Source organism: Pseudomonas fluorescens, from assembly GCF_000802965.1.
Classification (GTDB): Bacteria; Pseudomonadota; Gammaproteobacteria; order Pseudomonadales; family Pseudomonadaceae; genus Aquipseudomonas; species Aquipseudomonas fluorescens_A.
The window spans coordinates 1-115343 of record NZ_JSAK01000022.1 but is presented as its reverse complement, the minus strand read 5'-3'; the positions used below and the strand labels follow the sequence as shown (position 1 = coordinate 115343).

The 115343-nt window shown below is 59.9% G+C and carries 98 protein-coding genes (1 of these 98 running past the window's edge); 55 read left to right on the top strand and 43 right to left on the bottom strand.

The window, feature by feature from the left end; genetic code table 11:
• The 5 genes from NL64_RS19655 to NL64_RS19635 all read right to left on the bottom strand — a co-directional run.
• A protein-coding gene (locus NL64_RS19655) for a type VI secretion system Vgr family protein (protein ID WP_034149726.1) crosses the window boundary here: on the bottom strand, positions 1-709 show its 5' portion. It extends 623 nt beyond the left edge of the window; 709 of the gene's 1332 nt are visible here — the first part of the coding sequence; its start codon is at positions 707-709; the stop codon falls past the left edge of the window.
• Positions 710-941: 232 nt separating this feature from the next.
• Positions 942-2855, bottom strand: coding sequence for an arginine decarboxylase (gene speA / locus NL64_RS19650; protein WP_034149725.1), 1914 nt, complete (start codon positions 2853-2855; stop codon positions 942-944).
• Positions 2856-3073: 218 nt separating this feature from the next.
• Complete coding sequence (locus NL64_RS19645; RefSeq protein ID WP_034149724.1) at positions 3074-3445, bottom strand: translation initiation factor Sui1; 372 nt, start codon at positions 3443-3445, stop codon at positions 3074-3076.
• Between the two features lie 276 nt (positions 3446-3721).
• Positions 3722-4279 carry an NUDIX hydrolase gene (locus tag NL64_RS19640; protein ID WP_034149723.1) on the bottom strand — a complete coding sequence of 186 codons (558 nt, stop codon included), beginning with the start codon at positions 4277-4279 and terminating at the stop codon, positions 3722-3724.
• Between the two features lie 3 nt (positions 4280-4282).
• A complete protein-coding gene (locus NL64_RS19635) occupies positions 4283-5350 on the bottom strand; it encodes a DUF2333 family protein (RefSeq protein ID WP_034149722.1) in 1068 nt (355 codons plus the stop codon).
• Between the two features lie 520 nt (positions 5351-5870).
• Between NL64_RS19635 and NL64_RS19630 the strand changes: the two genes are divergently transcribed.
• From NL64_RS19630 to NL64_RS19565, 14 genes are all read left to right on the top strand, one after another.
• Positions 5871-7541, top strand: a complete 1671-nt coding sequence (locus NL64_RS19630; RefSeq protein ID WP_034149721.1) for a response regulator — start codon at positions 5871-5873, stop codon at positions 7539-7541.
• Between the two features lie 51 nt (positions 7542-7592).
• Positions 7593-9539, top strand: a complete 1947-nt coding sequence (locus tag NL64_RS19625) for a methyl-accepting chemotaxis protein (protein WP_034149720.1) — start codon at positions 7593-7595, stop codon at positions 9537-9539.
• Between the two features lie 154 nt (positions 9540-9693).
• Positions 9694-11436, top strand: a complete 1743-nt coding sequence (locus NL64_RS19620) for a protein-disulfide reductase DsbD (protein WP_034149719.1) — start codon at positions 9694-9696, stop codon at positions 11434-11436.
• A 132-nt stretch (positions 11437-11568) separates the two neighbouring features.
• Positions 11569-12024 carry a type II 3-dehydroquinate dehydratase gene (gene aroQ / locus NL64_RS19615; RefSeq protein WP_034149718.1) on the top strand — a complete coding sequence of 152 codons (456 nt, stop codon included), beginning with the start codon at positions 11569-11571 and terminating at the stop codon, positions 12022-12024.
• A 24-nt stretch (positions 12025-12048) separates the two neighbouring features.
• On the top strand, positions 12049-12513 hold the full coding sequence (gene accB / locus NL64_RS19610) for an acetyl-CoA carboxylase biotin carboxyl carrier protein (RefSeq protein ID WP_034149717.1): 465 nt from the start codon (positions 12049-12051) through the stop codon (positions 12511-12513).
• Between the two features lie 17 nt (positions 12514-12530).
• The gene (gene accC / locus NL64_RS19605) at positions 12531-13889 is read left to right on the top strand and encodes an acetyl-CoA carboxylase biotin carboxylase subunit (RefSeq protein ID WP_034149716.1); all 1359 of its coding nucleotides are present in this window, start codon (positions 12531-12533) and stop codon (positions 13887-13889) included.
• A 328-nt stretch (positions 13890-14217) separates the two neighbouring features.
• On the top strand, positions 14218-15096 hold the full coding sequence (prmA, locus tag NL64_RS19600) for a 50S ribosomal protein L11 methyltransferase (RefSeq protein WP_034149715.1): 879 nt from the start codon (positions 14218-14220) through the stop codon (positions 15094-15096).
• Between the two features lie 30 nt (positions 15097-15126).
• Positions 15127-16383, top strand: coding sequence for a DUF3426 domain-containing protein (locus NL64_RS19595; RefSeq protein WP_034149714.1), 1257 nt, complete (start codon positions 15127-15129; stop codon positions 16381-16383).
• A 185-nt stretch (positions 16384-16568) separates the two neighbouring features.
• Positions 16569-17579, top strand: coding sequence for a tRNA dihydrouridine synthase DusB (gene dusB, locus NL64_RS19590; RefSeq protein ID WP_034149713.1), 1011 nt, complete (start codon positions 16569-16571; stop codon positions 17577-17579).
• Positions 17576-17896 carry a DNA-binding transcriptional regulator Fis gene (fis, locus tag NL64_RS19585; RefSeq protein ID WP_015093301.1) on the top strand — a complete coding sequence of 107 codons (321 nt, stop codon included), beginning with the start codon at positions 17576-17578 and terminating at the stop codon, positions 17894-17896. The genes dusB and fis overlap by 4 nt, the downstream gene beginning before the upstream one ends.
• 81 nt (positions 17897-17977) lie before the next feature.
• Positions 17978-19585, top strand: a complete 1608-nt coding sequence (gene purH, locus NL64_RS19580; RefSeq protein ID WP_034149712.1) for a bifunctional phosphoribosylaminoimidazolecarboxamide formyltransferase/IMP cyclohydrolase — start codon at positions 17978-17980, stop codon at positions 19583-19585.
• 157 nt (positions 19586-19742) lie between these two features.
• Positions 19743-21038 carry a phosphoribosylamine--glycine ligase gene (gene purD / locus NL64_RS19575; RefSeq protein ID WP_034149711.1) on the top strand — a complete coding sequence of 432 codons (1296 nt, stop codon included), beginning with the start codon at positions 19743-19745 and terminating at the stop codon, positions 21036-21038.
• Positions 21039-21136: 98 nt separating this feature from the next.
• Positions 21137-23914, top strand: a complete 2778-nt coding sequence (locus NL64_RS19570) for a hybrid sensor histidine kinase/response regulator (RefSeq protein WP_034149710.1) — start codon at positions 21137-21139, stop codon at positions 23912-23914.
• Between the two features lie 64 nt (positions 23915-23978).
• Positions 23979-24575 carry a MarC family protein gene (locus NL64_RS19565; protein WP_034149709.1) on the top strand — a complete coding sequence of 199 codons (597 nt, stop codon included), beginning with the start codon at positions 23979-23981 and terminating at the stop codon, positions 24573-24575.
• Here the strand turns inward: NL64_RS19565 and NL64_RS19560 are convergent.
• The 7 genes from NL64_RS19560 to NL64_RS19530 all read right to left on the bottom strand — a co-directional run bounded on the left by NL64_RS19560 (position 24544) and on the right by NL64_RS19530 (position 31606).
• Positions 24544-25302 (bottom strand): hypothetical protein, encoded by a 759-nt coding sequence (locus NL64_RS19560; RefSeq protein ID WP_034149708.1) that lies wholly within the window; start codon positions 25300-25302, stop codon positions 24544-24546. The two genes, NL64_RS19565 and NL64_RS19560, sit on opposite strands and share 32 nt — an antisense overlap.
• Before the next feature lie 63 nt (positions 25303-25365).
• Entirely contained in the window at positions 25366-26136 is a 771-nt protein-coding gene (locus NL64_RS19555) for a hypothetical protein (protein WP_034149707.1), read from the bottom strand.
• Between the two features lie 196 nt (positions 26137-26332).
• Positions 26333-28030: a precorrin-3B C(17)-methyltransferase gene (gene cobJ, locus NL64_RS19550; protein WP_034149706.1), complete on the bottom strand. Its 1698-nt coding sequence runs from the start codon at positions 28028-28030 to the stop codon at positions 26333-26335.
• Positions 28030-28761 (bottom strand): precorrin-2 C(20)-methyltransferase, encoded by a 732-nt coding sequence (locus NL64_RS19545; RefSeq protein ID WP_034149779.1) that lies wholly within the window; start codon positions 28759-28761, stop codon positions 28030-28032. The genes cobJ and NL64_RS19545 overlap by 1 nt, the downstream gene beginning before the upstream one ends.
• Positions 28761-29387 carry a precorrin-8X methylmutase gene (locus NL64_RS19540; RefSeq protein WP_034149705.1) on the bottom strand — a complete coding sequence of 209 codons (627 nt, stop codon included), beginning with the start codon at positions 29385-29387 and terminating at the stop codon, positions 28761-28763. Before NL64_RS19540 ends, NL64_RS19545 begins: the two co-directional genes overlap by 1 nt.
• Positions 29380-30687, bottom strand: coding sequence for a precorrin-3B synthase (cobG, locus tag NL64_RS19535; RefSeq protein ID WP_034149778.1), 1308 nt, complete (start codon positions 30685-30687; stop codon positions 29380-29382). The genes NL64_RS19540 and cobG overlap by 8 nt, the downstream gene beginning before the upstream one ends.
• A 163-nt stretch (positions 30688-30850) precedes the next feature.
• Entirely contained in the window at positions 30851-31606 is a 756-nt protein-coding gene (locus NL64_RS19530) for a hypothetical protein (protein ID WP_034149704.1), read from the bottom strand.
• Between the two features lie 226 nt (positions 31607-31832).
• On the opposite strand from NL64_RS19530, the gene NL64_RS19525 reads away from it, so the two are divergent.
• From NL64_RS19525 to ureC, 24 genes are all read left to right on the top strand, one after another.
• Entirely contained in the window at positions 31833-33044 is a 1212-nt protein-coding gene (locus tag NL64_RS19525) for a bifunctional cobalt-precorrin-7 (C(5))-methyltransferase/cobalt-precorrin-6B (C(15))-methyltransferase (RefSeq protein ID WP_034149703.1), read from the top strand.
• Positions 33037-34134 carry a cobalt-precorrin-5B (C(1))-methyltransferase gene (locus tag NL64_RS19520; protein ID WP_034149702.1) on the top strand — a complete coding sequence of 366 codons (1098 nt, stop codon included), beginning with the start codon at positions 33037-33039 and terminating at the stop codon, positions 34132-34134. Before NL64_RS19525 ends, NL64_RS19520 begins: the two co-directional genes overlap by 8 nt.
• Entirely contained in the window at positions 34131-34859 is a 729-nt protein-coding gene (locus tag NL64_RS19515) for a cobalt-precorrin-6A reductase (protein ID WP_034149701.1), read from the top strand. Before NL64_RS19520 ends, NL64_RS19515 begins: the two co-directional genes overlap by 4 nt.
• A 193-nt stretch (positions 34860-35052) precedes the next feature.
• On the top strand, positions 35053-35355 hold the full coding sequence (locus NL64_RS19510) for a type II toxin-antitoxin system RelE/ParE family toxin (RefSeq protein WP_034149700.1): 303 nt from the start codon (positions 35053-35055) through the stop codon (positions 35353-35355).
• Between the two features lie 3 nt (positions 35356-35358).
• The gene (locus NL64_RS19505) at positions 35359-35649 is read left to right on the top strand and encodes an addiction module antidote protein (protein ID WP_034149699.1); all 291 of its coding nucleotides are present in this window, start codon (positions 35359-35361) and stop codon (positions 35647-35649) included.
• Between the two features lie 99 nt (positions 35650-35748).
• Positions 35749-36147: a DUF2946 domain-containing protein gene (locus NL64_RS19500; RefSeq protein ID WP_034149698.1), complete on the top strand. Its 399-nt coding sequence runs from the start codon at positions 35749-35751 to the stop codon at positions 36145-36147.
• A 48-nt stretch (positions 36148-36195) separates the two neighbouring features.
• Entirely contained in the window at positions 36196-36675 is a 480-nt protein-coding gene (locus tag NL64_RS19495) for a copper chaperone PCu(A)C (RefSeq protein ID WP_034149697.1), read from the top strand.
• A 21-nt stretch (positions 36676-36696) separates the two neighbouring features.
• Positions 36697-37143 (top strand): DUF2946 domain-containing protein, encoded by a 447-nt coding sequence (locus NL64_RS19490; RefSeq protein ID WP_034149696.1) that lies wholly within the window; start codon positions 36697-36699, stop codon positions 37141-37143.
• Between the two features lie 188 nt (positions 37144-37331).
• Positions 37332-39437 carry a TonB-dependent copper receptor gene (locus NL64_RS19485; RefSeq protein ID WP_034149695.1) on the top strand — a complete coding sequence of 702 codons (2106 nt, stop codon included), beginning with the start codon at positions 37332-37334 and terminating at the stop codon, positions 39435-39437.
• 109 nt (positions 39438-39546) lie between these two features.
• Positions 39547-40926, top strand: coding sequence for a PepSY-associated TM helix domain-containing protein (locus NL64_RS19480; RefSeq protein ID WP_034149694.1), 1380 nt, complete (start codon positions 39547-39549; stop codon positions 40924-40926).
• Positions 40927-41106: 180 nt separating this feature from the next.
• Positions 41107-41895, top strand: coding sequence for an ABC transporter ATP-binding protein (locus NL64_RS19475; protein WP_034149693.1), 789 nt, complete (start codon positions 41107-41109; stop codon positions 41893-41895).
• Positions 41892-42842 (top strand): ABC transporter substrate-binding protein, encoded by a 951-nt coding sequence (locus NL64_RS19470; protein WP_034149692.1) that lies wholly within the window; start codon positions 41892-41894, stop codon positions 42840-42842. The genes NL64_RS19475 and NL64_RS19470 overlap by 4 nt, the downstream gene beginning before the upstream one ends.
• A complete protein-coding gene (locus NL64_RS19465) occupies positions 42839-43849 on the top strand; it encodes a FecCD family ABC transporter permease (RefSeq protein ID WP_034149691.1) in 1011 nt (336 codons plus the stop codon). The genes NL64_RS19470 and NL64_RS19465 overlap by 4 nt, the downstream gene beginning before the upstream one ends.
• Before the next feature lie 314 nt (positions 43850-44163).
• Positions 44164-45429: an urea ABC transporter substrate-binding protein gene (gene urtA / locus NL64_RS19460; protein ID WP_034149690.1), complete on the top strand. Its 1266-nt coding sequence runs from the start codon at positions 44164-44166 to the stop codon at positions 45427-45429.
• Between the two features lie 208 nt (positions 45430-45637).
• On the top strand, positions 45638-47140 hold the full coding sequence (gene urtB / locus NL64_RS19455) for an urea ABC transporter permease subunit UrtB (protein WP_034149689.1): 1503 nt from the start codon (positions 45638-45640) through the stop codon (positions 47138-47140).
• Positions 47140-48219: an urea ABC transporter permease subunit UrtC gene (urtC, locus tag NL64_RS19450; protein ID WP_034149688.1), complete on the top strand. Its 1080-nt coding sequence runs from the start codon at positions 47140-47142 to the stop codon at positions 48217-48219. The genes urtB and urtC overlap by 1 nt, the downstream gene beginning before the upstream one ends.
• 10 nt (positions 48220-48229) lie before the next feature.
• On the top strand, positions 48230-49102 hold the full coding sequence (urtD, locus tag NL64_RS19445) for an urea ABC transporter ATP-binding protein UrtD (protein ID WP_034149687.1): 873 nt from the start codon (positions 48230-48232) through the stop codon (positions 49100-49102).
• A gap of 131 nt (positions 49103-49233) precedes the next feature.
• Positions 49234-49932, top strand: a complete 699-nt coding sequence (gene urtE / locus NL64_RS19440) for an urea ABC transporter ATP-binding subunit UrtE (RefSeq protein WP_034149777.1) — start codon at positions 49234-49236, stop codon at positions 49930-49932.
• Positions 49933-50092: 160 nt separating this feature from the next.
• Entirely contained in the window at positions 50093-50932 is an 840-nt protein-coding gene (locus NL64_RS19435) for an urease accessory protein UreD (RefSeq protein ID WP_034149686.1), read from the top strand.
• Positions 50933-51102: 170 nt separating this feature from the next.
• Positions 51103-51405 (top strand): urease subunit gamma, encoded by a 303-nt coding sequence (ureA, locus tag NL64_RS19430; protein ID WP_034149685.1) that lies wholly within the window; start codon positions 51103-51105, stop codon positions 51403-51405.
• A 9-nt stretch (positions 51406-51414) separates the two neighbouring features.
• On the top strand, positions 51415-51948 hold the full coding sequence (locus NL64_RS19425) for a GNAT family N-acetyltransferase (RefSeq protein ID WP_034149684.1): 534 nt from the start codon (positions 51415-51417) through the stop codon (positions 51946-51948).
• Positions 51949-51952: 4 nt separating this feature from the next.
• Positions 51953-52486: a GNAT family N-acetyltransferase gene (locus tag NL64_RS19420; protein ID WP_034149683.1), complete on the top strand. Its 534-nt coding sequence runs from the start codon at positions 51953-51955 to the stop codon at positions 52484-52486.
• The gene (locus NL64_RS19415; protein WP_034149682.1) at positions 52486-52794 is read left to right on the top strand and encodes an urease subunit beta; all 309 of its coding nucleotides are present in this window, start codon (positions 52486-52488) and stop codon (positions 52792-52794) included. Before NL64_RS19420 ends, NL64_RS19415 begins: the two co-directional genes overlap by 1 nt.
• Positions 52795-52953: 159 nt before the next feature.
• Positions 52954-54654, top strand: a complete 1701-nt coding sequence (gene ureC / locus NL64_RS19410) for an urease subunit alpha (protein WP_034149681.1) — start codon at positions 52954-52956, stop codon at positions 54652-54654.
• 205 nt (positions 54655-54859) lie between these two features.
• Here ureC and NL64_RS19405 read toward each other — a convergent pair whose 3' ends face one another.
• Positions 54860-55255, bottom strand: a complete 396-nt coding sequence (locus tag NL64_RS19405; protein WP_034149680.1) for a DUF6124 family protein — start codon at positions 55253-55255, stop codon at positions 54860-54862.
• Between the two features lie 497 nt (positions 55256-55752).
• On the opposite strand from NL64_RS19405, the gene NL64_RS19400 reads away from it, so the two are divergent.
• Entirely contained in the window at positions 55753-56127 is a 375-nt protein-coding gene (locus NL64_RS19400) for a DUF6124 family protein (RefSeq protein WP_034149679.1), read from the top strand.
• Positions 56128-56369: 242 nt separating this feature from the next.
• Here NL64_RS19400 and NL64_RS19395 read toward each other — a convergent pair whose 3' ends face one another.
• Positions 56370-61613, bottom strand: a complete 5244-nt coding sequence (locus NL64_RS19395) for a dermonecrotic toxin domain-containing protein (protein ID WP_034149678.1) — start codon at positions 61611-61613, stop codon at positions 56370-56372.
• Between the two features lie 249 nt (positions 61614-61862).
• On the opposite strand from NL64_RS19395, the gene NL64_RS19390 reads away from it, so the two are divergent.
• Positions 61863-62990 carry a sensor histidine kinase gene (locus tag NL64_RS19390; protein ID WP_034149677.1) on the top strand — a complete coding sequence of 376 codons (1128 nt, stop codon included), beginning with the start codon at positions 61863-61865 and terminating at the stop codon, positions 62988-62990.
• Between the two features lie 372 nt (positions 62991-63362).
• Here the strand turns inward: NL64_RS19390 and NL64_RS19385 are convergent, their stop codons facing one another.
• Both NL64_RS19385 and NL64_RS19380 read right to left on the bottom strand, forming a co-directional pair.
• Complete coding sequence (locus NL64_RS19385) at positions 63363-63668, bottom strand: chaperone modulator CbpM (protein WP_034149676.1); 306 nt, start codon at positions 63666-63668, stop codon at positions 63363-63365.
• Positions 63669-63691: 23 nt separating this feature from the next.
• Positions 63692-64636: a DnaJ C-terminal domain-containing protein gene (locus NL64_RS19380; RefSeq protein WP_034149675.1), complete on the bottom strand. Its 945-nt coding sequence runs from the start codon at positions 64634-64636 to the stop codon at positions 63692-63694.
• 297 nt (positions 64637-64933) lie between these two features.
• Between NL64_RS19380 and NL64_RS19375 the strand changes: the two genes are divergently transcribed.
• Complete coding sequence (locus NL64_RS19375) at positions 64934-66208, top strand: Hsp70 family protein (protein ID WP_034149674.1); 1275 nt, start codon at positions 64934-64936, stop codon at positions 66206-66208.
• A 120-nt stretch (positions 66209-66328) separates the two neighbouring features.
• On the opposite strand, the gene NL64_RS19370 is transcribed toward NL64_RS19375, so the two are convergent.
• The 4 genes from NL64_RS19370 to NL64_RS19355 all read right to left on the bottom strand — a co-directional run bounded on the left by NL64_RS19370 (position 66329) and on the right by NL64_RS19355 (position 73317).
• Positions 66329-67342, bottom strand: coding sequence for an AI-2E family transporter (locus NL64_RS19370; RefSeq protein WP_034149673.1), 1014 nt, complete (start codon positions 67340-67342; stop codon positions 66329-66331).
• A gap of 261 nt (positions 67343-67603) precedes the next feature.
• Entirely contained in the window at positions 67604-67912 is a 309-nt protein-coding gene (locus NL64_RS19365) for a PsiF family protein (RefSeq protein WP_034149672.1), read from the bottom strand.
• 117 nt (positions 67913-68029) lie between these two features.
• Entirely contained in the window at positions 68030-72424 is a 4395-nt protein-coding gene (locus NL64_RS19360) for a dermonecrotic toxin domain-containing protein (RefSeq protein WP_253277098.1), read from the bottom strand.
• A gap of 110 nt (positions 72425-72534) precedes the next feature.
• On the bottom strand, positions 72535-73317 hold the full coding sequence (locus tag NL64_RS19355; RefSeq protein WP_034149670.1) for an AraC family transcriptional regulator: 783 nt from the start codon (positions 73315-73317) through the stop codon (positions 72535-72537).
• A 98-nt stretch (positions 73318-73415) separates the two neighbouring features.
• Between NL64_RS19355 and NL64_RS19350 the strand changes: the two genes are divergently transcribed.
• Positions 73416-74291, top strand: coding sequence for a DMT family transporter (locus tag NL64_RS19350; RefSeq protein WP_034149669.1), 876 nt, complete (start codon positions 73416-73418; stop codon positions 74289-74291).
• Between the two features lie 103 nt (positions 74292-74394).
• Here the strand turns inward: NL64_RS19350 and NL64_RS19345 are convergent, their stop codons facing one another.
• The 3 genes from NL64_RS19345 to NL64_RS19335 form a co-directional block, all read right to left on the bottom strand.
• Positions 74395-75285, bottom strand: a complete 891-nt coding sequence (locus tag NL64_RS19345; RefSeq protein WP_034149668.1) for a lipase family alpha/beta hydrolase — start codon at positions 75283-75285, stop codon at positions 74395-74397.
• A 265-nt stretch (positions 75286-75550) separates the two neighbouring features.
• The gene (locus NL64_RS19340; protein ID WP_034149667.1) at positions 75551-75856 is read right to left on the bottom strand and encodes a DMT family transporter; all 306 of its coding nucleotides are present in this window, start codon (positions 75854-75856) and stop codon (positions 75551-75553) included.
• Complete coding sequence (locus NL64_RS19335) at positions 75857-76495, bottom strand: FMN-dependent NADH-azoreductase (RefSeq protein WP_034149666.1); 639 nt, start codon at positions 76493-76495, stop codon at positions 75857-75859.
• Positions 76496-76605: 110 nt separating this feature from the next.
• Between NL64_RS19335 and NL64_RS19330 the strand changes: the two genes are divergently transcribed.
• On the top strand, positions 76606-77520 hold the full coding sequence (locus tag NL64_RS19330; protein ID WP_172668692.1) for a LysR substrate-binding domain-containing protein: 915 nt from the start codon (positions 76606-76608) through the stop codon (positions 77518-77520).
• A 123-nt stretch (positions 77521-77643) separates the two neighbouring features.
• On the opposite strand, the gene NL64_RS19325 is transcribed toward NL64_RS19330, so the two are convergent.
• Entirely contained in the window at positions 77644-79719 is a 2076-nt protein-coding gene (locus NL64_RS19325) for an AsmA family protein (protein ID WP_034149664.1), read from the bottom strand.
• A 389-nt stretch (positions 79720-80108) separates the two neighbouring features.
• On the opposite strand from NL64_RS19325, the gene NL64_RS19320 reads away from it, so the two are divergent.
• The 7 genes from NL64_RS19320 to NL64_RS19290 all read left to right on the top strand — a co-directional run bounded on the left by NL64_RS19320 (position 80109) and on the right by NL64_RS19290 (position 85305).
• Positions 80109-80531, top strand: a complete 423-nt coding sequence (locus NL64_RS19320; protein ID WP_034149663.1) for a hypothetical protein — start codon at positions 80109-80111, stop codon at positions 80529-80531.
• A gap of 174 nt (positions 80532-80705) precedes the next feature.
• Entirely contained in the window at positions 80706-81338 is a 633-nt protein-coding gene (locus tag NL64_RS19315) for a TetR family transcriptional regulator (protein WP_034149662.1), read from the top strand.
• A 252-nt stretch (positions 81339-81590) separates the two neighbouring features.
• Positions 81591-82091, top strand: a complete 501-nt coding sequence (ureE, locus tag NL64_RS19310) for an urease accessory protein UreE (RefSeq protein WP_034149661.1) — start codon at positions 81591-81593, stop codon at positions 82089-82091.
• Entirely contained in the window at positions 82088-82762 is a 675-nt protein-coding gene (locus tag NL64_RS19305) for an urease accessory protein UreF (protein WP_034149660.1), read from the top strand. Before ureE ends, NL64_RS19305 begins: the two co-directional genes overlap by 4 nt.
• Before the next feature lie 25 nt (positions 82763-82787).
• Positions 82788-83402: an urease accessory protein UreG gene (gene ureG / locus NL64_RS19300; protein ID WP_034149659.1), complete on the top strand. Its 615-nt coding sequence runs from the start codon at positions 82788-82790 to the stop codon at positions 83400-83402.
• 29 nt (positions 83403-83431) lie between these two features.
• The gene (locus NL64_RS19295) at positions 83432-84004 is read left to right on the top strand and encodes a HupE/UreJ family protein (RefSeq protein WP_034149658.1); all 573 of its coding nucleotides are present in this window, start codon (positions 83432-83434) and stop codon (positions 84002-84004) included.
• A 167-nt stretch (positions 84005-84171) separates the two neighbouring features.
• Positions 84172-85305 (top strand): AGE family epimerase/isomerase, encoded by a 1134-nt coding sequence (locus NL64_RS19290; protein ID WP_034149657.1) that lies wholly within the window; start codon positions 84172-84174, stop codon positions 85303-85305.
• A 96-nt stretch (positions 85306-85401) separates the two neighbouring features.
• Here the strand turns inward: NL64_RS19290 and NL64_RS19285 are convergent, their stop codons facing one another.
• From NL64_RS19285 to amaB, 9 genes are all read right to left on the bottom strand, one after another.
• Positions 85402-86307, bottom strand: coding sequence for a cation diffusion facilitator family transporter (locus NL64_RS19285; RefSeq protein WP_034149656.1), 906 nt, complete (start codon positions 86305-86307; stop codon positions 85402-85404).
• A gap of 198 nt (positions 86308-86505) precedes the next feature.
• Positions 86506-87267 (bottom strand): SDR family oxidoreductase, encoded by a 762-nt coding sequence (locus tag NL64_RS19280; protein ID WP_034149655.1) that lies wholly within the window; start codon positions 87265-87267, stop codon positions 86506-86508.
• Positions 87268-88113: 846 nt separating this feature from the next.
• Positions 88114-88833, bottom strand: coding sequence for an ABC transporter ATP-binding protein (locus NL64_RS19275; RefSeq protein ID WP_034149654.1), 720 nt, complete (start codon positions 88831-88833; stop codon positions 88114-88116).
• Positions 88830-89702 carry an ABC transporter ATP-binding protein gene (locus tag NL64_RS19270; protein ID WP_034149653.1) on the bottom strand — a complete coding sequence of 291 codons (873 nt, stop codon included), beginning with the start codon at positions 89700-89702 and terminating at the stop codon, positions 88830-88832. The genes NL64_RS19275 and NL64_RS19270 overlap by 4 nt, the downstream gene beginning before the upstream one ends.
• Positions 89699-90982, bottom strand: coding sequence for a high-affinity branched-chain amino acid ABC transporter permease LivM (gene livM, locus NL64_RS19265; RefSeq protein ID WP_034149652.1), 1284 nt, complete (start codon positions 90980-90982; stop codon positions 89699-89701). The genes NL64_RS19270 and livM overlap by 4 nt, the downstream gene beginning before the upstream one ends.
• A 3-nt stretch (positions 90983-90985) precedes the next feature.
• The gene (locus NL64_RS19260) at positions 90986-91900 is read right to left on the bottom strand and encodes an ABC transporter permease subunit (RefSeq protein WP_034149651.1); all 915 of its coding nucleotides are present in this window, start codon (positions 91898-91900) and stop codon (positions 90986-90988) included.
• A gap of 241 nt (positions 91901-92141) precedes the next feature.
• Positions 92142-93275: an ABC transporter substrate-binding protein gene (locus tag NL64_RS19255; protein ID WP_034149650.1), complete on the bottom strand. Its 1134-nt coding sequence runs from the start codon at positions 93273-93275 to the stop codon at positions 92142-92144.
• A gap of 363 nt (positions 93276-93638) precedes the next feature.
• The gene (amaA, locus tag NL64_RS19250) at positions 93639-94922 is read right to left on the bottom strand and encodes an L-pipecolate oxidase (RefSeq protein ID WP_034149649.1); all 1284 of its coding nucleotides are present in this window, start codon (positions 94920-94922) and stop codon (positions 93639-93641) included.
• A gap of 134 nt (positions 94923-95056) precedes the next feature.
• Positions 95057-96547, bottom strand: coding sequence for an L-piperidine-6-carboxylate dehydrogenase (gene amaB / locus NL64_RS19245; protein ID WP_034149648.1), 1491 nt, complete (start codon positions 96545-96547; stop codon positions 95057-95059).
• A gap of 175 nt (positions 96548-96722) precedes the next feature.
• On the opposite strand from amaB, the gene NL64_RS19240 reads away from it, so the two are divergent.
• From NL64_RS19240 to nadE, 3 genes are all read left to right on the top strand, one after another.
• A complete protein-coding gene (locus NL64_RS19240) occupies positions 96723-97634 on the top strand; it encodes a LysR family transcriptional regulator (protein WP_034149647.1) in 912 nt (303 codons plus the stop codon).
• Between the two features lie 249 nt (positions 97635-97883).
• On the top strand, positions 97884-99119 hold the full coding sequence (gene pncB / locus NL64_RS19235) for a nicotinate phosphoribosyltransferase (protein WP_034149646.1): 1236 nt from the start codon (positions 97884-97886) through the stop codon (positions 99117-99119).
• Between the two features lie 4 nt (positions 99120-99123).
• Positions 99124-99951 (top strand): ammonia-dependent NAD(+) synthetase, encoded by an 828-nt coding sequence (gene nadE / locus NL64_RS19230; protein ID WP_034149645.1) that lies wholly within the window; start codon positions 99124-99126, stop codon positions 99949-99951.
• Between the two features lie 159 nt (positions 99952-100110).
• Here nadE and azu read toward each other — a convergent pair whose 3' ends face one another.
• Positions 100111-100557 carry an azurin gene (gene azu, locus NL64_RS19225; protein ID WP_034149644.1) on the bottom strand — a complete coding sequence of 149 codons (447 nt, stop codon included), beginning with the start codon at positions 100555-100557 and terminating at the stop codon, positions 100111-100113.
• Positions 100558-100900: 343 nt separating this feature from the next.
• Here azu and NL64_RS19220 point away from each other — a divergent pair, with 343 nt between their 5' ends.
• Together NL64_RS19220 and NL64_RS19215 are read left to right on the top strand one after the other, a co-directional pair.
• On the top strand, positions 100901-101488 hold the full coding sequence (locus NL64_RS19220; RefSeq protein ID WP_034149643.1) for a TIGR00730 family Rossman fold protein: 588 nt from the start codon (positions 100901-100903) through the stop codon (positions 101486-101488).
• Positions 101489-101556: 68 nt separating this feature from the next.
• Positions 101557-101736 (top strand): hypothetical protein, encoded by a 180-nt coding sequence (locus tag NL64_RS19215; protein ID WP_034149642.1) that lies wholly within the window; start codon positions 101557-101559, stop codon positions 101734-101736.
• Between the two features lie 218 nt (positions 101737-101954).
• Here the strand turns inward: NL64_RS19215 and NL64_RS19210 are convergent, their stop codons facing one another.
• The 9 genes from NL64_RS19210 to rpsF form a co-directional block, all read right to left on the bottom strand.
• Complete coding sequence (locus NL64_RS19210; protein WP_034149641.1) at positions 101955-102845, bottom strand: transglutaminase family protein; 891 nt, start codon at positions 102843-102845, stop codon at positions 101955-101957.
• Positions 102845-105331, bottom strand: coding sequence for a circularly permuted type 2 ATP-grasp protein (locus tag NL64_RS19205; RefSeq protein ID WP_034149640.1), 2487 nt, complete (start codon positions 105329-105331; stop codon positions 102845-102847). The genes NL64_RS19210 and NL64_RS19205 overlap by 1 nt, the downstream gene beginning before the upstream one ends.
• Before the next feature lie 88 nt (positions 105332-105419).
• Positions 105420-108695: a DUF2126 domain-containing protein gene (locus NL64_RS19200; protein ID WP_034149639.1), complete on the bottom strand. Its 3276-nt coding sequence runs from the start codon at positions 108693-108695 to the stop codon at positions 105420-105422.
• 304 nt (positions 108696-108999) lie between these two features.
• Entirely contained in the window at positions 109000-111303 is a 2304-nt protein-coding gene (locus tag NL64_RS19195) for a YgiQ family radical SAM protein (RefSeq protein WP_034149638.1), read from the bottom strand.
• A 215-nt stretch (positions 111304-111518) separates the two neighbouring features.
• Complete coding sequence (gene dnaB / locus NL64_RS19190) at positions 111519-112916, bottom strand: replicative DNA helicase (RefSeq protein WP_034149637.1); 1398 nt, start codon at positions 112914-112916, stop codon at positions 111519-111521.
• Positions 112917-113051: 135 nt separating this feature from the next.
• Positions 113052-113498 (bottom strand): 50S ribosomal protein L9, encoded by a 447-nt coding sequence (gene rplI, locus NL64_RS19185; RefSeq protein WP_034149636.1) that lies wholly within the window; start codon positions 113496-113498, stop codon positions 113052-113054.
• A gap of 19 nt (positions 113499-113517) precedes the next feature.
• Positions 113518-114411 carry a hypothetical protein gene (locus NL64_RS19180; protein ID WP_034149635.1) on the bottom strand — a complete coding sequence of 298 codons (894 nt, stop codon included), beginning with the start codon at positions 114409-114411 and terminating at the stop codon, positions 113518-113520.
• Between the two features lie 36 nt (positions 114412-114447).
• A complete protein-coding gene (rpsR, locus tag NL64_RS19175; RefSeq protein ID WP_002551829.1) occupies positions 114448-114678 on the bottom strand; it encodes a 30S ribosomal protein S18 in 231 nt (76 codons plus the stop codon).
• Between the two features lie 28 nt (positions 114679-114706).
• Positions 114707-115129: a 30S ribosomal protein S6 gene (rpsF, locus tag NL64_RS19170; protein ID WP_003217491.1), complete on the bottom strand. Its 423-nt coding sequence runs from the start codon at positions 115127-115129 to the stop codon at positions 114707-114709.
• Positions 115130-115343: the final 214 nt, after the last annotated feature.

Sequence of the window (115343 nt, the reverse complement as noted above, 5' to 3'; positions counted from 1 at the left end):
GCAATAGCTGACCACTGCGCAATGTGGCCAGGTCGGTGCGACTTTCAGCACTCTGCGTCGTTTTATCCACACATCGCTGAACCTCGAAACGACGCACTGCCGGTTGCTCACCCTCAGCCTGGAAAACCGCCGCTTCACCCATACGAAACGCTCCCTGACCATCACCAAACACTACGCAGTGCCCCTGCGCCCGGTGTTCGAAGTGGTAGTGCAGCCGTTCCTGGGCACACAGGCGTTGCACGAATTGCAGGTCCGATTCCCGATACTGCGTGCAGAAATCCCGGGGCGTGTAATCGTCATCCAGATCAAAGCGTCGATCCTGGCCGGTGATGCCATGCTCCTTGAGCACCTGATCAAGAATCTGTGGCACCGAGCGTGAACTGAAAATCCGCTGGCTGAAGCGCTGGGAAAGGCAAGACAGCCTCGGCCCGATACGAACCTTGCAGAGCCTGATTGGCGAGCCATGGTCACGCTGTACCAACTCATGCAACTGACCGTGGACGCTGTTTCCTGCCGGCCCGAAGTGCAAGGAAGCCGAACGGTACAACAGGCTGGCGAGATCGAGCATCGGGTCCTCGATCAGCAGATCCACGTCGAACACGAAAGGCTCGCTGATGGCTTCTCTACCGGTAAAGGCCAGGACCTCGAAGGCGTCGGACAGACCTGCTACGTCCAGACGAAATGAAGGTTCGTTGACTGGATCGAACATCGGCGATTCTCTACAGGAGGGGCGGCCGGGGATTCTCGCCGAGAGCCATGGCCGAGTAGAGAGGCGAAGTACAACTTAGGAAATGACCTACGCGAAAAGAAGACGAATTACCTTGGATAGCCGAGGACGTAGGTCGTTACGCTTGGAAAAAGAGAGTCGTCGCACCAGGTCATCTGAAATTTCTGCAACTTGCAGTACATTTTCAGACAACCTGGTGAGAGCGGGACTTACCTCAAGAGGAGAGGTAAGACGAACGGGTCAGGCCCAGACGTAGCGCGTCGAGAAACTGGGTGCGCTCGCTGGCACTGATGCGCGCGTTGGCGCATTTGTCGCGGTAGTGAGTCATCAGCTCTTCCGGCGACAGATGCACGTAACGCAGCATGTCTTCGATGGTGTCGTGGGTTTCGATACCGGCGTGGTACACACTGCCGTCGGCGTTCTGGTAGATGTTCACCGAATCGGTGTCACCGAACAGGTTGTGCATGTCACCGAGAATTTCCTGATAGGCGCCGACCAGGAACACGCCCAACAGGTAATCCTCGCCTTCGTTCAGTGCGTGCACCGGCAAACTGGTCTCGATGCTCTGCTCGTCGACGTACTGGTTGATCTTGCCGTCGGAGTCACAGGTCAGGTCTTGCAGGACCGCGCGACGCAGCGGCTCTTCGTCGAGGCGATGCAACGGGATGATCGGCAGGACCTGGTCGATGGCCCAGGTGTCCGGCAGGCTCTGGAATACCGAGAAGTTGCAGATGTACTTGTCGGCCAGCTTGTCATTGAGTTCGTCCAGCACCTGACGGTGGGAACGCTGACGAGCCTTCAACGAGTTGTGCAAACGACGGCACACCGCGAAGTAGCATTGCTCGGCCAAGGCTTTCTCGGCCAGGGTCAGCTTGCCGTCGGCGTACTGGGAGGCGACATCGCTCATGTAGTGCGTGGCGCGCCAGTAGGTTTCGGTGACCATCTCGATGTCGGTCGGACCCAGCAGGTCCACCAGCCACTGCACGGTTTCCGGCAGCGCTTCCTTGTTCTCGATCTGTGGCACGTCGTCGTTGTGTTTCTCGACGTCGGTCACCTGAATCACCAGCATCGCGTGGTGCGCGGTCAGGGAGCGTCCGCTTTCGGAGAAGATGTTCGGGTGCGGCAGGCTCTGCGCGTCGCAGAACTCCTTGAGCATCCCGACCACGACACCGGCGTAATCGTCCATGTCGTAGTTGATCGAACTGGCGTTACGCGAGTGCGTACCGTCGTAGTCCACGCCCAGGCCGCCACCGACGTCGATGTGATCCACTGGCAAGCCGAGGTTGCGCAGTTCGCCGTAGTAACGGATCGCTTCCTTGAAGCCGTGCTGGTAGTCAGCGAGGTTGGCGATCTGCGAGCCCATATGGAAGTGCAGCAGACGAATGCCTTGGTCGAGGCCGGCCGCGCGGAAACGCTCGACCACCGACAGCAACTGCGCCGCCGACAGACCGAACTTGGATTTCTCGCCACCGGTGTCCGCCCATTTGCTCGACGCCAGGGACGACAGACGCACGCGCAAGCCGACTTGTGGCTTGACCTTGAGCGAAGCGGCTTCCTCGATCACCAGGCCGACTTCGGATTCTTTCTCGATCACGATGAACACGTTGTGGCCGAGCTTCTGGCCCATCAACGCCAGGCGAATGAATTCGCGGTCCTTGTAGCCGTTGCAGACGATGGTGCCGCCCTTTGGCGCCAGTGCCAGCACGGCCAGCAGCTCAGGCTTGGAGCCGGCTTCCAGACCGATGGAGACGTTCTGGGTGGCGATGATGTTCTCGATCACCGCTTCTTGCTGGTTCACCTTGATCGGGTACAGCGCGGTGTACTTGCTCTGGTATTCCAGACGTTCGATGTTCGAATCGAACGCGCCGGTCAGTTGACGCACGCGGTCTTGCAGAATATCCGGGAAACGCACCAGCAACGGCAACGACAGGCCGCTCTTGCGCAGCTGGTCGACTTGCTCGAACAGATCGATAGGCGAGCTGCTCGGACCGTTCGGACGAACTTCGACGCGACCGGCGTCATTGATCGCGAAATATCCGGCCCCCCAATGGCGAATCCCGTAAACACTGCGGCTGTCCGCAACTGTCCATTGGCTGCCATCGTCTTTGCGTGTGCGTCGTACGGACATCGAAGTCCCCTATAAAGAAGTCATAGTGCGTCGCCTGGTAGCAGGCCGGCGCAGTCTAAAGAATGAAAATGACGGTTCGTCAACGAGGGGATAGACCTCGCCGACCGCAGTGAGTTTAGAAACCGGTCATGAACAGGCTCTGTGAAAACCATGGTGACGACGCCAGACCTGAAGGCAATCAGGCTGGATCATGCCGCGGGTGGTTTTCACAGAGGCTGCTAGCCGCCGGACTTCTTTGCTTTGAAACCATGCTTGATCAACTCGGCCAAGAGTAGCTCGACATGATCGCCCTGGATTTCAATGATCCCGTCTTTCAACGCTCCACCGGTGCCACAGCGTTTCTTCAACGTGGTCGCCAGCTCCTTGAGCGCGTCTTCGGCCAACGGCACGCCGGTGATGGTGGTCACCGTCTTGCCGCCACGGCCCTTGCTTTCGCGACGCACGCGAGCGATGCCGTCGCCTTCAGGGATTACGGTCTGTTTGCAGATGCAAGCGTCCACCGGTTTACTGCAATCCGGGCAATGACGACCTGCGTCGGTGGAAAATACCAGGCCACCAAGGGCGGCGAAGGATGCGGCTTTTTTGGCCACCGGCAATCCTCTTGGGAGGACAAAGACTGGTCGCAGCACTTGGGAAGGCTATCGACCGCGAAGCCCCACTCAGGCAGGGGCAGCGCTACTGAAACGGTACGGCTCTTTGTAGGAGCTGACGATTGCAACGAGGCTGCGATCTTTTGATCTTCAAAAACAACATCAAAAGATCGCAGCCTGCGGCAGCTCCTACAGGAAGCCATACCGGTCCAGCTTGAAAAGGTCGCGCAGTGTAACGGCAAAAACGCCGATTGCTAAGAGCCAATCGGCGCCAATTTATAGCGCTTTTGCGACGTCTTCGCCCCGAGTCCGAAGATAGCGCTTCAACGCTGCCAGAGAGTCCGGGCAGTAAGGCTTTTCCTCGATTTCCCGAAGCACTTCATCGATCGGTATAAAACGCGCTTCCAGCACCTCCTCCGGCTGCAGGATCAATGGACCGTCCCACACCGCCGAAAACGCCGAACACCAAAGCCGATTGCCCGTGTCCTCAAAGAAAAAGTGATCATGTACGGCCAACTCCACGCCGCTCACGCCCAGCTCCTCTTCCAGCTCCCGGGCCGCCGACTCGGCGTAGGTTTCGGTGGCGAGCACCATGCCGCCCGCCGCCACGTCCCAATACCCCGGATAAATAGCCTTGCTCAGGGTGCGCCGGTGCACGCACAGCTCACCAGCAGAGTTGAACAACATAATGTAGGTACCGCGCCCGATCAGCCCGCGCTCCCGCAGGTCGGAACGGACCAGGGCGCCGAGCAGGTTGTCCTGCTCGTCGACCCAGGCGATCTGTTCGGCATCCGAGGCCGCCCGGTGGGCAGCCTCTTTGGCGCTATCGACCATGACTCAGCCCTGATTCAGCAGTTGACGCAGGTCGATCACCGCGGCGTTGGCCCGGGAGATGTAGTTGGCCATGACCAGCGAGTGGTTGGCCAGCACGCCGAAACCGCTGCCATTGAGGATCATCGGGCTCCATACCGCTTCCTGCGACGCTTCCAGTTCACGAATGATCTGGCGCACGCTGACCGTAGCGTTCTTCTTGGCCAGCACATCGGCGAAGTCCACTTCGATGGCGCGCAGCAGGTGGGACAAGGCCCAGGCCTGGCCGCGCGCTTCGTAAAACACGTTGTCGATCTGCATCCATGGGGTTTCGACGATTTCTTCGTCAACCTGCGGCACCTGCCCCGGCGCCACGACTTCGGTTTTCAGTGCGGTGTTGAGCTTGACCCGGCCAACGCTGGCCGACAGTCGTTGCGACAGCGAACCGAGACGCGTCCCGACGTCACCCAGCCAGTTGTTCAGGTTGTCGGCGCGGGCATAGAACAGCGCGCTCTTCTGGTTCGGATCGGACAGACGGGTCTGATAGCGGGTCAGGGAGTTGATGCCTTCCTGGAATTCGGACTCGCTGGACGGCAGCACCCAGCTCTTGTTATCGAAGTTGAAGCGCGGTTCGGCCTTGGCCAGATCGGCGTCTTCGGTGGACTGGGATTGCGAGCGGGCGAAGTCTTTGCGCAGCGCACGGCTCAAATCGCGCACCTGCACCAGCACGCCATATTCCCAGCTCGGCATGTTGTCCATCCACAGACCTGGCGGCAAGCGGTCGTTGGAAATGTAGCCGCCCGGTTTGTTCAGCAGGGTACCGGCGACGGTCTTCAGGGTTTCCACCGTCGTGTAGCCGATCACCATTTGCTTGCCGTCCCGTTCGGCGGCCATTTGCGCATTCTGTTGCACCGGAAACAGCGACGGTTCGTCGCTCCAGTACCAACCCAGAGCAATCGTCACCAGCAGGTAGAAGCCAATCAGCGTGGCCAGCGCCCGGCTGAAAAACAGGCCGCCCAGATAACTGCGGGTAGCCGATTTCGGTTCAGCGGCACGTTCAGGCGCGCTACCGGCGCGGTTCTTCCAGTCCAGCATGGCGATATCCTTTCAATCACTTGAGTTCAACGGTTCGACCACAACCATACAACAACGTGCCTTTGCCCGGCACCCGCCGTTCCGTAGATACGGAAAATTACCACGCCAGCGGGCAAAAAAGGGGTTTCACGCATTAGGCGAGAACCATGGGATCTGTAGGAGCCGGCTCGCTGCGATGGTCGTAAACGATAGTGCAAATGGACGGGTTAAACGCAAAGCCCCCATCGCCAGCAAGCCGGCTCCTACAGATGTTGCGGTGCGGCATCAGGGAATCCCTTAGCCCTGAGCACCTGAAATTAACCTGCAACTGGCGAATCACCACACCGCTTTCGGCAAGCACCGTGAATGGGGATCTTCCCCCCCACACCCCGACTTTAAAGGCCAAACCAGACCAATCAGTCACAAACTGAATGCGCTCGCTTTGCAGATTATTGACGTACAGCTCTCATGTAACCGGAAAGAGGTGCTAGCATAGAGCCACCACTCGACCTCAGCGCGCCCCCTAACTAGTAGTCAGGATATGACCGAGCCAGAAGATCCCAGCCGCGAGCGCCTCAAGCACCACTTTGCCCAGCGGGTAATTCATCAGGCACGTCAGATACTTGAGATATGGCAGCGCCTGCAACGCAGTGAGTGGTCGACCACTGAGTTGGCGGAATTGAGCGAGGCCAACCTGCGCCTGCTGCGTTTCGCCGAACGATTCGAACAACCGGAACACGTGCAACTGGCCCACTACATCGGGCAGTCGCTGGAAGCTGTCGAGGCCAATCGTGGCCGCCTGAGCAGCGACCTGATCACTGACCTCAATCGCCTGATGCAGCGTCTGTCACGAACAGGCCTGAGGCATGGCGACCAGCTCGACCAGACCCTCCTTCCGCCCCTGCGCAAGCCGATCTACGTGATGCTGCAGGACCACGACCGTGGCGAGCGCCTGGCCAAACAACTGGAATTCTTCGGGCTCAGCGCCCAGTCTCTGGACAGCGTGGCCGCGTTTCGCTCCTCGATGATCGAACGCCTGCCCGCGGCCATCGTCATGGACGTCGACTTCAGCGGTCCCGGCGTCGGCCTGAAACTGGCCGCCGAAGCCCAGGAAGGCCTCGATCATCAATTGCCGCTGCTGTTTTTCAGCCTGCACGAAACCGACACCCCGACCCGACTCGCCGCCGTGCGCGCCGGCGGCCAGGAGTTCCTCACCGGAACCCTCGAAGCGTCGAGCCTGCTGGAGAAAATCGAAGTCCTGACCTGCGTCGCCCAGTACGAACCTTATAAAGTGCTGATCATCGACGACTCCCGCGCCCAGGCCTTGCACACTGAGCGCCTGCTTAATAGTGCGGGCATCGTCACGCGCACGTTGATCGAGCCGATCCAGGCCATGGCCGAGCTGGCGGATTTCCAGCCGGACCTGATCATCCTCGACATGTACATGCCAGCCTGCACCGGTACGGAACTGGCCAAGGTGATCCGGCACAACGACCGCTACGTCAGCGTGCCGATCATTTACCTGTCGGCCGAAGATGACCTGGACAAGCAGCTCGACGCCATGAGCGAGGGCGGCGACGACTTCCTGACCAAACCGATCAAGCCCCGGCACCTGATCACCACCGTGCGCAACCGCGCGGCGCGGGCGCGCAACCTGAAAGCGCGCATGGTCCGTGACAGCCTCACCGGCTTGTACAACCACACCCACATTCTGCAATTGCTCGAAGACTGCTCGTTCCGCGCCCGCCGCGAGAGCAAGCCACTGAGCTTTGCGATGCTCGACATCGACCACTTCAAACGGGTCAACGACAGCCACGGCCACCCCATGGGCGACCGGGTGATCAAGAGCCTGGCACTGTTTCTCAAGCAACGGTTACGCAAGACCGACTTCATTGGCCGATACGGCGGCGAAGAGTTCGCCATCGTCATGCCCGACACGGATCTCGAAGCGGCCTACGCCGTGCTGGATGAAATCCGTCAGCGTTTTGCCGAGATTCACTACCCTGCCCAGCCGCAGGATTTGTGGTGCACCTTCAGCGCCGGCGTGGTGGAAATGAGCGAAAACTCCGACAGCCTGTTAATGGCCAGTCAGGCAGACGAAGCGCTGTATCGGGCAAAAGATGCCGGGCGCAATCGGGTACAGGCCGAGCGAGCATCAAAGCAAAGTGCCACTTTTTCATCGCAAACGACCCATTCCGTCATAACGCTGTAATAGAAACGCAATAACTTCAGGCGCTTACCATTCTGCCGTTGGTAGACCGCAATGCGCCTTAAGCTGCTGACCAATCTCAACACCCTCCTTTTAGTCGCCGTGTGCGTGGCCCTTGGCGCGACACTTTGGTGGTCGCAAAAGGCCCTCGAACGCCCCTATTTATTAATGGAGCGTTACCTGGGCCTGTCCCAGCAGTTTCAAAATGAAGTGGCGCGCAACATCGGGGATTACCTCGCCAGCGGCGACGCCCTGCGCCTGAGCAGCGCCAGCCAAGGCATCGACAGCCTGCAAAAAGAACTCGGTGAACTGCCGCCGGCACTGGCCGAAACCTTGCGCCCGAGCCTGTCGAACCTCGACCAATTCAGTAAAACCGACCTGCTGGCTGCCGGCAAACTGGCAGGCGATCCGCAAGCCTTGTTGCTGCAAGCCGAACGGGAACTGGGCGCCAGTCTTGATCAACTCAGCCAATACGTCAGCGGCAACCCGGCGTACCTGACACCGTTGCTCGCCGCCGCCCAGCATCTGGGCAAACTGTCGCTGGCCCGGGACAAACTGGTCAGCAGCGGTCGCAGCGAACTGGCTGCCGATGTCGAGCGCGAAGTCGCTAACATCCGCACCCAAGCCGGACAGTTGGACGCCCTGCCGTTGCTCGGCGTGGTCGCCAGCAACGAATCGAACACCGATGACTTCGCCGCGATGATGGGCCTGGAGAACACCGAAAAGAACGTCGCCGAAGATGCCGGCGTCGGTCTCAAGCGAGAACTGAACAGCCTGCTCACCCGTTACCCGGCGGAACTGGCGCGCACTCGCGAGCAAATCCAGAAGCGTACCGATCTCAGCGCCGCGACTCACCTGAAAATCGCCGCTGTGCAGCAGGCTATCGCCGGCCTGGAACCGGTAGTGCGAGCCCAGCACGGCCAGATCCAGAGCGAAGTGCGGCTGATGCAGGGTGTGATGATCGGCCTGATTTTGCTGATCGCCTTGCTCATCGACACACTGCAACGTCGCCTGGCGCGGACGCTGACCAATCTGGCGCCGGCCCTCTCGACCTGGGCCGAAGGCGACTTCAGCCGGGACATTGAATTGGGCAAGACCAATCGTGAACTGCACGACATCCAGGCCTCGCTCAATCGCCTGCGGGCTTATCTGGTGGACTTGGTGGGGACCATTCGCCTCAATGCCGAACAGGTCGCCGGCAGCAGCCGAACCCTCGCTGATTTGAGCAACGACCTGCACAGCGGTGCCGAGCATCAGGCCGGCGACACCGCGCTGATCCGCGATTCCCTCGGTGAACTGGAAGCAACCATCCAGCAAGTCGCCGGCGACGCCAGCCAGGCCGCCGACGCCAGCCGCCATGCCGGGCTGGCAGTGGAGCATGGGCAAAAAGTCATCGGCCTGAGCCTCACCGGCCTGCATGCGCTGGTGGGGGAAGTCCAAGGCAATGCGCAGATGATCGAACACCTCGCCGAAGAGTCCGCCACCATCGGCGGCGTGTTGACCGTGATCCGTTCGATTGCCGATCAGACCAACTTGCTGGCCTTGAACGCCGCCATCGAAGCGGCCCGGGCCGGGGAAATGGGCCGTGGTTTTGCCGTGGTGGCCGAAGAAGTGCGCTCACTGGCGCAACGCACCGCCGGGGCCACCGCCGAGATCCAGACGTTGATCGCCGGCCTGCAAACCGCCGCACGGCAATCGGTCGAAGGCATGCGCGCGCAGGTCGAACATGCCGAAGCCACCGCCAATCAGGCGCAAGCGGCTGACGGTGCGCTGGATAAAATCGTCGGGGCGATCCAGACCATTTCCGACACGGCGGTGCGCATCGCCGATGTCACCGCCCAGCAGAGCGGTGCTGTCAGTGAGATCCGCGATCACAGTGAGCGGATTCACCAGCTGGGCGGGGATAACTTGCTGCGTATTGGTGAAGGGCGTGAGCAAGGGGAGAACCTTTTGGTCCTCGGCGGGCGCCTGCACACCGCCGTCCAGGCCTTCCGCGTCTAAACGCCGCCCCTGTAGGAGCTGCCGAAGGCTGCGATCTTTTGACTTTGATTTTAAAAGATCAAGATCAAAAGATCGCAGCCTTCGGCTGCTCCTGCAGGGGCGGCGTCAAGCACTGTCAGCTATCATGCCCGCATTATCGATACGCGAGATCGTCATGCGCCGTTTGCTTTGCCTGCTGCTTTTATTTCTCGCCCTGCCGGCCACCGCCGCCGGGTTGCTGGAGAGTCGCCCCAGTTCGACCCTGGGCTCGATCAACAACAGCGCCGACTTCCTGCCGGTGCGCGAAGCCTTTCAGTTGAGACTCGTAGAAAGCACGCCGCAATCGATCAAACTGCGCTTTGTCGCCACCGAAGGTTACTACCTCTACCGCCATCGCTTTCAGTTCCGCGCCGATCCAGCCGATGTCGCCCTCGGCACCGCGCAATTGCCTGACGGACAAAAAAAGCACGATGAATACTTCGGCGATGTCGAGGTCTATCACGGCATTCTCGACGTAGAACTGCCCCGCACCGATCAACGTCCGTTCACCCTGGCCGTGACCTATCAGGGCTGCGCCGACAAAGGCTTGTGCTATCCACCGGAAACCGAGCGCCTGAGCATCGATGGCGACGGCGCAACGACAAGCCATGATTGGGGCTGGCGTGAACTGGCGCTGTTTTTCCTCGCGGGCCTTGGCCTGACCTTTACCCCGTGCGTGCTGCCGATGTTGCCGATCCTTTCCGGTGTGGTGCTCCGCGGCCAGGTCGGTGGGTGGCGCGGATTCAATCTTTCTTTGGCCTATGTACTGCCGATGGCTATCTGCTTTGCATTGCTCGGCGCACTGATGGGGATGTTCGGCGCTCAGCTCAATCTGCAGGCGCGGCTGCAATCGGCCTGGGTGCTGGTGCCGTTCGCGATGTTTTTTGCGCTGTTTGCCTTGGCGATGTTCGGTGTTTTCGAACTCAAATTGCCGCAGGCGATCAGCAGTCGACTGGACCGCATTGCCGGGCGTACCGAAGGCGGTTCGCTGTGGGGCGCGGCGGTGCTGGGTGTGGTGTCGAGCCTGCTGGTTTCGCCTTGCGTCTCGGCACCGCTGGCCGGTGCGCTGCTGTATATCAGCGCCAGCGGCGATGCCTTGGGCGGCGGCTTGAAACTGTTCATGCTCGGCCTCGGCATGGGGGCGCCATTGTTGCTTGTCGCCACGGGCGGCGCTGCCTGGTTGCCGAAAAGCGGCCCGTGGCTGATCTACGTGAAAAACGCGATTGGCGTGTTGTTGCTGGGGCTGGCGATCGCGCTGCTCAGTCGAGTCATGCCAGGGCAGATCACTCTGTTGCTGATCGGCTTGCTGGCCGGCGGCGTCGGTTTGTTCCTCGGTGCGCTGGAATTCGTCTACAAACCGCCGAGAAAACGTCTCGGCCAGCTGCTCGGGATGTTCCTGCTGTTTTATGCGCTGGCCTGTTGGTACGGCGCATTCAGTGGCCAGACCGATCCGTTCAACCCGATCGGCCAGCCGCGCATCGTGGAAAGCAACGTACCAGCGCAAAACATCAGTGCCTGGCAAACCATCGACACCCCGGCAGACCTCGACCGCGTGCTCGCCGAAGCACGGGCGTCGGGCACCCCGCTGCTGCTCGACTGGTACGCCGACTGGTGCATCAGCTGCAAAGTCATCGAACGCGAAGTGCTCGACGATGCGATCGTCGTCGAACGCCTCAAGGGCTATCGGCTGGTCCGCTTCGACATCACCGCCAGCAACGCCGAACAACGCGCCCTGCTCGACCGCTACAAGCTGTTCGGTCCGCCAGCCTTGATGTTTTTTGGCAAGGACGGCGTCGAACGCGCTGATGTGCGGGTGATTGGCGAGATCAATGCCAAAGACTTCGCCGAACGTGTCGCCAAAGCGAATGACCGGATTTAATCAAGCGGTCACATATTTCGCGCAAACATCGGTAATCGTGCTGGCTATTGCAGAGAACTGGACAGTCACAAAGGCTTTGCGGCATAGTCGCCGGGTTCTGACAATTGCACACAGATAACAAAGGAACCGCCGATGGCGACGCTACTCGTTCTGCACGGACCCAACCTGAACCTGCTCGGCACCCGTGAACCGGGCACCTATGGCGCCACGACGCTGGCGCAGATCAACCAGGACCTGGAACGCCGCGCCCGCGAATCCGGCCACCATCTGCTGCACCTGCAAAGCAATGCCGAGTACGAACTGATCGACCGCATCCATGCCGCCCGTACCGAAGGCGTGGACTTCATTTTGATAAACCCGGCAGCTTTTACGCATACAAGTGTCGCATTACGTGACGCGCTGCTGGCGGTGAGCATCCCATTCATCGAAGTGCATTTGTCTAACGTGCACAAACGCGAACCTTTCCGCCATCACTCTTACTTCTCCGATGTAGCGGTGGGAGTGATCTGCGGCCTTGGCGCCAGCGGTTATCGACTGGCCCTGGAGGCCGCCCTGGAACAGCTTGAACAACAAGTTAACCGCCCCTGACCGACCCTTGGGAGTTGATGATTCATGGATATCCGTAAAGTTAAGAAACTGATCGAATTGCTGGAAGAGTCCGGCATCGACGAGCTCGAGATCAAGGAAGGCGAAGAGTCCGTACGCATCAGCCGCCATAGCAAGACCCCGGCTCAGCAGTACTACGCACCGGCTCCAATGCCTGCTCCGGCTGCCGCGCCTGTCGCTGCCGCCGCTCCGGCTGCCGCTGCCGCCCCTGCTGCTCCGGCCGCACCTGTGTTGAACGGCACCGTTGCCCGTTCGCCGATGGTCGGTACGTTCTATCGCAAATCTTCGCCAACCTCGCCGTCCTTCGTTGAAGTCGGCCAGACCGTGAAGAAAGGCGACACCCTGTGCATCGTTGAAGCCATGAAGATGATGAACCACATCGAAGCTGAAACCAGCGGTGTGATCGAATCCATCCTCGTCGAAGACGGCCAGCCGGTTGAGTACGACCAACCGCTGTTCACCATCGTTTGAACCGCGGAGAGCCTTTGATGACTGCGAAGTTGGAAAAAGTTCTGATCGCCAACCGCGGTGAGATCGCACTGCGGATTCTGCGCGCCTGCAAAGAGATGGGCATCAAGACCGTCGCCGTTTATTCCAAGGCTGACAAGGAACTGATGCACCTGGGCCTGGCAGACGAATCCGTCTGCATCGGTCCGGCATCGGCCGCCCACTCCTACCTGCACATCCCGGCCATCATCGCCGCGGCCGAAGTGACCGGCGCCACCGCCATTCACCCTGGCTACGGTTTCCTCGCGGAAAACGCCGACTTCGCCGAACAGGTCGAGAACTCCGGCTTCGCCTTCATCGGCCCGAAAGCTGAAACCATCCGCCTGATGGGCGACAAGGTTTCGGCCAAGCACGCCATGATCGCTGCCGGCGTACCGACCGTTCCGGGTTCCGACGGCCCGCTGCCGGAAGACGAAGAAACCGCTCTGCGCATTGGTCGCGAAGTCGGTTATCCGGTGATCATCAAAGCCGCTGGCGGCGGTGGTGGTCGCGGCATGCGCGTTGTGCATAAAGAAGAGGACCTGATTTCCTCGGCCAAACTGACCCGCTCCGAAGCAGGCGCGGCGTTCGGCAACCCGATGGTCTATCTGGAAAAATTCCTGACCAACCCGCGCCACGTGGAAGTTCAGGTTCTTTCCGACGGCCAGGGCCACGCCATCCATCTGGGCGACCGCGATTGCTCGCTGCAACGTCGTCACCAGAAAGTTCTCGAAGAGGCGCCGGCACCGGGCATCGACGAGAAGGCTCGCCAGGAAGTTTTCGCTCGCTGCGTCAAGGCGTGCATCGACATCGGTTACCGTGGCGCGGGCACTTTCGAGTTCCTGTACGAGAACGGTCGTTTCTACTTCATCGAGATGAACACTCGTGTCCAGGTAGAGCACCCGGTTTCGGAAATGGTCACCGGCATCGACATCGTCAAGGAGATGCTCAGCATCGCCGCCGGCAACAAGCTGTCGTTCACCCAGGATGACGTCGTTATCCGCGGTCACGCGCTGGAATGCCGGATCAACGCCGAAGACCCGAAAACCTTCATGCCGAGCCCGGGCACGGTCAAGCACTTCCACGCTCCAGGCGGCAACGGCGTTCGCGTCGACTCGCACCTGTACAGTGGTTATGCCGTTCCGCCGAACTACGATTCGTTGATCGGCAAGCTGATCACCTACGGCGCAACCCGTGACGAAGCCATGGCGCGCATGCGCAATGCGCTGGACGAGATCGTGGTCGACGGGATCAAGACCAACATCCCGCTGCACCGCGACCTGACCCGCGATGAAGGCTTCTGCAAAGGGGGCGTGAACATTCACTACCTCGAGCACAAGCTGGCTGGCGAGAAGCACTAAGCTTCGAACCTGCACCTGACAAAGCCGCCTTCGGGCGGCTTTGTTGTTTCTGGAAGCGGCTCAATGCAAAACCCTGTGGCGAGGGAGCTTGCTCCCGCTCGGTTGCGCAGCAACCGCCAGATTATCCCACCGTGCCGAATCAGACAGATCCAGCTCTGCCATTTTGGGACCGCTTCGCGCTCCAGCGGTAGCAAGCTCCCTCGCCACAGGTTATGCATTCGCTCCCGTGCATTGCCAACCCGGTCGTCATCTGCCGCTCTCTCGCGTAAACTTGCGCGCTTCTCGCAGCCCGCTAGGCTGCAATCAATATTTTTCAAAGGTGCCCGCCATGCCTTGGCTGCAAGTCCGTCTCGCCATCAGCCCAGAACAAGCCGAAACCTACGAAGACGCTTTCCTTGAAGTGGGCGCCGTGTCGGTGACCTTCATGGACGCCGAAGATCAGCCGATCTTCGAACCGGAACTCAACACCACGCCACTGTGGTCGCACACGCACCTGCTGGCCCTGTTCGAAGGTGGCACCGAACCCGGCCCGGTACTGGCGCACCTTGAGCTGTTGACCGGAAACCCGTTGCCCGAACACCACAGTGAAGTGATCGAAGACCAGGACTGGGAACGCAGCTGGATGGACGGCTTCCAGCCGATGCGTTTCGGCCAGCGCCTGTGGATCGTGCCGAGCTGGCACGCCGCGCCCGAGCCCGACGCCGTCAACCTGCTGTTGGACCCGGGATTGGCGTTCGGTACCGGCACCCACCCGACCACCGCACTGTGCCTGGAATGGCTCGACGGTCAGGACCTGAAAGACTGCAATGTGCTGGACTTCGGCTGCGGCTCGGGGATTCTGGCAATTGCCGCCCTGCTGCTGGGCGCCAAGGAAGCTGTCGGCACCGACATCGACGTGCAGGCGCTGGAAGCCTCCCGCGACAACGCCGGGCGCAATAATATCGCCGACGAGTCGTTCCCACTGTATCTGCCGGAAGATTTGCCGCAGGTTCAGGCCGATGTGCTGGTGGCCAATATCCTCGCTGGCCCGCTGGTGTCCCTGGCGCCGCAGTTGTCCGGCCTGGTCAAGTCCGGCGGGCGCCTGGCGCTGTCGGGCATCCTTGCCGAGCAAGGTGACGAAGTCGCCGCAGCCTACGCCAAGGACTTCGATCTGGATCCGATCGCCAATCGCGATGGCTGGGTGCGCATCACAGGCCGTCGGCGCTAGAATGGGCGCCTGCATAAACCGGATCGCCGCATGACCGACAGCTTCGTCACCCAGTGCCCGCATTGCCAAACCAGCTTCCGCGTCAGCCATGCTCAGTTGAGCGTGGCACGCGGGGTCGTTCGCTGTGGCTCATGCCTTCAGGTGTTCAATGCCGCCAAGCAGTTGCTTGAGCAGGCCGGCAAGGAGCCGGTCGCGCCAGCCCCTGCGGCCATCGTTGAAGTGCCGGAACCGGTAGAACCAAAGGCCATCAGTCAAAAACAATGGTCCGCCGCTGAACTGGACCTGGACACCCTGGACCTCGACGAAGAACTCGCCCGCCTTGAACAGCGGGAAATCCAGCCAACCACAGAGTTTGGCCGGCACCGCGAGGACACGCTCAGTGCCCGTCGCGACAGCGTCGAAACCGACGAAGAACCGTGGTCCGACAGCCTGTTCAGCGAATCGGCTGCCGATCGCGCGCAAACGGCCGAGGACCTCGACGCCCTCGATGCGCTCGACGACCCGCAACCGATTCCAGAGCCGAGCAAAAACTCCCGCACCGAACCGTCTCTGTCGTTGTCGCTGGAACCGATAGAACTGGACGACGAAGCACAGCCGCCACAATTGCGCCTGCACGACCCGCTCGATACCCCGCTTCCTAAAGAACGCCTGTCGGCAACAACCACCGATGAAATCGAAGAAGACCTGCCTTCGGTCGAGCCCTTGCGCAAACGCCGCGAACGCAGCGAACCCGGCGTTCGCGCCGACGTACTGCAAGACCTGACCGACGATCCGCTGCAGCTCGACTGGCAAAGACGCCGCTCGCCATGGGCGCGCCGGCTTTTCTGGCTGCTGCTGGTCCTGCTCGGTGCCGGCGCTCTGGCAGGTCAATACGTTGCCTACCACTTCGACGAACTGGCGCGGCAGGACCAATACCGCCCGTGGTTCCAACAGTTTTGCCCGCAAATCGGCTGCACCGTGCCCTCCAAGGTCGACATCGCAAAAATCAAAAGCAGCAACCTGGTGGTCCGCAGCCATCCAGAATTCAGCGGCGCGCTGGTGGTCGACGCGATCATCTACAACCGCGCGCCATTTTCCCAGCCGTTCCCGCTACTGGAACTGCGCTTTGCCGACCTCAATGGCCATCTGATTGCCAGCCGACGCTTCAAACCCGGCGAATACCTCAATGGCGACCTTGAAGGCATGGTGGAAATGCCGCCGCAGACGCCGATCCACATTGCCCTGGACATTCTCGACCCAGGCGCCAAAGCGGTGAACTACAGCCTGAGCTTCCACTCCCCCGAGTAAAACGGTTCTCTGATCCTCAGTTGACGACGGCTTTCTGACTTTGCCCCTTCAGACCAAACCGCTGGCGATAACAGAATAACTGTTCAGATTTTGTTCAATTCAGCCTTTATCCAGTCATCGAGAGCGGGTATCATGCCAACCCTTTTTCGAACTCTCATGATCCGGCCCCACAACAGGGAAGTCCTATGTCGGCGGTACGCATCGGTCCATACACATTACATAACGGCTTGATTCTCGCCCCAATGGCGGGTGTCACCGATCAACCCTTTCGTCAGCTGTGCAAGCGATTGGGCGCGGGACTAGTAGTCTCGGAAATGGTCACCAGTGACATGAGTTTGTGGAACACCCGCAAGTCGCGCATGCGCATGATCCACGAAGGTGATCCCGAGCCCCGCTCGGTACAGATCGCCGGTGGCGACGCGCAGATGCTGGCGGATGCAGCCCGGGCAAACGTTGAGTTGGGCGCGCAGATTATTGATATCAACATGGGCTGTCCGGCGAAGAAGGTCTGCAACAAGGCTGCCGGTTCCGCACTGTTAAAAGATGAAGCACTGGTCACCGAAATCCTGCAAGCCGTCGTGGCTGCGGTTGATGTGCCGGTGACCCTGAAGATCCGTACCGGCTGGGACCGGGACAACAAGAATGGCTTGACGGTGGCGAAGATCGCCGAGCAGGCAGGCATTACGGCGTTGGCGGTCCATGGCCGCACCCGTGCCGATCTGTACACCGGTGAAGCCGAGTACGACACCATCGCCGCGATCAAGCAGGCGGTGTCGATGCCGGTCTTCGCCAATGGCGACATCGATTCGCCAGAAAAGGCCCGATACGTGCTCGACGCGACCGGTGCCGACGGCCTGCTGGTTGGCCGGGCTGCCCAGGGGCGGCCATGGATTTTTCGCGAGATCGACCATTTCCTGCGTACCGGCGAGAAACTCCCGGCGCTGGACCTGATCGAGGTGGAACGCATCCTGCTAGAGCATCTGGCTGCGCTGCACGCCTTCTATGGAGACGTGATGGGCGTACGCATTGCTCGAAAGCATGTGGGCTGGTATCTCGCAACCTTGCCGGGCGCCAGGGAGTTTCGCGCCCACTTCAATCGTTTGGAAGATACGGAAGCACAATGCGCCAACGTTCGGGGCTTCTTTGCCGGGCGTTACAAGAGCCTGACAGGGGACGGAGAGTGGGTGGCCGCATGACGATGATGACCGAGACTTTAGTGAGTGGAACAACACCCGTGAGCGACAACGTAAATTTGAAACAGCACCTCAATACCCCGAGCGAAGAAGGTCAGACCCTTCGCGGGAGTGTCGAGAAAGCGCTGCACAATTATTTCGCCCACCTTGAGGGCGCGGCCGTCACGGATGTGTACAACCTGGTGCTCTCCGAAGTCGAGGCTCCCCTGCTCGAATGCGTGATGAACTACGTCAAGGGCAACCAGACCAAGGCCAGCGAGATGCTCGGACTGAACCGGGGCACGCTGCGCAAGAAACTCAAGCAGTACGATTTGCTGTAAGCATTCAATCAAACCAGAAAGGCGCCCGCGTAAAACCGGTCGCCTTTTTTGCTGACTCCTTTGCTTTTGATGGAAATTGAAATGACCGACCAGACTACCCGCCTGCCGATCCGCCGCGCCTTGATCAGCGTTTCCGACAAGACCGGGATCCTTGAATTCGCCAAAGAACTTGAAGCCCTGGGCGTCGAGATCCTCTCTACCGGCGGAACGTTCAAGCTGCTGCAGGACAACGGCGTTGCCGCAGTGGAAGTCGCGGATTACACCGGTTTTGCCGAAATGATGGACGGTCGGGTGAAAACCCTGCACCCGAAAATCCACGGCGGGATCCTCGGTCGTCGCGGTATCGACGACGCCATCATGAACGAGCACGGCATCAAGCCGATCGACCTGGTAGCGGTCAACCTGTACCCGTTCGAAGCCACCATCAACAAGCCAGGCTGCGACCTGCCGACCGCGATTGAAAACATCGACATCGGTGGCCCGACCATGGTTCGTTCGGCAGCCAAGAACCATAAAGATGTGGCCATCGTGGTCAACGCCAGCGATTACGCCAGCGTCCTCGAAAACCTGAAAGCCGGCGGCCTGACCTACGCTCAGCGATTCGACCTGATGCTCAAGGCCTTCGAACACACCGCTGCCTACGACGGCATGATCGCCAACTACATGGGCACCGTGAACCAGGCTGCCGACACACTGAGCACCGAAGGTCGCAGCGAATTCCCGCGCACTTTCAACAGCCAGTTCATCAAGGCCCAGGAAATGCGCTACGGCGAGAACCCGCACCAGAGCGCGGCGTTCTACGTGGAAGCCAAGCCTGCCGAAGTCGGCATCGCCACCGCGACCCAGCTGCAAGGCAAAGAGCTGTCCTACAACAACGTGGCTGACACCGACGCCGCGCTGGAATGCGTGAAGAGCTTCGTCAAACCGGCTTGCGTGATCGTCAAGCACGCCAACCCTTGCGGCGTGGCCGTCAGCCCGGACGCCGAAGGCGGTATCCGCAAGGCCTACGACCTGGCCTACGCCACCGACACCGAATCCGCGTTCGGAGGCATCATTGCCTTCAACCGCGAACTGGATGCTGAAACCGCAAAAGCCATCGTCGAGCGTCAGTTCGTCGAAGTGATCATCGCGCCGAGCGTCAGCGAAGAAGCCCGCGCCATCGTGGCCGCCAAAGCCAACGTACGCCTGCTGGCCTGCGGCGAGTGGTCGGCTGATCGCGCCGCTGCCTGGGACTACAAACGCGTCAACGGTGGCCTGCTGGTACAGAGCCGCGACATCGGCATGATCGGCGCCGATGACCTGAAAGTCGTGACCAAACGCGCTCCGACCGAACAGGAAATCAACGACCTGATCTTCGCCTGGAAAGTGGCCAAGTACGTCAAGTCCAACGCCATCGTCTACGCCAAAAACCGCCAGACCATCGGTGTCGGCGCCGGCCAGATGAGCCGCGTGAACTCGGCTCGTATCGCTGCGATCAAGGCTGAACATGCCGGCCTGCAGGTAGCCGGTTCGGTAATGGCCTCCGACGCGTTCTTCCCGTTCCGCGATGGCCTGGACAACGCGGCCAAGGTCGGCATCACTGCAGTGATCCAGCCAGGCGGTTCGATGCGTGATGCTGAAGTGATTGCTGCTGCCGACGAAGCCGGCATCGCCATGGTCTTCACCGGCATGCGCCACTTCCGTCACTGATTCAACTCGATCCAAATGTGGGAGCTGGCTTGCCAGCGATAGCATCCCCTCGGTCTAACTGATGAACCGAGTCGCCTGCATCGCTGGCAAGCCAGCTCCCACAGAAAAGCAGCTCCAACGCTGCCCACAGAATTTAGCGTCATCCGAGGTTTTTTAAATGAATGTTTTGATCATTGGCAGCGGTGGCCGTGAACACGCCCTGGCCTGGAAAGTGGCTCAGGATCCGCGCGTACAGAAAGTTTTCGTGGCTCCGGGCAATGCCGGCACTGCCATTGAAGCCAAGTGCGAGAACGTCGCCATCGACGTGCTGGCCCTTGAGCAGCTAGCAGACTTTGCCGAGAAAAACGTTTCCCTGACCATCGTCGGCCCGGAAGTGCCACTGGTCGCTGGCGTCGTTGACCTGTTCCGCTCCCGTGGCCTGGACTGCTTCGGTCCTACCGCTGGTGCTGCTCAGCTGGAAGGTTCGAAAGCCTTCACCAAGGATTTCCTGGCGCGCCACAAGATCCCGACCGCCGACTACCAGAACTTCACGGAGATCGAGCCAGCCCTGGCTTATCTGCGTGAAAAGGGTGCACCGATCGTGATCAAGGCCGATGGCCTGGCCGCCGGTAAAGGCGTGATCGTTGCCATGACCCTGGCCGAAGCCGAAGACGCCGTGCGTGACATGCTGGCAGGCAACGCTTTCGGCGACGCCGGTTCGCGCGTGGTCATCGAAGAGTTCCTGGACGGCGAAGAAGCCAGCTTCATCGTCATGGTCGACGGCAAGAACGTCTTGCCGATGGCCACCAGCCAGGACCACAAACGCGTCGGCGACGGCGACACCGGTCCGAACACGGGCGGCATGGGTGCCTACTCCCCGGCTCCGGTGGTCACCAGCGAAGTCCACCAGCGCGTGATGGATCTGGTGATCTGGCCGACCGTGCGCGGCATGGCCGAGGAAGGCAACGTTTACACGGGTTTCCTGTACGCCGGCCTGATGATCGACAAGGCTGGTAACCCAAAAGTTATCGAATTCAACTGCCGTTTCGGCGACCCTGAGACCCAACCAGTCATGCTGCGCTTGCAGTCGAGCCTGGTGCTGCTGGTCGAAGCGGCCCTGGCGCAGGCGCTGGACAAGGTCGAAGCGCAATGGGATCCCCGTCCGAGCGTCGGTATCGTGCTGGCGGCGGGCGGCTATCCTGGTGACTACGCCAAAGGCGCGGCCATCAATGGTCTGGATGCAGCCGCAGCACTGGAAGGCAAAGTCTTCCACGCTGGCACTGCGCTCCAGGACGGTCAAGTCGTGACGGCCGGTGGTCGGGTGCTGTGCGCCACTGCCATGGGCGCCAGCGTCGATGCGGCCCAACAGCAGGCTTACAAACTGGCGGCAAAGATTGATTGGGAAGGCTGTTTCTATCGCAAGGACATTGGCTACCGCGCCATTGCCCGCGAGCGTGGCGAAAATCAGGAATAAGTTTCCATTCGGCCGGGCAAGGGCTTCGGGCCCTTGCCTGACTATTCCGGCGCCGCGCATAGTTGTAATCTGGCATTAACCTACGAAGGGATTTCGCCGTGCGCTGGCTCAGGATTGCCATAGGTTTCACCGTCACTCTGCTGACCCTGCTCTGCATGCTCCCGGCCCAGGCCGCGCAAGGCAGTGGTTGGGCGGTATTGCTCGACGAACAGGGCGACCTGCAACTGAGCGACATCCGCTCTGCTCGCTACACCAATCAATTCAGCCCCATCGAACTCGACAGCCTCACCGCCGCCGAGCCCGACGGAGCGCTCTGGCTACGTTTCCGCCTCGCACCCGGCAAGCATGAACAATTGCTGCGCGTGTTTGCGCCGGACCTGTTGCATTTCAATATGTATGTGCTGGACGGCGACAAGCTGATCGAGCAATCCAACACCGGCAATCGACAGCCTCTGGTTGACCGGCCCCTGCCCAGCAGCGACTTCATGGTGCCGTTGCCGCAGAGTGACAAAACCCTCGATGTTTATTTGCGACTGGTTTCCGAGCACCAGTTACGGCCTTACATCACCCTGCAATCGGCCGTCATGACCGCCGCCAATCAACATCAAACGCTGATCTACGGCCTGTTGCTGGGCTGCATCGGCATGCTGATCCTGCACAATCTCGTCCGTTACGCCTACTCGCGCTCGCGCAGCAGCCTCTGGCTGGCGGCGGCCGAAGGCTGTCTGATGCTCAGCCTGATTCTGTTGCTGAACCTGGCAGGCCCCTGGCTGCCCGACTGGCAAGCCGTACAAACGCCGGGCGCTTATCTCGCCTTATTGCTGACGGCGCCCTGCGGCCTGATGTTCGCCCTGCGCTTCTTCGCGCCTCTGGGCCCGCACCCGCTGAACAGACTGATTCAAGTCGACATCCTGTTGATCATGATTTGCAGTCTGTTGCTGCTGTTCGTCAACACGCTGCCGCTGAACATCATTATTTATGGACTGGTCGCCCTTGCGGGCCTGACCATGTTGTTCGTCAGCGCCTATCACTGGCAAAAAGGCTATCGCCCGGCACGACTGTTCGTGGCAGCGATGGTGGTGTTCAACCTCGGTACGCTGATCATCCTCCCGGCCCTGCTGGGGCTGACCCTGATTGAACCGCACGACCTGATCACCACGCTGCTGGCGTTCATCTGCATCAGCGGCCTGCTGATGGGCATTGCCCTGAGCGAGCGCCAACGCAGCATCACCGAAGACCGTTTCAGCATCAGTCGCGACCTGGCGGCCAGCAATGCCGAGATCAACGCCAAGGCCGAATTCCTGGCGAAGATCAGCCATGAAATCCGCACCCCGATGAACGGCGTACTGGGCATGACCGAGTTGCTGCTGGGCACGCCTCTGTCGGTCAAGCAGCGCGACTATGTGCAAACCATCCATAGCGCTGGCAACGAACTGCTGACGCTGATCAACGAAATCCTCGACATCTCCAAGCTCGAATCAGGACAGATCGAGCTGGACGATGTGCAGTTCGATCTCAATGCGTTGATCGAAGACTGCCTGAGCATCTTCCGCGCCAAGGCCGAGCAGCAGAACGTTGAGCTGATCAGTTTCATTCAGCCGCAAGTGCCGCGGGTCATCAGCGGTGACCCGACACGCCTGCGTCAAACGTTGTTGAGCCTGCTGGAAAACGCCCTGAAGAAAACCGATGAAGGCGAAATCCTCATCGTCGTCGCGCTCGATGAGCGCACCGCCAAACCACGCCTGCGCATCGCCGTTCAGGACAGCGGCGAACCCATGGACGCCGAAGAGCGCGACGCGCTGATGCACGCGGAACTGCACAGCAAGCACTTCCTCTCGGCCAACCGCCTGGGTGGCAATCTGGGCCTGGTGATCGCCCGTCAACTGATCCGCTTGATGCAAGGCGAATTCGGCATCAAGAGCGGCAGCACCCAGGGCAGCACCTTGTGGCTGACCTTGCCGCTCGATCCTGATCGCCTCGAACACCCGACCTCCGACCTCGACGGTCCGTTGCAGGGCGCACGGGTGTTGGTGGTGGACGACAACGACACCTGTCGCAAGGTGCTGGTGCAGCAGTGCAGCGCCTGGGGCTTGAACGTCAGCGCCGTGCCGTCTGGCAAGGAAGCCCTGGCACTGCTGCGCACCAAGGCGCACCTGCGCGACTACTTCGACGTGGTCCTGCTGGACCAGAACATGCCCGGCATGACCGGCATGCAACTGGCCGCCAAGATCAAGGAAGACCCGAGCCTGAACCACGACATCCTGCTGATCATGCTCACCGGCATCAGCAATGCGCCAAGCAAGATCATCGCGCGCAATTCGGGGATCAAGCGCATCCTCGCCAAACCGGTCGCCGGCTACACCCTCAAGACCACCCTCGCCGACGAACTGACCCAGCGCAACAAGGGGCTGGCCGTCATGCCGCATCTGCCATCAGGTACAAGCCTGCCGGTCAAGGTACCCAGCGATTTCCGCATTCTTGTGGCCGAAGACAACAGCATCTCGACCAAGGTGATCCGCGGCATGCTGGGCAAGCTCAACCTGCAACCCGACACTGCCAGCAACGGTGAAGAAGCCTTGCAGGCCATGAAGGCGCAACGTTACGACCTGGTGTTGATGGACTGCGAAATGCCGATCCTCGACGGTTTCTCGGCCACCCAGCAATTGCGTGCGTGGGAAGTCGGCAACCAGCGAATTCGTACCCCGGTGGTGGCATTGACCGCACACATCCTGGCCGAGCATAAAGAACGCGCGCGCCAGGCGGGTATGGACGGGCACATGGCCAAACCGGTCGAGTTGTCCCAGTTGCGTGAACTGATCGAACACTGGGTGGCCCAGCGCGATCAGCAGAACCGCACCGCGACACCCACGTCCTGAGCCGACAGACTCCGTAGCGCCTGATAGACTCCCCCTCGACTTCCCTCGCCAGTGAGCCTGCACCATGCTCCACGTGTTGTTCAGCGTTTACCTGAAGATGCTGGTGCTCTACAGCCCCTTCTTCGTGTTGTCCTGCTTCATCAGTCTGACTCGCGGTTATTCGCGCAAGGAACAGCGCCGGCTAGCCTGGAAAGTGGCAATCGCCACACTGGTGTCCAGTGTCTTGCTGTACTTGTTCGGTCGAGTAATTTTCAGCGTCTTCGGCATCACCGTGGACGCCTTCCGCATCGGTGCGGGCAGCGTGTTGTTCATCTCGGCGCTGGGCATGGCCCAGGGCAAGTCAGCCGTGCAGACCGACAACGTGCAGCAGGACGTGACCATCGTCCCCCTGACCATCCCGCTGACCGTCGGCCCCGGCACCATCGGCGCCTTGCTGGTGATGGGCATCGGTCAGCCGCACTGGGACGACAAGCTCACCGCGATCCTCAGTATTGCCCTGGCCAGTTTCACGGTGGGCGTGGTGTTGTATCTGTCCAATCACATCGAACGTATTCTCGGCGACCAGGGTTTGCAGATCGTCAGCCGATTGATGGGGTTGTTCGTGTGTGCATTGGCGGCGCAGATTATTTTCACCGGTGTGAAGGGTTATCTGGTGCCATGACGGCGTCACAGGTCGAGGTCACCGGCATCAACCCGATACCAGGCGTGATCGGCATCAGCTGATGTCCCTGCACAAAAGCGACGATTTGCGCCCTGCTTCTGGCGAATGCCCTCGCTGCCATCTCGAACGCGTGATGCTTCACGGCTACCGGTGACGTGAAGCTGGACGGCACAAAGGCCTGCTGCAGAAATTGCTCATCCACGCATTGGGTCGTTTCAAACTCAAGGTAGAACAGGTCGATGCAGGCTTTGCGTGCACTTACCGCCAGCATCCAATGCACCGTGAAGCGCTGCTCTTCCTTTCCCCCTTCCACCTCCACCCTGCGCTGACTGAACGACCGCTCGCGAAAGCGCACCGCCGGTGGCGCATCCGTCGACAGCTGCGCGAAAGCATCCAATGCTTCGAGCGCAAGCTCACACGGTTCTTGCAACGCCTCGCCGGCCATCGCATGCGCAAACACATTTTGCAGCGTCACCGTGGATGGCTGATTAAACACGGGTTTCAGGTCTTGCTCACGCCTGAGCGTCCACCCGCATCGCTCGAGGGCCTCAGCAAATCTGCTGTGCCATTGCGGGAAGTCACCGACGTCGGGAAAACTGTTTGAAGCCATCACCCGAGCAGCCAGCAAAGAATACAAAGTGTCGCATTTCATCTGCTGATCCAATGAAAGCGACAAGACACCGAGAAGCCCGGAGTCGACAAATGATTCCTGACGAAAACTTTCCATGTTTCACCTTGCAACTCGAATACAAAAAAAGAGAACTTCCAGCACGGAAGCTCTCAAGAATGTTTACAGCGGTGTTTTAAAGTAATCGAGTCGGGCTTTATCGACTGCCGCCTGAACAACATCCTTAACGACATTGTAAGCACGTCGATTCAATACACGCCGAGTAGCAGCATTGTAGATCCTGACTTCCTCACCTCGATACTTGAAGAATAAAATTTTTGTAATGAGCTCCTTTGTTTCCATTTGTATAGCACACGCAATCATAGTTGCCCGCCCACCCAACAACAGACATGGAGTGGCCTGAAAGTTGCCGGACTTATTTTGTTTACTTTTCAGCTCTATCAATTTTAGAGCGCCGTCGTTCTTTTCCAGCGAATTGAAGGCTGCGGAGATCAGCGGCAAAACCTTCAGTTTGTCGGCACCGGCGGCCAGGGCGATGATCTGCAATGCAGCCTCATCCATAGTGAAGTTTAGCTCCCGGCTGACGTACTCCTTGTAAGGGTCGCTCATGGTCGGCCAGCCACACATGGTCAGTGCCTTGCTGTATTCGCCATACCATTCGCGGCGCTGGGTTTCGCGATGGAAGAGTTTGTCCGCACGTATTTCCGCATAAAGAAACGTGTCGTCGAAGGCTTCGCGATCCTCATATGACAGCTCCTCATCATAGGCAGCGACAGTTGTCCCCAGCACCGCAGCCGAATCGCTACCCTGTTGTTCCGAGGCCAGACTCATTCGCGACATACGCGCCATCGGCTGAACCATCTCAGCCGACTTGAAATATTCCCGCTGAGCGGCATAGTCGAATGCATCACCCATAACTTCATTCAAAATCATATTATTAACTTCCATGTTATTTAATTAGGCCTGCCTCTTGCAGACAAATAAAACTTAGCAACCAGACAAGAACCGGTCAAACAAGAAAGAACCACAAGATATTGTCACGCAAAAACGACGATTGAAAAATCGGCACTTGAATTAAAAACAACCAACTAAACAATAAGGCCGGCATTGCGCCGGCCCGTTATCCAACTTACGGTTTATTGCCATACCAGCGAGGCGTGTAAACCCAAGTTCCGCCATCTGCTCGAGCAAACACACAAGTCGTCGAGGAGCCAACAAGCACCATGGTCCGCATATCAACCTGATCAGGAGTGAGTTGCCCGAGCGTCGTCACCCGAAGCGTCTGACCCGGACGACCGATATCGCGTCCCAGTACCACGGGTGTTTCAGGCACGCGGTGCCGAGCGACGATTTCCAGGGCTTGCCCCAGTTGCCACGGACGTGAGCGGGAGATCGGGTTGTAGAACGCCAGGGCCAGATCTGCCTGGGCCGCGAGGTCCAGTCGTTTCTCGATGATCGACCATGGCTTGAGGTTGTCCGAAAGCGATAGTACGCAAAAATCATGACCCAACGGTGCCCCGGCCTGGGCCGCTGTTGCCAGCGAGGCGGATACGCCCGGCAAGATCTCGAGTTCGACGTTATGCCAATGCGCATCGGTCGACTCATGAAGCGCTTCGAGCACCGCGGCAGCCATGGCGAAAACACCCGGATCACCGGAGGACACCACCACCACCGATCGCCCTTGGGCGGCGAGTTCGAAAGCGTGACGCGCACGTTGCATCTCTTCGCGGTTATCCGTGCAGTGCAGCTTCTGGTCGGCGCGGAATGGCCCGGCCATGCGTACATACGTTTCGTAACCCAACACATCGTTGGCTCGAGCGAGCTCAGCCTTCACCGCCGGCACCATTAATTCGGTAGCGCCCGGCCCCAGACCAATCACCGCCAAGCGCCCACGCGCACGGCCGATCTGCATCGGGTCCAATGGCTGCGCGGCCAGTGCAACCGCAACAGCGTCATCACCGACAATGGAAACGACCGGTTCGATAGCCTGACGCGCCATCTCGATTGCCCCACCCATGGCACGGGCAAAACGCAACGGCACACCAAGCTCCAGTGCAGCCTCACGCAACGCCAGGCTGGCCATTTCGGTATCCGGCGCCAATAGACAGGCCAGCGACTGCACGGCTACGCAAGATTGATGCAACGCTTCGCGTACCACGTTCGGCACATCTGCAGCGCCAGCACTGACCGCGACCAACACACTCCGTGGATAGATCAACAATTCGTTGGCCGCCGGACTGCGTTCGGCATGGCTGACATGCACCGTCAGCCGCGCCTGTGCATCTTCAGGCAGTTGCGCTTGCGCCAGCCAAGGCGCCGAACCTTCGATGCGCACTGACTCGCCGCCGAGCAAATCAGAAACGAACCGCTTGCCCAGTTCCAGATCGCCCAGGGTATAACCGCCAGGGGGATTGAGCAGGCAGGTGCCGAAACGCAGTTCGCCGCTGGTAGTTATCGCCGGCGCGACGTCGAGATGTGCGGCAATCTCCCGCGCCATCACATTTACGCCGCCCAAGCCGCCGAGCAACGGCACCACCGCGCTACCATCTTCGGCCACGACCAGCACCGGCGGCTCAGCACCCTTTTCAAGCAGCAACGGCGCCAAGGTACGAATCACGATCCCGGCGGCGCACAACGCAATGATCGGCGCGTCCTGCTGATACAGCTCTCGCAGGGTCGCACCGAACTCGTGATAGACACGGTCCGCGCCATCAACCCGTTCGGCCAACCCATGGATCAGGGCGTCGGGGTAAATCTGTTGAAGCATGCGCGCAGTGGCGAGGCTGCCATTGCCAAGAATGACAATCGCCGGAGCTGGACGGGTCATCAGCCTTGCCACCTTTCGCCAGGAACGATGATCAGCGAGAAGTACGGCGAAGACATCGGCTCGACTTCATCCAGCGCAACGATTTTCTGATTGGCCATGGTTGCGCGTTCGACGTACAGCGCGCGCTCGGCCAGACCGAGTTCTTCCAGCACCTGGCGAACCTTGGGGAAGTTGCGCCCCAGCTTCATGATCACCGCCGCGTCAGCATCCGCCAGACGACGCTTGAGCTCGTCGTGTGGCAATACGCCGGACAACACCGACAGGCTCTGATTGCGATACACCAGCGGCGCGCCGAGTACCGAAGCACCGCCGAGCATCGAGCACACGCCCGGCACGACTTCGGCATCGTAACGTTCGGCCAGACGATCATGCAGGTACATGTACGAGCCGTAGAAGAACGGGTCGCCTTCGCAAATCACTGCCACATCGCGACCGGCATCCAGATGCGCGGCCAGGTGCTCACCAGCGGTATCGTAGAAATCGCTGATCACTTGCTCGTAGGACAGCGGCGCCGGCAGTACCTCGGTGGTCACCGGATAAACCAGCGGCAGCAGGGTTTGTGCGTCCTGCAAATGGGCTTCGATGATGCCGAAGGCGTTGCCCTTTTTACCCTTGGCAACGAAGTACGCCACCACCGGTGATTCGCGCAGCAGGCGCAGGGCTTTGACGGTGATCAGTTCCGGATCACCCGGACCGACGCCAAGGCCGATCAAACGTCCAGGTTGTTGCATCATTCGATCTCCGTGGCGAGGGCATTGACGGCGGCGGCGGCCATGGCGCTTCCGCCCAGCCGGCCTTGCATGATGACAAAGGGCACGCCGCGACTGTCGGCCGCAAGCGCTGCCTTGGATTCGGCGGCGCCGACGAAACCCACCGGGAAACCGAGGATCAGCGCCGGTTTGGGTGCGCCGGCGTCGAGCATTTCCAGCAGGTAGAACAGCGCGGTCGGCGCGTTGCCGATCACCACAACACTGCCTTCCAGGTGCGGGCGCCACAGTTCCAGCGCGGCGGCCGAGCGGGTATTGCCCAACTCACGGGCCAATTCGGGAACGCTTTCATCGCGCAAGGTGCAGATCACCGGGTTGTTTGCCGGCAACCGCGCACGGGTCACGCCTTCGGAGACCATCCGCGCATCACAGAGGATCGGCGCACCGGCGGCCAGTGCATCGCGCCCCGCCTTGCCCGCGCCTTCGGAAAACTGCAAACCGTCGATGGCATCGACCATGCCGCAGGCGTGAATTACCCGCACCGCGAGTTTTTCCAGATCGGCCGGGATTCGCGTGAGGTTGGCCTCGGCACGAATGATCGCGAAGGAGTTGCGATAGATCTCCTGACCGTCGCGGATGTAATCAAGCATCAAGGGGGCTCCGTAAGCGGGCGTCGAGCAACGCGCCGACCGCTTCAATAGTAAGGTTGCGTGCGTGCAGCGCGCCGAAACCGGGCTGCGCTGCATCGCGAAAATAGAGGTCGTAATGACCGGGTGAAACGGCGAGCAAGGTGACCGGGGCGGTGTGCGCGGCCGCACAGGAACGCGAGCAACCGCTCAGGTGCATATTCAGAACCTGACCGTAACGCTGGAGCAGTGAGGCCAGTTGCAAGGCGTCGTCCTTGGTGTCAGCCAGGCCTTTGCCGCAACCGTTTGAGCCGGTACAGGCGATCAACCGGGACAACGGCTGACCGGCTTCGCACAACAGGCCCAGTTGCTCCAGCGCGCCAATAACTTCAGAAACGTGCTCATGGCGAACATTGGGCAACAGCAGGCTTTGCCAAGGGGTAAAACGCAAACTCCCGTCGCCGAACGTTTCCGAAAGTTTGGAAACGCCTCGAAGCATCGCGGGGTTTAGCCGTCCCAGAGGAGGCACGGCCCCCACGTAGAACCGGCCACTTTGAGCCTGGGGATGAGCGCCAATATGTAAGGTTCTTGAACTCGAAACGCGCTGCCAACCCGAAATGGCATGAAGGTCTACACGCTCCGCCAAGCGGCTTAGAAAGTCTTCGCGCGCGATCTCAGCCAGCAGATGACGCATTCGCGTTTGCTCGGGGCGCGCCAGCTCTAGAAACAATTCAAGCACCGCGATCACCAGGTTGTAACCATCGACCAGAGCGATAGAGCCTGCCGGCTCGTCCGTGGGGCATCCCGCCAGACCGAACGCCAGCCATCGCTCACCGTCTCGCTCAAAAACCGAAAGCCACAGGTCGTGTGGGTGTTCAAGCATGGCCAAGGCCTCGCCGCCATCGAGCTGCACGGCGAACTTGGCGCTGAGGTCGTGAAAACGTTCGTGGAGCTGCACCGTGGTCAGAATCTGCTCCGCCAGCGGCATTGTGTCGAACAGCATCTGCCGATCGATCCCGGCACTTGGACTGAGCATCAGGTTGCGCACGTCATCGCCCGCCGCATTTTGCGGCCCAAGACCCGCGGCTAGCAGGCTATCGATCAATGCTGCTTGCTCGTGGCCAATCCCTCGAATCTGCAGATTGGCACGATTGGTTGCCTCGATAGCGCCCCCGGCGAAGCGCTCGGCCGCATCCGCCACCGCCTTGGCCTGAGCGCTACTGATCGAACCACCGCTGAGTTTGATCCGACAGATCCCGCCATCCAGTGCCGGGACAATACGCAGCAATCCCGGACAGGCCGAGGGGCGTAAGGCGGTGGACAGTGGGCGTTCGTTCAAGGGGATGACCCGTTCAGGTGGCGAGGCACTTCGCGGGCGAAGCGGGCGGTATTATGCCTGCTTTGCAACGGGGGATGAAAAGCTTGTCGGACGACGGGAAGGTTAACGTCTCCCAAGGCCCGACCCGTTCGAACGAATGCGCCACGCCTCACATCCGCAACAGGTACTCACGGCTGCGCTGGGTGATTTTGTCGCGCATGGCAGCCGCCAACGGGTCAAAACGTTTCCTGTCCAGCGTGAACGTCCCGTAATGCTGAATCAACGTGACATCGTGTTCCAGCCACTTCAGGAACAGAAACTGCGCCGGGTTAACGGCAGCGACATACCATGAGTGAATCAACATGAGAGTCAGGCGTCCGTCGGCATCGTAGGCACAGGGCATCGTTTGAAATTGTCGTCCACGCTCCCTTCCGCTTTTTTGCGCCAGCAGCATGGATGCCTGAAGATTGTCTTTCAACGCATCGAAAGCGTACATCGCGGCGCTGTACATGCTCCCGCTGACATTGGGTTTGAGTGTCTCGAGAATCGAACTGGAGATGGGTTCATGCAGCTCGATATGGCGACTGTCGAGCATGACCGGACGCTGATGAATCCAGCCAAAATGCCAGAGCCCCAACGTAAAATGTTGCAACCACTCGTACCACTGGGTTTCCCGGTCATAGCGTGTGTCTGTGTATTGTTCCAGATAGAGCGCGCAGTCGAGCGTATCTTGCTCATCTTCTGCGGACACTCCCTCGGCCATAGAGACGATGGTGCTCCCCGCAATAGCTGCCCGGACCGGGGTGGGGTTACTGCGCGCCAGAGCGACCGCCTGTGAACGTGCGGTGGCCGGCACGGCATCGCTCAATCCAAGAAAAGCCAGACGCTGTTCCAGTGCTGGAAACTCGATAGTTGTGTCGAACATAAAATTCCTTTTTGTATGTTTTGAGAGGTTGATCCAACGTCAACCAACAACGACAACTAACCAGATACCGGGCCTGTCAACAATCTACGGACTAACACAGGATGTTTGGCCGTCACGGTTTGGGTGGCACGCAATGCGTAAAAGCCACAACGCCGCGGTATCATTGCGCCCAGTCCCGAACCCGGTTGCAACCCATGCTACGGGGCATTTTTTTCAAGGAGCAGGCATGACGCCCTGGCTGACGGTAGTAGGCATCGGTGAAGACGGCTTCAAAGGTCTGGGCAAAAATGCCCGGCACGCGTTATTGCGTGCCTCACGGATCTTCGGCGGCCAGCGGCACCTGGATCTGTTACCTGCATGCATTCGTGGTGAGCGCCAACGCTGGCCGAGCCCGTTTTCCGTTGAGCCGGTGCTGGCACTGCGTGGAGAGCCGGTCTGCGTACTGGCCAGTGGCGACCCCATGTTCTTTGGGGTGGGCGCAAGCCTTGTGCGGCATCTATCCAACGATGAAATGCTAACGCTGCCGGCCCCGTCTTCATGCTCGCTGGCCGCCGCCAGGATGGGCTGGGCGTTGCAGGACGTCGTCACCTTATCGGTGGTGGCCCGCCCCGTTGCAGCGCTCAACGCACAGTTGTTCAGCGGCATGCGTTTACTGGTATTGAGCAACGACGGACAAAGTCCCGCCGCCATCGCCGAACTGCTGCGCGAGCGCGGGTTCGGGCCGAGTCGCATGAGTGTGCTGGAGCATTTGGGCGGTGAAACCGAGCGACGCAGCGACGGCGTCGCCAACGACTGGAACGACCAGGCAATCGCCGACCTCAACCTGATCGCCATCGAGTGCATCGCCGAGCCGAACACACAACGCCTGTCTCGCCTCGCCGGTTTGCCAGACTCAGCGTTCAAACACGACGGCCAACTGACCAAACGCGATGTGCGTGCAATCACGCTTGCACGCCTGGCGCCGGTGCCCGGCGAACTCTTGTGGGACGTCGGCGCTGGCAGCGGTTCGATCGGCATCGAATGGATGCGCGCCCATCCGAGTTGTCGGGCGTTGGCCATCGAGGCCGATGAAGGACGCCAGCAATTGATCGAACACAACCGCGACGCCCTCGGCGTCCCCGGCCTGCAACTGATTCGCGGCAGTGCGCCGCAGGCACTGGCCGGGCTCGAACGGCCGGATGCGATTTTCATCGGCGGCGGCGTCACCCGCGAGGGCGTGCTCGATACCTGCTGGGCCGCACTCAAACCCGGCGGCCGGCTGATCGCCAACGCTGTCACGCTGCAAAGTGAAATGACCTTGATGGCCTGGCGCGAACAGCACGGTGGCGACTTGACGCGCATCCATATCGCCCAGGCCCAACCGCTGGGCGACTTCGATACCTGGCGTCAGGCCCTGCCGATCACCTTGCTGGATGTGACGAAGCCTTTTGATGCGTGACGAAACCGCCGAACAACCCGCGCCGCTGCGCAGCGGCCTGACCACCGGCAGTTGCGCCACGGCCACCAGCCTGGCGGCCGCTCGCCTGCTGCTCGCAGGGATCGCGGCGGATGCCGTGGAAATCGTCCTGCCCAAAGGCAAGCGAGTGCAGATGCGCCTGGAGTTCTGCCACCTGATAGAGGGCGGCGCCGAGGCGGGAACGATCAAGGATGCCGGCGACGATCCCGACGTGACCCACGGTGCGCTGCTCTATTCCCAAGTGCGCCTGCGCAGCGAACCCGGCGTTGGGTTCAATGCCGGCCACGGTGTCGGCACGGTCACCCGACCTGGGCTGGTGCTGGCTGTGGGCGAACCGGCGATCAACCCCGTACCGCGCAAAATGATCACCGATCACCTGACCCTGCTCGCCAGCGAATTTGGCTACAGCGGCGGTTTCGAGGTCACGGTGAACGTCGAGGGCGGCGAGGCGCTGGCACTGAAAACCATGAACCCGCGCCTGGGGATTCTCGGGGGACTGTCGATCCTCGGCACCAGCGGCATCGTCCGGCCGTTTTCTTGCGCGGCCTACATCGCCTCAATCCACCAGGGTATCGATGTCGCTAAAACCAACGGCTATCTGCACATCGCCGCGTGCACCGGCAACGCCAGCGAAGACACCATGCGCCGGGTCTACAACTTTCCGGAAATCGCCCTGATCGAAATGGGCGATTTCGTCGGCGCGGTGCTCAAACACCTGCGCAAAGTGCCGGTGGAAAAACTCAGCATCTGCGGCGGCTTCGGCAAGATCAGCAAACTGGCGGCCGGGCACATGGACTTGCACAGTCGGCATTCCAGTATTGATCTGCCACAACTGGCCGAATGGGCGGCGGCGGCAGGCGCCGATGCCGTATTGCAGCAAGCCATCCGTGACGCCAACACCAGTCAACAGGCGTTAGCCATGGCCAGCGCCGCCGGCATCGCCCTCGGCGATGCGGTGTGCCAGCACGCTTTAGATTTTGCCCGCAGCGTGGTCCCGGCGCAGGTTCAGGTCGAAGTCTTCGCCATAGACCGCCAGGGCGGAATCGTCGGCCATGCGGGAGTTTTTCAATGAAACGCATTCTGTTGCTGGGTGGCGTGACCGAGGCGTTGGCGATCGCCCGTACCCTCGGGCCACAACACATCTATAGCCTGGCCGGTGTCGGTCGGGTGCCGACGGATCTGACTTGCCAGGTTCGCGTGGGCGGCTATGGTGGCGCCGAAGGCCTGGCGCAGTTCATCCGCGGTGAAGGGATTGAACTGCTGCTCGATGCCACCCATCCCTACGCCGCCCGGATCAGTCAAAACGCTGCAACCGCAGCGCGTTTGAGCGGCATTGCCTGCTGGGCGCTGCGCCGTCCGGCGTGGCAGCCACAAGCCGGCGACGACTGGCGTGAAGTCAGCGATTGGGCCGAGCTGATCGAAGCGCTGAAACCGTTCCGGCGCCCGCTGTTTACCCTTGGACGCGAGCCCTTGCAGCACCTGGGCGAAATTCCTCCTGAACAATTCTGGACGTTGCGTGCACTGGACGTTTATCCCGGCAACGAACGCTGCGAAGTAATCGGTGCACGCGGGCCGTACCTGATCGACGATGAGCGCGAGCTGTTCGAACGGCGGCAGATCGATGTGTTGATTAGCAAGAACAGCGGCAGCACCGCCACCGAGCCGAAGCTGGAAGTGGCGCGGGAGCGAGGGGTACCGGTGTTGGTGTTGAAGCGGCCGGTGTTGCCGGGGGTTGAGCGGGAGTTTGAGTCGGTTGGGCAATTACTCAAAGCCCTACCCGTGTCAGACCATTCCTGACATCCGCAGAAACTTGCGAATTTGCTGGCAACCTTCCAGGAAGGAGCTGACTGTTCTACTTAGTAGCTTCCCTCCTATATTCGAATTCCTCTAAATCGATCGAGTCCACAAAGCCGCCTTTTAAAGGATCTCCAGCCTCATCCTCAGAAAGCGTCGCTTGCCAGCTTGTATCCCAAGGAATACGATTCACGACATGATCGACTTCAAACGATCCCGTGTGTTTGCCGATTGGCTCGACTCACTGAAAGACACCATCGGCAAGGCTCGAATCATCGCCAGGCTCCGGGCGGCCGAGCATGGAAACTTTGGTGATTGCACGCCGATAGCGGCGGCAGTTTATGAAATGCGAGTCCACCATGGTCCCGGCTACAGGATGTATTTCACTCGCAGAGGAGAAGTCGTCTACCTGCTACTCATAGGCGGTGACAAGTCGACTCAAAAACGAGATATCAAACGTGCCATTCAAATGGCGCAACACATCGGTAATGAGGAGTAAGTCATGACCGAACAATTCGTCCGTTTCGATGCTGCAGAGTTTCTCAAATCTCCAGAGGAAATGGCCGCATATCTGGATGCCTGCTTTGAAGAAGATGCAGGCGACGGCGTTTTGATACGCGCTGCACTCAACGACATCGCCCGCGCGCAAGGCATGACACAAGTTGCCCGTGACGCCGGTTTAGGTCGTGAGAGTCTGTACAAAGCGCTGAGCAGCACTGGCAATCCAGAATTCGCGACTATCATGAAAGTTATGAAAGCTTTGGGCATGCGTTTGCATGCCGTTGTTGTCTGATCGCGCTGCGACACCAAACCGCACGCCGCTTTTTTACTTATCGGCCCTGATCAGGCTAAATAGCCCGCGCCTGATCGCCCACCCAAACGGATTTTTCCCATGTCCCGACAACGGCTCGCAATTGCCTGGATAGCCTGCTTCGCAGTGCTGTTCAACATGCTCGCCATGCCGATGTCCGGAGCGATGGCGCAAACGGCGAAGTCGCCTGCCGAACAGTTGTTGTGGGGCAGTTTCTGTTCGTCCAGCGGCACCAAAATGGTCGCGATTTCGTTGGGCGACATCGAGCAAAAAGCCCCGCAAAGCGACGATCATTCCAACATGCAGCATTGCTGGTGCTGCTCAGGCTCCGCACCAATGGTGGCGTTGCCAGGCCATGAGCCTCAGCTGTATTTCGCGAGCTACGAAGCCAATAGAGCCTTGCCCCCCGCGTCTCTCAACACCCCCACACCGCGCCAGCAATGGCCGAGTCTCAACCCCCGCGCGTCCCCTCTGGTGTGATTCCTTCTCGCAATTGATCTGCGTTTTGAATCGCTCTGGAGAACTGCCATGTTGAACAAACTCATCGTTCTGGCCGCGTTGCTGCTGCCTGCCTGCTTTGCCAATGCCCACGAATACAAGGCTGGCGAACTGGAAATCACTCACCCCTGGTCCCAGGAATTGCCGCCCAACGCGCCGAACGTCGCAGCGTATTTCGTTATTCACAACTCAGGCAAAACCGCCGACCGCCTGCTCAGCGTTGACTCGCCCATTGCCGGCGAAGCGCAATTGCATGAGCACGTGATGCAAGGCGACGTGATGAAAATGCAGCACGTTCCTAACGTGCAAATCCCCGCTGGCGGCGAAGTCACCTTCGCGCCAATGGCTTACCACGTGATGCTGCTGAACCTGAAGGATCGCAGCCTGCTGAGCGATGGCAAACGCTTCCCGCTGACGATGCATTTCGAGAAGGCCGGTGACGTGCAGGTCGAAGTGGCGGTGGAAAAACAGGCGCCGCAAGACATGCAAAAGCACGCGCACGTCCAGTAATCGACCGAGCTGAATACGCCCATGCGCCCGCTTAGCGCCAGGTCATCCGCACCACGCCGTCAGCCATTGAGCTTGACGCGCGGTAGCTGGATCAGCCTGTTCGCCATGCTGATGATCTTCATCGGCCCGCTGATTTCTCAGTCGATGCCGATGGATTCGCGCACCCCGATGTCCATGAGCATGTCGATGGACATGAGCATGGATATGTCGGCGATGGATCACGCCGCCCACGGCGCGCAACCCGACGCCGAGCACTGTCCGCCACAAACCGGTCATCACGCTCTCTGGGAAAGGTGCGGCTATTGCAGCCTGCTGTTCAATTGCCCGGCGCTTACCGGTGGTGCTTCATTCGCAGCATTCGACACACCGCCCGACAACACTTTCACCACACCCTCCCCTCGCCTGGGCCATGCCCGGCAAACCTTCTTCCCCGGCGCCCGCACCCGCGCGCCACCCGTCGTCGCGTAAACCCACCCCTGATTTCACACGGTTCGCAGACAAGCAAAGCTACCTATGGGAGCGAGCCGGCTCGCGAAAAGGGAGTGTCAGTCAACATTCATGTCGCCTGATACACCGCTATCGCGAGCAAGCTCACTCCCACTGGAATTGCGCAGGCTGTCTGCCGTGTCGTTTACGACTGTTCGATGGAAATTGTCATGTCCAGGTTTTCTGCTGACTCACGCTTGAGCCCTGCCCAAGCCTCTTTGACCCTGAATGAATCCGCGATTCGATTCAGGCACGCCACCGCCATTCTGTGCGGTGCTTTACTTACGCCCTCAGTGCTGGCCGATGAACACGCCGGCCACAGTGAAGAACTGAGCCCGACGGTGATCACCGCCATTGCCCCGAGCTCTCCGCTGACCATCGTCACCAATCCCAAGGACCCGCGCCAACCGGTGCCGGCCAGCGACGGTTCCGATTATCTGAAAACCATTCCGGGTTTCGCTCAGGTGCGCAACGGCGGCACCAATGGCGACCCGGTGTTGCGCGGCATGTTCGGTTCGCGGCTGAACATCCTCACCAACGGCGGCATGATGCTCGGCGCCTGCCCCGGCCGGATGGACGCGCCAACCTCGTATATCTCGCCAGAAACCTACGACAAACTGACCGTGATCAAAGGCCCGCAAACCGTGCTTTGGGGACCGGGCGCCTCGGCCGGCACGATCCTCTTCGACCGTGAGCCGGAAAGCTTCGGCGAACTCGGCACCCGCGTGAACGCCAGCGTGCTGGCCGGTTCCAACGGCCGTTTCGACAAACTGGTGGACGCCGCTGCCGGCGGTCCGTTGGGCTACGTGCGAGTCATCGGCAACACTGCCCACGCCGACGATTACAAGGACGGCAACAACGACATCGTGGCCTCGCGCTACGACAAATGGAACGGCGACGTCGCGCTCGGCTGGACCCCGGACGCCGACACTTTGCTGGAGCTGACCGCCGGCAAAGGCGATGGTGAGGCGCGTTACGCCGGACGCGGCATGGACGGCTCGCAGTTCAAACGCGAAAGCCTTGGCCTGCGCTTCGAAAAGTCCAACCTCAGTGACGTGTTTGAAAAGCTCGAAGCGCAGGTCTACTACAACTACGCCGACCACGTGATGGACAACTACACCCTGCGCACGCCGTCCGGCACCGGAATGATGGCCGGGCCCATGGCGTCCAACGTCGACCGCCGCACCCTCGGTGCACGAATCAAAGGCACCTGGCGCTGGGCCGATGTGCAGTTGATCAGCGGCATCGACGCGCAGACCAACGAACATCGCCAACGCAGCGGCATGGGCATCGACACCTATAACGACGGCCCCTATAAAAAGGATGCCGACTTCCACAACTACGGGGTATTCAGCGAACTGACCTGGTACGCCGCCGACCGTGACCGACTGATCAGCGGCGCACGCCTGGACCGCGCTTCGGCCAAGGATTTCCGCCAGACCCTCGGCTCGGGAATGATGACCCGGCCCAATCCGACCGCCGATCACACCCGCGCCGACACCTTGCCCAGCGGCTTCACTCGCTACGAGCACGACCTGGCCGACAGCCCGACCACGCTGTACGCAGGCCTCGGGCACACCCAGCGTTTTCCGGATTACTGGGAGCTGTTTTCGCCCAACTCCGGACCCACCGGATCGCTGAATGCCTTCGATTCGATCAAACCGGAAAAAACCACCCAGCTCGACTTCGGCCTGCAATACAAGACCGAAGACCTCGAAGCCTGGGCCTCGGCTTACGTCGGCCAAGTGCGCGACTACATATTGTTCAACTACACGACCACAACCTCCCAGGCCGAGAACATCGACGCACGAATCATGGGCGGCGAACTGGGCGCAGCTTACAACCTGACCAACCACTGGAAAGCCGACGCAACCCTGGCGTACGCCTGGGGCAAGAACAGCAGCGATGGCAATGCGTTGCCGCAAATGCCGCCGCTGGACGCACGTTTCGGCCTGACTTACAGCGAAGAAAACTGGAGCGCCGGCGCACTGTGGAGAGTGGTCGCCGGGCAAAACCGCATCGACCAGAACAAAGGCAACGTCGTCGGCAAGGACTTCGACAAGACCCCGGGCTTCGCCGTGTTCTCGCTCAACGGCGCCTACCGGATCAACGACAACTGGAAGGTCAGCACCGGCGTCGACAACCTGTTCGGCAAAGCCTACGCCGAACACTTGAACCTGGCGGGCAACGCCGGTTTCGGCTACCCGGCGAATGACCCGCAAGCCATCAAGGAACCGGGGCGCACGCTCTGGACCAAGGTGGACATGAGCTTTTAAGAGCATCGCGGGCAAGCCCGCTCCCCTGTAGGAGCGAGCCTGCTCGCGATCGGTTGCGCAGCAACCGCAAACCAACAACTAAAAGATCCAGCCAAGCGGAGCACACGTGATGAAACAGCCCAAAGTGAATTTCTACAACCTGGCCTGGCGCTGGCATTTCTATGCCGGATTGTTCGTTGCGCCCTTCATGGTGATGCTGGCCCTGACCGGCACCATTTACCTGTTCAAACCGCAACTCGATTCGCTGATGTACAGCAGCCTGCTCAACGTCCCGGCCGGTCACCACACGGTTCCCGCCGACGACCTGCTCAAGCGGGTAAAAGACGCCTATCCACAAGGCACGATCAAACAGTACCTGCCACCGGTCAACGCCGAACGCAGCGCCCAGTTCGTCGTGCTCAATGGCGACAACGAGCTGAACGTGTTTGTCGACCCGTACCACGGTGACATCCTCGGCGAGCAAGACGCCAAGAAAAACCTGCAAGCCATCGCCCGGGCAATTCACGGCGAACTGATGATCGGCACCGTCGGTGACCGCCTCATCGAGATGGCCGCCGGTTGGGGCGTGGTGTTGGTGGTTTCCGGGGTGTTCCTGTGGTGGCCGCGCGGTCAGGCCGCCGGCATTTTGTGGCCACGCCTGAGCAGCCGCGGGCGAGTGCTTTGGCGTGACTTGCACGCCGTCACCGGGTTCTGGGGCGCCTCCCTGTTGTTGGTGATGTTGCTCAGCGGCATGACCTGGACCGGGTTCTGGGGCCAGCAATACGCGGCCGTGTGGAACGTCTTTCCGGCGGCGATATGGGACAACGTGCCGAAGTCCGACGTCGAGGCCCGCAGCCTCAACAGCGCCACTCGCCAGACCGTGCCGTGGGCGATGGAAAATACCCCGATGCCGATGTCCGGCGACCACGCCGAACACATGGCCCACGGCGATGCGCAAGCCGGCCCCGCCGCGCCGACCATCAGCCTGCAAGACGTGCAAAACATCGCCGTACAACGCAAGGTCGAGCCGGGTTACAGCATCACCTTCCCGACCACGGCCACCGGCGTGTTCACCATCGCCGTGTTCGCCGACGACCCGCGCAACGACGCCACATTGCATGTCGATCAGTACAGCGGCGACGTCCTCGCCGACGTGCGCTTCGAGCACTACGGCACCGTCGCCCGCGCCACGGAAATCGGCGTGATGCTGCACGAAGGCAAGATGTTCGGCACGCTCAACCAGATCATCGTGTTGCTGATCTGCCTGATGATCCTGCTCAGCGCCGTCAGTGGCGTGGTGATCTGGTGGAAGCGTCGCCCGCAAGGCAAGTTCGGTGTGCCGCCGCTGCGCCACGACCTGCCGAAATGGAAAACTGCGATGGTCATCATGTTCGCCCTGGCCGTGGCGTTCCCGTTGGTGGGTGCTTCGCTGGTGGTGGTCTGGGTGTTGGATCGTGTGCTGCTGTCGCGTTTCAACCGGCAAACTGAGTCGGCCTCATCTTCATCTTGAAACAGGCGAGATGCGCGGGACTGTCAGCCATGTAGACTTCCCCCGCGTATCACTCGGGCAACTCCGGGTTTCCTTTCGGGCCTCATCGCGGGCAAGCCCGCTCCCACAGGGTTTGCGCGAACCCTGTGGGAGCGGGCTTGCCCGCGATGGGGCCATCAGCTTCACCTCAAGAGCCACGGCATGACCTCGCTTCACCTCAAAAACATCACCTGGACACCCCTGGGCCACGGCCACTGTCATCATCAGTTCCAACTGCACGATGCCTCGCTGCACGTCGCTGCCGGGGAGTTCGTCGGTTTGATCGGCCCAAACGGCAGCGGCAAGACCAGCCTGTTGCGTTGCGCCTGGCGCTTCAGCAAACCGGAGAGTGGCGAAGTCCGGCTCGATCATCACAACGTCTGGAAACAATCCTCTCGCTGGTGCGCGCAACGCATCGCCGTGGTGTTGCAGGAATTCCCCGACGCCTTCGGCCTGACCGTCGAAGAAGTGGTCGCCATGGGTCGCACACCGCACAAAGGCCTGTTCGATGGCGACACGATCGAGGATCGAAACCTCGTGATCCACGCGCTGGAATCAGTCGGCCTCCGAGGCTTTGAGGACCACGCCTTCTCCACCCTTTCCGGCGGTGAAAAACAGCGGGTAATCCTTGCCCGCGCGCTGGCCCAGCAGCCGCAATTGCTGATCCTCGACGAGCCGACCAACCACCTCGACCCGCGCTATCAGCTTGAACTGTTGAGGCTGGTCAAGCGCCTGAAAATCGGCACCCTGGCGAGCATCCATGACCTCAATCTGGCGGCTGCGTTTTGTGATCGGCTCTACGTGATCAACCACGGGCGCATCGTCGCCAGCGGCCCGCCGCAAGACGTTCTGACTACTGAGTTGCTACGCAATGTGTTCGACGTCGAAGCGCTGATCGATGAACACCCCTTGCACGGCTACCCACGAATTACCTGGATTACCCAACCATGAATCTGCTGCGCTCCTGTCTTCCCTTCGCCCTGTTGCTGGGCACTGCCCAGGCGTTTGCCGAGGCCACGCGTTACCCGTTGACCATTCAGAGCTGCAACCGCGAAGTGACCTTCACCGAAGCGCCGAAACACGCGCTCAGCCACGACATCAACATGACCCAGATGATGCTCGCCCTCGGCCTCAAATCGAAAATGGCCGGCTACAGCGGCGTGTCCGGATGGAAAGCGGTAACGCCCGACATGCAGAGCATCCTCGACGGTTTGCCAGAGCTGGCGGCCAAGTACCCGTCGGTGGAGACCCTGCTCAACGCCAACGTCGATTTCTTCTTTGCCGGCTGGGATTACGGCATGCGCGTAGGCGGCGACCTCACGCCGCAAACCCTGCAACCGCTGGGCATCAATGTCTATGAGTTGACCGAGTCCTGCGCCTTCGTGATGAAACGTCCACCGGCCACGCTGGAAGACACCTACAACGACCTGCGCAACCTCGGCAAAATCTTCGACGTGCAGGATCGTGCCAGCGCGGTGATTGCCGGTATGCAGGCGAAAATTGCCGACATTCAGAAAAATCCGCCGGCCGACAAACCCCGCGTGTTTCTCTACGACAGTGGTGAAGACCGGGCGATGACTTCGGGCCGCCTCGGCATGCCACAAGCGCTGATCGACGCGGCGGGTGGGCGCAATGTTCTTGATGATGTCGACGCGAGTTGGACCCGGGTCAACTGGGAAAACGTGGTCGAGCGCAATCCGCAAGTCATCGTGATCGTCGACTACGGCGAAGTCACTGCCGAACAGAAGATTCTATTTCTGCGCAACAACAAGGCCCTGCAATCAGTGGATGCGATCAAGCGTCAACGCTTCGTGGTCATTCCTTACGTGCAGGCCACGCCGGGAATCGATAACGTGCTGGCGGTCGAAACCTTGGCCAAGGGCTTCCACGGCGCATGATCAATCGTCGTTATGCCTTGTTGCTTATTGCTCTTGGCGTGCTGTTGCTGGTGTCGTGCGTGGTGTCGCTGGGTTTCGGCCCGGCGCGGGTGCCGGTGGATGTGGTGTGGCGGATTTTGCTGCACAAACTGCTCGGTCTCGGCGAGACGGATTGGACTGCCGGGCAGGAGCATATCGTCTGGCTGATTCGTGTGCCGCGTATGGTGCTCGGTGCCCTGGTGGGCGCCGGACTGGCGCTGATCGGCGCGGTGCTGCAAGCCGTAACGCGCAACCCGTTGGCTGATCCGCACCTGCTCGGGGTCACGTCCGGTGCAACCCTGGGCGCAGTGATCGTGGTGTTGCATGTGGGTGAAATCGTTGGCCTGCTGACCTTGCCCATCGCAGCGTTTATCGGCGCGTTGTTGAGCATGCTGGTGGTGCTGATGATCGCCAACCGCAGCGGTCGGCTGGACAGTGATCGCTTGCTGCTGTGCGGCGTGGCGGTGTCGTTCGTGATGATGGCGATCGCCAACCTGTTGCTGTTTCTCGGCGACCACCGTGCCAGTTCGGCGGTGATGTTCTGGATGCTCGGCGGCCTCGGACTGGCACGCTGGGAGCTGCTCGCGGTGCCGGGCGCCAGTGTGTTGTTGGGGTTGGTTTTGCTGCTCGGTATGGCTCGACCGCTTAACGCATTGATGGCGGGTGAACAGACTGCCGTGACGTTGGGATTGAATGCGCGCGCGGTGCGCTTGCGGGTGTTTGTGATCGCGTCGCTAATGACCGGTGTATTGGTTTCCATCAGCGGCTCGATCGGTTTTGTCGGGCTTATGGTGCCGCACATTGCGCGGCGATTGGTTGGGGCGGAGCACCGCAGATTGCTGCCGGTGTGCGTGTTGCTTGGCAGTGTGTTTCTGGTGTGGGTCGATGTCGCCGCCCGGACGATGATCGCCCCAGAAGACCTGCCCATCGGCGTCGCCACCGCTGCCATCGGCGGCCTGTTCTTCATCGGCCTGATGCGCCGTCGCTGACTCACCTCAATCAAAACTGTGGGAGTGAGCCTGCTCGCGATGGCGATCTTTCAGTCAACGCCGATGTTGTCTGATCTACCGCTATCGCGAGCAGGCTCACTCCTACAGGTGATCGGCGCCGCTCGCCCCAATCTGGCGCAGCACAACGCACCAACGCGCCAGACGCGATCGTTGATGGTGCACCTCTCAATCGCCCGACCGCTCTAAACCGACATTTCCCTACCTTTTCCCGACCGGGCACAGCCCTTGCTAAAGACCCTTCAGTAGTCCGCATCTGCCACCAAGAAAATTCATAAGTTCATGGAGATCGCACAATGAAGCGTCGCAGTTTGATCAAGGCTTTCACACTCTCGGCATCGATTGCCGCGATGGGCATGACCTGGACTGTCCAGGCCGCCGAGACCATCAAGGTCGGTATTCTGCATTCGTTGTCCGGGACCATGGCGATCTCCGAAACATCGCTCAAAGACATGGCGTTGATGACCATCGACGAGATCAACGCCAAGGGCGGCGTTAACGGCAAGATGCTGGAGCCGGTCGTTGTGGACCCGGCGTCCAACTGGCCGTTGTTCGCCGAAAAGGGCCGCCAGCTGCTGACCCAGGACAAGGTCGCCGTGGTGTTCGGTTGCTGGACGTCCGTGTCGCGTAAATCGGTGTTGCCGGTGTTCGAAGAACTCAACGGCCTGCTGTTCTACCCGGTGCAATACGAAGGCGAAGAGATGTCGCCAAACGTGTTCTACACCGGCGCCGCGCCGAACCAACAGGCGATCCCGGCCGTTGAATACTTGATGAGCGAAGAAGGCGGCAGCGCCAAGCGCTACTTCCTGCTCGGCACCGACTACGTCTACCCGCGCACCACCAACAAAATCCTGCGTTCGTTCCTGCACTCCAAAGGCGTGGCCGACAAAGACATCGAAGAGGTCTACACCCCGTTCGGTCACAGCGACTATCAAACCATCGTCGCCAACATCAAGAAATTCTCGGCCGGCGGCAAGACGGCGGTCATCTCCACCGTCAACGGCGACTCCAACGTGCCGTTCTATAAAGAACTGGCCAACCAGGGCCTGAAGGCCACCGACGTGCCGGTCGTGGCGTTCTCGGTGGGCGAAGAGGAGCTGCGCGGTATCGACACCAAACCGTTGGTGGGCAACCTGGCGGCGTGGAACTACTTCGAATCGGTTGAGAACCCGGCGAACAAGAAATTCGTCGCCGACTGGAAAGCCTACGCGAAGAAACACAACCTGCCGGGCGCGGACAAAGCCGTGACCAACGACCCGATGGAAGCCACTTATGTCGGCATCCACATGTGGGCGCAAGCGGCGGAAAAAGCCAAGTCCACTGACGTAGACAAAGTCCGCGAAGCCTTGGCCGGCCAGACCTTTGCCGCACCGTCGGGTTACACCCTGACCATGGACAAGACCAATCACCACTTGCACAAACCCGTGATGATCGGCGAGATCCAGGCGGACGGTCAGTTCAACGTGGTCTGGCAGACCGAAGGTCCGATTCGCGCCCAGCCGTGGAGCCCGTTCATCCCGGGTAACGACAAGAAACCTGACTACGCGATGAAGAGCAACTAAGCCCAGCGATGCCGGGCCTGAGCATGGAGCTCGGGCCTGACACAAATCCTGTGGTCGCAAGCTTTTGTGGCGAGGGAGCTTGCTCCCGCTGGGCTGCAAAGCGGCCCCTTATCCCGAAAAGAAGGGGACTGCTGCGCAGTCCAGCGGGAGCAAGCTCCCTCGCCACAAGAAATCTGCTGCCACATTTAGTCCGCGCAAGGCCATAAATATGCCCACTGCCCTTTACCGCTTTATCCTCGCCATCGCACTTTTGCTGCCGATGGCCACTCACGCTGGCGACGCCGAAGACTTCGTTGCCGCCAATCCCGTACAGCAAGCAAAACTTCTGGAAACCTGGGCCGCGCAGCCTGATCCGGCCCGCATCGAGTTGATCAACGCCCTGCAACAAGGCGAGTTGACCGTCGATGGACAGCCGAAAACCCTGCGCCTGAACAACCGCCTGCGGGGTCTGATCGACACCGCTTTGGCCAGCCACCAATTGCTCGCCGCCGACGCCAAAATCCGTCTGGCCGCTGCGCAGCAATTGCAGAAAAGCGCCAAACCCGCGCAGCTGAAATTCCTCGACCAGCAACTGGCTGGCGAACAAGACGAAACCGTCCACGCCGCCCTGAGCCTGGCCCTGGCCAACCTGCAACTGGTGGACACCGACCCCGCCGTGCGCCTTGCCGCTGTGCGTCTACTGGGCGAAACCGGCGACCCGCTGGCCCGCACGCGCCTCGAAAGTCTGCTGGAGCCTGGTGTTGAAGCCGATGCGACTGTTCGCACCGCCGCTGAAACCAGCCTCGCTCAGGTCAAACGCAAACTGCTGGTCGGCGAATTGCTCGGACAAGCCTTCAGCGGCATGTCCCTCGGTTCGATCCTGCTGCTCGCCGCACTGGGACTTGCGATCACTTTCGGCCTGCTTGGCGTGATCAACATGGCCCACGGCGAGATGCTGATGCTCGGCGCCTACTCGACCTATGTCGTGCAGCTGATGTTCCAGCGCTACGCGCCGCAGGCCATCGAGTTCTATCCATTGATTGCACTGCCGGTGGCGTTTTTCGTCACCGCCGCCATCGGTATGGCGCTGGAGCGCACGGTGATTCGCCACCTCTATGGCCGTCCACTGGAAACCCTGCTCGCCACCTGGGGCATCAGCCTGATGCTGATTCAACTCGTGCGACTGCTGTTCGGCGCACAGAACGTCGAAGTGGCGAACCCCGCGTGGCTGTCGGGCGGGATTCAAGTGCTGCCTAATCTCGTGCTGCCATACAACCGTATCGTCATCATCGCGTTTGCCTTGTTTGTGGTGGTGCTGACCTGGCTGCTGCTGAACAAGACTCGCCTGGGCCTCAATGTTCGCGCCGTCACCCAGAACCGCAACATGGCTGCCTGCTGCGGCGTGCCCACCGGGCGCGTGGACATGCTCGCCTTCGGCCTTGGCTCGGGCATCGCCGGTCTCGGCGGTGTGGCGTTGAGTCAGATCGGCAACGTCGGACCCGACCTCGGCCAGAGCTACATCATCGACTCGTTCCTGGTGGTGGTGCTCGGTGGTGTCGGGCAACTGGCCGGTAGCGTGTTGGCTGCGTTCGGACTTGGCATCGCCAACAAGATTCTCGAACCGCAAATCGGTGCCGTACTCGGCAAGATCCTCATCCTCGCGCTGATCATTCTGTTCATCCAGAAACGTCCGCAAGGTCTCTTCGCACTGAAAGGACGGGTGATCGACTGATGAACCAGCCTCTACTGATTACGGCCACGCAAAAGGCCGGCCCCAAAGTCACCCTCGCGGTTGGCGCGGTGATTCTTGTTCTGCTGCTGGCGTTGCCGCTGCTGTCGCTGTTATCGCCCGTCAGTGTGTTTCACGTCTCGGCCTACACCCTGACACTAGTGGGCAAGATTCTTTGCTACGCCATCGTCGCTCTGGCGCTGGATCTGGTCTGGGGTTACGCCGGGTTGCTGTCCCTCGGCCACGGTTTGTTCTTCGCCCTCGGCGGCTACGCGATGGGCATGTACCTGATGCGCCAGGCCTCGGGCGATGGTTTGCCGGCGTTCATGACGTTCCTGTCGTGGACCGAATTGCCGTGGTTCTGGACCGGCACCAGCAGCTTCCTCTGGACCCTGTGCCTGGTGGTACTGGCGCCGGGGTTGCTGGCGTTGGTGTTCGGCTTTTTCGCCTTCCGTTCGCGGATCAAGGGCGTGTATTTCTCGATCATGACCCAGGCCCTGACCTTCGCCGGCATGCTCCTGTTTTTCCGCAATGAAACCGGGTTTGGCGGCAACAACGGCTTCACTAACTTCCGCACGATTCTCGGCTTTGGCATTACCGAACCAGGCACTCGCGCCGTGCTGTTTTTCGCCACGGTGTTGTTGCTGGTGGCCAGCCTGTATATCGGCTGGCGCCTGGCGCAGAGCAAGTTCGGCCGGGTGTTGACCGCGTTGCGCGATGCGGAAAACCGCTTGATGTTCTGCGGCTACGATCCGCGTGGTTTCAAGCTGTTTGTGTGGGTGTTGAGCGCGGTGCTCTGTGGTCTCGCCGGTGCGTTGTATGTGCCGCAAGTCGGCATCATCAACCCGAGTGAAATGTCGCCGACCAACTCCATCGAAGCCGCTGTTTGGGTGGCCCTCGGCGGTCGCGGCACCCTGATCGGCCCCTTGCTCGGCGCTGGCGTGGTCAACGGCATGAAGAGCTGGTTCACCGTGGCTTTCCCGGAATACTGGCTGTTCTTCCTCGGCGCGCTGTTCATCGTCGTGACCCTGTACCTGCCCAAAGGCGTGATCGGCTTGCTGAAAAAGAACGGCGAACAATGAGGCTTTTAAAATGAGAACCACTGCGACCGCTGAATTCATGCTCGAACCGGCGTTCTTTCCGCCGCTGGAACCCAACCGCGACGCCGGCACCAGCCGCGATGCCCTCGGCCTCGGCCAGCGTGCCGGCAAGGGCCTGAACACGCGCCACGGTACGATCCTGACCCTGGAAGACATCAGCGTCAGCTTCGACGGTTTCAAGGCGCTGAACGATCTGAACCTGTACATCGGTGTCGGCGAACTGCGCTGCATCATCGGTCCCAACGGCGCGGGCAAGACCACGCTGATGGACGTGATCACCGGCAAAACCCGGCCCAGTCACGGCAAGGCCTGGTTCGGCGAAACCCTGGACCTGACGCAGATGAGCGAAGTGCAGATTGCCCAGGCCGGCATCGGTCGCAAGTTCCAGAAACCAACAGTGTTCGAAGCCTTGAGCGTGTTTGAAAACCTGGAGCTGGCGCAGAAAACCGACAAGTCGGTGTGGGCCAGTCTGCGGGCGCGGCTCAATGGTGAGCAGAAGGATCGCATCGCCGAAGTGCTCGACACCATTCGCCTGACCGCCTCGGTCAATCGCCCGGCAGGCTTGTTGTCCCACGGGCAAAAGCAGTTTCTGGAAATCGGCATGTTGCTGATGCAGGACCCGCAACTGCTGCTGCTCGACGAACCGGTGGCGGGCATGACCGACGCCGAAACCGAATTCACCGCCGAGCTGTTCAAGACCCTGGCGGGCAAGCATTCGCTGATGGTGGTGGAACACGACATGGGTTTCGTTGGCTCCATCGCCGACCACGTCACCGTGTTGCACCAGGGCAGCGTGTTGGCCGAAGGTTCATTGGAACAGGTGCAGGATAACGAGCGGGTGATCGAGGTTTATCTCGGTCGATAGCTCTGCAAATACAAAACCTGTGGGAGCTGGCTTGCCAGCGATCGCGGTGGGTCAGGCAATATTGATGTTGGCTGATGCGCCGCCATCGCCAGCAAGCCGGCTCCTACAAGGGATTTGAGGGGAATTCAAAGATGCTGCAAGTCGAAAAACTGCACCAATACTACGGCGGTAGCCACATCCTGCGCGGCCTGACGTTCGACGTGAAAGTCGGTGAAGTCACCTGCCTGCTGGGCCGCAACGGCGTCGGCAAGACCACGCTGCTTAAATGCCTGATGGGTTTGCTTGCGGCCAAAGAAGGCGCGGTGAATTGGGAAGGCAAGCCGATCACCACGTTCAAGCCGCACCAACGAGTGCATGCCGGGATCGCCTACGTGCCTCAGGGCCGGGAAATTTTCGGTCGCCTGACCGTGGAAGAAAACCTGCTGATGGGCCTGTCGCGCTTTCCCGGCTCGGAAGCCAAGGAAGTGCCGGCGTTCATCTACGAGTTGTTCCCGGTGTTGCTGCAAATGAAGCAACGCCGTGGCGGGGACTTGTCCGGTGGTCAGCAACAGCAACTGGCCATTGGTCGCGCATTGGCCAGCCGTCCTCGTTTGCTGATTCTCGACGAACCCACCGAAGGCATTCAGCCGTCGGTGATCAAAGAGATCGGCGCGGTAATCAAGAAGCTTGCCGCGCGCGGTGACATGGCGATTTTGCTGGTGGAGCAGTTCTACGATTTCGCCGCTGAACTGGCCGACCAATACCTGGTGATGTCCCGGGGCGAGATTGTGCAACAGGGTCGCGGCGAGAATATGGAAGCGGAAGGGGTGCGCGGGCTGGTCACGATCTGAGTCCTTGCCACGGCGGCTTCAAAGCACCAATTTGTCGCACCATCTTCCACGCCGCGCCCCCAAGTGGTGCGCGGCGGCGATTCATAGCCCCCTACACCCGGCAATACCCTGCGGCACAGCCTTTGCAACCCTCCTGAGGACCTCTCGATAAGCACTGACCATGACTCTTCCTGCATCCGGCGTTTTGTTTACCCCCAGTTGGCATGCCGAACTGGAACTGGGCTACGCCCGATTCGCCAACACCACTCGCCCGGTCCAGCGTCGACACAAAGGCCCGCTGCGGGTGCAAAAGCACCTGTATGCCGAAGGGCCTGAAGTCTGCCAGCACATCATCGTCCACCCGCCGGGCGGGATTGCCGGCGGTGATCGGCTGGACATTTCGGCCAGCGTCGGCACAGGTGCCTGGGCGCAGATCACCAGCCCCGGCGCCGCCAAGTGGTACCGCGCGGCCGGCCCCGCCTATCAGCGGCTGGACTTGCAAGTGGCCGCCGGTGCGACACTGGAATGGCTGCCCCAGGAGACGATCATTTTCAGTGCGGCGCAGGCTGAACTCAGCACCAGCATCGACCTTGAAGGCGATGCCCGATTGTTCTATTGGGACGTCGTGGCCCTGGGTCGCCCGGCCAGTGGCGAGCGTTTCGACCTCGGGCATTTTCAGGCACAACTGGATATCCGCCGCGACGGTCAGTTGCTCTGGCACGAACGCCAGCGCATTGTCGGGGGCGATGGCTTGCTCGATTCGCCGATTGGCCTGGACGGGCAACCGGTGTTTGCCACCCTGTTGGTGACGGGGGACATCGATAGCGATTTGCTGGAACGTTGCCGCTCGCTGCCCAACGATGTGCGTGGGGATCTCACTCAATTGCCAGGGCTGTTGGTGGCCCGCTGCCTGGCGAGCGAAGCGCTTCTGGCCCGTGGCTGGCTGATTGATTTATGGAGGTTGCTGCGCCCGACACTGCTTGGCCGCGAAGCCATGCCACCGCGAATCTGGAACACCTGAACACAATCCCCTGTAGGAGCTGCCGCAGGCTGCGATCTTTTGATCTTGATCTTCAATGGCATGGAAAAGATCAAGATCAAGATCAAAAGATCGCAGCCTCGTTGCACTCGTCAGCTCCTACAAGGTGCACGACTCAAGATTTGTTTAACTGCCGATAATGGATTCCAACAATGGACCTGACCCCACGCGAAAAAGACAAGCTGCTGATCTTCACCGCCGGCCTCGTGGCCGAGCGGCGCTTGGCCCGCGGCGTGAAACTCAATTACCCCGAAGCCATGGCCTACATTTCCGCGGCGCTACTCGAAGGTGCCCGTGACGGCCAGACCGTGGCCGAGCTGATGCACTTCGGCACCACCCTGCTCAGCCGCGAACAAGTGATGGACGGCATCCCGGAAATGATCCCGGAGATCCAGGTCGAAGCGACGTTCCCCGACGGCACCAAACTGGTCACCGTCCACCAACCGATCGCCTGAGGCCGTGCCATGATTTATCACATCCGCGATGCCGTACATGCCGACCTGCCGGCGATCCGCGACATCTACAACGACGCCGTGCTCAACACCACGGCGATCTGGAACGAACAGGCCGTAGACCTCGGCAATCGCCAGGCTTGGTTCAGCGCCCGCCAAGCCCAGAGTTATCCGATTCTGGTGATCGTCGACGGCGACAACTCGGTGCTGGGCTACGCTTCATTCGGCGACTGGCGGCCGTTCGACGGTTTCCGCCACACCGTCGAGCACTCGGTTTACGTGCGCAGCGACCAGCGCGGCAATGGTCTCGGTCCGCAATTGATGGATGCCCTGCTCGAACGCGCCAGAGGCTGCGGCAAGCACGTGATGGTCGCCGCCATCGAGAGCGGCAACGCCGCCTCGATCCGCCTGCACGAACGCATCGGCTTCGTGACCACCGGGCAGATGCCCCAGGTCGGCACCAAGTTCGGTCGCTGGCTGGACCTGACCTTTATGCAACTGACCCTCAATCCTGGCGCCGAACCTCCGACCGCCAACAAGGAGTGACCCCATGAACCCCGCCCAACTGCGACGCGTCAATATTGAAAGCTTTGCGCACTACCGTCAGGGTTTGATTGACCTGCTGCTCGATGCCGTCGGCTATGGCGCCAGTGTCGGTTTCATGGCCGACCTGGACGCAACTCAGGCCCGCGCTTACTTCGATGACGTTCAGGAAAACCTGAACAAGGGCAACGTGCTGCTGTGGGTGGTGGTCAAGGACGAACAAGTGCAGGCCAGTGTGCAACTGACCCTGTGCCAGAAAGCCAACGGCCTGAACCGCGCCGAAGTGCAGAAACTGCTGGTACGCGAGCACGCGCGTCGTCGCGGCTTGGGCCAACAGCTGATGAGCGCACTGGAGCAAGCGGCCCTGCAACACAAGCGCGGCATGCTCTACCTCGATACCGAAGCGGGTTCACCGGCTGAAGATTTCTACAAGGCCTTGGGTTACACCCGCGCCGGTGAAATCCCCGACTACGCCTGCGACCCGAGCGGCCTCTACAGGCCAACCGCCCTCTATTACAAAGTTCTCCAAGGAGCCCATTGATGATTCCCGGTGAATACCAGATCCAGCCCGGCGACATCGAACTCAACGTTGGCCGCCGCACCCTCAGCCTGAAGGTAGCCAACAGCGGTGACCGGCCGATCCAGGTCGGCTCGCATTACCACTTTTTCGAAACCAATGACGCCCTGACCTTCGACCGCGCCGCCAGCCGTGGCATGCGTTTGAACATTCCTGCGGGCACTGCGGTGCGTTTTGAGCCGGGGCAAAGCCGCGAGGTTGAGCTGGTGGATCTGGCCGGGCATCGCCGTGTATTCGGGTTTGCCGGGCGGATCATGGGCAATCTCGACTGAAATACTCCCCTGTGGCGAGGGAGCTTGCTCCCGCTCGAGTGCGAAGCGCTCGCACACCCGGGGAACGCGGTATGTCTGAAAGAAATCATTGGCAGGTTTTGCGCGCAGCCCAGCGGGAGCAAGCTCCCTCGCCACAATAAATTTGTGCAAGGAATTGAGATGAAAATTTCCCGTCAGGCCTACGCCGACATGTTCGGCCCCACCGTCGGTGACAAGGTCCGTCTGGCCGACACCGAGCTGTGGATCGAAGTGGAAAAAGACTTCACCACCTACGGCGAAGAAGTGAAGTTCGGCGGCGGCAAAGTCATCCGCGATGGCCAGGGCCAAAGCCAGTTGCTGGCCGCCGAAGTGGTCGACACGGTGATCACCAACGCATTGATCATCGATCACTGGGGCATCGTCAAAGCGGACGTCGGCCTCAAGGACGGACGCGTCGCCGGCATCGGCAAGGCGGGCAATCCGGACGTGCAACCGGGCGTTACCATCGCCATCGGCGCCAGTACAGAAGTCATCGCCGGCGAGGGCATGATCCTGACTGCCGGCGGCATCGACACCCACATCCACTTCATCTGCCCGCAGCAGATCGAAGAAGCGCTGATGAGCGGCGTCACCACCATGATCGGCGGCGGCACCGGGCCGGCCACCGGCACTAACGCAACGACGTGCACCTCCGGGCCTTGGCACCTGGCGCGCATGCTTCAAGCCGCGGACGCCTTCCCGATGAACATCGGTCTCACCGGCAAAGGCAACGCCAGCCTGCCGGAGCCGTTGATTGAGCAGGTCAAGGCCGGTGCCATCGGCCTCAAGCTGCACGAAGACTGGGGCACCACACCGGCGAGCATCGACAACTGCCTGAGCGTCGCCGATCAGTACGACGTGCAGGTGGCGATCCACACCGACACCCTTAACGAATCCGGTTTTGTCGAAACCACCCTCGCCGCGTTCAAGGGCCGCACCATCCACACCTACCACACCGAAGGTGCCGGTGGCGGCCATGCGCCGGACATCATCAAGGCCTGCGGTTTTGCCAACGTGCTGCCGAGCTCGACCAACCCGACCCGGCCGTTCACCCGCAACACCATCGACGAACACCTCGACATGCTGATGGTCTGCCACCACCTCGACCCGAGCATTGCCGAAGACGTGGCCTTCGCCGAGAGCCGTATCCGCCGCGAGACCATTGCCGCCGAAGACATCCTGCATGACCTCGGTGCGTTCTCGATGATCAGCTCCGATAGCCAGGCCATGGGCCGCGTCGGCGAAGTCATCACCCGCACCTGGCAGACCGCCGACAAGATGAAAAAACAACGCGGCCCGCTGCCGCTGGACGGCGACGGCAACGACAACTTCCGCGCCAAACGCTACATCGCCAAATACACCATCAACCCGGCGATCACCCATGGCATCAGCCATGAAGTGGGCTCGGTGGAAGTGGGTAAATGGGCCGACCTGGTGCTGTGGCGTCCGGCATTTTTCGGCGTCAAACCGACGCTGATCCTCAAGGGCGGCGCCATCGCCGCCAGCCTGATGGGCGACGCCAACGCCTCGATCCCGACGCCCCAACCAGTGCACTACCGCCCGATGTTCGCCAGCTACGGCGGCTCGTTGCACGCCACCAGCATGACCTTCATCAGCCAGGCTGCGCAGGAGGCCGGGCTGCCGGAAGCGTTGGGCTTGAAGAAAAAAATCGCCGTGGTCAAAGGCTGTCGCGACGTGCAGAAAACCGATCTGATCCACAACGACTACCTGCCGAACATTGACGTCGATCCGCAGACCTATCAGGTCAAGGCTGATGGCGTGTTGCTGTGGTGCGAGCCGGCGGATGTATTGCCGATGGCCCAGCGGTATTTCCTGTTCTGAGTGTGGGTGGCTTGCCCAATACGTTGCTGGTATTGACGGTGAAGCGCAGGTGCTCGTCATGCTGAAAGGCCCAAGATCAAAGGATCGCAGCCTTCGGCAGCTCCTACAGGTTGTACCAGATCCCATGTAGGAGCTGCCGAAGGCTGCGATCTTTTGATCTGGCTGTTGCTGTCCTCCCGGTGTCAGGGTGTTTCTGCTTTGTGAATCAGCTCATTCGGCTTTGTTGCCTGGCGACGACTGCCGCCATGTCTGGCTCATCCAGATGATCCAGCGCTTGGTCCACCAACAAATACACGCCATCGGCCATGCGGCTCAGCGCCAGGGCCACGGAACGGCTTGAGCCCTGCACATGGTCGGCGAGGTCGGCCGCGATGGCGCTGATGGAGAGCAGGTCTTCCGAGGCATTGGCCAGCAGCGCTTCCGTATTGACGTCGGGGCAGACGCTGAAGAGTTGGCCTTTGCGTTTCGGTGGTTTCCGCTCGGCGGGTGGGAAGTGATGGTTGAGGGCTCGTTCGGCGGCCTCGTTGAGTTTGTTTGAATCGGCGTTTTCGTAAGGCGATGCGGGATCGCTGTCCGGCGGATTGGGTGTGACCTTGAACATGTGCTGATTACTCCTGAATGGAGCCGCCAACACTTCTCTACTAAAAGAAGGGTGGCGGCTGTGCGCAGGTTAGTAGACCGGGGGAGATCAGCATTTACCGGCGCGCCGAAGCGCCCTGCGCACAACCACCATCAAGTTCAGGGATGGGATACCTGACTGAGAGAGCTTCTGCACCTTGCTGATAACACCACGGGCTACTAAACCCGATCACTGACAATCAGTGACGCGAATCAAGTTACCGAGTGGCCGCGAGGCGCACAAGCCGGCGGATTCTGGCGCAACTGTAGGCAATGGCACAAGGTTTTGCAGCTCTCGGGAAGTAACCCCGGGCGGTTTTAAACAAGCCCTTTCGCATGCCGTTTAACCTGCGCAATGAAACGTTTAGATACGATGAAAAACCTCGAAAAATCGAGGAAGCATCCGACGTCTTTTTAAGGTTGGCCGTCGGAAGTGAGGCGAGTAGCGTTGCAGCTCCAGACCTACCACGGAGACTCACCATGCCCAACGTCACCGACTCACCCGCGGGATCAGAAGCAGAAAGCACCAACGCCTACCTCTCCACGGCTTCAAAAAAACTGCACCCCGCTGTCGACCGCGCCCTGGACTTTTACCTGAATCCCACCACGCCAGAGTTGGCCACTGCACATACGCCCAGCACCATTTTTGTGGTTGCACCTGACATCGACAACGAAACGCTATTGGCCCATGCCTGTGAATCATTGGCCTCGGCAAGCGTGATGGCGAGTGAGTTTGCCGGGATGCTCGAAGGCGCGAGTCGCAACGCCATGCTGGCACTGCAGCAGGTGATCATGCTCAGTGAGCTGGCGGTAAACCGGGTGCTGGATAATGTTGGCCCGCCACACCGTGCATGAGTCCAGTCACGAAGGGGGTTTCAACCGCCCCCCTGTGGCGAGGGAGCTTGCTCCCGCTCGGCTGCGTAGCAGCCGTAAACCCGGTAGTTGCGGCATCCCTGACGAACCCGGTGGCAGATTTCAGGGTTGCTACGCACCCCGGCGGGAGCAAGCTCCCTCGCCACAACGACCACTCACCACACGCCATACGTTGCCTCACAAAGCCTCGAACACAGAATTCGAGGCTTTGATCCTGGCCGTAATTATTGAGCTGGGGTCACCCTGGCACGCTGCAAGCGCGTGCGCACCATCGCTTGTTGAGTAATCGATTTCAGCTTTTCCCGGATTTGCTCGTCGATGCCAGTCAATGCGTGGGTGTAGTCCTCGTCACTCATGACTTGCCCTTCAGCGAAAGCGCTTTCCTCTCGGCCCAATTCACGACAAAGCGCTTTGACCTCCACCTCCAAAGTAGCCTTGGCGGCCGGTTCGACGGCCTCGGCCCGACGTTGCAGCACATCCTGCAAATCCGTGGTGGCGTCGATCTGTCGCTTCAGATCACTCAGTTCTTCACCGTACGAAGACTCGAGCCAGGCTTTCCACGCGGGCTGTTCGACGATGCGATCCGTGAGCAAGTCGCCTTCCTCCAACGCCACAATCCGCAGGAACGCCGCTTCGATCATTTCCTTGCTGACCCCGGCGATCTTGCGAAACTGCATGCCCCGCGCCTGCCACGGCAGATCGAGACGCTGCGCCAGATCGGTCATGTAGGCCAGGTGAACTTCCACTTCATCGATGGTGCCGGTGACATTGCCCAGCCTATCGACCCGACGGAAGCTTTCGCCCGCCGCCAACCGCGCCGCCACCCGCTGACGGGCGATCGCACCGAGCTCATCGAGCCGCGATTTGCCCTGGGCCAACTCCAGCAATCGGGCCTCGATGAGGTCTGAATTGCCCAGTGCGTACGCCTCATGAATCAGCACTTGCATGCCCATGGCATTGAACAGTTGTGTACCGCCATCCACGCATTCGGTGGGGGTCGCGGCTTCGTTGAACAGCTTGAGGCGCAGCTCACTGTTCTCGGCCATGGCTTCGATCATGCGCCAGACCTTGGCCGTCAGGCTCGCCTGATAGATCCGGCCCACCGTGAAGTCGGCGGATTCGGTGAGCCTGCGGATTTCATTGAAAAACGGCAGTGAGTCGAACTCATCCTCGACCGCGTTCCAGGCTTCCTGCCTGTCGTGCCATTGCCGCTCCGTCATGCCTGCCGACCAATCGGCACTGTCCATTGTGCCCCGGGGCGGGTACGGGCGTTCGGGGTCCATGCCGAGGGATTCGGTGTACATCTTCAGGGTGTTGAGGTTGTCCGGCGAGATCCAGCGCGGTTCCCGACTGATGACGGTACGCGCCAGCAACTCCGCGCGAAACGAGCCAGGCGCGACTTCCGGTATCTGGCTGATAGGGTTGTGGCGCAGATCGATATAAATACTGCGCGGTCGCGATTGGGAGAACAGTCCGACAGGCCAGCCTTCCAGGCCCGTTTCGTTCAGCAACAGCACCTGCAACCATGGCATGCGGCTGATGTTGGGGGAGAGTTTCAACGGATTGCCGCGTAGCCCCAGGGACCTGAGCATTGTCAGATTCTTCAATCGGTCGACCGCCAACACATCCAGCTCTATGCGGTTGTCATTGAGAAACAGGTCGGTGAGATGGTTCATGTCGCTGATCACCGGCGGGACGGCGGTCAGCAGGTTTTCTTGCAAGTTGAGATAGCGCACCTTGCGGAACGAATCCAGGAAAGGCATGTGCGTGTCGCGCAGTGCGCCATTGCGCAGGCTCAACTGGGTGACATGGTCGAAGTTGGCTTCCAGTGTTGGCAGCGTTTCCAGTAGCAGGCGCAGATTGGAAAAGTTATCGAGCATTAGCGCTTGGGGGCGGAACACACCTGCAACGGCAACGCCTTCGGGCCCGGTTCGTTGCCAACACTGCCGGATCGCTTTGCAGAAAAGATCGCGCGCTTGCCACTCCGACATGCCCGCCGGGGTAAACCGGAACGACGTGGTCGGTGAGGTCGACCAGGTTCGCAGTGTTCGGTTGAGTTGATTGAACTCGGCCTCCAGCGCAGCAACCCTCTGATGCACCGAACCCCCGTTGCGACTGAACTCTGTCATTAGCATGTCGACCTGCTCTGCGGTGCAGCCCGGATACAGCGATCGCAGCCGCCAATGCTGATCCGACCCGGGCGTCACCTGCTGCGCGAAACCTTGCATACCGCCACGAAGCCGCATGACTTGTGGATCGTAGGCCGGTTTGAGCTCGGGGTTTTCACGCACAATCGGCTCGAATGACTGACGATCCAGCGGCTGTGCCTTTACCGCTTGCTCAAGCCCTGAGGCGTCGTGAATTTCGAAGCCCAGCGCAACGCGCTGCGGGTCAGGCAATGCGTGCAGCACCGCCGCGTACAGCGTGTCAGCACCGTGCAGGTGTTGATCTTGCGCATCCCGTGCCTCGTATTGACCGTCCTCGCCCCTGATCAGCACTTTGCGCGTCGCTGCGTCCGATTGACCGATGCTGTCGCTCAAAGCGCCGTCGAAAGAATACTCACGAACTTCCAGGCGCAGGTCCGCCGGCCAGCCCGGCAGTTTTGCCAGTGAATGCAGTTCGAGTCGCAGCGTGTCGGGGTTGTGCAGTTCGTCGAGGTAAAGCCCTTCGTAGGCACGCGAAAGTCGTAGTTGATGTTCGGCCTCCCGCGCTTGTTCCGCCAGCCTCAAAGGGACGCGTTTTTTCTCGGTCAGGTGCTGTACATCCGAGGGTTGCGCATGAGCCAACAGCTCTTCGGCCATGCTGGTCGATAGCTCTGCGCCGTCGCTTTTAAGCAGGCTCACCGAGGGATCGGCCGAACGCTCGCGCCGTGCATACAACCCATCGAACAGACGCCGTTTGTTTTGACGCGCCTGTCCTGCCAACTGCTCGCGCAGCACTTCGACTCGCCGCTGCCGATCTCCGGAGAACCACTGCCCGAGCAGTTCACCAAGCGACGGCTCATCCAGGAACCCGACCACCCGTTCAGGCAACGCACCACCAAGCAGATCCTGCCGGGTGATCTGCAAGGTATCGACCGGTAGCGCACCGGCATAGCCGTCCTTGATCGACGAACCGGACAGCCCCGGCCCCTCGAACACTTCGATGGCCTTGCCCTCGGGCCAGCCTCTTAGTTCGGTCATGAATCGCGGGACAAACCCGGCCCATTCCTCTGCGACTCGACCCGTCAAAATCTGTTCGGCGCAGGCCTCGGCATCGGCGTAGGCCGTGAAGCGTTTGAGGGTGTCGACCAGCATCGCCGGCGGGGTTTCGTGCTCAACGTGGAGCCGGCGCAGTACGTTCTCGTGCACGCCACTGACGGTCAAAACCTGCTCCAGGGTTTCATCGGAAAACCTGTCTGCCGAAGCCCCCAGGTGCCTGAGCACTTGGCGTCTGTCCCATTCAAGGGGTTGATCGAGTTCGGTCTTCCAGCTGCCAGCACCGTTATGCTCCGCCAGCGGTTGGTAGGCGTCGGCACGGGTTGGATGCTGAAGGCCATGCCGCCCGGTGTTCGGGTCCTGATTGACGGCGTAGCACTTCTCCTCGCGCCGCAGCACGTCCTGGTCCTGATGCCGGTAGAGGCCCTTTTCGTTGACGGGTGCATCCAGCGCCGCAACCGTCGGTTGCTCATAGGGACGCAGATCCGGGTTCCACAAACGCGTTTTGCCGCGCACCTCCACCGGTTTGAGACCCTCGACAAAGGGCGCGACCTTGATTGGCAACCTGCCGGTCGGCAGCACGTGCCCGGCGCTCATCATCGCCAACTGCGCAAAGTTGATCAGTACGCCAACGAAATATCCCGAGGCCTCTTCTTTATCACCCTTGCTCCAGTCTTCGATGCCTTCTGCCGTTTCGGCGAGCATTTGCGCAACCATTATGCCCAGCATCGCCTCACCGAGACCGGGCACCAGCATCGCGGCGAAGTTGAACACGTTCCAGCCAATTGACAGGTAACTGGTCAGGCGCTTGAAACGGGCGTTCGCATCCTCATCGTCCGTCGGCACGGCGATGAGCCGGGCATCGGCGATGGCCTTGTCGCGCCGCTCATGAAACAACGTTACCCACAGGTCACCAAGGATGCGGTTGGTGATGGGTTCTGCATTGGGGTTCTCTACCGCGGTTTCACGCCACCACGGACCCATGTCGAGCGGTTCGCGTTGTTGCCAGGTAAAGGTCGTGAAACGTTCGTTGACGCGAGTGAAGAACAAGCCTTTGTCCTTCTGCGCCACGAACCGGCTGAAGAAGGCCTGGTACTCGGTGTTGCGCAACTGGCTGATGAGCGTCTTCATGAACTCGGTCAGCGACGAATATTCCTTCAAGGGGTGATCGGGGTCATCCGGGATGTAGGCGATCAGCGGGCCGGACAAACGACTTTGCTGGTAAATATCCTCCCGGCGCAAAAGCTCATCGGTCATGCCCTGCGGGCCATTGGCGAAAAACGCCTGCAACAATTTGTACTGTTGATACTCGTTGCCGGGCAGCACCGGAATACGCTGTGACCACTCGTTCCAGAATTTCAGCCAGTCGGGGGTCAATGCATCGATGGTCTTCTGCAATTCCGACGGGGCAGCGATCGCACTGAACAACACGATGCCGGTCATCTTGAAACCCATCAGTGTTAAGCGGTGGCTGTGCAATGGCTGGTCATGAAACGTGATGTTTGCGCGGTTTTCGCATGTTTGCCGAAGCTTGGTGGAAGCGTAATCACTGATATCCCCCTTCAACTTTGCAATCAGTGTCGCCACCTGAAACGTCGCTTTTTCGCTGGCCACCGAGTCTTGCTGCAATGTCCGTTGCGCTTCCTCGCTGGTGGGCAGCAAGACGGATTTGATGTGCTGTTGATATTGCCCGCCGAGGTCCAGGCTTCGGCACATCGTCGCAAACCTTGGCAAGGGGATTGTCGGGACAACGTTGAGCGTGCCGAGCGCACCTTTGTGGTAGATACCCGAGCTGTTTCGCCAGGCATCCTCGGTGGTTTCGGACTCTTCGAAATTGTGCAGCGCCGCTTCCAGTAGCGTGGAATGCCGAACGCGACTGGCCCCGGTATCGATGACAAAGGCAATGTTGCTGGGCACTGCCAGTTGCACGCTGAACGTGTCGACGGTCTCGACCGTATTGAAATTCGTTTTCAATGCCGTGCTCAGGCGGGGTTCGGCGAAGGCGTTGATGTCGTGCTGCAAGTCGCCCAGGGTCTTGTCCAGAACGCCTTGCAAGCGGCCCTGTTCTTCAATCAGTTCCTTGAGGTACTGGCGGTCCGTTTCCCGCGCAGCGCTGTACCACTCCTTGGGCTTTAGTGTTTCAAGAGTTTGCAACCTCGCTGCCGAGGCCTTTTTTATCGCGCCGGGTATGACACCGAATACACGATCGTAATGAACGCCGTTGCTTTGGGCGGGCGTTTCCAGCGCGTTGCTTCCATGCAAATCAGACACTGTTCAATCACCTTGATGACAGGATAGGAACCCACAGACTTATGCACCGGCGCCTGAAAAAAAAGACCAAATAACTGTTGACCCAACGCTCGGAAAAGGCCCGTAAAGTTCGAAAATCAGGGAGCCTTCAATAGATATGTACCGCCAGAAACACCGCCGGTTATGCCGCTGCATGAGCGGTCGTGTTTTTTGCGCCAAAGGGGCTACTATTCGAATCGTTTCCCTCCGATTCCTGCTCAGGTAATTACCATGCGTCTTTCCGAATTCATCGTCTGTAACGTAGATCGCATCGTCGATGAGTGGGAGCAGTTCGCCAAAACCATTACCCCGGCCGCCGAATCCATGGACAGCGCTGCATTGCGCGACCACGCGAAGGCGATCCTGCTGGCCGCCTCGCGGGACATGACCAAACCGCAAACGCCCAGTGAACAGGCCGCCAAGGCCAAGGGCGAAGGCCCGGAAAAAACCCCGAGCCTGGACGAGGCCGGCGCCAGCCACGGTGAACTGCGACATACCGTGGGATTTGATCTGGTGCAGATGACCAGCGAATTTCGCCACTTGCGCGCCTGCGTGATTCGCCTGTGGGTCGACAGCCTTGAATCCCCCGACATGGCCTATTTCCAGGACATGATCCGTTTCAATGAGGCCATCGACGAAGCGCTGGCCGAATCCACGGCGGCTTATGCCGAACAGGTCAATCGTTCGCGGGACATCTTTCTCGCAATCCTCGGCCACGACCTGCGCGCGCCGTTGCAGGCGGTGAGCATGTCCATCGAGCTGCTGCTGCGTAAAACCACGCTGGAGGGTGATTCCCTGGCCTGTGCGACCCACATCCAGCGGGGCACGCGTCATATGGCGGTGATGGTCGGCGATTTGCTGGAACTGGTGCGCAGTCGCCTGGGCAAGAGCCTGCCGATTGAGCCGAAGCCCACGGACCTGGCCGAAGTCGCCCATGCGGCGATTGCCGAAGCCTGCGCGGGCAACCCGGCGTGCGATCCGACCCTGGAAATACTGGGAAACACTCGCGGCGTGTGGGATGCCGGTCGACTCGCTCAACTTTTGCAAAACCTGATTGGCAACGCCTTGCAGCACGGTTCGAACAAACGCGACGTGACAGTGACCCTCAACGGCGAGCCGGACGCGGTGCGCCTGACGGTGCATAACTACGGCGCGCCTATTCCAGAAGACGCCATCGCCACGATCTTCGATCCGCTGGTGCGCAGTGCCGATGAGGAACTGGGCCAGCCTTCAACCAGCCTCGGATTGGGGTTGTTTATCGTCAAGGAAGTGGTGGATGCGCATCAGGGGACGATTGAAGTCACCTCGAACGAAGAGCACGGCACGCTGTTTACGGTGGTCTTGCCCAGGAAGTTATAAAGCCGTGACGGCTGGAGGGCTTTTTGTGGCGAGGGAGCTTGCTCCCGCTGGGCTGCGCAGCAGCCCCAAAACCTGAAACCAAATGTCTCAAGACACACCGGGCTGGCAGGCCTTGCGAGCGCTTCGCACCCGAGCGGGAGCAAGCTCCCTCGCCACAGGTTTAGAGTTGTATTTCGGAAAGTTACTCCACCACCAACCGCGCTGATCGTTGCTTGAGCAATGCGGTTCTTGCCCCAGTTACGACCCCTGTAGGAGCTGTCGAGTGAAACGAGGCTGCGATCTTTTGATCTTGCTCTTGATGCCAGGCACACGAAAATCAAGATCAAAAGATCGCAGCCTTCGGCAGCTCCTACAGGGTGTGGGTAGATTGTGCTATTCCACCACCAACCGTCCCAAACGCTGTTTAAGCATGCGGTTCTCGGCGCGAAGCTGCTGGACCTCTTCCAACAGGTCCAGCGCCAGCGCAACCCCTTCCCACTCCAACTCCAGATCGCGCCGCAACTTCGCTGCGCGCTTGGCCAGGGTCAGTTCGTAATCGGTGAAGCGCCAGTCCTTGGGCACGCTGCCCTGAGGTTCGAGGATGCCGTGTTCGACGATTTCGATCACGTAGACGTCCGACAGATCGGTCGCCTCACAGAATTCTGCCAGGTCCAGTTGAACGATCAGGGGGTTGCTCATGATGGGCTACTCCGTCTCTGCGATCAGAAATTTTCTCTTGGGTCGAATGCCGCTTTTTTCGCCAGTTCCTGCCACAAGGCCTTGATGTCATCGTCCGACTTTTTCGGCATGACCGCCTTCAGCTGCACGAACAGGTAACCGCGTTCACCGGCCTTGTTCAACAAGCCATGGCCCTTGGCGCGCATGCGCTGGCCGTTCTGGCTGCCGGCGGGCACCTTGAGGTTGATCTTGCCGGTCAGGGTCGGCACGGCGACTTCGGTGCCCAGCGCCAGCTCCCACGGTGCCAGCGGCAGCGTGATGATCAGGTTTTCGCCTTCGACATCGAATTTCGGGTGCGGCGCAAAACGAATGGTCAGGTACAGATCGCCATTGGCGCCGCCACCGACGCCCGGTGCGCCCTGGCCCTTGAGGCGAATGCGCTCGCCGTCGGTCACGCCGGCGGGGATCTTCACGTTCAGGCTTTTAGGGGTGTTGCTGACGTGCTGGCCGGCCGCGTTGTATTGCGGCACCTGGAATGTGACCTTCTTCGACTCGTTCGAGAGGGTCTCTTCGAGAAAAATCCCCAGTTCCATTTCCACGTCTTGCCCTCGGCGCCCAGTACTGCGGCGCGACTCTCCCCCACCAAAACCAGGGCCACGGTTACCGAAGATCGAACTGAAGAAGTCCGAAAAATCGCCGGTATCCTGGCCGCCGCCACCGAAACCGCCACGGCTCTGCCAGCCCGGTGGTCCCTGGAACGGTTGGCCATGCTGGCCGTAACGGCGCAATTCGTCGTATTCGGCGCGCTTGTCGGCGCTTTTCAGCGCTTCATAGGCTTCCGAGGCATCCTTGAACTTGGCCTCGGCGTCCTTTTCCTTGCTGACATCGGGGTGGTATTTGCGCGCAAGCTTGCGATAGGCGGCCTTGATCGCCTTATCGTCTGCCGTCGGCTCCACACCGAGAATCTTGTAATAGTCTTTGAAGTCCATCGCGGGAATCACCATCCGTTATCGAAATCGCGCCACCTGCCACAGCATGCACTTAATTGCAGCACAGGGTTTGACCGATCTCAGGGTTGTGACCGGGCAGCGCATCAGAAGTTTATCGGCAGCGGGCGGGGCTTCTTGCGGTTGCCCCGCGGCTGTCCGGTTGATGCAGGGTAGTTTGGGGGTGATGAGGCATCTTTCAAGGCGCCGAAAGGCAAGATTTAGCGGATAGTCGGCCTTCGATTCTGTGCCGGTCTGACATACACTGCGCGGCCGTTTTTTAACCGGAACCTGAAAGTCATGAAAAACGCATCTCCAGCCCGTGCCTGCGGCATCGACTTCGGCACGTCCAACTCCACCGTCGGCTGGCTGCGTCCCGGCGTGGAAACGCTGATCGCGCTGGAGGACGACAAGATCACCCTGCCTTCGGTGGTGTTCTTCAACATGGAAGAGCGCCGCCCGGTGTACGGCCGCCTGGCGCTGCACGAGTACCTGGAAGGCTACGAAGGCCGGTTGATGCGCTCGCTCAAGAGCCTGCTGGGCTCCAAACTGATCAAGCACGACACCAGCGTCCTCGGCACGGCGATGCCGTTCAAGGACCTGCTCGGGCTATTCATCGGCCAGCTGAAGAAGCGCGCCGAGACCACCGCCGGTCGGGAATTTGAAGAAGTGGTGCTGGGTCGTCCGGTGTTCTTTGTCGATGACGACGAAATGGCCGACCAGGAAGCGGAAAACACTTTGGTCGACGTAGCTCGCGCCATCGGCTTTAAAGAGGTGTCCTTCCAGTACGAACCGATTGCGGCGGCGTTCGACTACGAGTCGACCATCGAAAAAGAAGAGCTGGTGCTGATCGTCGACATCGGCGGTGGTACCTCGGACTTCTCGCTGGTGCGCCTGTCCCCGGAGCGACGCAACCACGACAACCGCCACGACGACATCCTCGCCACTGGCGGCGTGCACATCGGCGGGACCGACTTCGACAAACAATTGAGCCTGCAAGGCCTGATGCCGCTGTTCGGCTACGGCAGCCGCATGAAGAGCGGCGCCTACATGCCGACCAGCCACCACATGAACCTGGCGACCTGGCACACCATCAACTCGGTGTACTCGCAAAAGTCGACCCTGGCCTTGGGCAGCATGCGTTACGACATCGAAGACACCGGCGGCATCGATCGCCTGTTCAAGTTGATCGAGCAACGCGCCGGCCACTGGCTGGCCATGGAAGTGGAAGAAACCAAGATCCAGCTGACCCACGCCGACAGCCGTCACGTGCCGCTGGATCGCATCGAAGCCGGTCTGAGCGTGGAACTGAGCCGTGCGCTGTTTGAGTCGGCCATCGACAACCTGCTGGAGCGGGTGCGCAACAGCGTGACCCAACTGCTGGCAGACGCCGATGTGCGGGTCGATCAGGTGGATACGGTGTTCTTCACGGGTGGTTCGAGCGGGATTCCGGCGCTGCGCAACAGCGTGTCGGCGATGCTGCCGAATGCGCGGCATGTGGAAGGGAATATCTTTGGCAGTATCGGTAGTGGTTTGGCGATTGAGGCGGCGAAACGCTACGGCCCGATGAACTGATGTGATCCTCTGTGGCGAGGGAGCTTGCTCCCGCTGAACTGCGGAGCAGTTCCATTTTTTGGGGCCGCTTTGCGCCCCAGCGGGAGCAAGCTCCCTCGCCACAATTAGATCAACAGCAGATCAAACCATCCCCACCTGCTTCAACTCGCTCTTCAAATACGCGTAATAAATCGGCCCCGCCACCACCCCCGGCAGGCCGAACGCGGCCTCGAACACCAGCATCGCCAGCAGCAACTCCCACGACTTGGCACTGATCTGCCCGCCGACAATGCGCGCGTTGAGGAAGTATTCGAGCTTGTGGATAAAAATCAGGTAACCCAGCGCCGCCATGGCCACCCAGATCGACAGCGACAGGCCGACGATGGTGATGAGGGTGTTCGACATCAGGTTGCCGATCACCGGCAACAGGCCGAGCAGGAAGGTCAGCACGATCAGGGTTTTGGTCAGCGGCAATTTGATGCCGAACATCGGCAGAATCACCGCCAGGAAAATCCCGGTGAAGAAGGTGTTGAGCAGGGAAATCTTGATCTGCGCGAACACGATGTTGCGAAACGCCTGGACCAGCAGGTGCAGACGATCAAACAGCGCGGCCGCCAATGGTTTGCGTTTGGTCAGGTCGGGGATGCGCTGCAAGGCGATGATCGCGCCGAGCACCATGCCGATCAGCAGCGTCACGAACATGTGTGCCGCGTCCTTGCCCACCAGTTGCAAGTCACTGAGATGTTTGCTGACCCATTCGCCAATCGCCACGCGAAATTCTGCGGCACTGGCCGGCAGATAGGCGTCGATGAACGGCGGCAGTTGCCCGCGTGCGCGGTCGACTACGCCCATGAACTTGTCGAGGGAAGCGCCGGGGTTTTCCGCCTCGTGCAGCAGGAAGCTGATGGCACCGGCGAAGATCAGCGACAGTACGCTGACAATCAGCGTCCCCAGCAACGCCACCGCCAGCCAGCGCGCACGCCGACCTTCGATCAGCCGCTGAAGTTGCGGGGTGAGCATGTTGACCAGTTCGAACACCAGCAACCCGGCGAGCAGGCTCGGCAGCAAGCGCAACGGAAGGACCAGTAAAAGTCCGCCAAAGATGATGACCCAGCTGATGACCAGCAAAACATGACGCTGCGAAAACGTTGGCATACAGCCTCAAAACGAACGGCGTAAAAGGATTGGCAGTCTGCCAGCGTTCGGGTGACAGCACTAGGGATTGTGTGGGTCGACCTTGGTCGGGGGCTCAGGCTTTCTTTTGCAGTGCCCGTACCGGCCCTATCGCGGGCAAGCCCGCTCCCACAAGTTTCCGGTCGGTCATGGAAGTCGAGTTCGACAGAGAAACTGTGGGAGCGGGCTTGCCCGCGATGAGGCCAGAACAGTTAACGCTACAATCTCGCCGCCACCCATGACTCATTTCTTCTTCAGGCAATCACTCATGAACACCTTGCGCTCATCACCCTTGAGGGCTTTGGTCGTTGCGTCGGCGTTACAGGTTTTCATTTTTTCCTGCTGCGGCGTCAAGGTCGCAGGGACATCGGTCGCCGGCGGCGTTGCTTTAAGGCAATTGCTCATGAAGAGTTTGCGCTCATCGCCCTTGAGGCTTTTGGCGCTGGCGTCGGCGTTGCAGGTGGTCATCTTGTCCTGTTGCTCGGTGGTGGCGAAACCCTGGGAGCAGAGCAGCAACCCGATCATCAAAAAAGGGACACGCATTATCTTCACGGAGTTTTCTCCTTGTCGCCGCATCGAAAGATGCGGCATCCACCCAGAGTGTAGCCAAGCCTTGTTACACCTTCCTCCAGCCAGAAACGTTCATTCGGCCGGTGATCCGGTAGCGGACTACTCGTCCAACAGGCTCTTGAATGCCTGTTGATAGCCTCGCCAGGCTGACAGGCGCTTTTCGATCACGGAATCGGGTAATCGCTCGAACGACACCCCGACTTCCCCCGGCAAACTGTATTGCGTTCCCAACGTCTTTAATGACGTGAACTGAGCATAAGCCCCCGACCTGTACAGTTTGTTTATGGTTATCTGCCTGACGGTGTTGTCCCGGGAAACCTCTGGCAGCGCCGGCCGGCCCGTCGGCAATTCGTTGATATAGGCAAAGTCCGCACTGGCGGGGCCTGGCTCCAGGGTTGCCAGCGCTGGCAGTTCAAACTCGAAATAACCATTGTCGGCCGTGTGGGCGACAGGAAATTCCGGCCACGAATCGGCAACCACCAGTTGCTGGAGATTGCCCAAGTCATCGCCAATCACCACGTACTGATGGTCGAACGCGGTGGCTCTGACGAGGTGAATTCGCGAGGTTCTCGGTTGGCTGGCCAACAGCGCGAACGTCACCTTCGAGTTTTCCGAACAGTTTCCGCCCTTGATGTCGATGGCCTTGCGCGCATGTTCGGCAATGGTCATCCGCGCGGTGAAGTCACCCTCCTGAAGATCCAGTCCTCGCAACCCCTTTATTTTCGCGATAGCCGAACCGCCGTTTTCCCAAATGCTCGGCAACTGGTTGCCCGATAACGGCAACAGTTCCTTGGCTCGATAGATGGCACGTTGTGCCTGACGCAAGTTAACCATGACCTGCGGTGTTACTTCGACCGGCTGCGCAGCCTCCGATACGCTCGATCCAAGCTCACCGGCATACTCCTGCAACGCCACCCATGGCTCGCTGGTCGGCGCAATGCTTTCCCTGACTGCCTGTTGCAGCGTCTGATATTCATCGAGGCGCCCGGTTTGCTCGAGATCGCGCGCCCGGGCGCCCAGATTGCGTTCGGACTCCGCCAGTACCACCAAACCGTCCTCGGTGAACAGCCGCTCGATCAATGCATCGAACTGCTCAGGCGTCATCAGCTTTTTCAGGTCAGGCAACACCTCAATGCTTTGCACCGCTCGCAGATTGGCCTCGTAGCCTTCCCCGTTCGCTTTGGAAACTCCCTCCCAGAGGGTGTTAAAGCAATCGTCGGGCAAGCTCTCGGACATCAGCTCCAGGCCGCGCACGTAGTTGTATCGTTGAAACGACGGGATGCTCGGATGGAACCCTTGTTCAACGAACTCCCCAAAGTCCTGCTCGACGACTTGCAGACGTGCAACCTCCCCCGTCAAGGTGGGAGCGCCCCCGCGCAGGCGCATCACCGCCGGATCGAATGTCGGACTTTTCAGTTCGGGCAAACCGGAAAGGACGCTTAACAGCCTGTAGGGCTTCAGGGCATGGTCGCGCAGCGCCGCTTTCAGCACCGGACCCTGGCCGATATGAATCTGCAACGCATCACGCTCGGCATCGGGCAATGCCTGCAAGATCGAGGTAAACAAATCATTGCTTGAATGCAGGGCATTGCCTTGTACGTCATGGGCCTGGAAGACCCCGCTATCGCTCAAAACAAGCGTACGTCGAATCGCGGCGTCATCACGGCCGATGCTGTCCAGTTGTCGACCGTCGACGCTGTAGTGACGCAGTTCGATCCTGACATCGGTGTTCCAGCCCGGCAGGTTTTCCAGCGAATGCAACGCCAAGGCGTCGAAGTCCGGATTGTCGACCGACTCCAGATAAAAGCCCTCATACGCCCGGCTGATCCGCACGTCCCTGAGCGCCCAATTCGCGAGTTGTTCAAGTCGTGCGGGAAGCCTGCGCAGCTTGAGCGCCTGCAAATCCTCCGGGCGCGCTAGCGCGACCAGTTCTTCTGCGACGACACCGGGCAATCCTGATATCTCGTCCTGGATGAATCTCGCCTCGGCACCGACGGCTCGCTCGATACCTCGGTAGCGAGAGAAGAACAACGAAGCCTTGCGTTGACCTGCCCGTTGCGCGAGCTGCCCCCTCAAACGCTCGGCATTCTGCTGGCGGCTGCCGAGCGGCGCATGGGCTTGATCACCCAGCAGTTGGCGGGTCTCGGCGTCATCGAGATTCGACAGCAAGGTGTCGATCAGGTCGGTATTCGCCAGTCGGTCCAAATGCACTGACACAGGTTCGGTTCCGGCCCCGATGGAGTACAGCACTTGCCCATCAGCCCCCTTGAGTACGATCGCCCGGCCGGGCCACAAACCATCCAGCAGCTGAAACTGCCATAGCGGGTCGGCCTGCAGGTAATCCTGTGCATGGGAGCTGCCGATATCGCGGATGAACGTGTGAATATCCCGGTCGATCCGGAACCGTGCCACCGTATCGCTGAGTAAAGGGATCGCCCGCTCGTTATCGGCGTACATGCGCACAAGCGCTCCAAGGTCGGCGCGACTGACGGTGCGAATGTCGCCGAGCCGGTCCGTCAATCCTTTCACCGAGGGACCGAGTCGCTTGATCAGCGTTTCGGCATCCCAGGTATGAGGTTTCTCGCCCTCGATTACAAAAGCGCCGCTACCGTTACTATGTGCCACCGGCTGGTAGGCCTCGGGTCGGGTCGGATGCTCGACGCGATACTTGCCGGCTTGCGAATCGGCCTTGAGTTCGAAATGGCCAGCGTCCAACGGCAAAATCTGCCTGCCCTGGTGTTGGTGCAACCCGTAAACATCGGGGTTGGAGTCCGCTGCCAGACGCAGGTTCTGTTGCAGATAGGGTTGCAGATTTTGCCCCCATAGCCGCTGCTCACCGTTTTTCAGCGTGACCTGCCGGGCGCCCTCAAGGAATGACGACAACCTGGGTTTCACCACTCGAGTAGCGATTAACCCGCCAGCGACAAAGGCGCCCAATTGAATGAGGTTTTCAGCAACGCCGACCAGATGCTCCGCTGCCGCTAAGTAATCGCCCTCGGCAAGCTCGACGACGCCTTCCACCACCCCTTCGACCAGCTGATAAACCATATACGCCATCATGGCTTCCCCGAGCACCGGGACAAACGGGGTCACGACGAACAACGCAACGTTCATGATGTCGGAGAGCATTTTTTCCAGGTTTTCAATCCACGCCCAACGTGCGGCGCTGTCCGCGTCGGCGGTGGTCACGGCCAGCGCGCGCCCGTCGGCAAGGACCTTGTCCACCTGTCTCTCAAAGAGATAAACCCACGGATCGCCTTTATAGCGGCTGGCGCTGTCGCTTTCAAAGGACTCGGAGGCGAACCGCAGAAGAGGGCGCTCCACCTGGGTTTCGCGCCAGGCGGGCAAATTGGAGCCGGGCTGTACGCCTTGATAGGTGATTTCCCAGAGTTTTGCATTGAGCGCGGCGAAGAAATGTCCACGTTGCCCATGCTCCACGAATCGACTGAAAAACGCCTGGTAGCTCGACCCCGAGGAAGTGGACGCCGGACCGCTGCCCCGTAGCTGGCGAGTCAGCTCAAGCGCGAATTCGACCGTTGAGGCGTATTCTTTCAGCGGGTGCTCAGGATCGTGCGGTATATAGGCAATGACGCGCCGGACGCTGGCACCGGGTGTGTCGAGATCGGCGGCGATGAGCACAATGCCGGTCAAGCAGGTGTCGAGCATACTCAAGTGGTAGTAGCGTACGGGACCGCCATCGAATACCAGGCCCTTTTTGCCCAGCACCATGTTCAATACCGTCTGGTACGCCGCTGCGCCGATGTCTTTCTTCAACAACGCCAAATGTGCTGCCGCCTTCATGGCACTTCTATGACTGGCGACGATGCGGTGCTGCAACTCAGCCCTACCCATGGCATCGTCGGGAATCAGATAACTTTCCAGATATTCTTTGTACCGGGAACCGATATCCAGTGTTCGGCACAGCGCCTTGAACTGATCGACCGTTATACCCAACTTTTTTATTTCAACCCGATTGCTCATGTCTGGCTTACTGATAAAAGCGGAGTCAGCGGTAAAGACTTCACCCTCGGCAAAATTATGCAGTGCCGCTGAAAGCAATGACACAGTTCTGGAACTAACACCGCCTGTGACATTCAATGACCAGTTCGATGTTTTAGCCGGGGAGTACAAGCGTAGAAAAGTTTCACCAACATCTACGACGACGTTGTATTGCTCCTTGAGCGCTTGAGCCAGCAACGGCCGGGCGAACGACTCGACATCCTGCAGCTTTCCGAGCAATTGATCGACCTCGCTCTGCGCCTGCCAACTGGCTCGCGTGGCGTGTTTGGCAGCCACATGCTCGGTGTGGGATGCCGTTTTGCTCCAATCTGGAATGACTTTAGGGGCGTTGCGCAAATCCCCCATCCGCTTAACAGAGGTGTTAACCAGCCAGTCGGGAATAGCGCTTCTTATAAAATCGGAGTGAATACTGTCTTCGTGTTCAATATCGGAAGAGTCCGAAATACCAACAGACTTCAACAATAAATCGTTCATCATTATTACCTGCAGACTTGGATAAAGAGCATCGAAGCCTACAGAGTGCCAACTCTGTTCTCTTGAAGTTCGTTTCTTATAATGTTGTACGAAATATCTTTTCGGGTTTGTTAAAACATCTTATTGCGCCGGTAATAGTCAGGCGTACACCCGGCCTGACGCTGGAACATCGCGATAAACGCCGAACCGGTGCTATAGCCCATATCGAAGGCGACTTCCTGAATACTGCGGTGACTGTCTAGCGCTTCGATGGCGGCGAGAAATCGCAGGCGCTGGCGCCACTCGCCGAAACTCATGCCCAGTTCGCGGACAAACTGTCGCGCCAGGGTACGTTCGCTGACATGAATGTGCGCCGCCCAATCCGCCAGCGGCCGGTTATCCCCAGGCTCGGCTTGCAGGGCTACCAGTATGCCGAGTAGTCCCGGGCTGCTGGCGTAGGGCAGATAGCACTCATGCACCGGCGCCTGTTGCAGTTGATCCACCAATACCTGGGCCAGACGCTTGTCCGCATCCTGCTCGGGAATCTTCACGTCGCGGGTGGCGAAGTCCTTGAGGATCGCCTTGAGGATGTCGCTGATGGCCAGGGTGCAGGCCTGCTGCGGCAAGTCACGGCAAAGCGCCGGCGCAAGGCAGACCGCACGGTAGTTGATCGGCTGGTTGCTGTAGAAGCTGTGCTCGGTCTCGGGCGGCACCCACACCGCATATTGCGGCGGCGACATGAAACGGCGGCTGCCGATTTCCATGTGCAACACACCGTTGGCCGAATATTCCAGCGTGCCCCAGGGGTGCCGGTGCGCCGAAGCGTATTCGTGCGTGTCGAAGTCGGCATAGCGGAAGTACACCGGGGCCGGCAGTTCGCTGAAATCCAGCAGGTCGATGTGTTTACTGGTCATGCTGTCCGGAATCAAGGGTGGGTTGTCTGGATCGAAGTATAGGCGTGTATCCGGACAGAGGATAATTGCCCTTCATTAACGTTCTGGTTTTTCCTCTGATGCAATACGCGTATCCCCTGCTGGCCATTTTCATATGGGCCGGTAACACCGTGATCACCAAAATGTCGGCCGGGGCGATCTTCCCCGCCGAGATTGGCTTCTACCGCTGGCTGCTCGCCGGATTGCTGTTCACGCCCTTCATGCTCAAACCGGTGATCGCCCATTGGCCGCTGATCCGCCCGAATCTGGCTAAGATTTTCGTTCTCGGCGTGCTGGGCATGGCGGTCTATCAGAGCCTGGCGTATTTCGCCGCTAGCCTGACCTCGGCCACCAACATGGGCATCATCCTGTCGCTGATGCCCTTGATGTCGCTGGCCATGGCGATCATCAGCCTCGGTCAACGCCTGACCATGGGTGCCCTGGCCGGTGCGGTGCTGTCGTTCGCCGGGGTACTGGTGGTGGTTTCGTCCGGCAGCCTTGGCGTGTTGCTCGAGCACGGGGTGAACCTGGGCGACGCGATGATGCTGATCGCCACCCTGGCCTACGCGATCTACAGCACCCTGCTGAAAAAATGGCAGCTGCGTTTGCCGCCGCTGGTGTTGCTGTATTTGCAGGTGCTGGTGGCCGTGGTGGTTTTGTTTCCGCTGTTCCTCGCTTCGCAGAAAACCGGCCTTACGCTGCAGAATATTCCGCTGGTGCTGTATGCCTGTTTGCTGGCCTCGATGGTCGCGCCGTTGGCGTGGATGCAGGCCGTCGTGCGTCTGGGGCCGAGCCGGACCACGCTGTTTTTCAATTTGCTGCCATTGATTACCGCGCTGATTGCGGCGGTGGTGCTGCATGAGCAGTTGGCGTTGTACCACTTGGTGGGCGGGCTACTGACGTTGGGTGGGGTGATTCTTTCTGAGCGTTGGACCACCGTGTTGCGCCGCGCATAATTTCTTTGTGGCGAGGGAGCTTGCTCCCGCTGACTGCGAAGCAGTCCCATTTTTTGGGGCCGCTTCGCGCCCCAGCGGGAGCAAGCTCCCTCGCCACAGGAATCTATAGCCCTGCCGCGTTCAGCCGAGCCGCATGCTCAACAAACAACCGAATCGGCTCCGCCCCTTTCCCCACCAACCCCAACGACTGATTGACGATGTCGAAGTGATCCAGCGGGTACTCGTCGCCAATCACCGTCCCCAGGTGCGAACTGTAGCGCCCGACCATCCCGTCACAATGCCCCGCTTCACGCACAAAGGTTTTGGCAAACAACCGGCAACTGCGGTTGGTGCCGTCGAGCACGTTGCGTCCGCTGTCCGTTTTGCCCGGCTGCAAGGTGCCGGACCACGAGTAATACCGCACACCATTGACCTCTTCCGGCCCCTGCCCGCCCCAGGTTTCGGGCAAGCCCTGTGGATAACGCTGATTGAACAGCGCCACGCCTTCGGTGGTGAGTGCGTGGTGGGACGCATGAACATCAACGGGAAATTTCGGCCCGCGATAACCGGTTTCCAACAGGCTCATCAGGGCAGCGATCATCCGCAGCAGAAAGGTCATCAGCCGGCCTGCGGCGCTGTCATGGGGATAATGTTTGTGCAGATAATCCGCCAGCTCCGAGCCATGATTCGGCCCTGCCACCGACGTCACCGACGCCACCCAATCCGGGCGCTTGGCGGCAGCATATCGGGCCGTCAGCGAACCTTGGCTGTGGCCGATCAGATTGACCTTCCCGGCCCCGGTCTCGCGCAGAATCTCTTCGATGCGCGCCAACAGTTGTTCACCGCGCACCTCGCTGGAGTTGAGCGGCGAGACCTGCACCGCAAACACCACCGCACCACCCTGGCGCAGCGCCGAAATGATCCCGTACCAGTACGGATAAAGCACCAGACGAATAAACCCGAGCATTCCCGGGACCAACACAATCGGATAACGCGGGGCGGAACCTTGCGACATGGGCGGACATCCTTGTGATCGGTGAAGTGACGCAAGGCGTGATGCAAGACATCCGCCAAGCATCACCAGCGAACATGACAACTCGACGACCAGTCTATGACATCCGTCCTCGTTTCACGTTCTTCACGCCCCCCTGTAGGAGCCGGCTTGCTGGCGATGGTCTCAAGTGCGCCGCGTTTAACCAGCCCCTACGCGTTATCGTCAACGACCATCGCCAGCAAGCCAGCTCCTTCAGGAATCCGACCCGGGTGGGGCGCGAAGTGCCTTACTTCAGCCCCACCACACCCGCGACGATTAATCCGACTGACACCAACTTAACCGCCGTCAGGCTTTCGCCCAGCAAGGCAAATCCGAGAAACACAGTGCCCAATGAGCCGATGGCGGTCCAGATCGGGTACGCGATGCTCACCGGCAATTCGCGCATGGCCAGGGTCAGGAAGTAAATCCCGCCCACCGCCGCGACGACGGTAATCAGCGACGGCCAGAGCCGGGTGAAGCCTTCGGCGTACTTCATGCCCATGGCGAACGTCACTTCAAAACCGGCGGCGATCAGCAAAAACAGCCAGGCCATCTAGAACTCCCTGGCCAGCGCCAATAGACGCTGTTCGGCCTCGGCGGCAGAAACCTCGAACGTGCGCGCCTCGGACTCTTCGCCCTCGGCAGCGACCACCGTGACATCGGTGATGCCGATGAAGCCCAGCGCCGTGCGCAGCAATGGATCGGCATGGTTCATGGCTTCCAGTTCACCGCCGGGGCCAAAACCGAAGCCGCCGCGACTGGTGACGATCAAGGCCTTTTTGCCCCGCACCAGCGGTTCGTACTGCGCCACGCCGTTGTCCAGGGTGTGGTTAAACGTCAACCCGAGCCGCACGATCTGATCGATCCACGCTTTCAAGCCGCTGGGCACACTGAAGTTGTGCATTGGCGTGGAAATCACCAGCAAGTCATGGTCCAACAACTCGCCAACCAGCTCATCGCTGAACGCCAGATCCGCCTGCATCGACAATGGGCGCGCGTCAGGTTGCGGATAAAACGCGGCAGCCACGAACGCTTCATTGACCGGCGGAATCAATGCGCGCCCAACCTCTCTGCGAGTCAGCCGCGACTGAGGATGTCGAGCCTGCCAAGCTGAAAGAAACACTTCCGCCAAACGCCGCGAATGAGAACGCTCGCCACGGGGACTGGCATGAATCGCAAGAATTGTGCTCATCTGATTCTCCTTAAGGACTAAACTCAAACTGCTTGTGGCTTGCAGCTTGAGGCTCGCAGCTGCCGTTTTTCAAATGAGCAAAAATCAGTCTGGATGAATCCATTTCATCCGTGGAGTGTTCAATGTTTGCCTCATTGCCGCTGACCGCCCTGCGCGCTTTTGAATCCGCCTCACGCCTGCTGAGCTTCAAGGCTGCTGCCGAAGAACTCGCAGTGACGCCGACGGCGGTATCCCATCAGATTCGCTCGCTGGAAACCTGGCTCGGCGTGCCGTTGTTCGATCGCTTGCCACGGCAGGTGCGACTGACCGAGTGCGGTGAACGGCTGTTCCACAGCCTGCATGGCGCCTTTCTGGAAGTGGCACAAAGTGTGGACACGCTGCGCCCGCAGCGCAGCGGCGCGAGCCTGACGATCTCCACCACCGCCGCTTTCGCCGCCCTGTGGCTGGTACCGCGACTCGGGCGCTTTTACGCTCGGCACCCGAACATCAGCCTGCGCCTCGATACCCATTGCGAAGTCATCGATTTGCATCAGGACGCCAGTGTCGATCTGGCGGTGCGCTACAGCCTTGATGACTATCCCAATCTGTATGGCCTGTGCCTGTTCGACGAGTCCTTCGGCGTTTATGGCTCCCCCGAACAAGTGGCGTTGGCGACGACCCGCACGCCGACACTGATCAGCGTGCGCTGGCACAACTCCAAGCTTTACGCCCATGGCTGGGAGGCCTGGTGCGCGCGGTCGGGCGAGAACTGGTTGGCAGGCGAGCCCGCGGTGCGCGAATACGACGAAGAGCATTACGCCCTGCAAGCAGCCATTGCCGGGCAAGGCCTGGTACTGGCCAGCAATATTCTGGTGTCCGAAAGCGTGGCCAGCGGATTGCTGGTGGCCTATCGAGGGAACGTGCAAGTGGACGGCGCCGGGTATAGCGCGCTGTGCGTTCCGGGACGCGAACGGCATCCGCCGGTGCGGGCGTTTTTTGCGTGGTTGCGTGAAGAGGCATTGATATCGGGGCATGCCTTGGCGTGAGTGCTTCACATTGCGATACGCAGCGCTTGTCTGTCCGCCATCGCGGGCAAGCCCGCTCCCACAAGTACGGTGATCCCCTGTGGGAGCGGGCTTGCCCGCGATGACGTCAGTGCAGACGCGCGATTATCGGGTGGGTTTGACGGTTACTGGCGCCTTGCCCGACTTCATCTGTTCCAGCAACGGCGCACATTGATTCGGCTCGCCGCCACTCGGCGCTATCAGCGCCAGCAAACCTGCCGCTGGCGCGGCGATCACTCCAAGCGCCACCATCCCGGCCCCGCGCAACATCAACGGCACAGCCTTCACACCGGCATCAGGCTTGATGAACTTGCCCCGCACGTACAGCGGCGAACGCAATGAAATCAGGCGCCAGCCCTTGGATTCCGGCGTGATGGTCAGGTCCAGTTGCTCGGTCGCCATATTTGCCGTGCCATCGATGTAGACGATCGCGTTCTCTGTATCGAAGACAAACAACCGAGTGGTGGCCAGACCGCTTTTGATATCGAAATCGGCAGCCGCGCAGTTGATCTTCACTTCCTTGTCGCCAAAGATCCGACCGACCACATAGTTGCCGACGTTCAGCCCGGCCAGCTCCATCAGCTCGCGACTGATGGCACCGTCGTTGATCAGCATCTTCAGATTGCCGTTGGCACTGCCCAGCAATTTCGCCACCGAGTTGCCGCGGCCAGTGATGTCGGCATCGCCATTGAGCTCGCCGAAACTGGTTTTCATCGGTTCAAAGGTCGGAAACAGCTGCTTCAGTTTGAAACCGCGTGCGGTGAGTTTCGCCCTGCCTTCCATGGGATCGGTGTGACCGTTCAAGCGAATCTGTGCATCCAGCTTGCCGCCAGCCACGCCAAAGCGCAGCGGTTCAAGACTGAGCACGCCATCGGTGAGTACCAGGTGTGTGTAGAGGTCGTTGAACGGCAGTTTTTCGCTGTGGACGATGCGCTTGCCGGTGAACTCGACATCGGCGTCCATATCGCGCCAGCGCTCGGTCTTGAACTCTTCGACCGGCAACACTTTGTCCGCTGGCTGCTTGCTCTCACCGCCCCGGGCCTTTTGCTTGGCGTTGGAGTCGGCGCCGATCAGCGGGGCCAGGTCGGCAAACAGCAGTTGATTGGACAGCAGCGAGCCACTGAGTTTTGGCCTTGGCTGGCTGGCGACGTAGGCCAGGTTGCCATGGATATCGCTGGCGCCGATCTTGCCGTTGAATTCTTCATAGCGGAACACCGCGCCCCCCGGCTCATGCAGCTTGGCGACCAGGTGACCGTCGGTGGCATACGGCGGAGTGTCGGGCAGGATCACGCCGGTCAGCGGATAGAGATTGCCCAGGCTGGCGCCGGCCAGCTTCAGGCGCAGATCCAGGGCGCCGAGGTTCAGCGGATCGGTCAGGGTGCCGGCGAGCTCGACATTGGTGTCGGCGATTTGCACCTGAGCCTGCAGCGGAAACGGCGTGGCGGAATCCTGCAAGGCCAGCAGGCCGCCGATTTTGCCCTGCCCGGCCAGCTTCTGGCCGTGGTACTGGCCTTTGACCTTCAACGCAAACGCGTAGTCCTGGGGCGCATTGCCTTTCTCTTGCGCAGTCTTCGCGGCTTTGTCGCCGACGATATCGCTGAACGGGATCGGCTTGCCCAGCGGGTCGATCAACAGGTCGAGCTGAGTCTTCAAGTTTTGATCGTCGAGGGTGACATGGCCCTTGTCGAAGCCGATCGCGCCGATGTCCACCACCCAAGGAGAAGGTTCGGCGTTCGGGTCTTTCGGGTCGAACTTGAACGTCCAGTTAGCGCGACCGTCGGCCAGGCGTTGCAGCTCGGCATTGGGTTCGGTGAGGTCGATGCGCGGGATCACTACGCGCTGCGCCAGCAGGGCCAGGGGCGATATGCGCAGCTCGACGCGTTTGAGCGTGGCCATTTGCGGCGTTTTCGACCAGTCCGGGTTGCCCAGGCTCAAGTCTTCGGCCACCACGTGCGGCCACGGCACCCAGGCGCGCCAGCCGCCTTCGCCAAGCTCGCGCCGCCAGACCACGGCCAGATTGCCATTGATGGCGAAGGGTCGATGCAGCTCTTCGGAAACTTTGGCGTTGAGAGGCGGTTTGATTCGGTTCCAATCGAAGAACACGATGACCAGCACCAGAACCGCCAACAACACAACAAGGCTGGTGAAGGTCCAGGCGAGAATTTTACGAGTGCGCGTCATTGCACAGGGCTCCTGATACGACTGAACGCCCCCGACTGCGACGCTCAAGAAAAACGCTGGGACCAGAACTGGCCCGCTATGACATCTACGACTGGCAAATGGCCCGCAGGTTTAATCGAAAAAACGATTTTGCCGTAATTGATCGGTCGAACGCGGCTTTCCCCTCCCGTCCCGCGTTACCGGCCCCGCACTTTTGCGCAGCGAGAGTGAGTCGAAAATACCCATCCCGGTGCAAAAACATCGGCCGGAAACGCCCGGTTTACAAGGGCTGTAGAGAACAATCAATTCCGTTGATTATTAACATTGCGTTTATGAACTTTTATATCGACTTATCGAGAGTAGCATTGCCCTCGTACCCAATTTATTGCCCTCCCAAGGAGCACCCGATCATGAAACGCCAACTTCTACTTAGCCTTACACTCTCGATGCTAGCCAGCACTGCTTTTGCACTGCCTGCCGCTGACCAAGCCACCCCACAAGTGAAAGACACTCACTCGGTGTTCAGCCAAACCGTTGCCGCTGATGGCTCCGACCGCACCCCAGGTCAAACCCTCGCTGAAGGTGGTAACGATCGCCTGAAAGAAAAAAACCTGATCACTGAAGACGGTTACGACCAGACCCCACAAGGTCAGACTGTTGCTGAAGATGGCTACGACCAAACCCCACAAGGCCAAACGGTTGCTGAAGATGGCTACGACCAGACTCCACAAGGTCAAACAGTTGCCGCTGACGGTTCCGACCGCACCCCAGGCCAAACTCTCGCCGAAGGCGGTGGTGACCGTGTGATCGAACGCAACAGCTCGATGAGCTAAGCCCATGACGGCCCCGAAAAAAAGCCCAATCACCGGATTGGGCTTTTGACTTTCTGGCTCTTCACTTAATAGAAGCACCGCCACTCCCCCGCTCGATCCCCTATCGTCGTTCGACGCCGGCAAAGCCGATTTGCTAGAGTGCGCCGCTGTCCTACTTCAGAAAACGCCCCTGCGATGCTGCCCCGCGCCGAACAGAAACAACAGACCCGCAACGCCCTGATGGACGCTGCTCGCCATTTGATGGAAGGCGGCCGAGGATTCGGCAGCTTGAGCCTGCGCGAAGTGGCGAAAACAGCCGGGATCGTGCCCACCGGTTTCTACCGGCATTTCGCCGATATGGATCAACTGGGCCTGGTGCTGGTGAGCGAGGTCGGCCAGACCTTTCGTGAAACCATCCGCCTGGTGCGGCACAACGAGTTCGTCATGGGCGGCATCATCGATGCGTCGGTGCGAATCTTCCTCGACGTGGTGTCGGCCAACCGCTCGCAATTTCTGTTTCTGGCCCGCGAGCAGTACGGCGGTTCGTTGCCGGTGCGACTGGCCATCGGCCGTCTGCGCGAAAACATCAGTTCGGACCTGGCGGCCGATTTGTCGCTGATGCCGAAACTGCAACACTTGGATATCGCCGGTCTGAGCGTCATGGCGGACCTCATCGTCAAAAGCGTGTTCGCCACCTTGCCGGACATCATCGACCCGCCGGCCGAGGCGCTGCCTGAGCATTTGACGCCCCAGGCGAAGATTACCCAGCAGTTGCGGTTTATCTTTATCGGGTTGAAGCATTGGCAGGGGCTCGGCAGTACCGAGTGATGCCCTAAAAGATCGCAGCCTGCGGCAGCTCCTACAGAAATCGCGTATCTCTGTAGGAGCAACTGCAGGCTGCGATCCTTTTTTGTGCGCCGCAATTTGGTGCATAGTAAAAACTCAACGCACCAACATCACCCAAAACCCGTGCCCAACCTGGCCTCGTCCTACCTTTCCCACAGGCATTTCCTACACTTCCCCGCGATTGGCAAGCCCCTTGCTCTAGCCTGAGCATTGTCCATTGCTGGAAGTTTTCCGATGCTGGTGATTCATCGCAGAATCGACCCTCAACCCGACTGGGCCGCCGAGCTGCACCTGACCTTCGAAGCCCGGAGCAAGAGTCGTTTGCGCTGTTTCAGTGCCGAGGGCGAAGACGTCGGGTTGTTTTTGGAGCGCGGTCAGCCGCCGCTGCATGACGGCGAATGTTTGCAAGCCGAAGACGGGCGCATCGTCCGTGTCTGCGCCCGCCCCGAACAACTGCTGCACGTCACCTGCGCCAATGCCTTCGAACTGACCCGCGCGGCCTATCACCTGGGCAATCGCCACGTCGCCTTGCAAGTCGGCGACGGCTGGTTGCGCCTGCTTGATGACTACGTGCTCAAGGCCATGCTCGAACAGCTGGGCGCCACCACCGAACACATCGAAGCGCCGTTCCAGCCGGAACACGGCGCTTACGGCGGAGGTCATCACCACTCGCGTCACGGTGATGAAGATTTCAATTACCCGCCAAAGCTGCACCAGTTCGGCGTGCGCCTGTGAACCCGGCCTGGGCGCTCTTGCGTCTGGCCAGTCCGCAATTGCCGATTGGCGGCTACAGCTATTCCCAAGGCCTGGAAATGGCGGTGGAGAATGGCCGCGTGCACGATCCTGACAGTGCCCGTCGCTGGATCAGCGATCAGTTGCTGCTGAACCTGGCCCGCTTCGAGGCGCCATTGTTGCTTGCCCATTGCGAGGCCGCCGCCGAGGAAAACTGGCACGAACTGCTGCAACGCTGCGAAGAGCACCGCGCCAGCCGGGAGACTCGCGAGCTGCATCAGGAGAGCCGCCAGATGGGCTACTCCTTGCAACAACTGCTCAATGGTTTGCCGGAGCTCGATGCCTCGGCCCGCGCCTTCCTCGAACAACGCCCGGAACCGCATCTGGCCCTCGGCTGGGCGCTGGCCGCGCGCGCCTGGCAGATCAGTCCGCAGGATGCACTGGCCGCATGGCTCTGGAGCTGGCTGGAAAACCAATTGGCAGTGCTGATGAAAACCTTGCCGCTAGGTCAGCAAGCCGCCCAGCGCCTGACCAGCGAATTGCTGCCGCTGTTGCAACAGGCCCAGCAAAACGCCACCCGAATCAAACCCGAACACTTTGGCAGCGCCGCTTTCGGCCTGTCCCTGGCGTGTATGGCCCACGAGCGCCAGTACAGCCGTCTGTTCCGTTCCTAGGGCCTGTTTTATTTTGGAGAACCACATGAACACACAACCTCTGCGCGTCGGCATCGGCGGCCCGGTCGGCTCCGGTAAAACCGCCCTGACCCTGGCGCTTTGCCTGGCCCTGCGCGACCGCTACAACCTGGCAGTGGTCACTAACGACATCTACACCCGCGAAGATGCCGACTTTCTGGTGCGTAACCAAGCGTTGGCGCCGGAACGCATCATCGGCGTCGAAACCGGTGGTTGCCCGCACACGGCGATCCGCGAAGACGCCTCGATCAACCTCGAAGCCGTGGATCAGCTCAACCGCCGATTTCCGGGTCTGGACCTGATTCTGGTGGAGTCCGGTGGCGACAACCTCTCGGCGACTTTCAGTCCCGAGTTGTCGGACCTGACCATCTACGTGATCGACGTCTCGGCCGGCGACAAGCTGCCGCGCAAGGGCGGGCCGGGGATCTGCAAGTCCGATCTGCTGGTGATCAACAAGATCGACCTCGCGCCGCTGGTAGGGGCTTCGCTGACCCTGATGGACAGCGACACCACGCGCATGCGCAACGGCAAGCCGTTCGTTTTCAGCAACCAGAAAACCGGCCAGGGCCTGGAAGACATCATCGCCTTCATCGAACGCCAGGGCCTGCTGACCGCAGCCTGATCGACACTTATCAACAAGGAAGCTTATCCATGACACTGAAACGCATCCTGGGCGCCATGGCCCTGCTGCTGACCCCGGCCATCGCCTTCGCCCACCCGGGGCACGATGACAACGGCTTGATCGCCGGTATCAGCCATCCGATCGGCGGCCTCGACCACTTGCTGGCCATGCTCGCCGTTGGCCTTTGGGCGGCGCAGCAGAAAGGCGCCGCGCGTTGGGCGCTGCCGTGCACCTTCGTCGGCACCATGCTGATCGGTGGATTGCTGGGTTTTGAAGGGCTGAACCTGCCAGCAATGGAAAGCGGGATTGCCGCATCTGTTCTGGCGCTGGGCTTGGCGGTGGCTTTGGCGGTGCGTCCACCGCTGAGCATTGCAGTGGCTGCGACTGCGCTGTTTGCGCTGTTCCATGGTGTGGCGCATGGTCTGGAGCTGCCGGACATGTCCAGCCCTTGGGCGTATGCGGCAGGGTTTGTGGCGGCGACGGCAGCGTTGCATGCGGCGGGTTATGCGCTGGTGCGAGTGTTGCCGCAAGCGGCTGCGCCGTTGGTTCGACTGGCAGGGGCGGCTTCGGCGGCGACCGGGGTTTGGTTGTTGGCCGGCTGATTTCTTTAGCGCCTGTCAGGGCCGTCATCGCTGGCAAGCCAGCTCCCACAGGGATTTGCACTTAACCTGTGGGAGCTGGGTTGCAGCGATGACGGCCTGACAGACAACACACCTCTCAGGCCTGTTAACATGTCGCGCAATCAACCCTGCCGTGACGACGCCAGCCAATGCCGCCTGTTTCCCGCTCCGCCTCCCAGCCTGAACTGACCGCCCTGTTTGCCTCGGTGCAACAGCACTTCAAGGACGTGATCGTGCCGCTCTGGCAAGGTCCGGGCTGGAATGCCGACATGGCGTTGCCCTACGAGGCGCTGGATGCCGGGCACCAACCACTGCCACCACAGCGCTACCGCGCGATGGCCTGCGCGCGGCAGTTGTATCTGTTTGCCAGCCTGATCGGCCAGGTGCCGGGCGCCGAAGAACGGGCGGCGGCGCTGTTCCGTTCCTTGCAGCGGCATTTCCACGACGCCGAACACGGCGGCTGGTTTTACAGCATCGACCCGCAAGGCGCGCCGCTGGATCAACGCAAAGACCTCTACACCCACGCCTTTATCCTGTTCGCCTGCGCCCATTACTGGGACAAAGTGCGTGAGCCATTGGTGGAGTCGGTGCTCAACGCCGCCCTGGAAGTCATCGCGCAGCGCTTCGCCAGCGGTGATGGCCTCTACGAAGCCAGCCTCGACCGTGACTGGTCATCGCTCAACAGCGGCCCCCTGCAAAACCCGCTGATGCACCTCGCCGAAGCGTTCCTCGCGACGTTGTCGGTGCGTGAAGACCTCGCCGTACAACGGGCGCTCGTCGAGTTATGCACAGGTATGCAGAAGCGATTTATCGATCCGCAGCACGGCGTGCTGATGGAAAAACCGCTGGGCGCTGTGGATAACTGGTTTGAACCGGGCCATCAGTTCGAGTGGTATTTCCTGCTGGAATCGTCCGAGCTGCTGCGCGGCTCGCAATTGCATGCGTCGCTGGAGCGCGCCTTTGCCTTCACCGAGCAACTGGGCGTCGATCAACAGACCGGTGCCGTGCGGGCCATGCTGGACCTGGGGCCGAACGGCGGTTCCCGCGACGCGACGCAGCGTATCTGGGCCCAGGCCGAGTACCTGCGCGCCTTGACGTTGCGCCCGGGCAGCGAGGCTTTGGTGTTGCGTCAATTGCAGGCATTGCAACAGCGCTCGCTGCATGCGGGCGGCTGGTATGAGTGCCGCGACGAGCACGGTGAAGTGAGCCGTCGGGACATGCCGTCGACCACGCCTTATCACTTGGCGACGTGTTATCGCGGGTTGGCCGAATATCTTCGCTGACCGCTAAAAGATCGCAGCCTTCGGCAGCGCCTACAGGGATCGCGTACATCCTGTAGGAGCTGCCGAAGGCTGCGATCTTGGCGATTCAATCGAAAATCACGCAATCCACTTCCTGTCCCCGGTAAAGCTGATAGTCAGCCATCGCGCCGCATCAGGCTTGCCGAGCTTCGCGGAAATTTCCTCCCGCAGTGCATCCAGTTGCACCACGCTGTGCAGCCGATAATCCGTCGGCAAGACGATGTGAATCTCGATAAAACAGGCCCGTCCGTGCTTCTGCACGTAGGAAATGTAGTCATCGAATCCATGCTCGATCTTCGCCGCCGCCAGCACCTGGTTCACCTTGTCGTCCAGTTGATCCGGGACGATCCCCAACACATCGCGCAATGCCGGCCCGAGGATTTTGAACGCGGGAGGAAGCATGCCCAACGCCAGCAGAATCAGAATCATCGGGTCGACGTACACCGCCCACTCGTCATAACCCTGAGTCTTGAGCAGCAGCGCGATGAGGAAGCTCACCAGCAGTCCAGCCGACAGCATCGCGTCCACCAGCCAACTGATGTTGTCGAACTGGATCAGCGATGATTTGAGTGTGCGATTGCGTCGGCGGACGTAGAAAAAATAGATGAGCTCAACGACCGTAAAGAACGCGGCGTAGAAGATCACCAGCCCCAACTCGACCTCGCGGCCACCACTGATGATGCCGAACACGCCGTTGAGAAAGGCATAAACAGCCACGAGAAATATGAAGCTGCCCTCGATCACCAGCACCATGGGCTCCAGGTGCCAGGAACCGAACTGGAAGCGCTGATTGCTTTCCTTGGCGATCAGCCGGGCGGTGATCAGCATCAGGACCTTGATGAAGGCCGCGATTAGCGAAAAAAAGCCATCGAACAGGATGGATTGGGCGCCCGAAACAAAACCGGTGATGATCCCGGCAAATGTCACGGCGAGCATCAGGAAGGTCGATTGTTTGAGCAGCGACTGCTCGCCTCGATTGCTCACTGAATCTCCTCGGAATCCTTTGAACCGCTGGGCGCGGAGGTCTGTTGGATGAGGAGTCTAGCTGATGTCTTGTACTGCCTGTTCCGGCCCCTTCGCGGGCAAGCCCGCTCCCACAGTGGATTGTGGTGAACACGAGTTGTGTGGACGACACAAAAACCTGTGGGAGCGGGCTTGCCCGCGAAGGGCCGTTACTCGGTCTTAAGACTTACGCTCGATCGCAAACCCGGCCCAGGTCTGGCTAACCGGCATCAGCTCCAGGCTGTTGATGTTGATATGCGCCGGCGCATTGAGTACCCAGAAAATGGTATCGGCAATGTCCTGCGGCTGGATCGGCTCGGCACCGGCGTAGGTGGCGTTGTAACGCTCCTGGTCACCGGCGAAACGCACCAGGGAGAACTCGCTCTCGCACAGGCCCGGCTCAATGTTGCTGACCCGCACACCTGTGCCTTGCAGGTCACAGCGCAGGTTCAGGGAGAATTGTTTGACGAACGCCTTGCTCGCGCCATACACGTGGCTGCCCGGGTACGGGTAATTGCCGGCGATGGAACCGAGGTTGACGATGCCGGCGCCGCGACCGTGGGCGATCAAGCGCGGCAGCAGCAAGCGGGTGCTGTACATCAGGCCTTTGATGTTGGTGTCGACCATGGTGTCCCAATCATCCAGGTCGCATTTTGGCGCCGGATCAACGCCCAGGGCCAGGCCAGCATTGTTGATAAGTCCGCGCAGTTTGGCGAAGGACGGCGGCAGGCTGGCGATGGCTTCTTCCATGGCTTTGCGGTCGCGCACATCGAGCACCAGGCCATGCACTTCAGTCTGCTTCGACAACTCGGCACACAGCGCATTCAGGCGTTCTTCACGACGGCCGGTCAGCACCAGTTTCCAGCCGGCCTCGGCAAAACGACGGGCACAGGCTTCACCAAAACCGGAGGTCGCGCCGGTAATAAACAGGGTGTTGGACATCGTGTTCTCCTTGCTTCGGCTGATCGACAGCCATTGGAATAGAAAATCAGCAGGCAGCATGCCCGGCCACGCACTTACCGGCAACCACGTTCCCCTGTTGCGATTCTGCTCAAAAAACGATCAACAGCAGGAAAGCCATATAAGCCGCGGTCTGTAGCCATATGCACGCACCTTATCCACAGGCCGGTCCACAGTTTCCGGGGGCAAGTAGAAAAGCTGCAAGCCGCTGTCCACAAGGCTTAGCGAGGGATTTTGAAATTTTTTTGCTTGACCCCAATTGGCCTGCTGTGTAGCCCATGGCCATTTTTCCGACCGGGCGGTCAATCCGACGATGGCGCCAAGCCAGTAACGACGGCCTTTAGCCGAGTCTTTCCAGAGTTTAACCACAGACTTATCCACAGGCCCATTCAAGTGGATTATTCGCCGTTTCGCCTCTAACAAAAAGGTTGACAAAGCTGCCTTATGGCTTCGTAAAAACGCCTGATCAAAAAACAACCGCAACGCTGCAAGCCACGGTTTCAAAGGCGTTCAGCCAGCTACTCCCACGTTATTCACAGTCAGCTCCACAGCAAACGGGGACAAGTCAAAACCGTGACAAAACAACTATTTGCAGCGGCTTTATGTCGCGGTTTGGGAGGTCGTCAATTTTGTTTTCCACAATTTCGCCTTACCACAATTCACCGTCCCGTGTAGGAGCTGCCGCAGGCTGCGATCTTTTGATTTTGATTCTTGAAAAACAAGATCAAAAGATCGCAGCCTCGTTTCTCTCGTCAGCTCCTACAGGGGTTTAGTGGGCATAAAAAAACGCCCTGATTTTGTCAGGGCGTTTTCATTCGACGCTAAGGATTAGTGCCCGCCGAGATAGGCGTTTCGCACATCCTCGTTAACCAGCAGCTCCTTGCCCGTGCCGGTCATGCGAATTTCGCCGTTGACCATCACGTACGCCCGATCCGACAACCGAAGGGCGTGGTTGGCGTTCTGCTCCACCAGGAAGATGGTCATGCCGGTCTTGGCCAATTCCCGCAGGGTGGCGAAAATCTGTTTCACCACGATGGGCGCCAACCCCAGGCTCGGCTCATCAAGCAACAGCAGTTTCGGCCGACTCATCAACGCCCGCGCAATGGCGAGCATTTGCTGTTCGCCGCCAGACATGGTCATCGCCCGTTGTGTACGCCGCTCTTCGAGCCGCGGGAACAGCTCGAACATGCGCTGCATGTCTTCCTTGGCGTACTTGTCACCGATCGGGATGGTGCCCATCAGCAGGTTTTCCTCAACGGTCATGTCGGGGAATACCCGCCGCCCTTCCGGCGATTGCGCGATGCCGTTGGACGCGATGTAGTGGGACGACTTGTGAGTGATATCCACACCTTGATAGAGAATCTGCCCGTTCGCCGCCCGTGGCTGGCCGAAAATCGACATCAGCAGGGTCGACTTGCCGGCACCGTTGGAGCCGATAAGGCTGACGGTTTCACCTTCATTGATGTGCAACGAGACTTTCTTCAGGGCCTGGATCGGCCCGTAAAACACGTCCAGCTCCTTGAGTTCGAGGATGGCACCGTTAGTCATACGAGCTCCTCTTCATCGGCGCCCAGGTACGCGGCAATCACTTTCGGGTCGTTGCGGATGTCGTCGGGGCCGCCCTCGGCGATGACGATGCCGTGGTCCAGCACCACGATGTGGTCGGAAATACTCATTACCATGCCCATGTCGTGTTCGATCAGCACCACGGTCAGATCGTGCTCGTCGCGCAGCAGCCGGATCATCGCGCTCAGCGCTTCGGTTTCCTGAGGGTTGAGGCCGGCGGCCGGTTCGTCGAGGCAGATGATCTGCGGACGGGTGCACATGGCCCGGGCAATCTCCAGGCGACGTTGCTGACCGTAGGACAGTTCGCCGGCCAGACGGTTGGCGCAGTCCACCAGGTCCACCACTTCCAGCCAGTAGAACGCGTGGTCCAGCGCATCGCTTTCAGCCTTGCGGTAGCCCTTGGTGTTGAGGATGCCGGCCAGCATGCTGCGGTTGACCCACATGTGCTGGGCAACCAGCAGGTTTTCCAGCACCGACATTTCCTTGAACAGGCGAATGTTCTGGAAAGTCCGCGCCAGCCCGGCACGGTTGACCAGGTGGGTGCCGCCAAACATCTTGTAGCGCAGCCGGGTGATGAAGTTTTTTGGCGAGACGAAATCGGTCGGCTTGAACGATTCCCCCAGCAACTGGATGACGTTGGTCTGTTGCCCGCGCACATTGAGTTCAATCTTGCCGCCGGAGGCCTTGTAAAACCCGGTCAGGCAGTTGAACACGGTGGTCTTGCCGGCGCCGTTGGGGCCGATCAGGGCGAAGATCGAGTTGCGCTTGACCTTCATGCTCACATCATTGAGCGCCTTGATGCCGCCGAAGTGCATCATCAGCTTCTCTACGGAGAGTACGACTTCGCTCATGGCGCTACTCCTTTACGCGGGGTCACACCGGTACGGCTGATCCGAATCAGGCCGCGCGGTCGCCAGATCATCATCAACACCATCAGGATGCCGAACAGCAGTACGCGGTATTCGGCGAAGCCACGCAGCAGTTCCGGGGCCACGGTCAGTACGAACGCCGCAATCACCACGCCGATGGTCGAGCCCATGCCGCCAAGTACCACGATGGCGAGGATCAGGGCCGATTCGAAGAAGGTGAACGAGGTCGGGTTGACGAAGCCTTGGTAGGTGGCGAAGAACACACCGGCCAGGCCAGCCGTCGAGGCGCCGATGGTGAATGCCGAGAGTTTGACCAGTACGTGGTTCAGGCCCATGGACCGGCAGGCGATTTCGTCTTCACGCAACGCTTCCCAGGCACGACCGACCGGCATCTTCACCAGACGATGCTTGATGTACAGCACGGCCAACACCACCAGGAACAACACCGCGTAGATGAAGTAGTACTTCACGTCCGGGTTGTAGGCGATGCCGAAGAACTCATGGAACGGCACGCCGCCATCCTTCGCTCTTTTGCCGAACTCCAGGCCGAAGAAGGTCGGCAATGGGGCTGGCATACCGTTCGGGCCACCAGTCAGGGACAGCCAGTTGTTGAGGATCAGGCGGATGATTTCACCGAAGCCCAGGGTCACGATCGCCAGGTAATCACCGTGCAGTCGCAGCACCGGAAAACCGAGGATGCAACCGGCCAGCCCGGCAGTAATCGCGGCCAATGGCAGCACCGTCCAGAAGCCCAGCCCAAGGTATTGATAACCGAGTGCCAGACCGTAGGCGCCAATGGCGTAGAACGCCACGTAACCGAGGTCGAGCAGGCCGGCCAGGCCAACCACGATGTTCAGCCCCAGACCCAGCAGTACGTAGATAAGCCCGAGGATGACCACGCCCAGCAGGTACGAGTTGGAGAAGAACGGGAACACCACGGCGATGACGATCATCAGCGGGATGATCCAGCGCAGGCGGGATTTGTAATCGGGCGCCAGAACATGAACCCCGGAACCGGTGGATTCAAAACCCTCGAGGATCCTCAGGCCCTTGGGGGTTTGCAGGAACATGCTCAGGGCAAAACGACCGGCCATGACGATGGCGACGATCCATGCCACCCGGGAGGTTTCCAGGTTGAAGCCATAGCCATCGAGGACGACGCCGACAATCGGCCCGAACACGATCAGGGCAATGAGGCCGGCAAGAATCGCATCAACCAGACTTTTTTTGAGATCAATGGTTTTTTTAGTGGTTGAAGACATCGCTTACACCTTCGACACAAGAGGACGGCCGAGCAGGCCTTGAGGCCGAAAGACCAGAACGAGAACCAGCAGCGAGAAGCTGAAAACGTCTTTGTAGTCCGAGTTGACCAGACCAGAGAACAGCGACTCGGAAATCCCGAGGATGATCCCGCCGAGCATGGCGCCAGGCAGCGAGCCGATCCCGCCGAGTACCGCGGCGGTGAACGCCTTGATCCCGATGATGAAGCCGGCATAGAAGTCGAATGTGCCGTAGTTCATGGTGATCAGCACGCCGGCCAGGGCCGCCATCGCTGCACCGATGATGAACACATAGGAAATCACCCGGTCGGTGTTGATCCCCAGGATCGAAGCCATCTTGCGGTCTTGCTGGGTTGCACGGCACATGCGGCCGAGCTTGGTGTACTTGATGATGTAGGTCAGCGCGGCCATCCCGACAAACGCGGCGACCAGAATGAAGACCTTGGTGTAGGTCAACTGCACGAAACCTGTGCCGATCTCGACGCGCCAGGCACCGGTCAGCAAGGTAGGCACACCTTGTTGCTTCGCGCCTTGGGCGATCTGTGCATAGTTTTGCAGGATCAGCGAAATACCGATGGCGCTGATCAGCGGTGCCAGTCGGGTGGAGTTACGCAGGGGTTTGTAGGCGACACGCTCGATGACCCAGCCATACACCGCCGTGACGACGATAGTGAAGATCAGTGTTCCGAGCATCAACAGCGGGAAGGATTCAATACCGAAGTATGCCAGCAGAGCCAGACTGATCGCCGCGAGGTAAGCGGAAATCATGTAAACCTCGCCGTGGGCGAAGTTGATCATGCCGATGATGCCATAGACCATTGTGTAGCCGATGGCGATCAGGCCATAGACCGACCCGAGGGTCAGGCCGTTGACCAGTTGCTGCAGGAAAATACCATCCATAACGCAATCTCACGCAATGAGAACCTGCACACCTGGGGGTGTGCGGTTCCTCTAAGGAAAATACAGATTTACGTCGGAGCAATGTCAATCACGATCAACCTGGCCCACACCGCCCCCTGTGGGAGCTGGCTTGCCAGCGATAGCGGTTGAACATTCGACGAAATTGTCTCCTGCCAGTCCGCCATCGCGGGCAAGCCCGCTCCCACATGGGATCTGTGGGTTCAAGTAATCGGAACAGCCCTTACTTCTGTTTTTCCAGCTGGTGGTATTTGCCGTCCTTGTCCCACTGGTAAACCACGTAGTCGGAGACTTTCAGGTCACCCTTGCTGTCCCAGGTCTTCTCGCCCATGACGGTCTTGACCGGGTTTTTCTTCAGCCAGGCAGCCGCTTCTTCGCCCTTGTTGGACTTGGCACCGTTGAAAGCTGCAGCCAGGGTCTGGACCGAAGCGTAGGCGTACAGGGTGTAGCCTTCAGGCTCGGTACCGGCCTTGCGGAAGGCGTCTACCACGGCCTTGCTGTCTGGCAGCAGGCGTGGGTCGGCGCCGAAGGTCATCAGCACGCCGTCGACGAATTGCGGACCGCCAGCGGTGGTCACCAGTTCGTCGGTCACGATGCCGTCATCGGACATGAACTTGACGTCTTTCAGGCCTTGTTCACGCAGCTGGCGAACCAGCGGACCGGCTTCCGGGTGCAGACCGCCGAAGTAAACGACATCGGCGCCAGCGCCGCGGATCTTGGTGACGATGGTGCTGAAGTCTTTCTCGCCACGGGTCAGGCCTTCATACAGCACCGGCGTTACGCCGCGCTTGACCAGTTGCGCCTTGGTGGCATCCGCCAGGCCTTGGCCGTAGGTGTCCTTGTCATGCAGCACGACAACCTTCTTGCCCTTGAGCACGTCGACGATGTAGTCGCCGGCCACGATGCCTTGCTGGTCGTCACGACCGCACATACGGAACATGGCGCTCAGGCCACGCTCGGTCACTGCCGGGTTGGTGGAACCTGGCGTGATGGCGATGATGCCCGCTTCGTCGTAGATCTCCGACGCCGGGATGGTCGACGAGGAGCAGAAGTGACCGACCACGCCAGCGACTTTCTGGTTGGTCAGGTCCTTGGCGACCGTCACAGCCTGTTTCGGTTCGCAGGCGTCATCGCCCTTGACCAGTACGATTTTTTCCCCGTTCACGCCGCCCGCTGCGTTGACCGCATCGGCTGCTGCCTGTGCACCCTTCATGTACTGCTCGCCAAATGCCGCGTTGGCGCCCGTCATTGGACCCGCTACGCCGATCTTGATGTCAGCCTGAGCAAACGCAGAAACACCCAACGCAGTTGCCACTGCGAGGGCCAGAAAGCCTTTCTTGTAAAACGTCTGGGACATGAGGTGGTGCTCCAAGGTTTTTTTTAATTGGCACTGCGACTTCACTGAATGCTCAGAGCAAGTGTTGTGCCATCGGTTTTTTATTCTGAAAAAAGTCGCTGCTTTATTGTTATTTCGACTGTTTCGGGCCCATTTTCATTGAGCGTGCAACCGTCTAAACCGCTGAAGGTGAAACCAATATTTTTTTGAGGCGCAACCCGACCGCGCCATCATTGCAACCGCGACACCAAACAGCGTGCAACCAGCCTGTAACAACGTGCGTCACCTAACTGCACACTACTGGTGCGCAACTGCTACAACCCGCACCACTACAGGCTAGTCGCCAAGCCAAAAAGCGCCGCTTCCAGCAACAAATTTCTACAATCAAATCACGATCCGCAGGCACTGGCCTGCGTGATACAGCGAAAACCCCGCCTCGTACAAACAGCTGCGCAAGCCCACTCCGGCCAATGGCTGCATGGGTGCGAATGGAATAGGTAGCGCCTGAGGATTTCCGTTACACAAATAATCGGCAAAGGCTTTGCCAACCACCGTACCCGTGGTCACGCCCCGACCGTTATAACCGGTGACTGCCACTAGACCGGGCGCCGGTTCGAACAGACGCATCAAATGATCGGGCGTGAAGGCAATGCAACCGGTCCATGTGCACTCCCACTCCACCGGTTTTAGATAGGGGAAGTAGTGCTGCTGGACTCGATCAGCCCATGCCTTGAGGAACCACGTCGGTTTCTGATTACCGTTACCCAGACTGCCGAGCAACAGACGACCATCCTTGTCCCGACGAATACTGCTGAGCACCTGACGGGTGTCCCAGGAACCCTGGCCGCCCGGCAGAATTTGCTGCGCGGCGTCTTCGGTCAGAGGGACTGAGGCCACTTGGTAGTAATAACCGGGGAAGAAATTGCGTCGCAACTCGGTCCAGTCGCCTTCGGTATAAGCGTTGGAAGCGATCACCACTTGCTCGGCCAGTACCGAGCCCTGCGCGGTTTGCACCGACCAGCGTTGGCCCTGACGTTCGAGTCGGGTTACCGGGGAATGATCGAATAGTTGACCGCCGAGGCCGATGGCCGCTTTGGCCAGCCCCGTGGTGTAAGCCATCGGATTGATCGTGCCAGCACGGCGATCGAGCAGTGCGGCGGCGATTTTCTTGGTGCCCGTGGCTTGTTCGCAGGCCTGGCCGGTCAGCAATTCAACCGGCGCACCACGGCGCTTCCATTGTTGTTCACGACTGCGCAGATCCGCTTCGCCACGGGCATTGTGCGCCATGTGCAGCGTGCCTTCGCGACGCAGCTGGCAATCAATGTTGTACTTATCCACAAGGCTGAAAACCAGGGACGGAGCCGCACCCAGCATGCGATTGAGCTGACTGCCGACTTCTTCGCCGAACCCGGCTTCGATTTCGTCCGGCGGAATCCACATTCCCGCGTTGACCAAACCGACGTTGCGCCCCGAACCGCCATGCCCGGCGCGATGGGCTTCCAGCACACAAACGGTCTTGCCCTGTTCCAGCAAATGCACCGCCGCCGACAGCCCGGTGAACCCGGCGCCGATGACGCAGACATCGACTTTTACTTCACCCTTGAGCGCCGCGTTGTCGGGCCTTTGCGGCGTCAGTTTTTCCCACAGACACTCTTCGCGTAACGGCATTGCCAGACTCCAACAGAAACCTAACCAGCCACCAAAAAGATCGCAGCCTCCGGCAGCTCCTACAGAACCGCAGCCAGGCGCGATCCTGTAGGAGCTGCCGAAGGCTGCGATCTTTTCAAGCCCACCACCATTACTTAGTCGAACGTGATCCCTTGAGCCAACGGCAACTCCAACGAATAGTTCACGGTGTTGGTCTGGCGGCGCATGTAGCCGCGCCATGCATCGGAACCGGACTCACGACCGCCGCCGGTTTCTTTCTCGCCGCCGAACGCGCCGCCGATTTCCGCGCCGCTCGGGCCGATGTTGACGTTGGCGATGCCGCAATCGCTGCCCACCGCCGACATGAACTGCTCGGCTTCACGCACGTCGGTGGTGAAGATGCACGAGGACAGACCTTGCGGTACAGCATTGTTCAAACGCAGGGCTTCCTGGAAATCGCTGTAACCGACCACGTACAGGATCGGCGCGAAGGTTTCGTGGCAGACCACATCGCTCTGCTCCGGCATTTCAACGATGGCCGGCGACACGTAGTAAGCGTTAGGGAATTTGTCTTCCAGCTGACGCTTGCCGCCGAACACCTTGCCGCCTTCGCTCAGGGCCTGTTCCAGGGCGTCCTGCATGTTCTCAAAGCTTTGCTTGTCGATCAGCGGACCGATCAGGTTGCCTTCCAGCGGATGGCCGATGCGGACTTTGGAGTACGCGGCTTTCAGGCGGGTGACAATCTCTTCCTTGACCGATTCGTGGGCAATCAAGCGACGCAAAGTGGTGCAACGCTGACCGGCAGTGCCGACGGCGCTGAACAGGATGGCGCGAACGGCCATGTCCAGATCGGCGCTTGGGCCGAGGATCATCGCGTTGTTGCCGCCCAGTTCCAGAATGCTGCGGGCGAAACGTGCGGCGATTTTCGGCGCCACTTCACGGCCCATGCGGGTGCTGCCAGTGGCGCTGACCAGCGCGACACGCGGATCATCGACCAGGGCTTCGCCAGCATCGCGACCGCCGATGATGACTTGGCTCAGGTGCGGTGGCGCATCGCTGAAATTCTTCAGCACGCGGTCGAACAGTGCCTGGCAGGCCAGCGCGGTCAGCGGGGTTTTTTCCGACGGTTTCCAGATCACCGGGTTGCCGCAAACCAGCGCCAACGTGGCATTCCAGGCCCAGACTGCCACCGGGAAGTTGAAGGCGCTGATCACACCAACGACGCCCAGCGGATGCCAGGTTTCGCGCATGTGGTGGCCAGGACGCTCGGAGGCGATGGTCAAACCGTATAACTGGCGGGACAGGCCGACGGCGAAATCGCAGATGTCGATCATTTCCTGAACTTCACCCAGGCCTTCCTGAGTGATCTTGCCGGCTTCCCAGGAAACCAGCTCGCCGAGATCGGCCTTGTATTCACGCAGGATGTCGCCCAGTTGACGCACCAGTTCGCCACGGCGCGGCGCCGGAACCTTGCGCCACAGCTCGAACGCATGATCTGCGCGACTGATGTGCTGCTCGACTTCAGCGGCGCCTTCCCAGTTAACAGCGGCGATGCGACTGCCATCAATAGGCGAATGCACCGGCACTTTGCCGTTCTGGTACAGGGCCGGGTTCACGCCAAGACGATCAAGCAATGCGGCAACCATGGGTTACTCCTCAAGCAAAAAACGGAACGGGTGCAGCCGGAAAATCACGGCTGATCAGGCCTGTAGTTTTAGCTCCCCGGAGGTTACTCAACAAACGACCTTTAAGAGAGATATCATTCCGTTTATTCATGCTGTGCATTGCTGGCAATAAAGAGACAAGAACAAAGGACCGCCCATGCTGAACAAACGCTATTTGCCATCGATCGCTGCGTTGCAGTGTTTCGAAGCCGTGACCCGGCATTTGAGCTTCACCCGGGCCGCCGAAGAGCTGAACCTGACCCAGAGCGCGGTCAGCAAACAGGTCGCGCAACTGGAAGAACTGTTGCAACACTTGTTGTTTCGCCGGGTGCGCCGACGCCTGCAAATGACCCCTGCGGGGGATTTGTACCTGGTCGAAGTACGAAAAATCCTCACGCAGGTCGAGATGTCGACCCATTACCTGCGTTCCTACGGCGGCGATACCGAAGTCCTGCGCGTCTCGACGCCACCGACCTTCGGCGCACGCTGGCTGGTGCCGCGCCTGAAAGGCTGGCGCCTGCGTCATCCGTCGATTCATCTGGACCTGTGCAGCGAGCAGGAAGCCGACGACCTGCTGCAAGGGCGCAGCGACCTGGCGTTCTATTTCGGCCAAGGCTCTCGGCCCGGCACCGAATGCCTGAAGCTGTTCGGCGAAGAGCTGGTGCCGGTCTGTGCCCCCGGCAGCCTGCCCGACACGCCATTCACCGACCCGACGCAACTCACCGACCTGGTCCTGTTGCAAAACGCTTCCCGCCCCCAAGCCTGGCATGACTGGTTCGACAGTCAGGGCTACCACACCGAACACAGCTACCACGGCCCGCGCTTCGAAACCTTCTATATGTGCATCCGCGCGGCACAGGTCGGCTGCGGCGTGGCCTTGTTGCCGCGCTTTCTGGTGGAAGAGGAACTGGCCGACGGCAAACTGGTCATTCCCTGGCAGCATGCAATGCCGAGTACGGATGCCTATTACCTGGCGTACCCGGAGCACTCGGCGGAAGTGCCAAAGGTGCGGGATTTTGTGAAGTGGATGTTGGAGCAGATTGATAGTCCGGACACTCCACAACCTTAGGCCGGCACATCAATCTGTGGCCAGGCACAAACCCTGTGGCGAGGGAGCTTGCTCCCGCTCGGGTGCGAAGCAGCCGCGGAACGGATAACGAATTCATCCAGATCGAACACATCGTCTGTTATTAGGGGCGCTGCGCACCCCAGCGGGAGCAAGCTCCCTCGCCACAGGAGATCTGGTGTCCAAAAAATTGCTGGCAATTCCCTCCGCCGATATGCGCCACTATCTGTATTCAATGTGGAGAATCCCGTTATGAGCGAGAGCGTGTTTGCCGATCGCATCGTGCAGAACCTGCTCGACACCGACTTCTACAAACTGACGATGATGCAGGCGGTGCTGCACAACTACCCGAACGTGGAAGTCGAATGGGAGTTTCGTTGCCGAAACAGTGAAGATCTGCGCCCGTACCTGGCGGAGATTCGTTACCAGTTCGAGCGCCTGGCCGAGTTGAGCCTGAGCGCCGATCAGTTGAGTTTTCTGGAGCGCATCACCTTCCTGAAACCGGATTTCCTGCGTTTTCTCGGACTGTTTCGTTTCAACTTGCGCTACGTCCAGACCGGCATCGAAAACGGCGAATTGTTCATCCGCCTGCGTGGCCCGTGGCTGCATGTGATCCTGTTCGAAGTGCCGATGCTGGCGATCGTCAGTGAAGTGCGTAACCGCTATCGCTACCGGGAAATTGTCCTGGAACAGGCGCGTGAACAGCTCTATCGCAAGTTCGACTGGCTGACCGCCAACGCCAGCAGCGACGAATTGTCCGAATTGCAGGTAGCCGATTTCGGCACCCGTCGTCGCTTTTCGTACCGTGTGCAGGAAGAAGTGGTGAACGTGCTCAAGCACGATTTCCCTGGGCGCTTCGTCGGCACCAGCAACGTGCATCTGTCTCGCGAGCTGGACATGAAACCCTTGGGCACCATGGCCCACGAATGGATCATGGCCCACCAGCAACTCGGCCCGCGGCTGATCGACAGCCAGATTGCCGCCCTCGATTGCTGGGTCCGCGAATACCGTGGCCTGCTGGGGATTGCCCTGACCGACTGCATCACCATGGATGCCTTTGTCGGCGATTTCGACCTGTTTTTCGCCAAGCTTTTCGACGGTTTGCGCCACGACTCGGGCGACCCGGTGGTTTGGGCTGAAAAAGCCATCGCGCACTATCACCGGCTCGGTATCGACCCGATGAGCAAGACGCTGACCTTCTCCGACAGCCTCACGCTGCCCAAGTCCCTGGAGATATTCCGGGCGCTGCGGGGGCGGATCAATGTCAGCTTCGGTATCGGCACCAACCTGACGTGTGACATTCCGGGTGTCGAACCGATGAGCATCGTGCTTAAAATGACCGCCTGCAACGGCCAACCGGTGGCGAAGATCTCCGATGAGCCTGGCAAGACTCACTGCAAAGACCCGAATTTCGTCGCCTATTTGCGACACGTTTTCCAAGTACCTGCCGCCCTTTCCAGCGCATCAAGCCCATCTAGCAAGGAGTGAATTCATGCAAGCCGTACAGCGTGAGATTGCTGAACAGCTCAAGGTCCAGCCGCCATTCGCCGACGAAGCCGCCCTCGAAGCTGAAGTCGCCCGCCGGATCACTTTTATTCAGGATTGCCTGGTCAATTCCGGGCTCAAGACCCTGGTGCTGGGCATCAGTGGTGGCGTCGACTCCCTGACCGCAGGCCTGCTGGCCCAGCGCGCCATGCGTGAACTGCGCCAGCGTACGGGTGACACGAGCTATAAGTTCATCGCCGTGCGCCTGCCGTACGAGACTCAATTTGACGAACACGACGCCCAGGCCTCGGTGGATTTCATCGCACCGGACGAGCGCCACACGGTGAACATCGGCCCGGCGGTCAAATCCCTGGCCAGTGAAGTCGCGGCGTTCGAAGGCAAGCAAGCGGTCTCGGTAGACTTCGTGCTCGGAAACACCAAGGCGCGGATGCGCATGGTGGCCCAGTACACCATCGCCGGCGCTGCCCACGGCCTGGTGATCGGAACCGACCACGCGGCGGAAGCGGTGATGGGTTTCTTCACCAAGTTTGGTGACGGCGCCTGCGACCTGGCACCACTCAGCGGGCTGGTGAAAAACCAGGTCCGGGCCATCGCCCGCAGCTTCGGCGCGCCGGAATCGCTGGTGGAAAAAATTCCGACTGCTGACCTGGAAGACTTGTCTCCGGGCAAACCGGACGAAGCGTCCCATGGCGTGACCTATGCCGAAATCGATGCCTTCCTGCACGGCGAGCCGGTGCGCGAGGAAGCGTTCAAGATCATCGTCAGCACGTACAACAAAACCCACCACAAACGTGTGATGCCGTTTGCGCCGTGAGTAAAGTGGCGTTTGAACCGACGCCATCGCCAGCAAGCCGGCTCCTACGGAAGCGGCACTGAACCTGTAGGAGCCGGCTTGCTGGCGATGAACGAGGATGCGGTCAAACGCCAGGCACAAAAAAAGCGTCCAATGCGGACGCTTTTTTTATGGGCTCGATTACTTCAGCGTAACCGTACCTTTCATCATCGAGATGTGGCCCGGGAACGAGCAGAAGAAACCGTATTTTTCGTTGGCATCAAGCTTCGACACATCGAAGGTCACCGAGTCGGTTTCCTTGGCGCCGATAACCTTGGTGTGCGCGATCACGCGGGCATCGCCTTCTTTCAGGTACTGCTTGTCGATGCCGGCGCTCAGGCCGTCGGTAGCGATTGGCTGCATGTCCGCTTCTTTGCTCAACACCCAGTTATGGCCCATGACGTTTTTCGGCAAGTTGCCGGAGTGGGTCAGTTCGACGGTGAAGGTTTTGCAGCTCTTGTCGATTTCAATGGCCTTGGTGTTGAAGGACATTTGATCAGTGGAATCGATAGTGGTTTTGCACTCTGCAGCCATCAATTGGCTGCTGGCCAGCGTCAACAGGGATACCGCAACAAGTTTGGCAAACATGGTGAATCTCCAAGGCAGGGTTAGCAGAAATGCGAATGGACAGAAGACTGCCTGAAAACTTCGCAAGTTCCTATGACTTGAATCAAAAATTGTATACAACTTTCGGGCTATGGCATCCATCGAAAGAATCTACCAGCCAGACGTCTGGCCCGGGCCTAAGATCAGGCCATCATCACTTGCCGGAGCGTCTGTCATGTCCATCAATAGCCTGTTGTGCAGCTTGCTCGCCGCCTACGCCTGTGGCGCCAGCGGAACCTACGAAACGCCCAAACGCGAAGTCTAGCCCTTGGAGCGGCGCGCGCCTGCCTTTACTCTGTGGTCCTGATCGACCATGGAGGAAGGCATGTCTTTAGCATCCGTTTGTGTATTTTGTGGTGCCAGCACTGGCACCAACCCCGCTTATCGTGAAGCGGCCGTAGCCTTGGGCCAAGCGTTGGCCGAACGCCAGTTGACCCTGGTTTATGGCGGTGGCGCCGTAGGCCTGATGGGCATCGTCGCTGATGCGGCCCTGGCGGCTGGCGGTGAAGTGGTTGGGATCATTCCGCAAAGCCTCATGGACAAGGAAATCGGCCACAAAGGCCTGACTCGCCTGGAAGTGGTCGACGGCATGCACGCGCGCAAGGCGCGGATGGCCGAACTCAGCGACGCGTTCATCGCCCTGCCCGGTGGCTTGGGCACGCTCGAAGAGCTGTTCGAAGTCTGGACCTGGGGCCAGCTCGGCTACCACGGCAAACCACTGGGATTGCTGGAAGTGAATGGTTTTTACAGCAAACTCACCGGTTTTCTTGATCACATCGTCGGCGAAGGCTTCGTTCGCGCCGCGCACCGTGACATGCTGCAGGTGAGCGAATCGCCGCAAATTCTGCTCGACGCCCTTGATAGCTGGCAACCGACAGTGCTGCCGAAATGGGTCGAGCAAAAACCCGACTAACGATTCGGCACCGATACAGGGCAGAATACGCGCCGCTCAACCTCACCTTCGACCCCAGAGGATCGCCCATGGCTAAACCCAATTATTCCTTCGCCAAACGTCAGCGTGACTTGGCCAAGGAGCAGAAGAAAGAGGAAAAGCTTCAGCGCAAGAAAGCTACAGCTGAAGAAGCAGCACTGAACCCTGATGGTGAAGTGGCAGCAGAAGATGATGTTGATGCACCGAAAGATCAGGCGCCCGACGCCTGAGACCCTCCGGGCCGGATGATCTGATCAGGCCCACCGGATCTGTGTACAGGGTCAGCAGTACCTTTGCTGACCCTTACAGGCCAACCTGAAATGCCCACACATTCCCCTGTAGGAGCGAGCCTGCTCGCGATGAACCTGAGAGCGCCAAGGGGTATCAGGCTGCCCGCGTTTTCGTTAACGACCATCGCGAGCAGGCTCGCTCCTACAGTTGATCTTCGTTACTCCAATGGCATTACGGTGACGCTGACTTCCGGGTCGTGATTGCCGCCGCCCAGAATCACCCCGCGTAGCGGCGACACATCGGAAAAATCCCGCCCCCAGGCCAAAGTGATGTGTTCCAACGCCGGCTGCACATTGTTGGTCGGATCGAAATCGACCCAGCCCAGCACCGGGCAGTACACCGACACCCAGGCATGGGACGCATCGGCGCCGATCAATCGTGGCTGGCCCGGTGGGGGCTGCGTCAGCAGATAACCACTGATGTACCTCGCCGCCAGCCCACGGGAGCGCACACAAGCGAGCATCAGGTGCGCAAAGTCCTGACAGACCCCGCGCCGACGCTCCAGCACTTCCACCAGTGGAGTCGCCACTTGCGTCGCTTCGGCATCGAAGGTGAATTCACTGAAGATCTTTTCCATCAAGGCCTGAACGCCAAGCAGTAACGGCCGGCCCGGCGGAAAGCAGCTCTCGGAAAATTCGACGAAGTTGCGTTTCAAATGCACATAAGGCGATTCGAACCGGTAACGGCACGCTTCGAGCAAATCGGGCGAAAGCGGTTGGCTGCTATAGGTCAGCGCGCTGCGAGTGTCTTCCCATGCCGGAGACAATTTGAAGTCCGGCACAGGTCGGGGCAACACTTCGATCGTCAGGCTGGCGTTGACCAGCAGTTCATCATGCGGACGCTCGAACGCCAGGCGAGTCAGCGGATTGCCGAAGACATCCAGTTCATCGCGGCGTGATGTCGGCTCGGGGCTGATCTGCAATTGCTGAGCGGTGCAGCGCTGCCAAGTGCATGAGCGCGGCCACAGGTGCGCCAGTTGCTGGGCCAAAGACACCGGGCTGTCGTAGTGATAATGGGTGTCGTGGAAAATCTGGTATCGGGCGCTCATCAGACGGACACCGTGCGCTGGCTGACATCATCGACATGGGCGAAGTGTCGCAAGGCCAGACGATCCGAGACTTGCCCGCTGGCATCGGCAATCTCTTGCAGCAGACCGGCCAAGCCCTCGATGGCGGCACGCACGCTGGCAGCGCCAAACAACGGATTTTCCAGGCAGCCCAGATCGAAGCGCGCCAAGCGCTCCACCAACTGCGGCAGGCCTGCCTCGCGAGGTGCGCCAAAGTCGTCGCACAGGCGTTTGAGCGAACGAGTCACCAGTTTCAACTGGAACAGCACCGCGTGCGGGTTCTGTTCATCGAGCAACAACAGATCAAGCACCGGGATCAATTGCGCCACCGCGAGGTAACGCGAGCGGTAAGTGATGCTGCTGTTGCCCAGTTCCAATAGCCATTCCAACCCAGCCTGATCGAAAGCCCCGGTACCACGCAGGAACGCCGCCAGACTGCCACTGAGGAATTGCAGACGCTCGATCCGCCGGCCGATCATCAAAAAGCGCCAGCCTTCGTCCCGGGTCATGTCATCCAGGGCAAACCCGGACAGTGCCGCCAGGGACATCACCAACCGATTGAGGAAGTCCAGCAACTCACCGAAGTCCGGTTCTTCGGTTTCCAGCTCCATCGCTTCGCGCTGCAACTCCACCAGCGCCTGCCAGTTTTCCCGCGAGAGCTTGCCGCGCACCTGCGACGCCGCCCATTGCAACCGTTGTAGGTTGGAACGCAGGCTGAATGGCCAGTCATCGCCGAGGATTGCGGCCAATAACCGCTCAGACAGTTCACCTTCTTCAGGCAACAGATTTAGCCGCTCGCCAAGATTGACCGCAGCGTCCAGCGCCTGCGGGTCATCGCCGTCGACATAGCGCGCCAGCATGATCCGCAGCAACCTCGCGCTGTCATCGCAGCGCTCGCAGTAACGGCCGAACCAATACAGATTTTCTACCACCCGCGACGGCAGATAGGGATCGCGTCGAACCAGATCATGCACGCCAATGTTGCGCTGGGCTTTCCATTGTTCGCCGCTCGGTGGTCGGTCACCCAGCACCCAGGTGTCCTTGCTTGCGCCGCCGCGCTGCATCGACACCACTTCGGCATCAGCCTCGGCGGCGACACGGGTCAGGCCACCGGGCAGGACTCGATAGCCGTCGCGACTGGCCACCGCATACACCCGCATGCCGATGGCCCGGGGTTGCAACTGACCGTCCTCGGCTTGCCAAATTGGCGCCTGGGACAACTGCGCGAGTTCTTGCGCAACATAAGCGTAAGGCCGCGCCTGCATGCGCTCGGCAAGCGCCTGACGCTGTTTTTCACTCAAGTCGCGGCCAAAAACCGGAGCGAAGCTCTGGGACGGAAACGCTGGTTTTATCAGCAATTCCGGCAGTTTTTCCAGGGCTTGGGCCAAAACCGGCGCCTCACCGCACCACCACGTGGCAATGGACGGCAGGATCAGCTCTTCACCAAACAGGAACTGATTGATCCTCGGCAGGAACCCCAGCAAACCCGGTGACTCCAGCACGCCGCTGCCGAGGGCATTGGCCACCAGCACCCGCCCCTGCCGCACGGCTTCGAGCAGCCCCGGCACGCCAAGGGCCGAATCAGTGCGCAGTTCCAGCGGATCGCAAAAGTCGTCGTCGAGCCTGCGCATGATCGCGTGGACCCGACGCAGGCCATTCAGGGTTTTCAAGTAAACCGTGGCATCGCGCACCGTAAGGTCGCCGCCCTCCACCAAGGGATAACCGAGTTGGCGCGCCAGATAGAGATGTTCGAAGTAGCTTTCGTTGAATCGTCCCGGCGTCAGCAACACGATTAGCGGCGCTTCGTCATCGCTCGGCGCCTGGCGGGCGAGCGTCTCCTGAAGCGTGCGGAAGAATCCGGCCAGATGCTGCACCTTCAAGTCACGGTACAGCTCAGGGAAGGCCCGGGACACGATCATGCGGTTTTCCAGCGCATAACCGGCACCGGACGGCGCTTGCGTGCGGTCCGCCGTCACCCACCAGCGACCATCGGGGGTGCGCGCCAGATCCACGGCATATAGATGCAGGAAGGCCCCGTCAGGCGGGCTGATGCCCTGACAAGGCCAGAGGAAGTTGTTGTGGCCAAATACCAGTTCGGCGGGCAGCAAACCTTCAGCGATCAAGCGTTGCGGCCCGTACAGGTCGGCCAGCACGGCATTGAGCAGTCGAGCGCGTTGGGCGATGCCCGCCGACAACTGTTCCCATTCATCAGCCGCAATGACATGGGGCAGCAGATCGAGTTCCCACGGGCGATCGGCGCCCTTGGGGTCGGCGTAGACGTTGTAGGTGACGCCGTTTTCCTGAATCTGCCGGCTCAACAATGCCTGACGCTGCACCAGTTGCGCTGGCGTGCTGCGCTGCAATTGGTCGAACAATCGACGCCAGTGCGGGCGTACCGCGCCGCTGTCGTCGAGCAGTTCATGATAGGTGCCCGCTGTCAGCGGGTAGCGGTCTAGCAGGTCAGGCATGGAAAGCTCGGCAGACAGCAAGGAACGGTCAGACTAACGCAGGCTCATGACGCCCGGATATACGAAAAATCCGAGCGTCGCGTACGGTTTAGAAACGTCGCAAATCGAGAGTCATCGGTAGCTCGTCGTTAATTTCCAGAATCGGTATAGGAAGTTTCCCAGGCGTGTGTCCGATCCGGAAGAAACGCGCCATTCGCCGGCTCTCAGCCTCGTTGGCGTTCACCGGCAAGCTGTCATAGTTGCGCCCGCCCGGGTGGGCTACGTGGTACTGGCAACCGCCCAAGGAGCGGCCCATCCAGGTGTCGAGCAGGTCGAACACCAGCGGCGCATGCACCGGGATGGTCGGTTGCAGACAATTGGCCGGTTGCCACGCGCGGAAACGTACCCCCGCGACAAACTCGCCAACCCGCCCTGTCGGCTGCAACGGCACCGGGATCCCGTTGCAGGTCAGCAGATAACGCTGGGGCGCCAGCCCGGTGAGCTTGACCTGCAAGCGCTCCAGCGACGAATCCACGTAACGCACCGTGCCACCGACCGCGCCCTCCTCGCCCAGCACATGCCACGGCTCAAGCGCCTGACGCAGTTCCAGCGCCACGCCACTGACGGCGTAATCACCGACCTTGGGAAAACGGAATTCCAGATGCGCCGCAAACCACTCGGCCCGCACCGGGTAACCGGCGGCGTTGAGATCGACGATGACATCAGCGAAATCCTGCTCGATAAAGTGCGGCAACAGGAAGCGGTCGTGCAGCTCCGTGCCCCAGCGCGCCAGTTTTGGCGGCGCATACGGCTCGCGCCAGAACCGCGCCACCAGCGCCCGCAGCAATAACTGCTGGGCCAGGCTCATGCGTGCGTGGGGCGGCATTTCGAAGGCGCGCAGTTCCAGCAAGCCAAGGCGACCTGTCGCGCCATCCGGCGAATAGAGTTTGTCGATGCAGAATTCGGCACGGTGGGTGTTGCCGGTGACGTCGATCAACAGATTGCGCAGCAACCGGTCGACCAGCCACGGCGCACACTCCTCGCCTGGCTCAGGCATCTGCGCGAAGGCGATTTCCAGTTCATACAAGGCATCGTTGCGCGCTTCATCAACGCGCGGCGCTTGCGAAGTCGGCCCAATGAACAATCCGGAAAACAGATAGGACAGCGACGGATGGTTATGCCAGTAACTGATCAGGCTGCGCAGCAAATCCGGACGCCGCAGAAACGGTGAGTCAGCCGGTGTCGCGCCACCCAGTACGAAATGGTTACCTCCGCCGGTGCCGGTGTGTCGGCCGTCGATCATGAATTTCTCGGTGGTCAGGCGCGTCTGGCGTGCCTCTTCGTAGAGGAATTCAGTGCGCTCGACCAACTCGTCCCACGTCGCGGACGGCTGAACGTTGACCTCAATCACGCCCGGATCCGGCGTGACGCGGAAGTTGCTCAAACGCGGATCGCTCGGCGGTTCATAGCCTTCCAGCAGAACCGGGCAACGCAGTTCTTCGGCAGTGGCTTCGATGGCAGCGACCAGTTCCAGGTAGTCCTCGACCCGCTCCAGCGGCGGCATGAACAGGTACAACCGACCTTCCCGCGCCTCGGCGCAAAACGCGGTGCGGGTTAGCCAGTCGGCAGATTCGTCGATTTTCGGAGCTCGATCCTCAATAAGGGCAGCAGTGCCTTGGCTCTGAAGTTGTGCTGTATCGGGCAGTGGCGGGAAATCCTGATTCGGGTCCTGCGGATGAATGAACGGATACTCCGCCGCCTTCACCCAAGGCTGCGAGCCGAGCGGCAAGCGATAGCCCAGCGGCGAATCCCCCGGCACCAGTCGGCAATGCTCGTCACGCAAATACCAGCGTCCGCTCTGCCACTGATCACCCTTGGCGGTGCGCGCCAGCGGCAGGACTTGGCCAATCACTTTGTCCAGGCCCTGGCTGAAGACTTTTCGCAGACGCGCACGCTCCAGCGGTTCTTCCAGGCGCGAGTCTTCAGCGCTGACATTCTGCGGCAAAGTGCCTTCGCGCCAGAGGTAATAGAAATTGTCTTCGTAGGCCGGGAACACAAAACGTGTTGGAATTTTCAGGCGTTCGGCAACGCTCGCCAGGAAACGCCCAGCCAATTCGCCATTGGCGCCGTAGTCTTCCTGCTCGTCGGCGATCAGCGCGGCGTTGTGCCAGATCGGCACGCCATCGCGGCGCCAGTAGCAGTTGAGTGACCAGCGCGGCAATTGCTCGCCGGGGTACCACTTGCCCTGCCCGAAATGCACCAGGCCCTTGGGTGCGTAGTGCTGGCGCATGCGCTGGAACAGTTCGGCGGACAGACGACGTTTGTCCGGGCCCAATGCAGCGGTATTCCACTCGGCACCATCCGGGTCGTCGATGGACACGAAGGTCGGCTCGCCCCCCATGGTCAGGCGCACATCACCTTCCAGAAGGTCGGCATCGATCTGCCGGCCCAGCGCCTGAATCGCCAGCCACTGCTCCTCGGTGTAGGGCTTGGTTACCCGTGGCGCTTCCCAAATCCGCTCCACCGACATTTCGTGGCTGAATTCGCACTCGCACGGTTCCACCAAGCCACTGATGGGTGCCGCTGAGGACGGATCGGGACTACAGGCCAACGGAATGTGTCCTTCACCGGCAAACAGCCCTGACGTCGCGTCCAGGCCGATCCAGCCAGCGCCGGGCAAATACACCTCGCACCAGGCGTGCAGGTCGGTGAAGTCGACTTCGGTACCCGAAGGTCCGTCGAGGCTCTTCACATCGGCCGTCAGCTGGATCAAGTAGCCGGAAACAAATCGCGCGGCCAGACCCAGGTTGCGCAGCAGTTGCACCAGCAACCACGCGGAATCGCGGCAGGAGCCGGAAGCCTGTTCGAGGGTGTGCTCGGGCGTTTGCACACCCGGCTCCATGCGGATCAGGTAGCCGATGTCTTCGCTCAGGCGCTGGTTGAGGGCGACGAGGAAATCCACAGCGGGCAACGGCGTGCGATCAATACCGTCCAGATACGCCTTGAATTTCGGCGTCAGCGGCAAGGTTTCCAAGTACGGCGCCAGTTCCTTGCGCTCGTCTGCGGCGTAGGCGAAAGGGATTTTTTCGGCGTACGGTTCAAGGAAGAAGTCGAATGGATTGAACACCGCCATTTCGGCCAACAGATCGACTTCGATCCGCAACTCGCTGGTTTTCTCCGGGAACACCAGACGCGCCAGGTAATTGCCCTGCGGGTCCTGTTGCCAGTTGATGAAGTGCTGCTCGGGCGACACTTTCAGCGCATAGGACAGAATCCGCGTGCGACTGTGGGCGGCCGGGCGCAGGCGAACGATCTGCGGACCGAGCTCGATGGCGCGGTCGTAGCGGTAATGCGTGACGTGGTGCAATGCGACATGAATCGACACGGCGTGCCTCCTGCGAGCCCTAAGCGTATTCGAAAGCGCGCAAGACTTATGCCATCCAGCAGCGCTGGCGCTTTCTCCGGTTACTGGAGGCAGTACAGCACCAAAATCGGGCGAGGCGGGAAAATGGTTTGCATCGTTTGCACGTAAATGTGGCGAAGATCAAAAGATCGCAGCCTGCGGCAGCTCCTACACAGGAGTTCGCGTTTCCCTGTAGGAGCTGCCGCAGGCTGCGATCTTTTGATCTTCACCCTGAAATGCAAAACGCCAACCCGAAGGTTGGCGTTCTGTTCAGCTCAAGCGCAGCTTAGCGTGGCACGACTGGCTTGCGGGTCGGCTTTGGCCCCTTGCCTTTAGCCGCATCCTTGCGATCCTTGGCCGCCTGCTGGTTGCGGGCGAATGCCGCTGCCTTGGCCTGTTCACGCTTGTCCCACGGATTACCGCCATCGCTGGCGCGCGGTGGCAAGCCAGTGTGCTGGGTCAGGATCTTGGTGGTCTTTTCCCCTGCAACCTTGTGGCTGCCGGCCGGCGTCGAGTTCTTGCGACGGGCACTCTGGTAGCTGTCGGTGGACGGCTGGTGCAGCGGGATCAACTGGTTCTTGCCAGGGCCGATCAGGTCGGCGCGGCCCATGCGGGTCAGCGCTTCACGCAGCATCGGCCAGCCTTTCGGGTCGTGATAACGCAAGAACGCCTTGTGCAGACGACGCTGCTCTTCGCTCTTGACGATGGTCACCGCGTCAGACTTGTAAGTCACCTTGCGCAGCGGGTTCTTGCCCGAGTGGTACATCGCGGTGGCGGTGGCCATCGGCGACGGGTAGAACGCCTGCACCTGGTCGGCACGGAAACCGTTGCCCTTGAGCCACAGGGCCAGGTTCATCATGTCTTCATCGGTGGTGCCCGGGTGGGCGGCGATGAAGTACGGAATCAGGTACTGCTCTTTGCCCGCTTCCTTGGAGTACTTCTCGAACATGCGCTTGAACTTGTCATAGCTGCCGATGCCCGGTTTCATCATCTGGTTGAGCGGACCTTCCTCGGTGTGTTCCGGGGCGATCTTCAGGTAGCCACCGACGTGGTGGGTCACCAGTTCCTTGACGTACTCCGGCGACTCGACCGCGAGGTCGTAGCGCAGGCCGGAAGCAATCAGGATCTTCTTCACACCCGGCAATTCACGGGCACTGCGGTACAACTGGATCAGCGCCGAGTGGTCGGTGTTCAGGTTCGGGCAAATGCCAGGGAACACGCACGATGGCTTGCGGCACGCGGATTCGATTTCCGGGCTCTTGCACGCAATGCGGTACATGTTCGCGGTCGGACCGCCGAGGTCGGAGATCACGCCGGTAAAGCCCGGGACCTTGTCACGAATCTCTTCGATTTCGCGAATGATCGACTCGTGGGAACGGTTCTGGATGATCCGGCCTTCGTGCTCGGTGATCGAGCAGAAGGTGCAGCCGCCGAAGCAGCCACGCATGATGTTCACCGAGAAACGGATCATGTCGTAGGCCGGGATCTTCTCCTTGCCATACGCCGGGTGCGGAATGCGCGCATAGGGCATACCGAACACGTAGTCCATTTCTTCGGTGGTCATCGGAATCGGTGGCGGGTTGAACCAGACATCGACTTCGCCATGCTTCTGCACCAGCGCCCGGGCGTTGCCCGGGTTGGTTTCCAAGTGCAGCACGCGGTTGGCGTGAGCATACAGAACGGCGTCGCCACGGACTTTTTCCACCGACGGCAGACGAATCACGGTCTTGTCGCGGGTCATCTTCGGGCTGGCCAGAATCTGTACGACCTTGGCTTCCTGCGGATCCTCAACCGGACCCTTTTCCTGCTCGATGGCGCAGGCCTGGGTGTCCTGGGTGTTCACGTACGGGTTGATGATCTTGTCGATCTTGCCCGGACGGTCGATGCGAGTGGAATCGACTTCGTACCAGTCTTTCGGCGTGTCGCGACGAATGAACGCGGTGCCGCGCACGTCGGTGATGTCTTCGATCTTGTGGCCGTAGGACAGGCGCTGGGCGACTTCGACGATCGCACGCTCGGCGTTGCCGTAGAGCAGGATGTCGGCGCAGGCGTCGATCAGGATCGAGTTGCGAACCCGGTCCTGCCAGTAATCGTAGTGAGCGATGCGGCGCAGGGACGCTTCGATGCCACCGAGAATGATGGGCACGTTTTTGTAGGCTTCCTTGCAGCGCTGGCTGTACACCAGGCTCGCGCGATCCGGACGCTTTCCGGCCAGGCCACCCGGGGTGTAGGCGTCGTCGGAACGGATTTTCTTGTCGGCGGTGTAGCGGTTGATCATCGAGTCCATGTTGCCGGCCGCGACACCGAAGAACAGATTCGGCTCGCCGAGCTTCATGAAGTCGTCTTTGGACTGCCAGTTTGGCTGGGCAATGATCCCGACGCGGAAGCCCTGGGACTCCAACAGCCGGCCGATGATTGCCATGCCGAACGACGGGTGATCGACGTAGGCATCACCGGTGACGATGATGATGTCGCAGGAATCCCAGCCAAGCTGATCCATCTCCTCCCTGCTCATTGGCAGGAATGGCGCTGGCCCGAAACATTCGGCCCAGTACTTGGGATAGTCAAATAACGGCTTGGCTGCTTGCATGTCGATAACCGGTGTTGGCTTTCATTGAATTTCGCGGGCGCGGAATATAGCACAAATTTTGACCAATTCCGACGGCTGTGGTCGGAAATTGCGGTGACCCCATCGCTGGCAAGCCAGCTCCCACAATGATTTATGGTGTACCTGCTATTTTGGTATCACACAGAACCCTGTGGGAGCTGGCTTGCCAGCGATGGGGCCCGATCAGGTGCTATAAATCATTCGTCATCATCAAAGTTATAGCTACCCGGCGCCAGGTTCTCGAATCGCGTGTACTTACCGATAAAGGCCAGGCGGATAAACCCGATCGGGCCGTTCCGCTGTTTGCCGATGATGATTTCGGCAATGCCTTTGTGCTCGGTTTCGGGGTGATACACCTCGTCGCGGTACACAAACATGATGACGTCGGCGTCCTGCTCGATCGCTCCGGATTCCCGGAGGTCGGAGTTGATTGGCCGCTTGTTCGGTCGTTGCTCCAGGGAGCGGTTGAGCTGGGACAGGGCAACCACCGGGCAGTTGAATTCCTTGGCCAGAGCTTTCAAGGAGCGCGAGATTTCAGAAATCTCGTTCGTTCGGTTGTCGCCGCCCGATCCTGGAATCTGCATCAGTTGCAGGTAGTCGATCATGATCAGGCCGATGTCACCGTGTTCCCGCGCCAGACGTCGGGTACGCGCACGCATTTCCGACGGGCTGATGCCGGCAGTATCGTCGATGAACAGCTTGCGATCGTTGAGCAGGTTGACGGCCGAGGTCAGACGCGGCCAATCGTCATCTTCCAGTTGGCCGGAACGCACCTTGGTCTGATCAATCCGCCCCAACGAGGAGAGCATACGCATGACCAGCGATTCACCTGGCATCTCGAGGGAATACACCAGCACCGCTTTGTCGCTACGCAGTACGGCGTTTTCCACCAGGTTCATGGCGAAGGTGGTTTTACCCATCGATGGACGGCCGGCGACGATGATCAGGTCGGCCGGTTGCAGGCCGCTGGTTTTCTCGTCGAGGTCGGTGTAACCGGTGGACAGGCCGGTGATGGCGTTGTCGGTGTTGAACAAGGTGTCGATGCGGTCGATGGCCTTGGTCAACAAGTCATTCACACCTACCGGGCCGCCGGTTTTCGGGCGGGCCTCGGCAATCGCGAAGATCTGACGCTCGGCTTCGTCGAGGATTTCCTCGGCGGTGCGGCCTTCCGGGTTGAAAGCGCTGTCGGCGATCTCGGTGCTGATGCCGATCAGTTGGCGCAACGTCGCTCGCTGGCGAACGATTTGCGCATAGGCCTTGATGTTGGCGACGGACGGCGTGTTCTTCGCCAGTTCGCCAAGGTAACCGAGGCCACCGACCTGCGAAGTCTGACCTTCCTTATCCAATTGCTCGGCAAGGGTCACGACGTCGATCGGGGAGTTCTGATCGGCCAGTTTGGCGATCGCACGGAAAATCAGGCGGTGGTCATGTCGATAGAAATCGCCGTCGGAGACTTGGTCGAGCACGCGTTCCCAGGCGTTGTTGTCCAGCATCAGACCACCGAGTACAGCCTGTTCGGCCTCGATGGAATGCGGCGGCACTTTCAGCGCGGCGGTTTGCAGATCGTATTGCTCAGGAGCGGAGATTTCGTTCATGGCCACTTGGTTTTTTAAGGAAAAGCAGGGGTTTGAAAACGGGTGTTACCAGAAAGACAAAGGGCACGACCTGTAAACAGGATCGTGCCCGATGTTACCGGCAAGCACCCGAGGGTGCCAGCCGACAAGTGCTGCTTAAGCTGCTACCACGACAACGCGTACGGTGGCTTCAACTTCGGCGTGCAGGTGCACGGCTACGTCGAATTCACCTACGTTGCGGATGGTGCCGTTCGGCAGACGAACTTCGCTCTTCTGCACTTCAACGCCGGAGGCGGTCAGTGCGTCAGCGATGTCGTGAGTACCGATCGAACCGAACAGCTTGCCTTCGTCGCCAGCGGTGGCAGTGATAGTCACTTCCAGCTCAGCCAGTTGGGCAGCGCGGCTTTCAGCCGACGATTTACGATCTGCTGCTGCTTTTTCCAGCTCAGCACGACGCTCTTCGAACGCAGCCAGGTTGGCTGGGGTCGCGGCGGTAGCTTTGCCGTAAGGCAGCAGGTAGTTACGACCGTAACCAGCCTTAACGTTCACTTTGTCACCCAGGTTGCCCAGGTTGGTGACTTTTTCCAGAAGGATCAGTTGCATGTGAAAATCCTCTTAACTTTTAACCTTCACCGTTCGCGTTATCGGCGTCTTTCGACGCCAGACGACCGCGAAAATCAATCAGGCTGTCGACGATGGCCAGGACCACCAGCAACGGATAGATCAGCTGCATGAACAGCAACAGCGTGACGTACAACCCCACCAGCCAGAATTTGGCCAGTCGCTTTCGCGCCACCAGCCCGTGAATCAGGGCCAGCCCGGCGAAAACCAGCGGTACGCTGCACAACGGCACAAGCATGGACATCTGGGCACCGAAATTCGGTGTCACAACCATGCCCGCCAGCAGCAACATCGCGGGACCCAGCGGGATTCGGATGGCGCGAAACTCGCGACCGAAACCACCGGGGTTGTACAACAACGCCTGCCAGTAGCGCCCGATAATCAGGCTCAGCACACTGACGATTTGCAACAAGGCCGCAATCAGGCCGGTCAGGATTGGTGCTATCAGGGACGCGAAACGCGCTTGCTCGTCTACCGACATCTTCTGGTAGACCTCACCGAGTAGCGACGGCATGACTTTTATCAAAGCCTGCGCCAGCATCTCGATCTGAGGACCAAAAGCCGTCCCCAGCACCACTGAAAACACCACTCCCATCGCTATGCTGACCAGCAGCACGCGGTTCCAGGACTCGCTTGCGCGCAAAACCAACGCAAGGCCCGAAGACCCCAGCAGCACCAGAAGTGCCCGTGGGTCGTCGAATTTAAGCCACCAGACCAATGCCGGCAGCAGTCCCAGAGCAAGAACGCCCAAGGCGTCCCTCAATCCGCGCCGCAGGAGCACAAGGCATCCGGCGGCAGCACCCAACCAATACAACAACGGCAATGCCGCGCATCCAGCCACTACCAGAGTGGCCTGCATACGGCCCCGCATGATGAACTCAGCTAAGGCACGCATACATTCAATCCTTTGCTACGTGTCGACTGCCCGGTCTCAGCGGCCGTGGCTGTCGGTGTAGGCCAGCAGGGCCAGGAAGCGGGCGCGCTTGATAGCGGTGGCCAGCTGACGCTGATAACGAGCTTTGGTACCGGTGATGCGGCTTGGAACAATTTTGCCGGTCTCGGATACGTAGGCTTTCAGAGTGTTGAGATCTTTGTAATCGATCTCTTTCACGTCTTCAGCGGTGAAGCGGCAGAATTTACGACGACGGAAGAAACGTGCCATTTGATAGGCTCCTTAAAAGGTCCGTGGATTACTCGTCAGCGTTATCGCTGTTGTCGCTGTCATCACTGTCAGCGCTTTCAGCGCCTTCGTGCTCAGGACGGTCGCGACGCTCACGGCGCTCACTGCGGTTTTCTTCAGCCTTGAGCATCTCGGATTGGCCGGTAACGGCTTCTTCGCGACGGATGACCAGGTTACGGATCACTGCATCGTTGTAGCGGAAGTTGTCTTCCAGCTCGGCCAGGGCCTTGCCAGTGCACTCAACGTTCAGCATCACGTAGTGAGCCTTGTGAACATTGTTGATTGCGTAGGCCAGTTGACGACGGCCCCAATCTTCCAGACGGTGGATTTTGCCGCCGTCTTCTTCGATCAGCTTGGTGTAACGCTCAACCATGCCGCCGACTTGCTCGCTTTGATCCGGGTGGACCAAAAAGATGATTTCGTAATGACGCATGAATGCTCCTTACGGGTTGTAGCCTGCCGCTCAAAAGCGGTCAGACAAGGAGTGAATGACACTTATGGACTTGCGGACGCTAGACACATGCGTGCCTGCCATCACAGCAAGGGGCGCAATTGTAGAGAAGGGTCGAGAGAGGCGCAAGGTAATTGGTGATTATTTGAACAACCCCCATTTACCCTATAACTGCAGGAGCTGGCTTGCTGGCGAT

Coding starts and splice junctions, on each gene's coding strand:
- NL64_RS19490 (WP_034149696.1), top strand. CDS start 36,697: ATGCGCCCGCTTAGCGCCAGGTCATCCGCACCACGCCGTCAGCCATTG.
- NL64_RS19345 (WP_034149668.1), bottom strand. CDS start 75,285: ATGTCGCAAGGTTCCGCCCCGCGTTATCCGATTGTGTTGGTCCCGGGA.
- dnaB (WP_034149637.1), bottom strand. CDS start 112,916: ATGAACGAAATCTCCGCTCCTGAGCAATACGATCTGCAAACCGCCGCG.
- NL64_RS19510 (WP_034149700.1), top strand. CDS start 35,053: ATGATCGACTTCAAACGATCCCGTGTGTTTGCCGATTGGCTCGACTCA.
- aroQ (WP_034149718.1), top strand. CDS start 11,569: ATGGCGACGCTACTCGTTCTGCACGGACCCAACCTGAACCTGCTCGGC.
- NL64_RS19205 (WP_034149640.1), bottom strand. CDS start 105,331: ATGCCTGACCTGCTAGACCGCTACCCGCTGACAGCGGGCACCTATCAT.
- NL64_RS19360 (WP_253277098.1), bottom strand. CDS start 72,424: ATGAACGATTTATTGTTGAAGTCTGTTGGTATTTCGGACTCTTCCGAT.
- NL64_RS19595 (WP_034149714.1), top strand. CDS start 15,127: ATGACCGACAGCTTCGTCACCCAGTGCCCGCATTGCCAAACCAGCTTC.
- urtB (WP_034149689.1), top strand. CDS start 45,638: ATGCCCACTGCCCTTTACCGCTTTATCCTCGCCATCGCACTTTTGCTG.
- NL64_RS19625 (WP_034149720.1), top strand. CDS start 7,593: ATGCGCCTTAAGCTGCTGACCAATCTCAACACCCTCCTTTTAGTCGCC.
- NL64_RS19380 (WP_034149675.1), bottom strand. CDS start 64,636: ATGGACTTCAAAGACTATTACAAGATTCTCGGTGTGGAGCCGACGGCA.
- NL64_RS19630 (WP_034149721.1), top strand. CDS start 5,871: ATGACCGAGCCAGAAGATCCCAGCCGCGAGCGCCTCAAGCACCACTTT.
- NL64_RS19335 (WP_034149666.1), bottom strand. CDS start 76,495: ATGAGCACAATTCTTGCGATTCATGCCAGTCCCCGTGGCGAGCGTTCT.
- livM (WP_034149652.1), bottom strand. CDS start 90,982: ATGTCTTCAACCACTAAAAAAACCATTGATCTCAAAAAAAGTCTGGTT.
- NL64_RS19555 (WP_034149707.1), bottom strand. CDS start 26,136: ATGATTTTGAATGAAGTTATGGGTGATGCATTCGACTATGCCGCTCAG.
- NL64_RS19385 (WP_034149676.1), bottom strand. CDS start 63,668: ATGAGCAACCCCCTGATCGTTCAACTGGACCTGGCAGAATTCTGTGAG.
- NL64_RS19465 (WP_034149691.1), top strand. CDS start 42,839: ATGATCAATCGTCGTTATGCCTTGTTGCTTATTGCTCTTGGCGTGCTG.
- NL64_RS19215 (WP_034149642.1), top strand. CDS start 101,557: ATGGCTAAACCCAATTATTCCTTCGCCAAACGTCAGCGTGACTTGGCC.
- NL64_RS19255 (WP_034149650.1), bottom strand. CDS start 93,275: ATGTCCCAGACGTTTTACAAGAAAGGCTTTCTGGCCCTCGCAGTGGCA.
- NL64_RS19475 (WP_034149693.1), top strand. CDS start 41,107: ATGACCTCGCTTCACCTCAAAAACATCACCTGGACACCCCTGGGCCAC.
- accC (WP_034149716.1), top strand. CDS start 12,531: ATGACTGCGAAGTTGGAAAAAGTTCTGATCGCCAACCGCGGTGAGATC.
- NL64_RS19500 (WP_034149698.1), top strand. CDS start 35,749: ATGTCCCGACAACGGCTCGCAATTGCCTGGATAGCCTGCTTCGCAGTG.
- NL64_RS19325 (WP_034149664.1), bottom strand. CDS start 79,719: ATGACGCGCACTCGTAAAATTCTCGCCTGGACCTTCACCAGCCTTGTT.
- NL64_RS19425 (WP_034149684.1), top strand. CDS start 51,415: ATGATTTATCACATCCGCGATGCCGTACATGCCGACCTGCCGGCGATC.
- NL64_RS19545 (WP_034149779.1), bottom strand. CDS start 28,761: ATGCAACAACCTGGACGTTTGATCGGCCTTGGCGTCGGTCCGGGTGAT.
- NL64_RS19210 (WP_034149641.1), bottom strand. CDS start 102,845: ATGAGCGCCCGATACCAGATTTTCCACGACACCCATTATCACTACGAC.
- NL64_RS19270 (WP_034149653.1), bottom strand. CDS start 89,702: ATGAGCGAAGTCGTACTCTCCGTAGAGAAGCTGATGATGCACTTCGGC.
- NL64_RS19240 (WP_034149647.1), top strand. CDS start 96,723: ATGCTGAACAAACGCTATTTGCCATCGATCGCTGCGTTGCAGTGTTTC.
- prmA (WP_034149715.1), top strand. CDS start 14,218: ATGCCTTGGCTGCAAGTCCGTCTCGCCATCAGCCCAGAACAAGCCGAA.
- NL64_RS19435 (WP_034149686.1), top strand. CDS start 50,093: ATGACTCTTCCTGCATCCGGCGTTTTGTTTACCCCCAGTTGGCATGCC.
- NL64_RS19260 (WP_034149651.1), bottom strand. CDS start 91,900: ATGGATGGTATTTTCCTGCAGCAACTGGTCAACGGCCTGACCCTCGGG.
- amaA (WP_034149649.1), bottom strand. CDS start 94,922: ATGCCGTTACGCGAAGAGTGTCTGTGGGAAAAACTGACGCCGCAAAGG.
- NL64_RS19620 (WP_034149719.1), top strand. CDS start 9,694: ATGCGCCGTTTGCTTTGCCTGCTGCTTTTATTTCTCGCCCTGCCGGCC.
- ureG (WP_034149659.1), top strand. CDS start 82,788: ATGAACACACAACCTCTGCGCGTCGGCATCGGCGGCCCGGTCGGCTCC.
- NL64_RS19295 (WP_034149658.1), top strand. CDS start 83,432: ATGACACTGAAACGCATCCTGGGCGCCATGGCCCTGCTGCTGACCCCG.
- NL64_RS19530 (WP_034149704.1), bottom strand. CDS start 31,606: ATGTTCGACACAACTATCGAGTTTCCAGCACTGGAACAGCGTCTGGCT.
- NL64_RS19400 (WP_034149679.1), top strand. CDS start 55,753: ATGCCCAACGTCACCGACTCACCCGCGGGATCAGAAGCAGAAAGCACC.
- NL64_RS19480 (WP_034149694.1), top strand. CDS start 39,547: ATGAAACAGCCCAAAGTGAATTTCTACAACCTGGCCTGGCGCTGGCAT.
- NL64_RS19370 (WP_034149673.1), bottom strand. CDS start 67,342: ATGCCAACGTTTTCGCAGCGTCATGTTTTGCTGGTCATCAGCTGGGTC.
- NL64_RS19540 (WP_034149705.1), bottom strand. CDS start 29,387: ATGCTTGATTACATCCGCGACGGTCAGGAGATCTATCGCAACTCCTTC.
- NL64_RS19405 (WP_034149680.1), bottom strand. CDS start 55,255: ATGTTCAAGGTCACACCCAATCCGCCGGACAGCGATCCCGCATCGCCT.
- NL64_RS19220 (WP_034149643.1), top strand. CDS start 100,901: ATGTCTTTAGCATCCGTTTGTGTATTTTGTGGTGCCAGCACTGGCACC.
- ureC (WP_034149681.1), top strand. CDS start 52,954: ATGAAAATTTCCCGTCAGGCCTACGCCGACATGTTCGGCCCCACCGTC.
- NL64_RS19375 (WP_034149674.1), top strand. CDS start 64,934: ATGAAAAACGCATCTCCAGCCCGTGCCTGCGGCATCGACTTCGGCACG.
- NL64_RS19515 (WP_034149701.1), top strand. CDS start 34,131: ATGAAACGCATTCTGTTGCTGGGTGGCGTGACCGAGGCGTTGGCGATC.
- NL64_RS19560 (WP_034149708.1), bottom strand. CDS start 25,302: ATGGAAAGTTTTCGTCAGGAATCATTTGTCGACTCCGGGCTTCTCGGT.
- NL64_RS19640 (WP_034149723.1), bottom strand. CDS start 4,279: ATGGTCGATAGCGCCAAAGAGGCTGCCCACCGGGCGGCCTCGGATGCC.
- NL64_RS19495 (WP_034149697.1), top strand. CDS start 36,196: ATGTTGAACAAACTCATCGTTCTGGCCGCGTTGCTGCTGCCTGCCTGC.
- fis (WP_015093301.1), top strand. CDS start 17,576: ATGACGATGATGACCGAGACTTTAGTGAGTGGAACAACACCCGTGAGC.
- NL64_RS19340 (WP_034149667.1), bottom strand. CDS start 75,856: ATGGCCTGGCTGTTTTTGCTGATCGCCGCCGGTTTTGAAGTGACGTTC.
- NL64_RS19350 (WP_034149669.1), top strand. CDS start 73,416: ATGCAATACGCGTATCCCCTGCTGGCCATTTTCATATGGGCCGGTAAC.
- pncB (WP_034149646.1), top strand. CDS start 97,884: ATGAGCGAGAGCGTGTTTGCCGATCGCATCGTGCAGAACCTGCTCGAC.
- urtC (WP_034149688.1), top strand. CDS start 47,140: ATGAACCAGCCTCTACTGATTACGGCCACGCAAAAGGCCGGCCCCAAA.
- ureA (WP_034149685.1), top strand. CDS start 51,103: ATGGACCTGACCCCACGCGAAAAAGACAAGCTGCTGATCTTCACCGCC.
- NL64_RS19505 (WP_034149699.1), top strand. CDS start 35,359: ATGACCGAACAATTCGTCCGTTTCGATGCTGCAGAGTTTCTCAAATCT.
- urtA (WP_034149690.1), top strand. CDS start 44,164: ATGAAGCGTCGCAGTTTGATCAAGGCTTTCACACTCTCGGCATCGATT.
- rpsR (WP_002551829.1), bottom strand. CDS start 114,678: ATGGCACGTTTCTTCCGTCGTCGTAAATTCTGCCGCTTCACCGCTGAA.
- NL64_RS19280 (WP_034149655.1), bottom strand. CDS start 87,267: ATGTCCAACACCCTGTTTATTACCGGCGCGACCTCCGGTTTTGGTGAA.
- NL64_RS19420 (WP_034149683.1), top strand. CDS start 51,953: ATGAACCCCGCCCAACTGCGACGCGTCAATATTGAAAGCTTTGCGCAC.
- ureE (WP_034149661.1), top strand. CDS start 81,591: ATGCTGGTGATTCATCGCAGAATCGACCCTCAACCCGACTGGGCCGCC.
- dusB (WP_034149713.1), top strand. CDS start 16,569: ATGTCGGCGGTACGCATCGGTCCATACACATTACATAACGGCTTGATT.
- NL64_RS19525 (WP_034149703.1), top strand. CDS start 31,833: ATGACGCCCTGGCTGACGGTAGTAGGCATCGGTGAAGACGGCTTCAAA.
- amaB (WP_034149648.1), bottom strand. CDS start 96,547: ATGGTTGCCGCATTGCTTGATCGTCTTGGCGTGAACCCGGCCCTGTAC.
- NL64_RS19320 (WP_034149663.1), top strand. CDS start 80,109: ATGAAACGCCAACTTCTACTTAGCCTTACACTCTCGATGCTAGCCAGC.
- rpsF (WP_003217491.1), bottom strand. CDS start 115,129: ATGCGTCATTACGAAATCATCTTTTTGGTCCACCCGGATCAAAGCGAG.
- speA (WP_034149725.1), bottom strand. CDS start 2,855: ATGTCCGTACGACGCACACGCAAAGACGATGGCAGCCAATGGACAGTT.
- NL64_RS19520 (WP_034149702.1), top strand. CDS start 33,037: ATGCGTGACGAAACCGCCGAACAACCCGCGCCGCTGCGCAGCGGCCTG.
- NL64_RS19415 (WP_034149682.1), top strand. CDS start 52,486: ATGATTCCCGGTGAATACCAGATCCAGCCCGGCGACATCGAACTCAAC.
- nadE (WP_034149645.1), top strand. CDS start 99,124: ATGCAAGCCGTACAGCGTGAGATTGCTGAACAGCTCAAGGTCCAGCCG.
- urtD (WP_034149687.1), top strand. CDS start 48,230: ATGAGAACCACTGCGACCGCTGAATTCATGCTCGAACCGGCGTTCTTT.
- NL64_RS19290 (WP_034149657.1), top strand. CDS start 84,172: ATGCCGCCTGTTTCCCGCTCCGCCTCCCAGCCTGAACTGACCGCCCTG.
- NL64_RS19390 (WP_034149677.1), top strand. CDS start 61,863: ATGCGTCTTTCCGAATTCATCGTCTGTAACGTAGATCGCATCGTCGAT.
- NL64_RS19485 (WP_034149695.1), top strand. CDS start 37,332: ATGTCCAGGTTTTCTGCTGACTCACGCTTGAGCCCTGCCCAAGCCTCT.
- NL64_RS19635 (WP_034149722.1), bottom strand. CDS start 5,350: ATGCTGGACTGGAAGAACCGCGCCGGTAGCGCGCCTGAACGTGCCGCT.
- NL64_RS19180 (WP_034149635.1), bottom strand. CDS start 114,411: ATGCGTGCCTTAGCTGAGTTCATCATGCGGGGCCGTATGCAGGCCACT.
- urtE (WP_034149777.1), top strand. CDS start 49,234: ATGCTGCAAGTCGAAAAACTGCACCAATACTACGGCGGTAGCCACATC.
- NL64_RS19275 (WP_034149654.1), bottom strand. CDS start 88,833: ATGACTAACGGTGCCATCCTCGAACTCAAGGAGCTGGACGTGTTTTAC.
- NL64_RS19355 (WP_034149670.1), bottom strand. CDS start 73,317: ATGACCAGTAAACACATCGACCTGCTGGATTTCAGCGAACTGCCGGCC.
- NL64_RS19195 (WP_034149638.1), bottom strand. CDS start 111,303: ATGCAAGCAGCCAAGCCGTTATTTGACTATCCCAAGTACTGGGCCGAA.
- purD (WP_034149711.1), top strand. CDS start 19,743: ATGAATGTTTTGATCATTGGCAGCGGTGGCCGTGAACACGCCCTGGCC.
- cobJ (WP_034149706.1), bottom strand. CDS start 28,030: ATGACCCGTCCAGCTCCGGCGATTGTCATTCTTGGCAATGGCAGCCTC.
- accB (WP_034149717.1), top strand. CDS start 12,049: ATGGATATCCGTAAAGTTAAGAAACTGATCGAATTGCTGGAAGAGTCC.
- NL64_RS19565 (WP_034149709.1), top strand. CDS start 23,979: ATGCTCCACGTGTTGTTCAGCGTTTACCTGAAGATGCTGGTGCTCTAC.
- purH (WP_034149712.1), top strand. CDS start 17,978: ATGACCGACCAGACTACCCGCCTGCCGATCCGCCGCGCCTTGATCAGC.
- azu (WP_034149644.1), bottom strand. CDS start 100,557: ATGTTTGCCAAACTTGTTGCGGTATCCCTGTTGACGCTGGCCAGCAGC.
- rplI (WP_034149636.1), bottom strand. CDS start 113,498: ATGCAACTGATCCTTCTGGAAAAAGTCACCAACCTGGGCAACCTGGGT.
- NL64_RS19315 (WP_034149662.1), top strand. CDS start 80,706: ATGCTGCCCCGCGCCGAACAGAAACAACAGACCCGCAACGCCCTGATG.
- NL64_RS19470 (WP_034149692.1), top strand. CDS start 41,892: ATGAATCTGCTGCGCTCCTGTCTTCCCTTCGCCCTGTTGCTGGGCACT.